This window comes from Nocardioides montaniterrae, from assembly GCF_054782655.1.
The window spans coordinates 55,726-168,477 of sequence record NZ_BAAGSB010000001.1; the positions used below are offsets into that span (position 1 = coordinate 55,726).

A 112,752-nucleotide genomic window follows, 5' to 3' on the forward strand; every position below is an offset into this window, starting at 1 on the left:
ACAACCGTCCGAAAGGCCGCTCCCGCCACGGCGGGGGCGGCCTTTCCGCTATTTTCCGGGAGTGAGCGCGAGCCTGATCCGAGCATGGGTGCACGAGCGCCGTGCCGTGAGCATGCGCCGGTGGATGCTCGAGTTCGACGATGCCGAGACCGAGACGTCGTTCATCAGGTACGACGACGAGAACGGGCTGCGCGGCGTACCGTTCGCGCGCAGCATCGGTGTCGCCTTCACCGTCGTCTACGGCGGCATCGACGTGCTGGTCATCAACCATGGCCTCCTCTGGGCCGCCCTCACCCGTCTGTGCGTGGTGATCGCCTTCTGCGTCGCCGGCATCCTCCTCGCGCGCTGGAAGCCCGCACGCGACCACCTGCAGATCGGCTCGAGCCTGCTGCTCAGCGTGGTGCTGGTCGCGCTCGGCCCCGTGATCGGCCGGATCTCCGACCTGCCGTGGGAGTACCTCCAGACCTCGGCCACCGTCACCTTCCTCGGTGGGATCGGCCTGCTGCGGATGCGGATGCACGCCTCGATCGCCGTCGCTCTCGCGTACGCCGGTGTTTGCCTGTCCCTGCCGGGCGCGCTGCACAGCGTCGACGACCTCGGCCGGACCATCGCGCCGATGGCCGGGCTGACCTCGATCGGCCTGCTGATCGCCTATGCGCTGGAGCTGCTGCGTCGTACGGACTTCCAGGGCCAGCGCGAGGTCGAGCGGGAGCGCGAGCGATCGGAGGCGATCCTGCACAACGTGCTGCCCGTGTCGATCGCCGACCGGCTGCGGGGCGGCGAGACCGCGATCGCCGACTCGGCCTCGGACGTCAGCGTGCTGTTCTCCGACATCGTCGGCTTCACGCGGGTCTCCGAGTCGTTGCCGCCCGAGGAGCTGGTGCGCCTGCTGGATGCGATGTTCCGCGCGTTCGACGCGCTCTGCGACCAGCGCGGCATCGAGAAGATCAAGACCGTCGGCGATGCCTACATGGCCGTCGCCGGACTCCCCCTTCCCGACCCGGACCACGCCGCGTCGCTGGCCGAGCTGGCCCTGGACATGCAGCGCACGCTCGCGCGGCTCTCGCACGACTGGCCCTCCCCCATCGCGATGCGGATCGGCATCGCGTCGGGACCGGTCGTCGCCGGCGTGATCGGGCAGCGCAAGTTCACCTACGACCTGTGGGGTGACACGGTGAACACCGCGAGCCGGATGGAGTCCAGCGGACGCCCCCACCGGATCCAGGTCTCGCAGGCCACGCACGACCTGCTCGAGGGCCGCTACGCGTTCAGCGAGCCTCAGGTCGTCGACGTGAAGGGCAAGGGCCCGATGACGACGTACTTCCTGCTCGGTCGGCTCGTCGGCAGCTGACCGGTCGTCCGCCGGCGTACGGTCAGGCCGACCTGGAGCCGCGGAGCACGCGCACGCCCCAGACCAGGAAGACCAGTCCCAGGATCATGTTGATGATGATCAGCACGGTGTGGGCGGCGTAGTAGCCGTGCGGCTCGGGCGTCCCCTTGGCGTGCTCGTCGAGCAGGGCCTTGATGAAGCGGCCCCAGATCACGAAGCTCCAGATCGCCACGCCGACCAGGAACCAGCCGTGCTTCCTGCCGATGGTCATCGGTCCTTCTTCCTGTTGATCAGCACGACGGCCGCGAGCATGGCGCCGGCGCCCGCGAGGGCGCCGCGGGCCTGGTCGGTGAGTTGCCGTTTGGTGCCAAACGACAGTTCTTCGGGCCGATCCGCTGCGGTTTGTGCCCAAACCGCAGCCCTTTCGGCATCCGCAGCATCGATCCGCTGGGCCTCAGCGGCGTCGGAGGTGTGGGCCCAGGCGGCGGCGTACAGGGTCACCTGGGAGAAGTAGTTGATCCAGACCAGCAGGATCAGCGCGATGCCGAAGGCCTGGGCGGCGGGCTGGTGGGCGGTCGCGCCGAGGAGCAGCGCCGAGAGCTGCTTGAGGACCTCGAAGCCGACAGCGGCCAGCAGCGCGCCCCTCCACAGCTCGCGCTGCGGGACCCGGGGCCGGGCGAGCAGCACGAACATCAGGAAGAACATGAGGACGCCGGCCGCGACGCCGGCCGCGATCGCGATGATCGCCACCAGCCAGGAGAGGCCCCCACCGAGGCCGGCCCAGTCGAGCAGCTGGCCGGAGAAGTGCGTGATCAGGCCGGAGAGGGCGACGCCGAGCAGGAGGACGGCGCCCAGCACCACGAGCGCCGAGAGGTCGCGCAGCTTGCCGACGATGAAGTTGGGCCGCTCGGCGGGAGGCTCGTCGAACACCGTGATCAGCGCGGTCCGGAGCGCGGAGAGCCAGCCCAGGCCGGCGTACAGGACGCCGAGGAGGCCGAACAGGCCGGCGGCTCCCGCGGCGTGCTGGATGTCGGTGAGCGAGAGCTGGTTCTGGCCGTTGCCGATCAGCCCCGGCAGCACCGTGGTGATCGCCTTGACGAGGGTGTCCTGAGCGTTCGGCCAGGCCTTCGCGATGACACCGACCGCGGTGAAGGCGAGCAGCAGGACGGGGAAGACCGAGAGGAAGCCGAAGTACGTCGTACCGGCGGCCTGCTGGCTCCCACCGACCGAGCCGTAGTGCTTGACGGTCCGGATCAGGTGGTCGAGCACCGGTGGGCGGGACATCCTCAGCCCGCCAGACCGAACTTCTGCGTGGGCACCCAGCCGGCCGCGCCGCGATGGACGTAGAGGTGGAACTCGGCCACGTCGAAGATGCACTCGAAGTCGGACAGGTCGGCGAACGCCCGGTCCAGCAGCTCGTCGCTCACCTGGTGGGCCACGGTCACGTGCGGGTGGTAGGGCCACTCGACGTCGACGGCCAGCGGGCCGCGGCGTACGGCGGCCGCGAGCTCCTCGCACTGCGAGATGCCCTCGACCAGGCTGGCGAACACGACCGGCGACACGGGTCGGAAGGTACCCGTCCCGCGCAGATGTACGCCGAAGGGTGCGACCTGCTCGGCGGCCGCGCTGAGGTGCGCGGTGATGTCGGTGAGGTCGCGCGGGACGACCGTCGGCGGAATCAGCGTGATGTGGGTGGGCACGCCGAGCGCGGTCGGGTCGCCGATCTCGATGCGGTACTCCTGCAGCTGGGTCGCCCACGGCTCGGGGATCGCGATCGCGACACCGATCGTCGCGGTCTCCTCCGCCGAGTCGGGTGCCCCGTTGCGGAACGAGGTCATCGCGCGGTCGGCCCCGTGCTCGCCGGGGCCACGAAACCGATCCGCTGGTAGACGTCGCGCAGCGTCGCCTCGGCGACCGGCGCGGCCTGCTCGGCACCCTTGGCCATGACCTGCATCAGGTAGTCCTGGTCGTCGAGCAGCTCGAGCGTCTTGTCGCGGAACGGCGTGACGTAGCTGGTGACGACCTCGGCGAGGTCGCCCTTGAGCACGCCGTACCCCTTGCCGGCGTACTGCTCCTCGAGCGCGCTGATCGGCTCGCCACCGAGGGCGGACAGCAGGGACAGCAGGTTGCTGATGCCCGGCTTGCTCTCGGGGTCGTAGCGGATCTCGCCGTCGGAGTCGGTGACCGCGCTCTTGATCTTCTTGGCGGTGACCTTGGGGTCGTCGAGCATCTCGATGATGCCGTTGGGCGCCGAGCCCGACTTCGACATCTTCTTGGTCGGCTCCTGCAGGTCGTAGATCTTCGCGGTCGACTTGAGGATGTACGGCTCGGGCAGCCGGAAGGTCTTCTTGAACCGGCTGTTGAAGCGCTGCGCGAGGTCCCGGGTCAGCTCGAGGTGCTGGCGCTGGTCCTCGCCGACCGGTACGTAGTGGGGCCGGTAGAGCAGGATGTCGGCCGCCATCAGGATCGGGTAGGTGAACAGGCCGACGCTGGCCGCGCCCTCGCCGCCCTTGGCCGACTTGTCCTTGAACTGGGTCATCCGGCGCGCCTCGCCGAAGCCCGTGATGCCGTTGAGCACCCACGCCAGCTGGGCGTGCGCGGGGATGTGGCTCTGGACGAAGATCGCCGACTTGGCGGGGTCGACGCCGGCCGCCAGCAGCTGCGCGACCGAGCGCAGCGTGCGCTCGCGCAGCAGCTTGGGGTCCCACTCGACGGTGATCGCGTGCTGGTCGGCGATGAAGAAGAACGGCTGGTAGTCGGCCTGCAGGACCTGCCAGTTGCGCACGGCACCGAGGTAGTTGCCCAGGTGGTAGCTGTCGGCGGTCGGCTGGATGCCGGAGAGCACGCGCGGGCGAGCGGTCCCCTCGGGCGTGGCCGGCTGCCCGGGTGCCGTCTCCGGCACGGGCGGCTGCGCGGTCGTGGCGGACATGCCCCGATTCTGTCAGGCGACCGTGCGTCGGAGGGAGATGGGTCCGCCGTCCTTGGGGAACGGCAGCGAGTGGTTGTCGAGCGGAGCGACGTACGCCGGATCGACGCTCCACTCGTAGCCGCGCAGCAGCCGGTGGAGGATCGACTTGACCTCGAGGCCGCCGAAGTACAGCCCGATGCACTTGTGCACTCCCCCGCCGAACGGCTCCCAGGCCATCCGGTGGGACTTGTCCTCACGACGCTCGGCGCTGAAGCGGTCGGGGTCGAAGGACTCCGGCGCGGTCCACAGCGAGGGCATCAGGTGGGAGAACTGGACCCCGACCATGACCGGGGTGTCGGCGGGGATGCGCACGCCGGCGACGACCGTCTCCTTGACCGTGCGCCGCGCCAGGACGGGCACCGGGGCACGCAGCCGCAGGCTCTCCTTCATGACCAGGTCGAGGGCGACGAGACCCTCGAGGTCCGCCAGCGTCGGGTTCTCACCGAGCGCCAGCGACTCCTCGCGGCACCGCTGCTGCCAGTCGGGGTGCTGGCCGAGGTGCTGCAGCATCGTGCTCGTGGTGATGGTCGAGGTGTCGTGCGCGGCCATCATCAGGAAGATCATGTGGTTGATGACGTCCTGGTCGCTGAACCGCTCACCCTCCTCGGACTCGATGTGGCACAGCACCGAGAAGAAGTCGTCGGTGGCGTGCGCGCGCTTCTCGGGCAGGTAGCCGCGCAGGAAGTCCTCGAGCACCCTCCGCCCGCGGAATGCACGGCCCCAACGGGTGAACGGCACGTCGGCGCGCACCCATCCGGTGGCCGCCTGGACGCAGGCGATGAAGGCACGGTTGACGCGGGCCATCTCGGCGAGGCTGGTGTGGTCGGCGCCGCCCATGAAGATGTCGGCCGCGATGTCCAGGGTCAGCTGCTTGAGGGCCGGATAGGTCCGGAAGGCCGGGTCGGGCCGCCAGTCGGCGAGGCCGCGCTCGACGGCCGGCTGCATCCGCGAGGCGTACGCCGTGAGCCGGTCGCGGGTGAACGCCTCCTGCATGATCCGGCGGTGCACGTGGTGCTCCTCGAAGTCGAGCAGCATGAGCCCGCGGTTGAAGAACGGGCCGACCATCCGGCCCCAGCCGGGGCCGCTGGCGAACGCCTTCTCACCGTTGCGCAAGGCCGCCTCGCACGCGTCCGGGCCGAGCAGGATCACGCCCTGCTCGCCGAGGTAGGGGAACGGCGAGACCGGGCCGTAGGTGTCCCACTGGTGCCGGAACAGCGCCATCGGGTCTCGGGCGTAGTCGAGGATCCGCCCGGCCCACGGCAGCCCGCGGTCGCCCCTGACCGGTCGGGGGAGGTCGCGGACGTCGCTCGACACCTGGGTCATGACCTCAGGATGATTCAGGAAGGACACCCTGTCAACCTTCTCTTTCCCCGTCCCCTCTGACAGGGTGGGACGCATGGCAGTGCAGTCGGGCGTGTATCGCGGCGTCGCCGCGGAGGACCGTGCGGCCGAGCGTCGCGAGCGTCTCCTCGAGGCCACGCTCGAGGTGTGGGCCGACCCGGGTCGGCGTACGACGATGACAGCGGTGTGCGCGGAGGCCGGGCTCACCGAGCGGTACTTCTACGAGAGCTTCAGCGGCCTGGACGAGGCGCTGCGGGCGGTCCTCGACGCGGTCGCCGAGGAGATCGAGACCACCACCCAGGCCGCTTCGGACGCCGCCGGCGACGACCCGGTCGAACGCACCCGCGCCACCATGGCGACCTTCGTGGCCCTGCTCGAGGCCGACCGTCGCAAGGGCCGCGTGACGATCATCGAGGCCGGCGCGATGCCCGGGCTGCGCGACCGCCGGACCCAGCTGCTGCGCCACTTCGCGCACCGCGTCGCCGAGCAGGCCCCGGCCTGGCTCGACCGCACCGACCGCGACGAGACCGAGAACGAGCTCGCCGGTCTGCTGTTCATCGGCGGCATGGCCGAGCTGATCACCGCCTGGCTCGAGGGTGCCGTCCAGGTCACCGCGGACCAGCTCGTCGAGGCCGCCGTTCACGGGTTCCTCAAGCTCTACGGCTGAGCGACGACCTCGGTGGTCGAGCCTGCTTCGGTGGTCGAGCCTGCTTCGGTGGTCGAGCCTGTCGAGACCCTCCGGTGCAGGCTCACCGAGACCAGCAGGATCACCACACCGAGCACGGCGAGCACGACACCGACCAGGGCGGGCGCGCGGTAGCCGTGCCCGGCGGCGATCACGATGCCGCCCAACCAGGCGCCGAGCGCGTTGGCGACGTTGAGTGCGGCATGGTTCATCGCTGCGCCGAGCGTGACGGAGTCGCCGGCGACGTCCATCAGCCGCAGCTGCAGGTTGATCACCAGCACCGATCCCCCGGCGGTCACCAGGAACGCGACGGGCAGCAGCCACCAGCCGGCCGGGGCGACGAAGTAGTAGGCGAGCAGGAAGACCGCCGAGGCGATCCCTCCGCCGAGAAGGCTCTTGAAGACCGACACCGCCGCGAGCTCGCCCGCGATCCACGTGCCGGCCACCATGCCCAGCCCGAGCGCGAGCACGAAGACCGGCACTGCGCCGAGGCCGAGCCCACCCACGACGGTGACCGTCTTGGCGACGTACGAGTAGACCGCGAAGAGGCCGCCGAAGCCGACCGCGCCCGCCGCGAGCGTCAGCCACACCTGGGCGCTGCCGAAGAAGGCACGCGCCTCCCGGCGGCCGCTCGCCCCGCTGTCGCCGGGGACGCTGGGGACGACCGCGAGGATCCCGGCGACCGTGATGGCGCCGAGGGCGGCCGCGGCGAGGTACGTCGCCCGCCAGCCCGCATGCTGCCCGAGCCAGGTCGCCGCGGGGACGCCCGCCACGTTGGCGACGCTCAGGCCGAGCATCACGCTGGCCACGGCCCGCCCGCGCCGCTCACGGCTGACCAGGCCGGCGGCGACCAGGCTGGCGACGCCGAAGTACGCGCCATGCGGCAGGCCGTCCAGGAACCGGGCGACGAGCAGCACCGCGTAGCTGGGCGCCGCGGCGCTGAGCAGGTTGAAGCCGGCATACGCCGCCATCAGGGCGACCAGCGTCGCCCGGCGCGGCAGCGCGGCACCGAAGAACGCGAACAGGGGTACGCCGACGACGACACCGAGCGCATAGGCGCTGATGGCGTGGCCGGCGTCCGGCACGGACACGTGCACGCCGTCGGCGATCTCCGGGAGCACGCCCATCGTCACGAACTCGGTGGTGCCGATCGTGAAGCCGCCGACCGCCAGTGCCAGGATCGCGATGGCCGGGTGGCGGGAATGAGGACTCACGGACTCCGCAACCATCGATGGCCGTCAGATGTTCCGGATCAGCCCCACCAGAACGACGCTGCGATGACGATGTAGACGCCGATCAGCGAGGCGCCCTCGAGCCAGTTGGACTCGCCGTCGACGGTGATGACGACGGCGATCAGCACCGACACGAAGACCGCGACCACCAGGGCGAGGGGGAACACCAGGGTGAGCACGGTGAAGCCGAGCAGGCTGGACAGGATCACCAGCACCGGCGCCAGGACGAGCGCGATCTGCAACGGGCTGTTGATGATGATCTGGAAGGCGTACTCGCTCTGGTTGCGCGCGGCGAGCTGGAGGCCGACGACGTTCTCGATGGCGTTGCCGGCGATGGCGACGACGACCAGGCCGGCGAAGGTGTCGCTGATGTGGAACGACTGCATCGCGGGGGTGAGCGCGGCGACGAACCAGTCCGAGACGAAGGCTGCGAGCAGACCGGCCGCCGCGAGCATGCCGACGGCGAGCCAGATCGGCCAGCGCGGCGCGTCGTGCTCCGTGGTGTCGTGGCCGCTCATGCCCGTCGTGTCGTCCTTGCGCAGCGAGGCGGGCAGCGAGCAGGCGAAGAGCGCGAGCAGCACCACCGAGGCGATGATCGACAGCGTCTGCTCGTGGGCGCCCGCGCCACCGCCGGTGGCGTTGTCGGAGATGCGCGCGGTGATCGTCGGGAAGATCAGCGCGATGGTCGCGACGATCATCATCACCGAGATGCTCCGTGCGCGGCCGGAGTCGATGCGCTGCGATCCGTGCTTGATGCCGCCGACGAGGAACGCCAGGCCCATGACCAGCAGCAGGTTGGACAGGATCGAGCCGATGAGTGCCGCACGGACGACGTCGACCATGCCCGACTTCAGGGCGAACAGGCAGATGAACAGCTCGGGCAGGTTGCCCAGGGCGCTCTGGAGCACGCCGGTGGCCCCGGGCCCGAACCGGTCGCCGAGCTGCTCGACCGAGCGGCCGACGAGGCTCGCCAGCAGCGCGACCGCCACGGCCGAGAGCACGAAGGAGAGCCAGCCGACCCAGTGGGCGTAGTGCGCGACGCCCGCGAGGACGGTCGCCATACCGCCTCCCCCGAGGATCACGAGGTCGCTGGGGACGAAGGTCTTGGTCTCGCTGGCCGGAGCCGTGGTCGCCGAGTTCACGGCAAGGAACCTAGCTCAGCTCGGGCGCACGGTGACAGTGATGGTGGTGGCACCGGGGTCCTGGGCGACGACGAGGACCGGCGCATCGGCCGGTGACACGACGTGGCCGCCGGAGGCCGAGGCCCGGTAGCCGCTCGGGTAGACGAAGGCGGGTGTGGAGATCCGGGTGCGGGCGCCGGCGGCGTACGTCTGCGCGGTGCCGTAGCGCGTGGTCGTCCAGCTCGCCGTGAACACGGAGGTGTCGCGGTCGAAGTGGTAGCCGGTCGGGGTGCCCGCGGTCAGCTCGGGGTAAGGCGTGACGAGGGCGCGCAGCTTGCCCTCGTCGACGTTGGCCCCGGTCGGCGGCTTCGTGGCGTCGAGGACGAGCGCCTGCTCGTCGCCCGGTCCGGTCGTGGTCGGATCGTCGCAGCCGCAGAACGCCCAGTACTGCCAGCCGGTCATGTTCTTCTCGGCCAGGTCGGCGACGCCGGTGAGGGTCGGCCCGTCCTTGGTGGCGCCGAACTCCGTCAGCAGCGGGACCGCCCCCGTCGCCCGGGTGTTGGCCGCTGCGTTACGCCAGACGATGCCGTCGGTGACGGTGCAGACGAGCGTGCCGAGCGGTCCGGTCGAGGAGCCGACCTCGGCGGTCACGCAGTAGTCGTGGAAGGAGAACCCGAGGTTGGTGCCCGTCGGCCGCACCGTCGTGTTGACGCCGTCGGCGAAGAGGGTGCTCGGCTCGTAGTAGACCGGCGTCACCGGGTCGACGCGACGGATCGCATCGATCACCTTCTGCTCCGCGCGCTGCAGCTGGCGGTCGAGCAGCGGGCAGCCGAGCGGGATGCAGGTCGCGTAGAGCGTGCCCGGCCACGGCTCGTTGAACAGGTCGAGCCCCATCACGCCGGGAGTGCCGCGGAGGTACGCCGCGACGTGGGCCCACGCGCCGGCGTACCTCTCCTGTAGGCCGACGCCACCGGGGCCCGGGGCGTCGGCGTAGAAGCTGTCGAAGGCCCGGTTGGTCGCGAGGTTGGCGAAGTAGTTGCCGGGGAAGCCGGCCGCGGGGACGTTCGGCACCCCGCCGTCGAGCACGGCCCAGTCAGGTGCGCCCTCTCCCTGGAACTTCTCGTTCCACATGTCCTGGTGGAAGTCGACGAGCGTCGAGATGCCGTAGGAGTCGAGCATCGCGACCTCGCGCCGGATCTCGGAGAGGTAGGCGTCGTCGTACGCGCCCGGCTTCGGCTCGACGGCCTTCCAGATGAGACCGAGGCGCACGCTGGTGAAGCCGAGGCTGCGCAACCAGGCGGCGTCCTGCGCGTCGAAGCCGGCCGCCGCGGCCGTGTACGGCGGCCGCTTGTAGACCATGTTCACGCCGTGGGTGATCACCACCCGGCCATCCGGCGCCGTCGCGAAGTGCCCGTGGGTGGACGGTCGCGGCGCCGGCGAGGTCACGGCCTGGGACGGACCGCTCGGCATCAGGGCACCGGCCGCCAGCGCCACGGCGGCGGCCACAAACGAGAACCTGTTCCAGCTGCCCATGATGGAGCAACGAAACCGCTCTTGAGGGGCTACGTCAACGGTCCGCCATCCGGGGTGCCGTCGACGTCCTTGCATGCCTGCAAGCGAGGGCTCGACGACGCACTTGCATGCATGCAAGCAAGGAGCCCGACCACCCACTTGCATGCATGCAAGCAAGGAGCCCGACCACCCACTTGCATGCATGCAAGCAAGGAGCTGGCGACCACCTCATCCGGCGAGGTGACCCCACTCGGCAGCGAGGTCGCCCCACGGACCGATCGCGGCGACCCGGCCGTCGACGAGCACCACGACGCGGTCGGCCTGCGCGAGGGCCGCGCGTTTGGAGGTCGCGCCGATGACCGTGGCGTTGCGCTCTCGGAGCGCGGTCCACAGCTCGATCTCGGTCGCGGCGTCGAGCGCACTCGACACGTCGTCGGCGAGCAGCAGCTCGGCTTCGGTGGCCAGCGCGCGGGCGAGGGCCAGGCGCTGGACCTGCCCACCGGAGAGACGTACGCCGCGGTGCCCGATGACCGCGTCGGGCCCACCGGCCTCAGCGACGTCCTCGGTCAGGCGCGCCGTCGACAGCGGCAGCGAGAGGTCTCGTGCGTGGCCGAGGCGGACGTTGTCGGCGAACGTCCCGGACAGCACCCGAGGAACCTGCGCGATGTGCGCGACCTGGCCGGGTCGGAGGAAGACCTCGGGATCGCTCACCTCCGATCCGTTCCAGCGCAGCGACCCGTCGTGGTCGATCAGCCCCGCCAGCGAGGACAGCAGCGAGGACTTGCCCGAGCCGATCTGGCCGACCAGCAGGACCAGCTCGCCCTTCTCGACCACCAGGTCCACCCCGGTCGCCCCGATCGTGCCGTCGTCGTGGATCGCCGTGTAGCCCGAGAGCGTGAGCCGGTCGAGCCGAACGCGGTCGGCGACCGGCGCGGCGGGTGCGTCGCCCGACACCAGGTCGATGCCGGCCGGCAGCGCCATCAGGTCGACACCACCGGCGTACCGCGAGGTCGCGCGCTGCCACGCCCGCGTGCCGGGCGCCTCGGTCACGACCGCGCCCGCGACCCGGCCGAACCAGTCGAAGCCGTTGACCGCGGTGGCCACCAGCAGGGCGGTCGCGATCCCCCACACGTCCGCGAGGTAGCACGCCCAGGCCGCGACGACGCCGACCTGGACCATCACGATCGGCACCCCGTCGAGGAACGCCTGCACCCGGTGCTCGAAGACGGCGGCCTCGACGCGGCCGTCATCGACCTGCCGCAGGTGCGCGTGCACCTGTGGCGTCCGGCCGGCCAGCTTGACCGTCCGCGCCGACTCGACCGCCGAGACGACGGCCCGCCCGAAGCGGGCCCGAGCCGCCGACGACCGCGCCGCCGAGCGCCCGGCGATCGGGCGCCCGACCGACGAGGCCAGAGCGCTCGCCGTCATCACGGCCAGCAGCACGGCACCAGCGAGCCAGGTCCCGCCGACGAGCATGGTGACCGCGGCGATCACCAGGCCGTTGACGAAGTCGACCCAACGGTCGGCGTACCTCGCGAACCGATCGGCGTCCATCGACCGCGCGACCACCTCACCCGGCGGGGTCCGCGGCAGCCGCCGCGTGCCGATCTGTCCGAGCAGCACCGACATCCGCACCCGGAGCATGACCTCGATCCACCAGCGCGGGTAGCGACGGATCGCGTCGGCCAGGACGTACGGCGCCGCGAACAGCCCGAGCACCAGGAGGCCGGCGTACAGCCCGACCGGCCGGCCGTCCTGCAGGCGCTGCACGATCTCGCCCCACACGAAGCCGGTCAGCGCTCCCAGCGGGCCGAAGACCGTGCCGCCGAGGAACAGCGGGATGGACACCGCTCCCCACCACGGCCGCACCAGCAGCGCCGACCAGGTCCCGCGGGCCAGCGACGGCCCGTCGCCGACGGCGGCCCGCGCGGGCGCCTCGCTCGTACGACGGCGCCCGCCCACCGACGCCTCCACGTCGGACTCGGCGCCGGCGCCGGCGCCGGCGCCGGCCACATCGTCGAACGTCGTCGTGTCGCTGGCCTCCAGCAGCCTGCGGAACGGCCCGTCCACGATCGCGAGCTCGTCGCGCGGGCCGTGCTGGACGACGCGCCCGTGGTCGAGGACGGCGACGGCCTCGGCGCGCTCGATGGTGCTGAGGCGGTGGGCGATGAGGATGCCGGTCCGGCCGCTGATCAGCCGATCGGCCGCCGCCACGACCCGCGCCTCGGTGACCGGGTCCATCCGGGCGGTGGCCTCGTCGAGGACGACCACCTGCACGTGACGCACGAGCAGGCGCGCGAAGGAGACCAGCTGCTCCTCGCCGGCCGAGAGGGTCGTGCCGCCGGGGCCGAGCAGGGTGTCGAGGCCCTCGGGCAGGCCGGCCACCCAGTCGACGAGGCCCAGCTCGTCGACCGCCGCCTCGATCTCCTCGCGCGGCACCGGCGCGAAGAGCGCGATGTTGTCCGCCAGCGTGCCGGCCAGGATCTCGGTGCGCTGGGTGACCACGCCGACCCGACGGCGCAGCTCGTGGAGGTCCAGCGTGGTGATGTCGGCGCCGCCGAGGAAGATCGTCCCGGGCGGGGGCTCCACCGCGCGCGAGAGCAGCGAGGCCAGCGTGGACTTGCCCGAGCCGGTGCGACCGACGAGGGCGAGGGTGTGCCCGGCCTCTACGTACAGGTCGATGTCGCGCAGGGCGAACGTCGACTCGTCGTAGGCGAAGTCGAGGTGGCGGATGCGCAGGTCGAGCGCGCCGGCGGGGACGTCCTCTCCCCCGATCGGCTCGGCCTCGACCGCCAGCAGCTGGCGCAGCCGCATCACCGCACCCACGCCGGCCTGGATGTCGGGGAGCTGGTGGGCGAGGTTGTGGATCTGGCCGACGAAGATCGAGGTGACCATGAAGAGCGTGACCAGCCGTGGCACACCGAGGTGGCCGCTGCTCGCCAGCGCCACCCCCGCGATCGCGGTGGCGGCGAGCAGGCCGTGCAGCAGCAGCCCGATCCGGACCGTGAGCCCGGCCTCGAGCCGGATCACCCGGGCGAACTTCTCGTGCACGTCGGACGACAGCTGCGCGAGGCGGCGTACGGCGAAGGCCTGACCCAGGCTCGTGCGCAGGTCGTCGCGCCCGGCGACGCCCTCCTCGAGGGCGGCCGCGTGGTCGGTCCAGGCGGCCTCCTCGACCACCTTGCGGCGCGCGATCTCGGCGAGCGGGCCGCGCATCACCACGAACGCGAGGACGCCGACGACGGGGAACATCACGAACGAGGGCCACCAGGTCAGGCCGGCCACGAGGTACATCGGCAGGACCGCGAAGGTCGTGCGCATCGCCATCCAGATCTGCGTGCGCAGCAGCGTGCCGACCTCGTGGGTGTCGTCGTCGACCCGGTCGAGGACCTCGCCGACGGCCTGCTCGGTCAGGTGGGCGAGCGGCTGGTGCAACGCAGCGCTCAGCAGGTCGCCACGCAGGCGACCCTCGGCCCGGTCGACCACACCTGCCCACACCACGCGACCGGTCGTGTCGATGATCGCGGCGCCGACGACGCAGACCGCGAGCCAGACCAGCAGCGTGCCGGTCGGGTGGTCGGCCACCCGACCGGCGACGACGGTGCCGAGGGCCTGGCCGAGGGCGGAGAGGGCGACGGCGGAGACGGCGAAGCCGGCGGCCGGCGTACGGAGCCGGCGCCAGTCCACACGGCGGCTGGGGTCAGGGTCGACGGGGGCCGGGATCGCCGGCGCGTCGGCCCGGGAGAGGGTCGAGGTCATCGTCCACCCAAGATAGGTTCCGGCACCGACACCCCGCCTTCGAATTTCCTCCCGGAAATGCGGACGACCCCCGGGGATCCCGGGGGTCGTCGTGGTCGCGACAGGCTCGACCAGCGAGGGTCAGAGCGAGGCCAGCGCCTCGTTCAGGGTGGCGGAGGGACGCATGACCGCGGAGGTCTTCTCGGCGTCCGGGTAGTAGTAGCCACCGATGTCGGCGGGCTTGCCCTGGACTGCGAGGAGCTCCTCGACGATCGTGGCCTCGTTCTCCCGCAGCGCGGCGGCCAGCGGCTTGAACACCTCGGCCAGCGCGGCGTCCTCGGTCTGCTTGGCCAGCTCCTCGGCCCAGTAGAGCGCGACGTAGAAGTGCGAGCCACGGTTGTCGATCGTGCCCAGCTTGCGACCCGGCGAGCGGTCCTCGTTGAGGAACGTCGCGGTGGCGGCGTCAAGGGTGTCGGCGAGGACCTTGGCACCCGCGACACCGGCCTGCTCGGCGTACTTCTCGAACGACGGGACCAGCGCGAAGAACTCACCGAGGGAGTCCCAGCGCAGGTAGTTCTCGTTGACGAGCTGCTCGACGTGCTTGGGCGCCGAGCCGCCGGCGCCGGTCTCGAACAGGCCACCGCCCGCGATCAGCGGGACGACGGAGAGCATCTTCGCCGACGTGCCGAGCTCGAGGATCGGGAACAGGTCGGTGTTGTAGTCACGCAGCACGTTGCCGGTCACCGAGATGGTGTCCTCGCCCTTGCGCATGCGCTCCAGCGAGTAGGAGCAGGCCAGTGCCGGGGCGAGGACCTTGATCTCCAGGCCCGACGTGTCGTGCTCGGGGAGGTAGGTGTTGATCTTCTTGATCAGCTCGGCGTCGTGCGCACGCGACTCGTCGAGCCAGAAGATGGCCGGCATGCCGGAGGCACGCGCACGGGTCACGGCGAGCTTGATCCAGTCCTGGACCGGGATGTCCTTGGTCTGGCAGGCACGCCAGATGTCCCCGGCCTCGACGTCGTGCTCGAGGAGCGCCTCACCGGCGGCGTTGAGGACGCGGACGGTGCCGGCCTCGGCGATCTCGAAGGTCTTGTTGTGCGAGCCGTACTCCTCGGCCGCCTGCGCCATCAGACCGACGTTGGGGACGGTGCCGATGGTGGCCGGGTCGAGCGGGCCGTGGGCCTTCACGTCGTCGAGGACGGCCTGGTAGACCCCGGCGTACGACGAGTCCGGGATGACCGCGAGCGTGTCGTCCTCTCCGCCGTCGGCGCCCCAGAGGCGGCCGCCGTTGCGGACCAGGGCCGGCATCGAGGCGTCGACGATGACGTCGGACGGCACGTGCAGGTTGGTGATGCCCTTGTCGGAGTTGGTGTAGGACAGACGCGGGCCGTTGGCCAGGCCGGCCTCGAAGGCAGCCTTGATCTCGGCGCCGTTGGGCAGCGCACCCAGGCCGGACAGGATCGAGCCGAGACCGTCGTTGGCCGAGAGGCCCGCGGCGGCGAGGTCGGCGCCGTACTTCTCGAAGACGTCCTTGAAGTAGGCGCGCACCACGTGGCCGAAGATGATCGGGTCGGAGACCTTCATCATCGTGGCCTTGAGGTGGACCGAGAAGAGCACGTCCTCGGCCTCGGCCTTCGCCAGGGCGTTGGCGAGGAAGGCGTCGAGGTTCGCGGCCGAGAGGTACGTCGCGTCGACGATCTCGCCGGCCAGGACCGGGAGGCTCTCGAGCAGGGTGATGTTCTTGCCCGAGGCCGTCTCGAGGACGATCGAGAGGGTGTCGTCCTGGGCGAGCGTCACGGACTTCTCGTTGGAGGCGAAGTCGTGGGCGCCCATCGTGGCCACGTTGGTCTTGGAGCCCTCGGCGAACGGCTTGTTCACGTGCGGGTGGCTCTTGGCGTAGTTCTTGACCGACAGCGGCGCGCGGCGGTCGGAGTTGCCCTCACGCAGGACCGGGTTGACCGCGGAGCCCTTGACCTTGTCGAACTTCGCCCGGATCGCCTTGGCCTCGTCGGTGTCGGCGTTCTCGGGGTAGTCGGGCACGTCGTACCCCTTGGCCTGCAGCTCGGCGATGGCCGCCTTGAGCTGCGGCACCGAGGCGGAGATGTTGGGGAGCTTGACGATGTTGGCCTCGGGCGTCTTGGCCAGCTCGCCGAGCTCGGTGAGCGCGTCGTCGGCGAGGCCGAACTGCGCGAGGATGCGGGCCGCGACGGAGATGTCACGGGTCTCGATCTGCACGCCGGCCTTGGCGGCGTACGCCTCGACGATCGGCAGGAAGGAGTACGTCGCCAGCAGCGGCGCCTCGTCGGTGTGGGTGTAGATGATGCTCGACATTGCGGTGCGTCGCTCCTCGATCGTTCAGCCTTGTGGGCATGCGATAACTCTTGACGTCAAGATATCTCATCGCCGGTCAGGGCCGAGCCTAGTGCCGGGTGTCCGGACGGTCCTAGGCTCAGTCCCGACCTGCAGGTTTCCGGGAACCACGACGAGGAGAGAAGCAACCTCATGACCCAAGCAGCAGCTGAAGCGGCCGTCCCCGCCGCTCCCACCCTGGTCCAGAAGCTCACCGCGGAGGCGGTCGGCACCTTCATCCTCGTGCTCATCGGCTGCGGTGCCGTCATGGGCTCCAGCCTCCTCCTGCTCCGCAGCGACGGCGGCGGCCCCGACGCCGCCTTCGTCGGCACGGTCGGCCTCGCCTTCGGCCTCGCCGTGCTGGTCTGCTCCTACGCCTTCGGCCGCATCTCCGGCGGCCACTTCAACCCGGCCGTCTCGCTCGGTGCCGCCATCAGCGGTCGCCTCTCGTGGGCCGAAGCGGGTCTGTACGCCGCCGCGCAGGTGCTCGGCGGCATCATCGCCGCGGTCGTCCTCTGGGTGACCTACCACGGCTTCTCCGGCTTCAAGTCGACCCAGTTCGGCCTCGGCGCGAACCACTTCGGCGGCGACTTCGGCATCCGTTGGTGGGGCGCCTTGATCATCGAGGCCGTGCTGACGGCGATCTTCCTGCTCGTCATCCTCGGTTCGACCGACAAGCGCAACCCGCACCTGGCGTTCGCCCCGGCCGCGATCGGCCTCGCCCTCGCCGGCATCCACTTCGTCGCGGTCCCGCTGACCGGCACGTCGGTCAACCCGGCGCGCTCGATCGGCGTCGCCCTCTTCTCCGGCAGCGACGCCATGAAGGACCTGTGGGTCTTCATCGTCGCGCCGCTCCTCGGTGGCGCCCTCGGCGGCCTGCTCTACCCGCTGCTCTTCGGCCGTGACGGCTCCGAGCTCAGCGGGGGCTTCGGCCTCGCCCACCGCGCGGCCCGTGCCAGCGACACGACCTTCACCCAGCAGTGGGGCCAGCCGGTCCCCGGCGCGCAGGCCGCCCCGGTCGCTCAGGCGGCGCCGCAGGCCCAGGCCACGCCCTACCAGGCGACCTCCTACAGCGCCCCGGCTGCGGCGGCCACCCCGGTCGCTGCCGAGCCGGCACCGGCTGCGGCGCCGATCATCCAGGACGGCTGGCAGTGGGACCCGGTGACGCAGCAGTGGATCCCGGCCCAGCAGCAACCGCCGGCGCCGGCCGCCGGCGAGCCGGGTCAGTGGGAGCCCGCTCCCCATGACAACGGTGGCGAGCACACCATCGTCCGCCCGCCGAACGGCTGACATTCGTTGGTTGAGTAGCCCGAGCCGCTAGGCGAGGGCGTATCGAAACCAATCGAGATCAAGAACGGGGCGGGTCCACACGGACCAGCCCCGTTCTGCCGTCCGCGACCAGGCCCAGGCCCGGTGCGAACGTCTCAGCACGAGCGGTCTCGCCCTCCACGACGAGCACCACGACGGCGTCGCGACTGCTGCCCAGCGGTGAGGACCACACGCGCTGGGTGTCGACCACGCTGCCCCGGACCTGGATCGTCCCAGCGGCCGCCATCGTGAAACCGTCCCCTCGACGCGGGTGCGCCGGCATGGCCAGCCCGGCGCCGACGCCGGTCCCGACCTGCCACTCCCCCGCGCGCCCGAACCACCAGACGTTCCCGGCCCGGTCCTGCGCGTAGTAGTCGGTGTGTGCCGCACTCCGCAGCGCCGTCGTGGCGACCCCCTCGATGACCGGGCCCTGCTGGGCGACGACCCTCGACACGCTCCCCACGCCCTCGGCGCGGTAGCTCCAGCGGGTGCCGACCGCGAGCGGGAACCACGGGTTGTCGACGACCTCGACGAAGTCGCCGGGCTGGGGCGAGGGCGTCGGGATGGCGAGCTGGTCGATCCCCGTCGGGACGTACGCCGACGCGTCCCCCGCGCAACCCGACACGAGTGCCCCCAGGGCGATGAGTGTGCCGGCCAGGGCCGCGCGACCCTGCCGACGCATGAGGACATTGTTACAGCGGGACACACGTCGTTTACGCCCGCGAGACCTTGCGGTGGTCAGGTCGGGCGCTGCTAGTTTCGCAGTGCCGGCCTCGAGGCGAGGCCGATCGTCTTCCCACAAGGAGTTCTCGTGAGCACCAGCCCGCTCAAGGTCGCCGTCACCGGCGCGGCCGGCCAGATCGGCTACAGCCTTCTCTTCCGTATCGCGAGCGGTGCCCTGGGCGGCGACCGCCCGATCCAGCTGCAGCTGCTGGAGATCGAGCCTGCGCTCAAGGCGCTCGAGGGTGTCGTCATGGAGCTCGACGACTGCGCGTTCCCGAACCTCGCCGGCGTCGAGATCGGCTCGGACCCGGAGAAGATCTTCGACGGTGTCAACCTCGCCCTGCTGGTCGGCGCGCGGCCGCGCGGTCCGGGCATGGAGCGCGGCGACCTGCTCTCCGCCAACGGCGCGATCTTCACCGCCCAGGGCAAGGCCCTCAACGCGGTCGCCGCCGACGACGTACGCATCGGTGTCACCGGCAACCCGGCCAACACCAACGCGCTGATCGCGATGACGAACGCCCCCGACATCCCCAACGAGCGGTTCTCGGCGCTCACGCGCCTGGACCACAACCGCGCCAAGTCGCAGCTCGCCGCCAAGACCGGCGCGAGCGTCAACGACATCAAGAAGATCACGATCTGGGGCAACCACTCGGCCACCCAGTACCCCGACCTCTTTCACGCCGAGGTCGCCGGCAAGAACGCCGCCGAGGTCGTGAACGACCAGGCCTGGGTCGAGGACTACTTCATCCCGACCGTCGCCAAGCGCGGCGCCGCGATCATCGACGCCCGGGGCGCCTCCTCGGCCGCCTCCGCCGCGTCGGCCACCTGCGACGCCGCCCGCGACTGGCTGAACGGCTCGACCGAGGGCGACTGGGTCTCCATGGCGGTCGTCTCCGACGGCTCGTACGGCGTCCAGGAGGGCCTGATCTCGTCCTTCCCGGTCACCACCTCCGGCGGCGACTGGACCATCGTCCAGGGCCTGGAGATCGACGACTTCTCCCGCGGCAAGATCGACGCCTCCGTCGCCGAGCTGGCCGACGAGAAGGCCGCGGTCACCGAGCTCGGGCTCATCTGAGCCCACCTCCCGCGTCAGGCTCCGCCGTATCCGGGTCACGTATCCGGGTCACGAGGAAGTCCGACGGGGAGCCAGGGCCGGTCAGACGGGCTGGTCGGGGATCGCGACCGAGAGGATGATCAGGACCGCGGCGACCACGAACATGATGGTGGCGTCGAGCCATCGGGAGCGTACGGCGAGCATCCCGGCGTCGCGGTCCTTCAGGGACGCCCGCATGAGACCGTCGGTGGCCAGGGCGATCGCGAGGACCCGGATGCCGATGCGCCAGTCGACGCCGAGACCGACCAGCAGGATGCCGACCAGGGCGAGGCCGAGCACGCCGAGGTAGAACGCTCCGCCGATGGTCGACGGATAGCGCCGTGGCTCCGGCGTCTGCTCGGGCTGCTGGTCATCGGTCATCTCAGGCGTCGGCCGCGGCCTTCTCCGCCATCGCGACGACGTTGGCGAGCAGCATCGCGCGGGTCATCGGCCCGACGCCGCCGGGGTTGGGCGAGACCCAACCGGCCACGTCCCACACGGACGGGTCGAGGTCGCCGGCGATCTTGCCGTCGACGCGCGAGACGCCCACGTCGAGCAGGGCCGCGCCCGGCTTGACCATGTCGGCGGTGATGATGCCGGGGACGCCTGCGGCGGCGATGACGATGTCGGCGTTGCGCACGTGCGCGGCCAGGTCCCTGGTACCGGTGTGGCACAGCGTGACCGTGGCGTTCTCGGAGCGACGCGTGAGCAGCAGGCCCATCGGGCGACCGACGGTCACTCCCCGACCGACCACGCACACCTCCGCGCCGTTGATCTCCACGTCGTGGCGGCGGAGCAGCTCGACGATGCCGTACGGCGTGCACGGCAGCGGCGCCTCGTTGCCGAGCACCAGCCAGCCGAGGTTGGTCGGGTGCAGGCCGTCCGCGTCCTTGGCGGGGTCGATCAGGCCCAGGACGCGGTTCTCGTCGCGGCCCTTGGGCAGCGGCAGCTGGACGATGTAGCCCGTGCAGGCGGGGTCGGCGTTGAGCCGCGCGACCGCGGCCTCGATGTCCTCCTGCGTGGCGTCGGCCGGCAGGTCCTCACGGATCGAGGCGATGCCGACCTCGGCGCAGTCCTTGTGCTTGCCGCCGACGTACCACTTGGAGCCCGGGTCGTCGCCGACCAGGACGGTGCCGAGGCCGGGGGCGATGCGGCGCTCGGCGAGCGCCGCGATCCGGACCTTCAGCTCCACCTTGATGGCGGCGGCGGTGGCGTTGCCGTCGAGCTTCTGCGCAGTCACGTGGTTCAGCCTCCCAGAGATCAGTGGAAGAAGTGGCGGGTGCCGGTGAAGTACATCGTCACGCCGGCGGCCTTGCAGGCCTCGACGGTCAGCTCGTCGCGGACCGAGCCGCCGGGCTGGACGATCGCCTTGACCTTGGCGTCGATGAGGATCTGCGGGCCGTCCTCGAACGGGAAGAACGCATCGGAGGCGGCGACCGAGCCGGCGGCACGCTCCTCGCCCTCGACGAGGGAGTTGGCGCGCTCGACGGCGAGCTTGCAGGAGTCGACGCGGTTGACCTGGCCCATGCCGATGCCGACCGAGCCGCCGTCCTTGGCGAGCAGGATGGCGTTGGACTTGGCCGCGCGGCAGGCCTTCCACGCGAACGCGAGGTCCGCGAGGGTCTGCTCGTCGGCTGCCTCACCGGTCGCGAGCGTCCACGACGCCGGGTCGTCGCCCTCGGCGTCGACGTGGTCGACCTGCTGCATCAGCAGGCCACCCGAGATCGGGCGGGTCTCGACCGGGGAGCCGCCGTCGACCGGCGCGACGAGGATCCGGATGTTCTTCTTGCCCTGGAGGATCTCGACGGCGCCCTCCTCATAGGCAGGCGCGACGATGACCTCGGTGAAGACGTCGGCGACCTGCTTGGCCATCTCGACGGTGACCGGGCGGTTGGCGGCGATCACGCCGCCGAACGCGGAGACCGGGTCGCAGGCGTGCGCCTTGGCGTGCGCCTCCTCGATGGAGGTGCCGACTGCGAGGCCGCAGGGGTTGGCGTGCTTGATGATCGCGACCGCGGGCTCGTCGAAGTCGTTGGCGGCACGGCGCGCGGCGTCGGTGTCGACGTAGTTGTTGTACGACATCTCCTTGCCGTGCAGCTGCTCGGCCTGCGCGAGGCCGGCCGGGCCGAAGCCGTTGAGGTAGAGCGCGGCCTTCTGGTGGGGGTTCTCGCCGTACCGGAGGACGGCGGACTTGTCGTAGGTGCCACCGATCCACGAAGGAAAGCCGGTGCCCTCGCTGCTGTCGGTGAGGACCGAGCCCATCCAGGAGGCGACGGCGACGTCGTACGACGCGGTGTGCACGAACGCCTTGGCGGCCAGCGCCTTGCGCTCCTCGTAGGTGAACCCGTCGCCCTGCGCTGCGGAGAGCGCGCGGGCGTAGTCGGCGCCGTCGGTGACGATCGCGACGGAGGGGTGGTTCTTGGCGGCGGCGCGGACCATGGACGGGCCGCCGATGTCGATCTTCTCGATGCAGTCGTCGACGGACGCGCCGGAGGCGACGGTCGCGGCGAACGGGTAGAGGTTGACCACGACGAGGTCGAACGGCTCGACCTCGAGCTCGGCGAGCTGCGCGACGTGGTCGTCGAGGCGGCGGTCGGCCAGGATGCCGGCGTGCACGCGCGGGTGCAGCGTCTTCACGCGGCCGTCGAGGCACTCGGGGAAGCCGGTGAGGTCCTCGACCTTGGTGACCGGGAGGCCGAGCTGCTCGATGAGGGCGGCGGAGCCGCCGGTGGAGACCAGCTCGACGCCGGCCTCGGCCAGGCCCTTGACGAGGTCCTCGAGGCCCGTCTTGTCGAAGACGGAGACGAGCGCGCGCTTGATCGCGATCTTGTCGGGAGTGGCGGACATTGAGGGGCTCCTCATCGGTCGGTGATCTCGATGAGGGCACCCAGGCGGTCGATGCCGATCTCTGCTCCCCGGTGGTCGCCCACCTGCGCCAGTCGCAGGACTGACCTTACCGGCGCCTCAGTCGCCGAGGCGAACCCGCCGACCGTCGATCCTGAACCCCTCGCGCGCCATCCGTCCCACGTTCTCCACCAGCATCGCGCGCTCCGCGACCTTGATCCGCTCGTGGAGCGTCTCGACGGTGTCGTCGTCCTCGACGGGTACGACGGTCTGGGCGACGATCTGACCGGTGTCGACGCCCGCGTCGACGACGAAGAGGGTGGCCCCGGTGACCTTCACGCCGTACTCCAGCGCGTCCTTCGGCCCGGTCATGCCGGGGAAGCTCGGCGACAGCGCCGGGTGCGTGTTCACGGTCTTCCCACCGAAGACCGCGAGGAACTTCTCCCCCACCAGCTTCATGAAGCCCGCGAGCACGACGAGGTCGGGCTCGAAGGCCGCGACCTTGTCGGTCAGCGCGCGGTCCCAGTAGGGGCGCGAGGTGTGGTCGGAGAGCTTCGCCACGAACGTCGGTACGCCGGCGCGCTCCGCGCGGGCCAGCCCCTCGATGTCGTCACGATCCGCACCCACGGCCACCACGTCCACGCCGTACGCCGGATCGGCGGCCGCGTCGAGCAGGGCCTGGAGGTTCGTGCCACTGCCGGACACCAGGACGACCACGCGTGCGCTCACAGGCGCTGATCCTAGTGATGCGGCAGGTCAGCGACCGAACGGAAGCCGCTCGCGCAGGGCGTGGGCCTGCTCACGGCCGCCCTGCTGCCACCAGGTCATCACCAGCGCGCCGAGAAGGGCGGCGATGCCGAAGGCCGCCATCGAGCTGAGCAGCACGCCGGCGGTGTCGGGGCCCACGTGGCGCATCCGGCCCGGGCCGACGGCGCCGCCGGAGACCCGGGTGGCGACACCGAGCACGAGCCCGCCGAGGATGCCGCCCGCGCAGCCGCGGATCGCGGCCTCCTGTAGGCCCGCCGCCGGGCAGAGGTGGTGGATCCGCGCGCCCGCTGCGAACGCCACCAGGACCGGCGTGACCAGCAGCCACGGCACCCAGCCGGGCACCGGGCCGCCGTCGGGCAGCGCCGCGAGCAGCGGGAACATCGGCAGGGGGCCGAGGATGACCAGGGTCGGGGACACGGCGGTGCCGCCGCCGACGGCGAAGCCGGGGCCGAGCAGGTAGCTGCTGGAGAACAGCGCCGCGTTGGGCACCACCGCGAGCGAGACGACCAGCAGCAGGACCAGGTCCCCGGTGCCCACGTGCAGCTGCGAGGTCAGGTTGGCGGCGGTGGAGAAGTCGACGACGAACGCGATCGCGAGGACGGCCGTCGCGAACCACAGCCACCAGGTGAGCAGGGTGCGCACCAACCGCGCCACGATGCGTACGCCGAGCGGCAGGCCACCCACCCACACGGCCGCGCGGCCGGAGCCACGCGCGATGGCGGGCACGCCGACGACCAGGCAGAGCGCCAGCGAGGCGGCCACGACCCGGGGCGTGCTCGGTGAGGTGCCGATGGTCGAGGTGAGGGAGCTGACCAGCACGGCGACGACGGCGTACGCCATCGTGAACAGGCCGCCGACCAGGGGGACGGTCAGGTCGCGGGCGCCGTCGGACAGGCCGCGTACGTCGGGACCGTGACCCGACACCGCCTCGCCGACGCGGTGCCCGGTCCGCCAGATCGCCCACGCGACGAGCAGGGTGAAGCCGAGCGGGATCGCGGTGATCCGCGCGCCCTCGACGCTGATGCCCGAGCCGTGCGCGAGCAGCCAGCCGAACGCACCGACGCGCAGCGCACCGCTGGGCGCGCCCTCGCCGCCGGCATCGTTCAGGAACCAGCCGATGAGCGCGATGACCATCGCCACGACGAGCGGGCCGAGGGCCGCGCCGGCGCCACCGATGACGGCGGTGGCGACGAGCGGGCGGCGCGAGCCGGCGTCCTCGCCGCCCTCGTCGGAGCCTCCTCCGGAGGGGTCCCGACGACCCAGGGCACGTGCGATTGGAGCGGGCAGCGAGGTCATGGCCACTCCATGATGAACCACCCACCCGAGGCGATCGATGCAGCCACGCCGACCCACCGGGACCCACCCGTATGCCGTACCGTGGGCGCCCCATGACCGACGCAGCCACGCCCCCCACCGCAGCGCGTCGATCGCCCCGCTCAGGGGGTGCGATCGAGCGCTCGTCCGCGTTCGACGAGTTCTACAAGGACTCCCGCGACCGGCTGCTCGTCCAGACCGTCGCGCTGACCGGCGACCTGACCGCTGCACGCAGCGCGGTCCGCGACGCGTACGTCGTCGCGTGGCACCACTGGCGCAAGATCACGCGCCAGGGCGACCCCGAGAACGTGGTGCGCGGCTACGCCTACCGCTTCGGCCTGCGCCGGCGCTCGGCCCGTCCGTTCGCCCGACGCAAGGACGGCGACGACTCCGCCCGCGAGACCCTCGAGGCGCTCGCCGGCATCTCGCTGACGCAGCGCAAGGCCGTGATCCTCACCCAGCTCGCCGGCGTGGACATGCCGCAGGCGGCCCGCGAGATCGGCGTACCCCTCGACAGCGCGGAGCGCGAGCTCGCCGCCGGAGCCGCCCTGTTCGCCCACGACCGCGGCATCAACACCGGTCACATCCACGACACCCTCGTCGGCCTGGAGAGCATGACGCGCAGCATCAGCTGGCCGCGTCCCTCCATCATCCGGCGCGCGGGCAGCGCACGGCGCCGCGCGCACACCCTGATCGGCGCAGCCGCCGCCGTCGCCGTCTTCGGCGCCGCGGGCGCGATCGTCACCGACACCACCGGCCTGCGCCCGCTCCTGGACCGCGAGGCCCGGGTGAAGGCGGCCGCCCACACCGAGGGCGGCCCGCGCGAGGTCAACCTCCCCGAGACCGCGCTGCTGACGGCTGACCCGCTGGTCAAGCGCCTGCACGACAAGGGCTGGATCCTCGACGGAACGACCGACAACTCGGCCGGCAACGGCCTGGCGCAGCCCTGCCAGAACACGAGGTACGCCGACCCGCGGGGCGCGGCCGCCTATGTACGCCGCTTCCACGTCGGGACGGGCGCCCACGCGCGCGCCTACGTCCAGTCCGTCGAGGCCTCGAACAACCTCGCTGCGGCCCAACGCGCCTACAAGAACGCCCTGGCCTGGTTCACCGCGTGCGAGCCGCCGGCCGGCCGGACCTCGGCCACCCTGCCCCAGGTCCACCTCGTCTCCACGGCCACGACGGCCAAGGTCGGCGACGACTCCGCACTCGTCGTGCTGCAGGTCGCGAAGCCCGCGGCGACGTACGTCGTGGGCCTGGCCCGCACCGGCCAGTTCACGACCGCCACGTCGCTCCGTCTCGATCAGCCGGTGCGCCCGAGCACACGGACCAGCAGCGCCGGGCTGCTCGCCGACGCGGTCAACCGCCTCTGCGCCCTTCCCGAGGGCGGCGCCTGCGCCCCGATGAGCCCGAAGGTCACCGACGCACCCGCGTTCCCGGTGGGCACCTCGGCCTCGCTGCTCTCCGAGATCGACCTGCCGACGATCGGCAAGACCGGCGCCAAGGGTGTGGGCCGGCTGGTCGGCACCACCCCGCGCGAGGTCGTCGGCGACCGCTCCGACGCCAACGTCCTCGGCTGCGACGTCATCCACCTGGTGCAGGACTACGACGGCACCGCGATCAGCAGCAACCTGATCCGCAGCTTCGTCTTCGTCAACAGCAAGCTGCCCAAGGAGACCGGCCTGACCGAGGTCGTCGGCTCGCTCCCCCGCCGCCGGGCGGTCGGCTTCGCCGACAAGATGGCCCACCAGGTCGAGCGGTGCCCGGCCCTCGACGCCAGCCTCGGCACCAAGGTCGACAGCCTGGCCAAGGAGCACACCCGGACGATCGACCTGCGCGCCTGGCGGATGTCGACCGAGCTCCCCGGCAACCGCAGCGTCACCTACAACGTGGCCGTGGTCCGCAACGGCGGCGCGCTGGCCCAGATGATCTACGTCTCGGCCCCCAAGGCGCGCATGGCCGACCGCGACTTCGTCGCGCTCTCGAAGCGTGCCCTCGAGCGACTGGCCGAGCTTCCGGCGTACCGGGCGCCGAAGAAGGGCTAGCCTCCGAAAGAACGTGCAACCCGGCGCCGGCCCCACGCGTATCCGATGAGAAAGCTCGGAACCAGGAAAGGGGGCTCAGGTGGACGAAGCAGAGTTCGACGAGTTCTACGCCGCGTCGTTCCGCCGCGTCAGCGCGCAGGTCTACGCGATGATCGGCGACTTCGACGAGGCGACCGATTGCGTCCAGGAGGCGTTCGTCCGGGCCTGGGCCCACCGGCGGAAGCTGGAGAAGGCCGCCTACCCCGAGGCGTGGGTGCGGACGACGGCCTACCGGCTCGCCGTGAGTCGCTGGCGCCGCCGGCGTACGGCGCAACGCCCGCAGGACCGTGCGCTGGGCAGCACCGGTGTCACGCGGGAGGTCGACGAGTCGCACGTCGCGCTCGTCGCCGCGCTGCGCCAGCTCCCCGCCGAGCAGCGCCAGGCGCTGGTGCTGCACCACATCGCCGACCTTCCCGTGCAGCAGGTCGCTGCCGAGGTCGGCTGCCCCGAAGGAACCATCAAGGCCCGGCTCAGCCGCGGCCGCACCGCACTTGCCGCCCTGCTCGCAGACGATGCCGGCGGCCTCCCGGGAGGAGTGAGCCATGTCTGACCCGATGGAGAAGCTGAACCGATTCGGCGCCGATCTCGGCACCGAGACGCAAGGAGCCCCGATGCCCCTGTCCGCCAGCGAGGTACGCCGCCTCGGCGACCAGCGGCGTCGCCGTGGCACCGCCCTCCGCTCCGGTGTCGCCGCGCTGGCGATCGCCGCCATCGCCCTGCCGATCGCCCTGACCGCCGGCCACGGCGGCAGCACCCCCGGCGCCACCACCGACCCCCACCAGGTCATGGGCGGCGTGGGCGAGATCAACGTGCTGACCGACGCCCAGACGACCTACTCCAGCGACTACCACTGGCAGCAGACCGCGAGCCTCGCCGGCGACGGCGACGCGATGCCCACCCCGTGCGCGCAGCAGACGCTGAGCGGCCTGGGTGCCACCTCGGCGTACCACCGTGACTGGCAGCTGGCCGACAGCAACGGCCCGCTCTCGGGGCCGGCGACGGTCGACCGGCTCGCGGAGACGGTCGGTCAGTACGACAGCATCCAGGCCGCCCGCGGCGTCGTGGAGAAGCTGGCCCAGCAGATCGCCACCTGCGACCTGCCCGACTCCCAGCACTACACCGCCAACCGGCCGCAGAACATCGACACCGGCAACCCCGACGACATGGCGATGTTGATCGAGACCAACTACCTCGCCAAGCCCTATCGCGACGAGGACGGCCGGTTCATCCAGGTCGGCCTGGTCCAGAGCGGTGACCGGGTGGCCGTCCTCGACCTCCAGGTCGCCGGACAGGACTTCAACGTCTCGCCGGCTCCGGTCGCGGCGATGCTGCCGGACGCGGCCCACCGGCTGGTGGCGACCACCTCGGACCCGTCGCCGTCCGCCGGCGCCTCGTCGGTCGAGGAGTCCCAGCTCGTCCGGGCCTCGGACGTCACCTACCAGGCCGGGATGTCGTGGAAGCAGACCTACTCCGGCATCGGCGACGTGCAGGCGCAGTTCAGCATCTGCGCTCAGCGCCCGCTGAACGCCATCGGTGCCGGCACGGTGGTGCAGCGGAACTTCACCGCGACCTCCGACGAGACCGGCGAGATGGCCGACGCCTACCTCATGGAGACGATCGGCGACTTCGGTTCACCGCAGGCCGCAGGCACGGCGATCACGACCCTGCGCGACTGGTACACCCGCTGCACGCCGCAGGGATCCGACCACTACGCGCTGCTCGACCCGTGGGAGCGGCTCGACGCCCCCGCCGGCGTGACCGCCCAGCACGTGATCGCGCAGTACGGACCCGCCGAGGCCGCGCCTGGCACCCAGTTCGACGTCGGCCACCGCAAGGACCTGAGCTGGTACGCCGACGTGTCGCTGGTGCAGGACGGCAGCCGGGTCGCGGTCCTGGTCCAGAACGCGCTGATGGTCGACTACGACACCACGTACATCACCTCGACCGACGACGACGTGGACGTGGCGATCCAGCGGATGCGCGGCCAGGCACCGAACCCGACGTCCGCCACCGAGCGCCCGTCGGCCGGGTCGCTCGGCGGCGTACCGACGAGCATCCCGGCGACGTTCCCGCTCGACGCCGGCTGGGAGGACAAGCAGCCCGAGGGACCCGACAGCCTCGGCCCGGCGAAGGCCGGGTCCGCCCCGGTAGTGCTCGGCACCGGGTGCGCCAGCCAGCCGTTCGCCTGGCCGGCCCACGTCGACCAGATGGGTGCCTACTTCCACAACCCGGAGGACAACACCGACCGGATGCTGGTGACGTTCCGGGACGCCGACGCTGCGGTGGCGGCGACCAAGGCGATCGTCGATGCGTACCGGGCGTGCCCCTCCGCGCCGAGCCAGCCGGCCGGCTACGTCACGCACTACTCCGTGGCGCGCAGCTCCACCAGCGGCGACTCGTGGGAGATCTCCCAGTGGGACACCGACAACGGCAACCCCGCGCTCGGCACCCAGGCGATCCACGTGATCCGTGTGGGCCTGGCGGTCCTGGTCCTCAGCGTCGGTGGTGAGGGTGACCACGACTCCATGCCGGACTACTTCACGGCGCTCAACCACGACGCGGCGCAGCCGATCGCGGCGATGTGCACCTTCACCGAGGCGGGTTGCTGAGCACCGGTTCGAGACAGCCGAAGAAAGTTCGGGCGCCCTGCAACCGCAGGGCGCCCGTCGGCATCTACCGAGACATGAAGAAGATCCTCGGCGCCCTCGCCCTCAGCCTGTTCACCCTGGTCGCGTTCCTCGTCCCCTCGCTCGGCAGCTCGCCCGCGAACGCGGCCACCGGCACCCAGACCGCGGTCACCGTCCGCGTCACGAACTGCGGTGGCTGCCAGGTCACCGCGGCTTCCTTCAAGAACCTGCACGGCCCGGTCTGGACCAGCAAGGCCCGCACCGTCCGCAACGGCCGCGTCACCTTCTACCCGCCGACCGCCCGGACCGCCGGCCTCGAGTTCTTCGTCAGCGACCCGAAGGCCGTCAACCTCGGCGCCGTGCCCGTCGCGGTCCTGCGGTACGCCGGCAAGACCGCCGGCCAGGCGGTGACCCCGCGCCAGGCGCGCACCGGCAAGAACGGCTTCTCCTGCTGGGCCGGCACCAGCCGCGCGCGGGCCAGCCTCGAGCTCACCGTCGACCGGTACGCCGCCACCGGCGTGGACGGCACCACCGGCTACAGCATCCGCGCGTACGCCGACCCGACCCTGCGCACCGTCGGCAACTCCTACCCGCTGGTCAAGGGGATGCTCGGCGCCCAGGACGTCCCGCCCTGCTTCCACTGATCACCGCGACAGACACGAAGGCCCGCCCCATCGGGGCGGGCCTTCGGCGTACTGCTGGCTGATCGGGAGGTCAGAGGTTCTTCATGACCTCACGCATGAGCTCGGCGGTCTCGGACGGCGTCTTGCCGACCTTCACGCCGACGGCCTCGAGGGCCTCCTTCTTCGCCTGCGCGGTGCCCGAGGAGCCGGAGACGATGGCGCCGGCGTGGCCCATGGTCTTGCCCTCGGGGGCGGTGAAGCCCGCGACGTAGCCGACGACCGGCTTGGTGATGTGGTCCTTGATGTAGGCCGCAGCACGCTCCTCGGCGTCGCCACCGATCTCGCCGATCATCACGATCGCCTTGGTCTCCGGGTCGTCCTCGAAGGCCTGGAGGGCGTCGATGTGGGTGGTGCCGATGATCGGGTCACCACCGATGCCGATGGCGGTGGTGAAGCCGTAGTCACGCAGCTCGTACATCATCTGGTAGGTCAGCGTGCCCGACTTGGAGACGAGACCGATCGGGCCCTTGCCCGCGATGGTGTGCGGCGTGATGCCGGCCAGCGACTCCTCCGGCGAGATGATGCCGGGGCAGTTCGGGCCGATCATCCGGGTGCTCTTGCCCTGGAGGTAGGACCACACCTCGGCGGTGTCCTGGACCGGGACGCCCTCGGTGATGACGACCATCAGCGGGATCTCGGCGTCGATGGCCTCGATGCAGGCGTCCTTGGTGAACGCCGGCGGAACGAAGAGGACGGACACGTTCGCGCCGGTCTCCTTCATGGCCTCGGCGACGGAGCCGTAGACGGGCAGCTCCTGGCCACCGATCTCAGCGGTCGTGCCGGCCTTGCGGGCGTTGACGCCACCGACGATCTGGGCGCCGGCGTCGAGCATGAGGGCGGTGTGCTTGGAGCCCATGCCACCGGTCATGCCCTGGACGATGATCTTGCTGTCCTTGTTGAGGTAGATGCTCATTGTTCTCTGCTCTCTATCTCAGGCGTTCGCCAGCTCGGCGGCCTTGTCGGCCGCTCCGTCCATGGTGTCGACCTGAGTCACCAGCGGGTGGTTCAGCTCGTTGAGGATCGCGCGACCCTGCTCGACGTTGTTGCCGTCGAGGCGTACGACGATCGGCTTGGTCGCCGTGTCGCCGAGGATCTCGAGCGCGCCCTTGATGCCGTTGGCGACCTCGTCACACGCGGTGATGCCACCGAAGACGTTGACGAAGACGCTCTTGACCTGGGGGTCGTTGAGGATCACGTCGAGCGAGTTGGCCATCACCTGGGCGTTGGCGCCACCGCCGATGTCCAGGAAGTTGGCCGGCTTCACGCCGCCGTGGTTCTCGCCGGCGTATGCGACGACGTCGAGGGTCGACATGACCAGGCCCGCGCCGTTGCCGCAGATGCCCACGGAGCCGTCGAGCTTGACGTAGTTGAGACCGAAGTCCTTGGCCTTCGACTCGAGGGCGTCGGCCTCCTCGCGGATCTCGAACTCCTCGTGGTCGGGGTGACGCACCTCGGAGGCGTTGTCGTCGAGCGACACCTTGCCGTCGAGGGCCTCCAGCTTGTCGCCCTCCAGGCGAGCCAGCGGGTTGACCTCGACCAGCGTCGCGTCCTCCTCGACGAAGACCTTGTACAGGTTCTCGATCATGGTGACGGCCTGCTCGAAGACCGGCGCCGGGAAGGCGGCCTCGGTCGCGATCTCGCGCGCCTTGGCGGCGTCGACGCCCTTGCCCGGGTCGATCGCGATCTTCTTGACGGCGTCGGGGTTGGTCTTCGCGACCTCCTCGATCTCGACACCACCCTCGACGGAGGCGATGCAGAGGTACTGACGGTTGGCGCGGTCCAGCAGGAACGAGAAGTAGTACTCCTCCTGCGGCGGCGTCGCCGGCGTCACCAGGACGCGGTTGACCGTGAGGCCCTTGATCTCCATGCCGAGGATGGCGTCAGCGGCGGCGTACGCGTCCTCGGGGGTCTTGGCGAGCTTGACGCCACCGGCCTTGCCACGGCCTCCGGCCTTGACCTGCGCCTTGACGACGCAGAAGCCCATCTCCTCGGCGGCGGCCTTGGCGGCGTCGGCCGTCTCGACAACGACTCCGAGGGTGGTGGTCACGCCGTGCTTGGCGAAGAGCTGCTTCGCCTGGTACTCCATCAGGTCCACTGATCAGTCCTCATCTAGTTCGGGGCGCGGCTCATCGGCTGCGGTTCCTCGGGCACCCTAGTCGCGCTGCGCGGCCACGGCGAGGGCTACCCCCGGGTAGGTGACGTGCTTCACGCGGATTCTGCTGTTTACCCAGTCGTCCACAGGGCATGCGCCTACGATTTCGGTCCAGGTCCTGAACGTAATAAGGTTCCGAGAGATTTTCGGCAGGCACGTTCCCCCAACGCACACCCTTGCAGGAGTCATCAGTCCATGGGCAACCACCGAGCGGATCACGGTCCGGATCACCGACCTCGCTCGACCGACTCCGCTCCCTACGTGGGTCGCCGCGTCGCCCGCCCCGTGGACGTCACGGTCGAGGAGTCCGCTCCCGTCTTCCGCGAGGACGTCCGCGTCGAGGACCAGCTGGACCTTCGTCGTACGACGCCCTCGCCGACCGTCGAGATTCCCGTGCTGAGCGCCCACGAGCTGCGTGCCGAGGTCGCCGCCGCGACCACCGGCTCCGGAGTCCTCAAGCCGGCCGTCCCCGGCAAGCGTCGCGCCGTCGCGCACGCCGGCTCGCGCGGCCCGCTGTTCAAGGGCCTGCCGTCGATGCCGATCCTGGTCGGCGCCGCGACGCTCGCGATCGCCGTCGGCGGTGCCGTCACCACCAGCCACACCCACCTGACCAGCAACGAGACCGCGCTCCCAGCGCCCAACGCGATGAGCGGCTCCTTCGGCGCCGGCAGCCAGGGCACCCGGAGCGAGACCGTCAGCCGCGACTCCGACCGCCAGACGCTGCAGGGCGCCACCGGCACCGACCTCGTCGACGAGGCCGACCGCGTCTCCGCGCAGCGCAACAGCGCCCTCAGCCAGCTGACCAAGGCCGCCGAGAAGCAGGCCCAGGTCATCGCGCTGAACCGCTGGATCACCCCGATCACCCCGGGCGTCTACCACCTGACCGCCCGCTTCGGTCAGTGCTCGAGCCTGTGGGGCAACTGCCACACCGGTCTCGACTTCGCCTGCCCGACCGGCACCCCGATTCACGCGGTCGCCGACGGCGTGATCGCCTCGACCGGGTACGACGGCTCCTACGGCAACAAGACCGTGCAGACCCTCCCGGACGGCACCGAGCTCTGGTACGCCCACCAGACCGCGTTCAACGTCTCCCCCGGCGAGCACGTCCGCCAGGGCCAGGTCATCGGGTACGTCGGCTCGACCGGCAACACCACCGGCCCCCACGTCCACCTCGAGGTCCGCCCCGGTGGCGGCGACCCGGTGGACCCCTTCGCCGCGCTCGTCCAGCACGGCATCACGCCCTGATCCGGCACGAGCGCGTCGCCGCTTTGAGGCGCCTAGCCTCACTTACCCGCCTCGGCTCCTCCGGTCGCTGCGCTCCCTACGTCGCCTCGTCGGGTGCGCTCGGCAACCGGCGCCTGCGGCGCCGCGCTGCCGCGCCGCGGTCGAGGTCCGCTCGGTGCAAGGCTCGTTGGCGGCCCCGGCCGACGCTCGAGCAATCACCGTGACGAGTCCGCCATCGTCGCCGTAATCGGACGTACCAGTACGGAGCGCGTTGCCGCTCTGAGCACCCGTTCAGCCACGCCGCGCCACACCAGTCACAACGGGTACGTCCGGTTACGACGACCTCAAAGAAGGTCACGCATCTGCCGGGCGACCGGGTGGTCGCCGAGGCCGGCGATGACGCCCTCCCGGTCAGCGAGCGACCGGTTCTGGGAGAGCTTGGCCTTCGCCTCGACCTTCTCGACCTGCAGCTCGAGGCCGACGATCGCCTTGAGCATGCCGTCGATGAAGGGCGAGGGCGCGTCGGTGACGGCCCAGGGCTCAGCGCGCGCCGCCTCGTGCCGGTCGGTCAGCGCCGTGACCGCATCGCGCAACCAGTCGGCGTCCTCAATCACCGTGAGCCGGCCGGTCAGGTGCACCGAGGAGTAGTTCCAGGTCGGGACGACGCGACCGTGCTCGGCCTTGGCGGCGTACCAGCTCGGGGTGACGTAGGCCTGCGGACCGCCGACGACCAGCAGCGCCGGGCTGTCGGGCGCGATCGTGCGCCACTGCGGGTTGGCGCGCGCCATGTGCGCGATCACCCGGTCGCCCTCCCAGAGCACCGGCAGCAGGGTCGCCAGCGGGTAGCCGTCAGTGCCGACCGTGATCAGCTCGCCGGCGGCGTACGCCGACACCATCTCCCGAGCCGCGACCTCGTCGACCGCGTTCGACCCCGGGACGTACATCAGAGCTTCTCGACCGGGGCGTAGCGCAGCAGGAGCCGCTTGACGCCGTCGCTGCCGAAGTCGATGGAGGCGACCGACTTCTCCGCGACGCCCTCGACAGAGACGACCGTGCCGAGGCCGAAGGAGTCATGGGTGACCCGGTCCCCGGGCTCGAGGTTCGGGATCGCGCGGGCCGGCTTGGACTTCGCGGCGGCGTCGGCACGGGCGGCGGCGCTGGAGAAGTTGCGGCGACCGGCCGCGGTGGGGGCACCGAGTCGCTGGCCGTCGTACCCACCCCTGTCCTGGGAGGCGTACGTCGGCCGCGCCCACTGTGCCTGCTCGGCCTCGGTGCGCTTCCAGTCGACGAGGTCGACAGGGAGCTCGCTGAGGAAGCGGGAGGCCGGGTTGTGCGCGGGCGCACCCCAGGCCGAGCGGACCACGGCGCGGGAGACGTGCAGGCGCTGGCGGGCACGGGTGATGCCGACGTACGCGAGACGGCGCTCCTCCTCGAGCTCGCTGCGGTCACCGAGAGCGCGCGAGTGCGGGAAGACGCCGTCCTCCATGCCGGTGAGGAAGACCGCCGGGAACTCCAGGCCCTTGGCGGTGTGCAGCGTCATCAGCGTGACCATGCCGGTGTCCGGCGGGGCGTCGGGGTCGTCGTCGGGAGCATCGGGGATCTGGTCGCTGTCGGCGACCAGCGCGACCCGCTCGAGGAAGTCCGCCAGGCCCGGCTCGACCAGGCCGGCGTCGACGTCGGCCGGGTCGGCGGACGGCGCGGCGATCGGGTCCTCGGCGAACTCCCGCGCGACCGCGACGAGCTCGGCCAGGTTCTCGATCCGCGACTCGTCCTGCGGGTCGTCGGACTCCTCGAGGCTCTTGAGGTAGCCCGAGCGGTCGAGTGCCGACTCGAGGATCACGTCGGGCCGCTCGGCGGCCTCGACCATCTGCATCAGCTCGTTCATCACCGCGACGAACTGCTCGATGCTCTTCTGGCTGCGGGTGGCCAGACCGGGTGCCTGGTCGGCGCGCTGCAGGGCCTCCCAGAACGTCAGCCGGTCGCGGTCGGCGAGCAGCGTGATCGCCAGGACCGCGCGATCGCCGATACCGCGCTTGGGGGTGTTGAGGATCCGCCGCATCGACACCTGGTCGTCGGGGTTCACCAGCGCGCGGAGGTAGGCGAGCGCGTCGCGGATCTCGCGGCGCTCGTAGAACCGGACGCCGCCGACGACCTTGTAGGGCATGCCGGTGCGCATGAAGATCTCCTCGAAGACCCGGCTCTGCGCATTGGTCCGGTAGAAGACCGCGACGTCGCCGGCGCGCATCCCCTGGTCGGTGAGCTTGTCGATCTCGGAGGAGACGAAGCGCGCCTCGTCGTGCTCGGTGTCGGCGACGTAGCCGATGATCTTCTCGCCGTCGCCGGCGTCGGACCACAGCCGCTTGGCTCGGCGACCCTCGTTGCGGTCGATCACCGCGTTGGCGGCGGTCAGGATCGTCTGGGTCGAGCGGTAGTTCTGCTCGAGCAGGATCGTGCGCGCATCGGGGAAGTCGTTCTCGAAGTCCATGATGTTGCGGATGTCGGCGCCACGGAACGCGTAGATCGACTGGTCGGCGTCACCGACGACCATCAGCTCGGCGGGAGGTACGACGTCGACCCCGGCGGTCGTCGAGCCTGCCGAGACGTCGTCGAAGTCCTGCCCGCAGAGCTGATGGATCAGCGAGTACTGCGCGTGGTTGGTGTCCTGGTACTCGTCGACGAGCAGGTGCCGGAACCGGCGGCGGTAGGTCTCGCGGATGCCCGGCTTGGTCTGGAACAGCCGGACGGTCTCCATGATCAGGTCGTCGAAGTCGAGGGCGTTGGCCTCGCGCAGTCGCCGCTGGTAGAGCTCGTACGCCGCGGCGTACGTCTCCTCGAAGCTGTTCTTGGCATCGGCCTTGACCTCGGCCGGGTCGCGCAGCTCGTTCTTGTAGGAGCTGATCTGGTGCAGCACCGGGCCGGGCTGGAAGCGGCGCGGGTCGAGGTTGAGGTCGCCGCAGACCATGGCGATGAGGCGCTTCTGGTCCTGGGCGTCGTAGATCGAGAAGTTCGACTTCACCCGCTCGTAGCCGAGGTGCTCGGCCTCCTTGCGCAAGATCCGCACGCAGGCCGAGTGGAACGTCGAGACCCACATGATCTTGGCGCGGCCACCGACCAGATCGGCGACGCGCTCCTTCATCTCCGCGGCGGCCTTGTTGGTGAAGGTGATCGCCAGGATGCTGCCGGGGTGGGCGTTGCGCTCCTGGATCAGCCAGGCGATGCGCCGGGTCAGCACGCGGGTCTTGCCCGACCCGGCACCGGCCACCACGAGCAGCGGCGGACCGGCGTGGATCACGGCCTCGCGCTGCGGGTCGTTGAGACCCTCGAGCAGCTCCTCGGGGCTCGGACCGCGACGGGTCGTCCGCGCCTCCGCCGCAGCCGGTGCGGCGATCAGGAGGTGCTCGAAGCCGGGCAGCGAAGGCGTGTCAGTCATGCTGCGACCAGCCTACGGCCGAGGTCCGACGGCGGGCCTGCTGGTGGGGTGGGGCGGGGCGGCCTGGACGCGGCGTAGTAACACGTCGTTCGGGCGTCCTTCACGCCGTCGGAGGTTGTTCCACGTCGTCACGACAGCGTGGAGGTGCAGAAAGCGGGGCCGTAGACGGGCGAACAACGTGTTACTTAACGAGCTGCGGGCGCGTCCGACCGACCTCAGAGCAGCTTGCGGTCCGAGGCCCACCGGGCCAGCTCGTGGCGCGAGGAGAGCTGCAGCTTGCGCAGCACCGAGGACATGTGGGTCTCGACCGTCTTGACCGAGATGAACAGCTCGCCGGCGACCTCGCGGTAGGAGTAGCCGCGGGCGATGAGCCGCATGACCTCGCGCTCGCGTTCGGTCAGGCGGTCGAGGTCCTCGTCGATGGCGGCGACGTCGGGCGCGACGCCGGTGCCGGCGAAGGCGTCCAGCACGAAACCGGCCAGTCGGGGCGAGAAGACGGCGTCGCCGTCGGCGACGCGGCCGATCGCGTCGACGAGCTCAGGTCCGGTGATGGTCTTGGTGACGTACCCGCGGGCGCCGCCGCGGATCGTGCCGATGACGTCCTCGGCCGCATCGGAGACGGACAGCGCGAGGAACTTCGGGCCGTCGTGGCCGACCTGCTTCATCACCTCGACACCACCCCCGCCCGGGAGGTGTACGTCGAGCAGCACGACGTCGGGAGCGGTCGCGGCGATCGCGGCGACCGCCTCGTCGACGTCGGCCGCCTCGGCCACGACCTCGACGCGGCCGGCACCGACACCGCCCAGCTCGGCCGCGACCCCGCGCCGGAACATCGCGTGGTCGTCGACGACGACGACCCGGATCAGCTCGCTCACTTCTCCTCCTTCGCACTACCCGATCGAGACGGCAGCCGCAGCCTGACCTCGGTGCCCTCACCCTCGGCGGACCGCACGACCGCCGATCCCCCGTGGCGCTCCATCCGGTCGACGATGCTGCCACGCACACCCTGCCGGTCATCGGCGATCGCGTCGACCGCGAACCCGCGGCCACGGTCGCGCACGAACACCTCGGCGAGGTCCTCGCCCGCCTCCGCGAACACGTCGACGCGGGCCACGTCCGCGTGCTTGGCGGCATTGGTGAGTGCCTCGCGCGCCGCCTGCACCAGCGGGCGCACCCGCTCGCTCATCGCGACGTCGCCGACGGCGACCACATCGACCTTGACGGCGTACGCGTCCTCGATCTCGGCGGCGACCGCACGCAGCGCCCCTGCCAGCGTGGTGTCGCCGATGGTCTCGGCCGAGAACAGCCACGACCGCAGGTCACGCTCCTGCGAGCGGGCGAGGCGGGCCGCGTCGGCGGGGTTCTTCTGGATCAGCGCCAGGGTCTGCAGCACAGAGTCGTGCAGGTGGGCCGCGACATCGGCACGTTCCTGGGTGCGCACGCGCTCCGCTCGCTCGTCGGCGAGCTCGGTGGCGATGCGGCGTACCCACGGGACGGCGACGAACCCCAGCCCCGCCAACGCCAGGAACACCGCGATCGTGACGTCGCGGATCACCGTCAGCGAGCCGCCCCGCAGCACCAGCAGCAGCACGACCGAGCCGAGGATGAGCAGCACGCCGACCGCGAGACGGGCGTACGACGCCCAGCCGCCGTCGCCCACCACGATCCGGACCAGGTCGATGCGACCCGACGCGTCCAGCCAGCGCTCTCGCTGGGCCTCGTCGGCCTGACGCCAGAGCAGCGCGACGCCGACGATGCCGAGCGCCAGCGGCCACCACAGCCAGCCGGTGCCGAACAGCGCCTGCGCCAGGAACAGCCCGGCGATCGCGAGCGCGCCGAGCACCACGACCGGTCCGACGTCCCCGAGACGCCGCATCCGGCCCGGGCGGCGACCGCCGCGGGTGGCGCTGGCCAGGCCGGGCGACTCCTCGGCCGGCCTGCGTCCGGGGAGCATCAGCCACAGGGCGGCGTACAGCGCGAGGCCTAGGCCACCGAACCCGGTCGCGACGACGAAGAACAGCCGCACCCAGAGCACCGGGACGGCCAGGTGCGCGGCAAGGCCGGAGGCGACGCCACCGGCGACCTGACCCTCGAGATCGCGGTACGCGCGGCGTACGCCGGGAACGGTGGCACTCATGATGGGGTCAACTCTCACACAGCGACGCGCCCCTGAGCAGGGGGAACGACCCTGACCCGACCCCGAGTCCCTCCGCGGGCGCGGCGGCCAGGATCAGGGCGGTCCCCGATGGCGCGCAACCCCTCCCGGCCCCGAGGCTTGACCCATGACCACTCCACCGAACGGCACCTCCACCGAGGAGCCACAGGCGTCCGGCCCCGCCGAGCCCGGCCAGGGCCCGCGGGTGACCGGTGACCAGATGCGCGACCTCTCCCGGATGCGCCGCAACATCGGCGACCGGCACCTCGCCGGCGTCGCCGGCGGCATCGCCCGCCACTTCGACATCGACCCGCTGGTCGTGCGGGTCGCACTGGTCGTGATGGTGTTCTTCGGCGGCAGCGGCGTCCTGCTGTACGGCGCCGGCTGGCTGCTGATCCCCGAGGAGGGCACCCGCCGCGCGATCATCCCGCTCGACTCCCGCACCCGGAACGTGGCGCTGTGGATCGCCAGCGGCCTGGCCGCGCTCAGCGCGCTCGGCGACTCGGTCGGCCAGTGGCACTTCCCCTGGCCGGTGGTGGTGATCGGGCTCATCGTCCTGTTCGTGCTCTCCAAGACCCAGCACGGCCGCCGGTTCGGGCAGGACTGGACCCCCGAGCAGAAGCGCGAGTACGCCGAGCAGGTCAAGGCCGACGTGCACGCCCGGGTCGACCAGCGGATCCAGGCGAAGATGGAGCGGATCAACGCCAAGATCGAGAACCGGTACGCCGAGACCGACCGCTACCTCCGGCCGCCGCGCGACCCGCGGCGCCGTGGACCGGTCCTCTTCGGCTTCACCCTGGCGCTGTGCGCGCTGGTGGTCGGCACCCTGATCACCGCACACCTGGCGGGGGCGCACATCGTGCCGTCGGCGTACCCGGCCTCCGTGGCGGCGGTCTGCGGCGTGATGCTCCTGGTCAGCGCGTGGTACGGCCGCGGCGGCGGACTGCTGGTCGTCGGCATCGCCGCCCTCGTCGCGACGCTGTTCGCCTCCACGACCGGTGGCTGGACCATCGGCCGTGAGAGCGTCCACCCGGCGGACGCGGCGTCGGTCAGCGACCGGTACCGGATCGGGATCGGCGAGTACGACCTCGACCTGAGCGACGTGCAGGACCTGTCGGCCCTCGACGGTCGCACCATCGACCTCGTGGGACGCGTCGGGCACCTGATCGTCACCCTGCCCGCGACCGGCCTGGACGTCACGGCGTACGGCCAGATCAAGGGCGCCGGCGAGACCATCGGCTTCGGCAACAGCCACCGCGACAGCTCCACCTACACCCTCGACGGCGGCACGAACGTTCCGAGGCTGACCATCGACGCCCAGCTGACCTTCGGTCAGATCGAGTTCCGGACCGAGGAGAAGCGATGAGCGAGAACGAGCCCACCCCGATGGTCGAGGAACCGTCCCGAGCCCCGGAGCCCCGCTCCGGCGCGCACCCGGTCCACATCCCCCACCTGGTGATGGGGCTGGCGATCCTCGGCCTCGTCACCGTCTGGGCGCTCCTGGTCCCCCTCGACGCCGTCGACCTGCACGACGCCCGGTGGCTCCTCCCGCTGCCCTGGCTCATCGCCGGCGCAGCGGGCCTGCTGGCGACGATCTTCAGTCGGCGACCGGAAGGCCGGTGACCCGGATGCCGGCGTGGGCCTTGTACTTCCGGTTGATCGAGATCAGCACGGCGGTGAAGGGCTCCAGCTGACGGGCCAGGCGCAGCTTGCCGCCGTCGATGCCGACCCGGCCGGTCACGGCGGCGGCGAGCTCCATCGCCACCTCCTTGGCCTCCACGACGTCGCCGACGACGATGACGTCCTCGTCGAGGTACTCGTCGTCGGACCAGAGACCGACCGCCGAGACGTTGTGGAAGGCCCCGACGACGGTGGCCTCGGGAGCGAGCTCCTGGGCCGACTCGGCGGCCGAGCCCTCACCGTTGTTGATCACCTTGCCGTGGGCGCCGCGCTTGTCGAAGGCCAGCGGGTTGACGCAGGAGATGACGGTCTTGCCCGCGAGGTCGAGGGAGGCGACGAGCTCGTCGTGACCGTCGTACGGGATGGCCAGCAGGACCACGTCGCACTGCGCGATCGCGCCGGCGTTGTCCGAGCCGGTGACGGTGCCGGCGCCGGCGACGCCGGCCAGCTTCTCGGTGACCTCGGCGGCGACGGCCTCGCCCTTCTCCGCGGCACGCGAGCCGAGGACGACGTCGTGGCCGCCGCGTGCGAAGCGGTAGCCCAGTCCCTTGCCCTGCGGTCCGGTGCCACCGATGACTGCTACGCGCTGAGCCATTCGACTCTCCTCTGATCGTGATGTGCGAGATCGTTGCAATGCTGACAGTAATACTGTCACGATTGCGGCATGAAGCTGTCCACCACCCTTGTGTACGCCGGCAACCCCCGCGAGTCAGCCGACCAGGTCGTCGCGCTCGAGAAGGCCGGCCTCGACCGGATCTGGGTCGCGGAGCCCTACGGCTTCGACACCCCCACCCTGATGGGCTACCTCGCCGCCAAGACCGAGACCGTCGAGATCGCCGCGGGCATCCTCAACGTCTTCTCCCGTACGCCGGGGGCGCTGCTCCAGACCGCGGCGGGACTCGACAACGTGTCCGGTGGGCGTGCCGTCATCGGGCTGGGTGCCTCCGGCCCGCAGGTCATCGAGGGCTTCCACGGTCTTCCCTACGACCGGCCGCTGCAGCGCACCCGCGAGGTCATCGAGCTGCTCCGCATGGGCCTGCGCGGCGAGCGCCTCGAGCTGGCCGGCAAGACGGTCACGGTCCCGCTCCCCGAGGGGCAGGGCCTCGGCCTGGGCAAGCCGCTCAAGCTGCTCAACAAGCCGGAGCGTGCCGACGTACCGATCTGGGTCGCGGCGCTCGGCGACAAGAACGTCACCATGACCGCCGAGATCGCCGACGGCTGGCTGCCGTTCCTCTACTACCCCGAGAAGGCCGGCGAGGTCTGGGGCGAGGCGCTCGCAGCGGGCAAGGCCAAGCGCTCGGCCGACCTCAAGCCGCTCGACATCGCGGCCGGCGGCATCTGCGCGGTCGGCGAGGGCCCGGAGACCAAGGCGATGCTCGACCTGATGCGTCCGACGTACGCCCTCTACGTCGGCGGCATGGGTGCGCGCGACAAGAACTTCTACAACCAGCTCGCCTGCCAGTACGGCTTCGAGAAGGAGGCGGCCGAGATCCAGGAGCTCTACCTCTCGGGCAAGAAGAAGGAGGCCGAGGCGGCCGTCCCGCTGGAGTGGCTCGAGGCCGGCAGCCTGGTCGGGCCGGAGTCCTACGTGAAGGAGCGCATCGCCGCCTTCAAGGAGTCCGGCGTCACCGACCTCCAGATCATCCCCGCCGCCGCTGACCCCGCCGGCCTGGTCGCCCAGGTCAAGGAGTGGATCAGCTGATCCGGCCGGTGCGCCGGAGGTTTGGCGGCCGGGATCCCGGAACACGATGGCTGTGTGTCCGGGACCCAGCCGCCGCCCCCGCCGTACCAGCGTCCGATGCCGCCCAGCCCGCCTCCGGGCCCGCCGCCCGGCATCCCGACGTACGTCGTCCCGCCGACTGCACCGCCGCCCCCGGGGCCGCCGCCCCCGGGGCCGCCGCCAATGGGGCCGCCGCCCATGGGCCCGCCACCGGGGCTCGGCTTCGGCCAGGCCCCGCCCCCGCCCCCACCGCCGCGGCGGCGGTGGCCACTCGTCGTTGCCGCGCTGACCGCGTTGCTGCTGGTCGTGGGGCTCGGCATCGGCGGCTGGGCCTTCGGCACCGGCCGCCTGGGCTTCGGCCCGCTCAGCAAGGACGACAAGGCCGCCGCGAAGGCGATCGCCGACGGGGCCGACGACCCGAGCTGGGCCGACGACGCGCAGCGCTCGTGCGCCGCGACCAAGCTCCTCCACGCGCACCGCTCGGGTGACCTGCTCGACCGCGGCGTCGTCGAGCACGACGGCGACGGCTGGCGGTTCACCGACGAGTGGGACACCGACACCGCCCGGGCGTACGCCGACGGCGTGCTCGAGTGCTCCGACGACTGGAAGAAGCAGATCGCGAGCAGCTGGCACCTCGACGACACCGGCTGCCTGGACGACGTCGGTCGCTCGAGCGTCGCCGACAGCCTGCTGACGACCGTCGTCCTGGTCGACGACAAGGAGGCCTCCGCCGTCCACGACGCCGCGGCCGCCAAGCTCGACAAGTGCTACGGCGGCAAGCTCGACGCGATCACCGTCAGCGCGCACCCCGGCGATCGTGCGGTCGAGTTCCACCTGACCCTGCCCGAGGCGGCCAACGCCGAGACCTCGGTGAGCGTCGACGGCCCCGACGGGACCGAGCAGGTCGCCGGTACGTCGTACCACGCCAAGACCGAGGAGGGCGGCGACCGCGTGTGCATCGACGTCACCCTCGAGGCCCACTACGGCTGGGGGTCGAAGGTGACCTCCGGCCCGACGCACGCCTGCGGCAAGGCCAAGCCCAAGCGGTTGTGGTGGACCCGGCTGCCGCACTGCAGCTACGAGGCCGGCTGCATCAGCTGGGGCCTGCACGCCTCCGGCTTCGCGACCGGCGTCGAGACCCTGCGGATCACCTCGGCCGCCGGCGACTGCCCCTTCGCGAGCGGCGACTGCACCAAGTCGGCCATCATCGGCAGCGACGGGCGCGGCTTCGACAAGGGGATGGTGCTCGAGGTGACCGGCGGCGCGGGCCGTCGTACCGACGACATCATCGCCAAGATGGGCGGTCTCACCGCGCGCCTGCACGAGTGACCTCGGAGCAGGTCTGTCCGAGGCAGCTGCCCGGGGCGAATCAGGGATCATCCTGATGCCGGATGTCGGCGGTCGGTGGAAGAGTCCTGCCCATGCACCGTCAGATCGCCGGCAAGCTCACTGGTCCCATCACCAAGTGGATCGTCCTGCTCATCACGCTCGCGGCAACCGTCGGCCTCGGGCTGCTCGGCACGAAGCTGGGCGACGTCAAGAACAACGAGGCGACGTCATGGCTGCCCGGCTCCGCCGAGGCCAGCAAGGTCGCCACCGAGCTGTCGAAGGACGTCGACCCGAATGACATCCCGACGCTGGTCGTCTACTCGAAGCCGTCGGGGCTCACGAAGGCCGACCTCGCGGCCATGGACGCCCAGGCGGCGCAGATCGCCAAGATCGACGGCGTCACCCGGGCCGGCGTCCTCACGCCGGACGCGGCCGACGCGCTCCGGGCGCATGGCAAGCCCGCACCGAAGCTGCTGTCCGCGGACCGACAGGTCGCCTACTCCTACTTCACCCTCAACTTCGGCAAGGCCGGTTGGTCCGAGGTGCCCCACCTGACCGACAAGGTCAAGGACATCGCCAAGATCGACGGCGTCAAGGTCCAGATCGGCGGCATGGGTGGTCAGGCGGCCGACTTCGCGTCGTCTTTCAGCAACTCGCACAGCCAGATGATCTTCTTCACCTTCCTGGCCGTGATCGTGATCCTGCTGCTGACCTATCGCAGCCCGGTGCTGTGGATCCTGCCCATCGTCAGCGCCGCCATCGCGTTCCTCTGTGCCCAGGGCACGGTCTACCTCGCGGCGAAGTACCTCGACGTCACCGTCAACGACCAGAGCCAGTACATCCTCGGCATCCTGGTGATCGGGGCCGGCACCGACTACGCCCTCCTCCTCGTCGCCCGCTACCGCGAGGAGCTGCGCAACTTCGAGGACCGGCACGAGGCGATGGCGCACGCGCTGCACCGCGCCGCGCCCGCTGTCATCGCCAGTGCTGCCACGGTGGCGCTGGGCCTGCTCTGCCTGACCGTCGCGGACCTGAACTCGACCGCCGGCCTCGGTCCGGTGCTCGCGATCAGCGTGGGCGTCACGCTCCTGGTGATGGTCACCTTCTTCCCCGCGCTCCTGGTGGCCTGCGGTCGCTGGGTGTTCTGGCCCAAGCGCCCCCGGTACCGCTCCGTCGAGCCCACCGAGAGCGGCCTGTGGGCGCGCGTGGGTGCCCGCATCAGCAAGCGGCCGCGCGCCGTCTGGCTGGTGACGGCGGTGATCCTCAGCGCCGCGTGCGTCGGCCTGACGACGCTGGACACCAGCGGCCTCACCACCAAGGACTCCTTCACCACCAAGCTCGACTCCGTCGACGCCCAGCAGCTGCTGCTCGAGCACGGCCTGGGCGACAGCTCGAACAAGGTCCAGGTCGTCGCCGACGACTCCGCCGTCGCGTCCGTGCTGGACGCCCTCAAGGGCGTCGACGGGCTCAGCGACGCGACCGCCCCGAAGCAGCTGGGCAACGGCCGCTCCTGGTTCGAGATGAACATGAAGTACGACGCCTCGTCCGAGCGGGCCTTCGACGTCATCAAGGCCGCCCGCGCGGCGGCTGATGTCGGCGGCGGTGATGCCCTCGTCGGCGGCACGGCCGGCTTCTACCTCGACAGCGGGATCGCCTCCCACCACGACAACCGGCTGATCATGCCGATGGTCCTGCTCGTCGTGCTGCTGGTCCTGATGGTCCTGCTGCGGGCACTGGTCGCCCCGCTGCTCCTGATCCTGACGGTCGTGCTGTCCTTCGGCGCCGCGCTCGGCATCTCGGCGCTGCTGTTCAAGTACGTCTTCGACTTCCACGGGGCCGACCCAGGCTTCCCGCTGTTCGCGTTCGTGTTCCTGGTGGCTCTCGGGGTCGACTACAACATCTTCCTGATGACCCGGGTGCGGGAGGAGACCATCAACCACGGGACCCGCAAGGGGTCGCTGGTGGCGCTCTCCTCCACCGGCGGCGTGATCACGTCTGCGGGACTCGTGCTCGCCGCGACGTTCCTCATGCTGGGAACGCTGCCGATGGTCTTCCTCGCCGAGCTCGGCACGGCGGTCGCACTCGGTGTCGCGCTCGACACGATGATCGTCCGCTCGGTGCTGGTGACCGCGCTCAACCTCGATCTCGGCGACAAGATCTGGTGGCCGAGCAAGCTGGGCCAGGGTGCCGTCTCGGCGCCCGAACCGCTCGAGCCGGTCGAGCAGCCCGTCTGAGCGATGGCATTCCGGGGTCCGCAGTGACATGGAACATGTTCTAGGTCACTGCGGGCTCCGATATCGTCGAACCGATGTCCCCCACGCCTCAGCAGATCCGCCGCGCGCTGGCGCGCGCCGAGCGTGGCGCCGCGCTCGATCCCGACGAGGCCGCCGCGCTGCTCGCGGCGACCGGCGAGGAGCTCGACCGGTTGACCACGGCCGCCGCGAAGGTCCGCGACGCGGGCCTGCGTGCGGCCGGGCGCCCCGGCGTCGTGACCTACTCCCCCAAGGTCTTCATCCCGATCACCAAGCTGTGCCGGGACCGCTGCCACTACTGCACGTTCGTGGAGACGCCGACGCAGGCAGCACGGGAGGGGCGGGCGCCGTACCTCTCCCCCGACGAGATCCTCGACATCGCCCGCCGCGGTGCGGAGATGGGCTGCCTCGAGGCGTTGTTCACGCTCGGCGACCGCCCGGAGGACCGCTGGCCCGAGGCGCAGGCGTGGCTCGACGAGCAGGGCTACGACTCGACGCTGGCCTACATCCGGGCGATGGCGATCCGGGTGCTCGAGGAGACCGGCCTGCTGCCCCACCTCAACCCCGGCGTCATGTCGTGGGAGGAGCTCAACCGCCTCAAGCCGGTCAGCCCCTCGATGGGGATGATGCTCGAGACGACCTCGCGCCGGCTGTTCGAGACCAAGGGAGAGGCGCACTTCGGCTCCCCCGACAAGGACCCCGCGGTCCGGCTGCGTGTCCTCGAGGACGCCGGCCGCCACGGCATCCCGTTCACGACCGGCCTGCTGGTCGGCATCGGCGAGACCCTCCAGGAGCGGGCCGAGACGATCTTCGCGCTGCGCGCGAACCTGCGGGCGTACGCCGCCGTGCAGGAGGTCATCGTCCAGAACTTCCGGGCCAAGCCCGACACCGCGATGCGCCACCAGGACGACCTCGGCCTGGACGAGTACCGCGCCGCGCTGGCCGTCACCCGGCTCGTGCTCGGTCCGAAGGCCCGCATCCAGGCGCCGCCGAACCTGGTCGACCTCGCCGAGTGCAGGGCCCTGTTGGAGGCCGGCGTCGACGACTGGGGCGGCGTCTCGCCGCTGACTCCCGACCACGTGAACCCCGAGCGGCCGTGGCCGTCGCTGGAGCGGTTGCGTGCGATCACCGCCGAGTGCGGCTTCGAGCTGAAGGCGCGACTGACGGTCCACCCCGAGTACGTCCTCGGCGCTCTCGAGCGCGGCGAGGCCTGGATCGACCCGCGGGTCGCCAGCCACGTGGCCGCTCTCGCGGGGCCCGACGGGCTGGCCATCCCCGGCGTACGCCCCCAGGGGCTGCCGTGGCAGGAGCCCGACGGCGGCTTCGACTCGACCGGTCGGACCGACCTGCACGCGGCCGTCGACACCGAGGGCCGCACCGACGACCGTCGCTCCGACTTCGGCAGCGTGTACGGCGACTGGGCCTCGGTCGGCGAGGCCGCGAAGCAGACCGGTGCCCCCGCCGTGCTCCATGCCGAGGGCGGCGACGCCCTGCGTGCTGCCGAGGCCGACCCCGGCAGCCTGTCCGACGAGCACGCCCTCACCCTGATGACCGCCGAGGGCGACCTGCTCCGCCAGGTGACGCGCCTGGCCGACGACCTGCGGCGCGAGGTGGTCGGCGACGACGTGACGTACGTCGTCAACCGGAACATCAACTTCACCAACGTCTGCTACGTCGGCTGCCGGTTCTGCGCGTTCGCGCAGCGGCGTACCGACGCCGACGCCTACTCCCTGTCGTACGACGAGGTCGCCGACCGCGCGCAGGAGGCGTGGCACCTCGGCGCCACCGAGGTCTGCATGCAGGGCGGCATCGATCCCCAGCTCCCCGCGAGCGCCTACTTCGACATCGCGCACGCCGTGAAGCAACGCGTGCCCGAGATGCATATCCACGCCTTCAGCCCGATGGAGGTCGTCAACGGCACCGCCCGCACGGGGCTGTCCATCGAGGACTTCCTGATCAAGGCCCGCGAGTCCGGCCTGGGCAGCCTCCCCGGGACGGCCGCCGAGATCCTCGACGACGAGGTCCGCTGGGTGCTCACCAAGGGCAAGCTGCCGACCCGCACCTGGATCGAGATCGTCTCCACGGCGCACCGGATCGGCCTGCCGACCACCTCGACGATGATGTACGGCCACGTGGACAACCCGCGTCACTGGGTCGGCCACCTGAACGTCCTCAAGGGCATCCAGGACCAGGCGCTCGAGCACGGCAACGCCCGGTTCACCGAGTTCGTGCCGCTGCCGTTCGTGCACACCTCCGCGCCGATCTACCTCGCCGGCGTCGCCCGACCGGGCCCGACGCTGCGCGACAACCTCGCGGTCCACGCCATGGCGCGGATCATGCTGCACGGTCGCATCGACAACATCCAGACGTCCTGGGTCAAGCTCGGTGTCGACGGCACCCGCGCGATGCTCAACGCCGGCGCCAACGACCTCGGCGGGACGCTTATGGAGGAGACCATCTCGCGGATGGCCGGCTCCGAGCACGGCTCGGCCAAGACGGTCGCCGAGCTCGAGGAGATCGGCGCCGGGATCAGCCGACCGGTGCGGGAGCGGACGACCCTCTACGGCGCTCCCACCAGGCCCTGAACCTGCGCCAGCCCCGCCGGATCGCGCGCAGCACCAGGAACAGGACCACCAGCCCGACCACCAGCAGGACCAGGGCGACGACCGCCGCAGCGACCGGATGGTTGACCGCGAACGTCATGACCGCCAGGACCAGGCCGTCCTCGCCGAGCGAGAGCCCGATGTTGGTGAACGGCTCGGGCGAGGTGTTCGCCGCGAGGCGCGTGCTGGCCTTGGTGACGTGCGCACCGAAGGCGCTCGTCCCGCCGATCACTCCGCCGAGGACCTGGTTGAAGGAGTCGCCGAGGCTCTGGGCGTCACCGGCGATGAGCACGCCGAGCGTGGCACCGACCGCGGGACGGATCACGGTGGAGACGATGTCCCACACGCTGTCGACGTACGGGATCTTGTCGGCGACGAACTCGAAGGCGTACATCGCGGCAGCGACCGCGAGCACCGGCCAGGAGCCGAGCACGTCGGGGATCCGGTCGATGTGCCCGGTCCGATCGGCGATGCCGAGCACGAGGACGACCAGGTAGCTGTTCAGGCCGCTGGCCCACCCCGAGGTGAGGCTGAGCGCGAGTGACTCCATGGCGGGAGGTTATCCCCGCCACGGAGTCACTCCTGGAAGGCGCTGATCAGGACGTGCGCGCCCGCCGCCGCGAGATGGCGTCGACGCCGGCCGCCAGCAGCAGGACCACACCCGTGATGACCTGCTGCCACTGCGTGTTCGGGTTCTGCTGCAGCAGGATCCCGTTGGGGATGATCGTGATGACCAGTGCGCCGATGACGGCGTCACGCGGGCGACCCCGTCCGCCGAAGAGCGACGTACCGCCGATGACCGCGGCGGCGACCGAGAACAGCAGCACGTTGCTGCCACCGAGGTCCTGCGAGGCCGAGGACTGGCTCGACGCGAGCAGGATGCCGCCCAGCGCGCCGAACGCCGAGCACAGCGCGAACGCGGTGACCCGCATGTGGGTCACGTCGACACCCGCACGGCGCGCGGCCTCGGCGTTCCCGCCGGTCGCGTAGAGGTGCCGGCCCCAGGTGGTCTTGGTCAGGGCGATGGTGCACAGGATCATCAGCACGATCACGATCGCCGCCGGCACCGGGATGCCCTCGATGATCCGGCCGCGCGGGTTGCGGTTGCTGCTGGCCAGCCAGGTGATCACGATGCCGATCAGGCCGAGCGTCCCGCACCGCACGAGGACCAGGGCGACCGAGTCGCGGGTCAGGCCGGCGGCCCGCGCCCGCAGCGTCGACCACAGCGAGTAGAGGAGGTACGCCGCCACGATGACGATCGTGAAGACCCAGCTCCACAGCACCGAGAGGTTGCCGTAGGTCAGGTTGTGCCACAGCTGGTAGTTGGAGGTGTTCACCGGCTGGTTCTTGAGGGCGAACTGGATGACGCCCTGCCAGGCCAGGAACAGCGCGAGGGTGACGATGAAGCTCGGGATGCCGACCTTCGCGACCAGGAAGCCGTTGAAGATGCCGATGGCGGCACCGATGCAGATCGCGGCGATGAGCGCGAGACCGAGGTGCTGGGTCAGGTTGGTGACCACGAGGACGAAGCCGATGGCCGCCACGACCGAGGCCGACCAGGCCCTGAGCCACACGCCGATCGCGACGCACACGGCCAGGCCGATCACGAGGAACCAGTAGAGGGCACCGGGCAGGGAGTGGTGCAGGTTGCCGTTGAAGGCGCCGACCGCGGCGAACGTCGCGCAGGCGCCGCCGGCGGTACCGGCGGAGAGGTCGATCTCGCCGAGCAGCAGCACGAACACCAGGCCCAGCGCGATGACCGCGATGTAGGCGCCCTGGGTCGGGATGTTGCCGATGTTGCTGCGGGACAGGAAGCGGTCGCTGACCTGGGCGAAGATGACGCCCAGCACGATGATGCCGACCAGCGAGGGCAGCGCGCCCGGCTCGCCGGAGCGCAGCTTGGTGACCCAGCCGCGGAAGGCCTCGCCGATCGAGCGCTCCTCGACGTCGAGGGAGAACTCGCTGGCTCGCTCGGAGCCGGCGGGGGCGGTGGTGGAGGTGTTCGCAGACATCCCGGTCTCCTCAGATGCTCTCGTTGACGGTCGCCGGGGCGAGCCCCAGGCCGTCGCTGCGGCCGGCGGTGATCAGCTCGACGATCTGCGTCGTGGTCGTGTCGGTCGTCTTCACCTCGGCGGCCACACGGCCGAGGTAGAGGGCCACGACCCGGTCGGCGACCTCCATGACGTCGTTCATGTTGTGCGAGATGAGCACGACGCCCAGGCCCTGGTCGGCGAGCCGGCGTACGAGGTCGAGCACCTGGCGCGTCTGCGCGACACCGAGCGCGGCGGTGGGCTCGTCGAGGAAGACGACCCTGCTGTTCCAGAGCACCGCCTTGGCGATCGCGACGGTCTGCCGCTGGCCGCCGGAGAGGTTCGCGACGAGCTGGCGCACCGAGGAGACGGTGCGCACGGACAGGCTGGCGAGCGTCTCGCGCGCCTTCTTCTCCATCTCGCCGTCGGAGAGGAACGCCCGGCCGGTCGTGAGCTCGCGGCCCAGGAACATGTTCTGGGTGATGTCGAGGTTGTCGGCCAGCGCGAGGTCCTGGTAGACGAACTCGATGCCGAGGTTGGTGGCCGCGCGCGGGTCGTGGATCGTGACCGGCTGGCCCTCGAAGCGGATCTCGCCGCTGTCGATCTGGTTGATGCCGGCGAAGCACTTCACCAGGGTGGACTTGCCGGCGCCGTTGTCGCCGACGAGTGCGGTGACCTCACCGGGATGGACGGCGAAGTCGACGTCGTGCAGGACATGGACGGCGCCGAAGCTCATGTTGAGCCCACGCGCCTCGAGGAGGGGTTCGGTCACGGGTCTTTCCACTTCGTGTCAGGTTGCGCGGTGGTGGGGCACGGCGTACGCCGGCGGCCGGTCTCGGTCCGACCGCCGGCGTCGATCACCGGGCTCGGGTCACTTGACGCCGAGCTTGTCGCAGGCGGCCTGTGCGCCCTTGCAGATCTCCGAGGCCTTGAGCGCCCCGGCCTTGACCACGTCCTCGAGGTTGGCCTGGGTGATGACCTGGGCCGGCAGCAGGAGGGCCTGGACCTTGTGGCTGGCGGACTGCGGGTCGGAGAACGCAGCCAGCGTCAGTCCGGCCTGGCTCGGGTCCTTGCCCTGGATCAGCGCGATCGCCAGCTGGGCGGCCGCCGCGGCCTCGAGCTTGACGTTCTTGAAGATCGTCATGCTCTGCTTGCCGTTGACGATGTTCTGCAGGCCCTCGACGCCCGAGTCCTGACCGGTCACGACGACCTGGCCGTCCAGACCCTGGTTCTTCAGGACACCGATGACGGCGTTGGCGATGTCGTCGTTGGCCGCGAGCACACCATCGACCTCGTTGCCGGCAGCGGTCATCGCCTGCTGGAAGGCCGGGGCCGCGTTGCTGACGGTCCAACCCTTGACGACCTGCTCGTCGACGATCTTCGCGCCGCTGCCGTCGAGCACCTCGTGAGCACCCTTGGCGAACAGCACCGCGTTGTTGTCCACGTCGGTGCCGCCGTCCATCATGATGATGTTCGGCTTGTCGACGCCCTGCGCCTTGAGGCAGTCCAGCATCGTCTGCGCCTGCAGCTTGCCGACGTCCTCGTTGTCGAAGGAGACGTAGTACGGCGCGGTGCCGCCGAGGTTGATCCGGTCGTAGTCGATGACCTTCACGCCGGCCTGGTCGGCCGCCTTCTCGACTCCGGCACCGGATGCCGCGTCGATCGAGTCGATGATCAGGACCTTCACCCCGTCACCGATCATGTTCTGCGCGATCGACAGGAAGCGGTTCTTGTCGCCCTGGGCGTTCTGGACCTCCGCGGTGATGCCCGCGTCGGTCAGCGCCTTGGTCAGCAGCGGCTTGTCGTAGAGCTCGTAGCGGGTCGACGAGGTCGTGTCGGGCAGGATCACGCCGACCTTGCCCGAGGCCTTGCCGGTCGACGAGCCGGCGGGCGGAGCGGCGGCGCCACTCGTGGGCGGGTTGCTCAGCGAGCACGCCGCACTGATGTCGGCGGCACCCGAGCCACCGCCGTTGTCGCTGTTGCTGCCACAGGCAGCGAGACCGGTCGAGCCGGCCAGGAGCGCGGCCACCACGAAGGCGCTGCGACGGAATTGGTTGGACATGATCCTCCTCGACGAGAACGGCTGAGATTCCCCCGTTGTTCGAGTTCGAGTGTCGTGGGTCACAGCGTAATGGTCAAGCCCTGAACACAAACCGAGACATTTTTCGACCAACACGCCGTTTCTAGTCAGTCCTTGACCAATAGTCGGGCTGCGTGCAGGGTTCTCGTATGAGCGACGCCACCGAACTCCCCACCGGGTCCGGTGCCGCGTTGCGCCACGCCAACGAGCAGCGGGTCCTCGACGTGCTCCGCCACGCGACGCCCGACGGGGGCAGCTCGGCCACCTACACCCAGGCCGAGCTGGCCCGCGCGACGGGCCTGGCCCGCGCCACGATCTCCAACATCGTGCGGGAGCTGACCGCCGGCGGGCTGCTCGAGTCCGAGGCGGGCTCCGGACGACGAGGTTCGGCGGTTCGCCTCGCCGCCAGCGCCGGCGTCGTCCTCGGCGTCGACTTCGGCCACAGCCACGTCTCGGTCGCGGTCGGCGACCTGACCGGCCGTCTCCTCGACGAGGAGCGCCACGTCCTGACCACCCCCCTCGAGCCCCAGGCCGCGCTCGAGCGCGCCCACCGCATCGCCGCTCGGCTGATCCCACGCGGCGCCACGCTGCGCACCGTCGGGCTCGGGCTCCCCGCCCCCGTGGTCGGCAGCAACGTCGACAGCCCCGCGATCTTCCCGGGCTGGCGCGACGTGGACGCCGTGTCACTGGCCGGGGACACGTTCGAGGCACCGGTCGCGGTCGACAACGACGCCAACCTGGGAGCGCTGGCCGAGCACCGCCTCGGGGTGGCACGCGGGTGCAGCAACATCGTGTTCGTGAAGGTCTCCTCCGGCGTCGGCGCGGGCCTGGTGCTGGACGGCCGCGTGTTCCGCGGCTCGCAGGGCACGGCAGGCGAGATCGGACACCTCACCCTCGACGAGCAGGGCCCGTTCTGCCGCTGCGGGAGCCGCGGCTGCCTGGAGGCGTACGCCTCGACGTCCAGCCTGGTCGACATGCTGGCCGGCCAGCTGCCGGGTGCCGACTTCGACGCGATCGTCGCCGCCGCCGGTCGGGGCCACGTGTCCGCGCGCCGCGCGCTCGAGGACGCGGGCCTCCACCTCGGCTGGGCACTGGCGACCATCGTCAACCTGATCAACCCCGAGGTCGTCGTCCTCGCCGGCGACATGGCTCGGGCCGGCGACGCCGTGCTCGAGCCGACCCGCGTCGGGTTGCGCCGCCACGCCCTCGACTCCGCCGCCGGCACCCCCGTGCTGACCAGCACCCTCGGCGAGCGCGCCAGCCTGGTCGGCGCCCTCCTCCACGCCGCCGAGAGCACCGAGCTGCGCATCACGGCCTGACGGCGGCGTACGTCCTCGCCCCTTCCACGGGGTTGCCAGCGGTCGTAGGTTGGGCGGAACGACGAAGGAGGTGCGAGATGACCGCAGGTGACCGTGAGGCGTACGGCGACTACAGCATCGACGACGAGGACCAGCTCGAGCCTGGTGACACCCTCGAGGGCGATGACGTCAAGGACGAGCTCGACCGCGGCTACTCACCGCCGGAGCGCTACTCCTCCGCACAGCGCTGGGGCAACACGCCCTGGGAGGCCGAGCACGCCCAACCGCTCGCGGACCGGCTGGCCATGGAGGAACCCGAGACCGACCCGTACGCCGAGGACGACACCGACGAGTGCGAGTCCCCCGGCGAGCACGAGGTCGGCTCGCGCCGTGCCGGCCGCCTGGTCGCCCACGACAACGGCGACCACGTCGAGCAGGACGTCTGGGGCGACGACGTCGGCATCGACGGCGCCGCCGCCTCCGCCGAGGAGGCCGCGATGCACATCATCGACGGCGACGAGGACGGTGACGACGAGGTCGAGAGCGACTGATCGTTCGAACGACCTCATGCCGCGCCCGGGCGTTCGGCTACTCGACCGTCCTGTTGCGGCGCACGCCGCCGTAGATGCCGCGCCGCACGATCCACGGCTGCAGCACCGATGGCACCGTCCAGGCGGGGAAGCGGAACGGGGTCCCGGTCGGCGCGAAGACCCTCAGCCCGTCGGGCTCCACCCCCAGCACGGACCCCCACCGGTGACGGGCGGGGACGAAGCCGCGCAACGGCCGGCCGTCGAGGTGCGCGCGGACGTTGCGCGCCAGGAGCCGGTCGGCCCGGGCGCGGGCGGAGGAGCGCAACGGGTCGGTGGCCGCCACGTCCCCGATCGCGAAGACCTCGTCGTGGCCGGGCACCTGCAGGGTCTCGCAGACGCGGACGAAGCCGTCGTCGTCGAGGACCTCGCCGGGCAGCCAGTCGCTGTTGGGACGGACCCGGCCGACGGCCCACAGCACGGCGTCGGCCTCCGTCGCGGGCTGCCCCGTCACCCACTGCACCGGGCCTGTTCCGATGTCCTCCGCGGCACCGGGCGGGAGGACCGCGCGATGGCCGGGAAGGAGCTCGACCCCGGCACTCTCGAGTCGGCGCCGCACGTGCGACCAGACGCGAGGGTGGTGCTGCCCGAGCGCGCGGTCGGCGGGGAACGCCAGCCGCACCGGTACGCCGGGCCAGCGCAGCGCGAGCTGCAGCGCACTCCCGACCGCGGCGGCTCCCCCACCCACCACGAGGACGGACCGCGCACCGGCCAGCCGGAGGTGGGCCGCGCGGAGGTCCGCCGACACCTGCGCGGCGGGTCGCAGCTCCGGCGTACGCCAGAATCCGTTGCGTACGCCGGTGGCGACCACCAGCACGTCGTACGCCTCGGACCACGTGGCACCGGCGAGGTCGCGGACCTCGACCCGCCGCGAGGCGAGGTCGAGACCGATCAGCTCGGCGTGCACGGTCCGCACCGCGTCGAGCCCGCGGAACTGCTCGAAGGCGATCCGGTAGTCGCGCGCCCAGTCGTCGGGCCGCGCGAGCCGGGTGCCGAGCTCCTGGCCGCTGACCAGACCGGGCTGGCTGGAGATGCCGACGACCTCGAGATCACGGTGACGCGCGAGGTGCAGCGCCGTCAGCAGCCCGCTGTCACCGAGCCCGGCGACCACCACCCGTGCCATCGCGTGGGCCTCAGGACGTCCGGCGCGGCGGGCGCGGGACGAGCCGCGGCACGCGGTCGATGACGTCCTGGTACGCCGGCCGCCGCTGCAGGCTGCGCTCCTCCATCATCGGGATGCTGGCGCCCTGGAACATCGCGGTCATGGCGCCGGCCCCGGCGATCAGCCACCACCAGTCGCCCGGCGCACCGGCGATCCCGAAGAGCGCGAGCGCGAACCAGAAGCTGATCTCGCCGAAGTAGTTCGGGTGCCGCGACCACGCCCAGAGCCCGTGATCCATCGCCTGCCCGGGCTGGCGGACGCGGATGAAGCGACGCATCTGCGCGTCGGCGACGTACTGCAGCACCGGCGCCCCGATGCCGATCACGAACGCCACCACGTCCAGCCATCCGAGGCCGTGGCCGGGCCGGGCGACGACGGCGTACGCCGGCATCAGCGCCAAGAACACGATCAGGGTCGGGAAGACGTGGATGCCCATCAGGTCCACGACGGCCTCGAACCGGCCCGACCGGTCGCGCAGCATCGGGTAGCGCCAGTCCTCGTGGTGCAGGCCGGGCCAGTCCTGGACCCAGTTGGCGGTGAGCCGGATCGCCCAGACGAGCACCACGACGATCACCAGCACCGCGCGGGTGTTGTCCATCTCGAGCCCGCGGTGGTCGGCCGCGAGGCACCAGTAGAGGACGAGGTACGGCGGCAGCACGCTCCAGTACGGGTCGTAGCAGCTGGAGTTGTGCAGGAGCCTGCTGGCAACGAACACGACCAGCGTCGCGAGCAGGTCGGCGATCAGGCCGTCCAGCCACAGCCAACGCGTGTCCGGCCCCCAGGCCAGCCACGCCGTCGCGGCGCCGAGCGCGACGACGTACACGATCCCGACCCGGGCCAGCGAAGCACCTTTGCTCACGCCGGCGACGCTACCGGAACAGGTTCTAGTTCTTCCCGAGAACGGCCTGGGCAGCGGGCGAGGCGTAGAACGCGGCGAGGCGTGGGCGAACGAGGTCCTCGAGCAGGCCGGCGCGGGCCAGGCCGGCGACCACCGGCGGCACGAACCGCTCGACCTCCTCGACCAGGTCGCCGGGCGTGAGCCCGAACTCGGCCAGGAGATCGGCGAGGGGGAAGTCGGCGTACGTCTCGAAGAAGTAGTCGACGCCGGATTCCACCAGCGCGGTGATGTACGGCGAGGTGCGCAGGTCGAGCCACACGTCGTACAGCGCGCTGCAGAGGTCGACCAGCTGCTCGTCGGAGATGGCCTGAGCCAGCGTCGCGACCGGCTGGGTCGACATCGCGTCCCACACGTCGAGGACGGCATGACGCAGCTCGTCGTCGGAGACGCCTGGCATGGCCCGGTCACCGAGGTAGCCGAGCAGCACCCCGGCGCCCTGCTCTGCAAGCTCACGGCTGCGTCGGTCGAGACCCTCGACCACGCCGCCGGCCGCCTTCTCCCCCAGCCCGATGCCGGTGCTCAGGCCGGGCAGCTTGCGCGCGATCTTCAGGCCCTGGCGCACGCCGCCCGTCGCGACGCCGTGCACGAGCCCGCCGACGCCGGCCTGCAGGCCGGGGCTTGCGACGATGCCGCGCAGCAGCTGGTCGCGCAGGGTGCGCAGCTCGGACAGGACGGTGACGAGCTCTTCGACCTGGCGACGGTCGACCAGCTCGCCTAGCGGCGTCTGGTTGGCGGGGTTGGCCCGCACCCGTCGCGCGATCTCGCCGGCGACGTCCGGGATGGCACCGGGCAGGTGGTGGTGCGCGACGTACTTGCCCGCGACGCCCTTGACCATGTCTCGGTCGACCACGTCGCCGAGGCGTACGCCGCCCAGCAGGCCCAGCAGCCGGTGGACCTCACCCGCGACGAGCTCGGCCGGCCGCTCACGCAGCGCGGCGACCTCGTACGCGACGTGTGCCTCGAGGAGCCGGTCGGCCAGTTCAGTCATGACATCAGTCTCTCTATGAGCGTCGCGAGACGCGTGCGATGGCAAGGCGCGGCCGCGAAGGCGACCTCAAAAGCGAAGCGGTCGTCGAGCGGCAAAAGCGAAGCGGTCGTCGAGCGGCCGCAACGCAGCCAGCGTGCGCGTATCGCGGCGCTCACTCCCATTCGATGGTGCCAGGGGGCTTTGAGGTGACGTCCAGGGTGACGCGGTTGATCTCCTTGACCTCGTTGGTGATCCGGGTCGAGATCTTCTCCAGCACGTCGAAGGGCAGGCGGGCCCAGTCGGCGGTCATCGCGTCCTCGGAGGTGACGGGACGCAGCACGACGGAGTGGCCGTAGGTACGGCCGTCACCCTGTACGCCGACGCTGCGGACGTCGGCGAGCAGCACGACAGGCATCTGCCAGATGTCGCGATCGAGGCCGGCCTTCGTCATCTCCTCGCGGGCGATGGCGTCGGCCTCGCGGAGGATGTCGAGGCGCTCGCGGGTGACCTCGCCGATGATCCGGATGCCCAGACCGGGGCCCGGGAACGGCTGACGGTGGACGATGACGTCCGGCAGGCCCAGCTGGGCGCCGACCGCGCGGACCTCGTCCTTGAAGAGCTCACGCAGCGGCTCGACCAGCTCGAACTCGAGGTCCTCGGGCAGGCCGCCGACGTTGTGGTGGGACTTGATCGTCGCCGCGCCGGCGCCGTGGCCGGACTCGACGACGTCGGGGTAGAGCGTGCCCTGGACCAGGAACCCGACCTTGGACCCGGCCGGCGCGTCCTTGATGACCTCGAGCTCGGCGCCCTCGAAGGAGCGGATGAACTCGCGGCCGATGATCTTGCGCTTGGCCTCAGGCTCGGAGACACCGGCGAGGGCGTCGAGGAACTGCTTCTCGGCGTCGACGACGACCAGCTTGGCGCCCGTCGCGGCCACGAAGTCACGCTCGATCTGCTCGGTCTCGTCCTTGCGCATCAGCCCGTGGTCGACGTACACACAGGTGAGGCGGTCACCGATCGCCTTCTGCACGATCGCGGCGGCGACGGCGGAGTCGACGCCGCCGGACAGGCCACAGATCGCGCGACCGGTCTCGCCGATCTGCGCCTTGACCCGGGCGACCTGCTCGTCGGCGATGTTGCCGATGGTCCAGGTCTGCTGGCAGCCCGCGATGTTCCAGAGGAAGTGCTCGAGCACCTGCTGGCCGTGCTCGGAGTGCAGCACCTCGGGGTGCCACTGGACGCCGGCGAAGCCGCGCTCGACGTGCTCGAAGGCCGCGACCGGGGTGACCTCGGTGGAGGCCAGCACCGTGAAGCCGTCGGGTGCCGCGACGACCTGGTCGCCGTGCGACATCCAGACGTTGTGGGCGGCCGGCATGTCGGCGAGCAGCGTGCCCGGCTCGACCACGCTGACCGGCGTACGGCCGTACTCGCGCAGGCCGGTCGCGGCGACCTCGCCACCCAGCGCCTGGGCCATGGTCTGGAATCCGTAGCACATCCCGAAGACCGGGACCTCGCCCGTGAAGAGGTCGCCGTTGAGCGACGGCGCACCCTCCTCGTAGACGCTGCTCGGGCCGCCCGAGAGGACGATCGCCTTGGGGTTCTTCGCCAGCATCTCCGCCACCGGCATCGAGTGCGGGACGATCTCGGAGTAGACCTTGGCCTCGCGCACGCGTCGCGCGATCAGCTGGGCGTACTGCGCCCCGAAGTCGACGACGAGGACCAGGTCGTGCTCAGCGGCGCTCATGCGCGAATCCTATCGGCGGCGTGCCGCGCGGCCGATTCGACCGTCGTACCTGATCTTCTGGCCCCGAAATCGCCGAAATCAGGGCCAAATGATCAGGTACGACGCACTCAGGGTCGCCGCCACGACAGCCACCGCGCACGCTCGGCGTCCGCCAACCCCCGTCGCGCCGAAACGGTCGAGGTGTCGACCCACCACTCGGGCTGCTCGATCGTCCACAGGCGCGGCGCATCGCCCCGGACCGCCGACCGCGCGTACGCCGACCGCAGGCGTCGGTGGAACGGGCCCGAGGCATGGCGATCGTGCTTCATCATCGTCACCATCTCGATCCCCACGGACCTCGCGAGCTCCTCCTTCGCCAGGTCACGGGCCCGCGGCTCGTCCGCATCATGCACGCCACCGTTGTACTCACCGGCGACGCCGGCCACCGGGTCGAACAGGTCGGGCGTGAAGAGGTGCGTGCCCCGCGGGTCGAAGATCGGCACGTTGCACAGTGGCCGCGGATGCCGGCCCTCCAGCTCCCACACGATCCGCATGTCCGGTTCCATCGGCGACCAAGCATTCTCGTCGGCCATGCCCACCGCTGCCCGCAGGAGCCGGATCCCTGGTCGGGCCGGGAGGCGGACGATGTACGCGGTGAGGGCCGCCAGATCGATCAGGTCGTCGTACGCCGCCATGTCGATGATCCGAACCGCCTCCGGCAACGAGCGAGCCCGCCTGGCCTCGTAGCTGACCGACCGCTCCGGGACGGTGATCGGCAGACCGTCGATCACGACGATGTCGTCCGCGAACAGCCAGTCCTCGGAGAGGACCGCCCCCTGGCGCGGAGCGAGCTTGCGGACGTCTCCGATCGCCAGTGGAACCGGCAGCAGGCACCCCCGCGCATCGACGCCCGGGAACCAGCGTGCACCAAGCCAGTGCAGGGCCGCCCAACCGGTGACAGCGGCGCACGGCGCGGCGTACGCGGATTCGACGATCCGCTGCGCGGCCGCCGTCGAATCCACCTCGGCAGGCACGAACAGGTTCGCTCCGCAGCGACGCCATGCCCGGCCGCGGGCCTGCTTGCGCGTTGGCGAACCAGGCACGGGCGCCTCCGCCCGGACAGGCAGCACCAGCCCGCTCCGCGTCACCCGAGGTCTATCCACCGGGCGAGCATGCGCCGCTGGGCGGATTCGTGCTCTGACAATCCACAGGCCCTCGTCGTACCTGATCCTTTGGCCCCGAAATCGCCGAAATCAGGGCCAAAAGATCAGGTACGACGCGCTCGGGGCCCCGAACGGCCCACCCCCGAAAATGCGCCAAGGCCCGACCGGGGAGGGAGGGTGGTCGGGCCTTGGTTGTCCATGCGACTGATGGACAGTTGCCTGGACCTGACCCGGGGTTCGGGAGGGAGCGTGAATCCCCGGGCTCGATGCTTCAACGAGATCTGTTTCGGCAGGTTACGCCGGTCACATCGAATGTCCAGACAGAAGCAATTGGATCAGGAGACCCCCACGATCGGCAAGCGAAGTGCGGCTGGTGCGGTGGGTGGGACCACCGGGGCGTTCGGGGCGACCGGATCGATCTTCTCGTACGCCGAACCGACGGCCGGGCGCGTGTCCGGCTCGCCCTTGTTGGGCCAGTACGCCATCGCCCGCTCGGCCTGCGCGGTGATCGTCAGTGACGGGTTCACGCCCAGGTTGGCCGAGATCGTCGAGCCGTCGACGACGTGCAGGCCGTCGTAGCCGTAGAGCCGCTGGAACGGGTCGACCACACCGGTGTCGGCGCTGTCCCCGATGGCGCAGCCGCCGATGAAGTGGGCCGTCATCGGAACGTTGAACGGCTCACCGACGGTGCCGCCGGCGTACCCGGGGCCTGTGTCGGTCGACATGTGCTTGGCCATCAGCCGCGCGCCCTCGTTGGCGACCGGGATCCAGGTCGGGTTCGGCTCGCCGTGGCCCTGCTTGGAGGACAGCCGGTAGCCGAACGGGGTCTTCTTGGGGAAGACCGTGATGGAGTTGTCCTTGGCCTGCATGACGAGCAGCACGATCATCCGCTCGGACCAGTGCTTGACGTCGTAGAGCTTGAACAGGTTGCCGGCCTTGAGCTGGGCGCCCATCTCCTTGATCCACCGGCGCTTGCGCTGCGGGCCACCGTCGGTCAGCACCGTCTGCAGGAACGACATCGCGTTCGAGCCGTGGCCGTAGCGGACCGGCTCGAAGTGGGTGTGCTCGTCGGGGTGGATCGAGGAGGTGATCGCCACGCCCTCGGAGTAGTCGGTCTCCAGGTCGGGGGCGATCGCGCCGAGGATCGCCTCGGAGTTGGTGCGCGTCAGCATGCCGAGGCGGTCGGAGATCTTCGGCAGGTCGCCGTCGGCCTTGAGCTGGTGCAGCAGCTTCTGGGTGCCGATCGCGGCCGCGCTGAAGATGACTTGCTCGGCGGTGAACGTCTTGACGGCGGTACGCCGGGACAGCTTGGCCTTGGTCCAACGGGTCTGGATCTCGTAGCCGCCGCCCTCGAGCGGGGTCACCTTCGTGACCGTGGTCAGCGGGTGCACCTCGGCGCCGTTCTGCTCGGCGAGGTAGAGGTAGTTCTTGACCAGGGTGTTCTTGGCGTTGTGGCGGCAGCCGACCATGCACTCGCCGCACTGGGTGCAGGTGTTGCGGGTCGGGCCCACGCCGCCGAAGTACGGGTCGTCGACCGACGAGCCAGGGGTCTCCCCGCCCTGCCCGAAGAAGACGCCGACCGGCGCCGCGTGGAAGGTGTCCTCGACGCCCAGGTCGGAGGCGACCTTCTTCATGACCCGGTCGGCCGGGGTCTCGTTCGGGTTGACGACCACACCGAGCATCCGCTTGGCCTGGTCGTAGTAGGGGGCCAGCTCCGACTTCCAATCGGTGATGTGCGCCCAGGAGGGGTCCTTGTAGAACGGGTCGAGCGGCTCGTAGAGCGTGTTCGCGTAGACCAGCGAACCGCCGCCGACACCGGCGCCCGCCAGGATGATGGCGTCCTTGACCATGTCGATGCGCTGGATGCCGTAGCAACCGGCCGCCGGCTGGAACAGGAACTTCTTCAGGTCCCAGGAGGTGTCCGCGAAGTCCTCGTCGCGGAAGCGCGCGCCGGCCTCGAGGACACCGACCTTGTAGCCCTTCTCGGTCAGGCGCAGTGCCGACACCGAGCCGCCGAAGCCGGACCCGATGACGAGGACGTCGTAGTCGAAGGCGCTGTGATTTCCCATGCTCATGCCCGTCCCAGCTTCTTGAGTGCCTTGAGGCTCAGGTTCATCACCTTCGCGTGGGTCTCGGCGGACATGCCGAAGTTCTGGCCGAGCTTGAGGACCCGCTGCGTGGCGACGGTCTGGGACTCGGTGTAGCGGTGGATGCCCTCGGCGCCCTGCCGACGGCCCATCCCGGACTCGCGCATGCCGCCCATCGGGGCGTCGATGCTGCCGAACGAGGCGGCGAAGCCCTCGTTGATGTTGACCGTGCCGCACTTGATCTGCCGGGCGAGGGCACGCCCGCGCTTGCCGTCCTGGGTGTAGATCGAGGCGTTCAGGCCGTACTCGCCGTCGTTGGCACGCGCGATCGCGTCGGCCTCGTCGTGGAAGCGGTAGACGGAGATGACCGGACCGAAGGTCTCGTGGCCGAAGCAGGTCATCTCGGGCGTGACGCCCTCGAGGATGGTCGGCTCGAAGAAGTACGGCGCGAGGTCGGGCCGGGCGTTGCCGCCGGCCAGCACCCGCGCGCCCTTGGCGACGGCGTCGTCGACGTGGGCGACCGCGGTGGTCAGCTGGTCCTCGGAGATGAGCGGACCCATGTCGATCTCCCAGTCGAGGCCGGCACCGAGGCTCATCGCCTTGGTGCGTGCCACGAACCGCTCGACGAAGCGGTCGTAGACCTGGTCGGCGACGAACATCCGCTCGGTGGAGACGCAGAGCTGACCGGCGTTGGAGAACGCGGCGCGTACGGCGCCCTCGGCGGCCTTCTCGATGTCCGCGTCGCGCAGCACCAGGATCGGGTTCTTGCCGCCGAGCTCCAGCGAGCAGCCGATGAGGCGCTCGGCGCACTGCTTGGCGATGAGCTTGCCGGTCGCGGTGGAGCCGGTGAAGCAGATGTAGTCGGAGCGCTCGATGATCGGCGTGCCGAGCTGGCGGCCCGGGCCGGCCACGACGACCCACAGGTCGCGCGGGATGCCGGCCTGCTCGATCAGCTCCGCACCCAGCAGCGCGGTGAGCATGGTCTGGGCGTCGGGCTTGGTGACGACCGCGTTGCCGGCCATCAGCGCCGGGAGGCCGTCGGAGATGGCCATCGTGAGCGGGTAGTTCCACGGCGAGATGATGCCGACGACGCCCTTGGCGACCCGGTTGTGGTCGACGCGGGTCAGCCCCGGGATCACGCCGGTCGCGCGCCGGGTGGCGAGGTGCTTGTGGGAGATCCTGCCGTAGTAGCGAGCCGTCAGCGCGACGTGCAGGATCTCGTCGTACGCGTGCTTGCGGGCCTTGCCGGACTCCAGCGTGATCAGGTCGAGGATCTCTGAGCTGCGCTCGAGGACGATGTCGTGCAGGCGCAGCATGGCGGCCTCGCGCTCGGCGATCGAGGTCTGCGCCCAGGCGGCCTGCGCGATGCGCGCGCGGCGGAACGCCTCGTCGACGTCCTCCTCGCTCGACTGCGGGATGTTCGCCAGCGGCGCGCCGTCCAGCGGCGAGGTCAGCGGCAGCGTGCGACCGGTCGTGGAGAGGATCCGGTCGGTGAGCCGCTTGACGTGCGACGGCTCGAGGACGTACGCCGCGCGCGGGTCGTGCTCCGGGTCGTGCGGACCGTCGACGAGTGGCTCGGGCGTGGGGTTCGACGCGCTCATGCCGCGAGGGTACTCCCCGTTACCGGTCAGTAGAACGGGTACCGGCCGCGAACTGCGACACAGTGTCTCGACAGATCGCGATCGAGTGTCAACCGCGCGTCAGCCGGCTGAGCGCCTCAGGCCCCGACGACCTCGACCCGCTGGAACTCCTTGAGCTCGGTGTAGCCGGTGGTCGCCATCGAGCGCTTGAGGGCACCGATCAGGTTCATCGTGCCGTCGGCGACGTGCGAGGGACCGAACAGGATCTCCTGGAGGGTTCCGACCTGGTCGAACCGGACACGCTCACCGCGCGGCAGGTCGGCGTGGTGCGCCTCGGCGCCCCAGTGGAAGCCGTGGCCGGGCGCGTCGGTGGCACGCGCGAACGGCGAGCCGACCATGACAGCGTCGGCGCCGCAGGCGATCGCCTTGGCCAGATCGCCGGAGGTGCCGATCGAGCCGTCCGCGATGACGTGGACGTAGCGACCGCCGGACTCGTCGAGGTAGTCGCGACGCGCAGCGGCGACGTCGGCGACGGCGGAGGCCATCGGGACCGAGATGCCCAGGACGGTGCGGGTGGTGTGCGCCGCTCCCCCACCGAACCCGACCAGCACGCCGGCGGCGCCGGTGCGCATGAGGTGCAGGGCCGCCTGGTGGGTGGCGCAGCCGCCCACGATCACGGGCACGTCGAGCTCGTAGATGAACTCCTTGAGGTTGAGCGGCTCGGCCTGGCCCGAGACGTGCTCGGCGGAGACGGTGGTGCCGCGGATGACGAACATGTCGACACCGGCGTCCACGACGGTCTTGGCGAACTCCTTGGTCCGCTGGGGGCTGAGCGAGCCGGCGACGGTCACGCCCGCGTCACGGATCTGCTTGACCCGCTCGGTGATGAGCTCGGCCTTGACCGGCTCGGCGTAGATCTCCTGCAGGCGCCGGGTGGCGTCGATGCCGGAGAGCTGGGCCACCTCCGCGAGCAGCGGCTTGGGGTCGGCGTACCGCGTCCAGAGGCCCTCGAGGTCCAGGACGCCCAGCCCGCCGTGCTGGCCGAAGGCGATCGCGGTCTCCGGCGACATCACGGAGTCCATCGGCGCGGCCAGGATCGGCAGCTCGAAGCGGTAGGCGTCGATCTGCCAGGCGGTCGAGACCTCCTCGGGGTCACGCGTGCGCCGGGAGGGCACGATCGCGATGTCGTCGAAGGAGTAGGCACGGCGGGCCCGCTTGGCACGGCCGATCTCGATCTCGCTCACCGGAGCAGGTTATCGGTCGCGGAGTTGATCGAGGAGTCGGCGATCGCGCTTGGTCGGCCGACCGGTGCCCCGCTCGCGCTGGAAGACCGGCGCGACCCGCTCCGCCTTGGGCGGCAGCGCCGGTGTCTTGTCGAGATAGGCCAGCACGGCGACGGGCGCGCCCACCCGCTTCACCAGCAGCTGGCGCACCTCGACGATGTGCTCACGATCGGTGAACACCCGGACCTCGTCGCCGATCTTGACCGGCTGCGCCGGCTTGGCTCGTACGCCGTTGATCCGGATGTGCCCGGCCTTGGCGCCGGCGGTCGCCTGGGAGCGGCTCTTGTAGAGCCGTACCGCCCAGCACCACGCGTCGACCCGTACCGACATCTCGCCCCTCCTCAGGCAGGGACGATACGCCGGAGGTCAGCCCGCGCGACGGTGCTTGCGCGCTTCCTGGTCGGAGGTCTGCTCGACGGGGTCCTCGGCGTCCGGGTCCAGGCGGTCGGCCTCCCGCATGCGCTCGGCGTAGTCGCCGCGCTCCTTCTCGAGCTTCTCGCGCTGCGAGCGCGCCATGGCCTCTCGGCGGTCGGCCTCGGCACGCGCCTCCTGCGACTCGGCCTCGAGCCGGCGGGCCTCGGCCTCGCGGCGCTCGAGGCGCGGCTCGTCACGGCGTGCGTCGGTGCGGATCGCCTCGGCGTGCTTGCGGTCCAGGTCGCGCTTCTTGCTCCTGGCCACCGCGGCGAGGGCGGCGAGCACCAGCAGGGCGGCGATCACGTAGACCGCGATCCAGCCCGGGTCGTTCCAATGGTCGAACCAGTTGTTCATCGTCGGCTCCTTTCACCGACGACGGCGGTACCCCCGCTCGCGCCGCAGCATGCGGCGACCGAGCAGAGCGGTCGACTCAGGCGCCGTGGTAGTTCGGCGCCTCGACGGTCATCTCGACACCGTGCGGGTGGCTCTCCTTGAGCGAGGCGGAGGTGATCCGGACGAACCGGCCCTTCTCCTTGAGCTCGGGGATGTTGCGCGCGCCGATGTAGAACATCGACTGGTTGAGGCCGCCGAGCAGCTGGTGGGCGACGGAGGCGACCGGACCGGTGAACGCGACGCGACCCTCGATGCCCTCGGGCACGATCTTGTCGTCGGTGGCCTCGGCCTGGAAGTAGCGATCCTTGGAGTAGGACTTCTTGCCCCGGCTCGACATGGCACCCAGCGAGCCCATGCCGCGGTAGGACTTGTACTGCTTGCCCTGGTGGAAGACGACCTCGCCCGGCGACTCCTCGCAGCCGGCGAGCATCGAGCCGACCATCACGGCGTCGGCGCCGGCGACGAGCGCCTTGGCGATCTCGCCGGAGTGCTTCATGCCGCCGTCGGCGATGACCGGTACGCCGGCCGGGCCGGCGGCCAGGGAGGCCTCGTAGACAGCGGTGATCTGGGGTACGCCGACACCGGTGACCACGCGGGTCGTGCAGATCGAGCCCGGGCCGACGCCCACCTTGATGGCGTCCGCACCGGCGTCGATGAACGCCTGCGCGCCCTCACGGGTCGCGACGTTGCCGCCGATGACCTGCACGTGCTTGGTGGCCGGGTCGGTCTTGAGCCGCTCGACCATGTCGAGCAGCATCCGCACGTTGCCGTGCGCGGTGTCGGCGACGAGCACGTCGACACCTGCCTCGATCAGCATCGTCGCGCGGTCCCAGGCGTCGCCGAAGTAGCCGATGGCGGCGCCGACCATGAGCCGGCCGTCGCCGTCCTTGGAGGCGTTGGGGAACTGCTCGGACTTCACGAAGTCCTTGACCGTGATCAGCCCGGCCAGGCGGCCGTCGGGGTCGACCAACGGCAGGCGCTCGCGCTTGTGCTGGCGCAGCAGCAGGGTGGCGGCGTCGCGGTCGATGCCGGCGGGGCCGGTGATCAGCGGCATCGGCGTCATCACCTCGTCGACCTTGGTGGTCGCCCACTCCGCGACGGGCGTGAACCGGAGGTCGCGGTTGGTGATGATGCCGATCAGCCGGTTGTCCAGGTCGACGACCGGGAGACCGGAGACGCGGTACTCGCCGCAGATCTTGTCCAGGTCCTCGAGCGTCGCGTCGGGACCGATGGTGACGGGGTTGGAGATGATCCCGGTCTGGGTCCGCTTGACCAGGTCGACCTGGTAGGCCTGCTCGTCGGCCGACAGGTTGCGGTGCAGGATGCCGATGCCGCCCTGGCGGGCCATCGCGATCGCCATCCGCGACTCGGTCACCGTGTCCATCGCGGCGCTCACGAGCGGCGCCTTGATCGAGATCTCGCGGGTCAGCCGCGTGGTGGTGTCGATCTCGTCCGGCGCGAGGTCCGAATGACCCGGCAGCAGCAGGACGTCGTCGTAGGTGAGACCGAGCGGGGCGAACTTCGCGGGAACCTCATCCATGCAGGAATTCTACGGCTCAGGCCTGCGGCGGAGCGAACCGGCTCGGTGTGACGTCGGCGGCCGGGGCGAGCCGCTTGCGCCGGCGCCGCGCCCACACGACGAGGAGCACGGTGCCGACGAAGCTGAACACGAGGCCGAGGCCACCGAGGATCACCGACGCCAGGTAGTTCCTGAAGAAGCCGCCGACGATCCGGGCGTCGGACGGATCGGACGCCCGGTAGGCGACCTTCACGGTGTCACCGACCTGCGGCCCGCCCGAGGTGGACGTCGAGTCCTCGAAGGTCAGCGTGCGGCCATCGACGACGTACCTGACGACGGGCCTGTTGCTCGTGCTGCAGCCGTTGTTGTCGCAGGACCGGCTGGAGTCGAGCGAGATCACGACGCCGTTCGTGCGCGCGGCGTCGGCGAGGAAGGAGCGCGTGTGCAGCCCGAGGACCAGTGCCACCACGAGCATCACCGACCCCAGCGCGGCGAACACCGACGAGACGGAGAACCAAGCGCGCGGAGTCCGATCGGGATCGAGGCTCATGCTGAGTGCGGGCACGGGCCGACGTTATCCGTACGCCGCCCCAGGCCGACTCCCTGCCACGAGAGACGTCAGTAGACGGGTTGCGGTCCCCGGGTCGCCCAGATCGCCACCAGCAGCGCGAGGAGTGGCACGAGCAGCACCAGCACGCCGAGCCAGCGCACCCGCCCGCGCGTGGCGACATACCCGGCCGGGAGCGTCAGGACGCCCAGCACCGCGCACACGTAGGCACCTGCGAGGGGTCGACCGAGGGTGTCGTGCCCGACGCCGTTCGGCAGCGCATAGGTGACGTGGCCGTCGCTCCAGCAGACGAGCGCGAGCGCGAACGCGATCAGGGCGCTGACGAGGACGACGAGGGCCTCGACGACCGCCGGCAGCCGCCGCGTAGTGGGTTCCACGGGCACCTCCTACCCCGCCGGCCGCCGGCGGAACCCCGGGGTCAGCCGATGCCGGCGGCGACCCTGAGCTCGGCGAGCGAGATGCGCAGGGTCAGGACGCCGTCGGCGACCCGGATGCGCCCACGCATGCCGGCCGAGAGCACCATCGGCAACGCCGCCTTGGAGTCCGCCGGCGCGATGAGCAGGAGCTCCTCGGCATCGGCGGACCGTGCGGCTCGGGCGATCTCCTTGAGCAGCCGCGCCCCGATCCCGCGGCGCTGCCAGGCGGGATCGACCCAGATGTCGACCGGCCAGGGACCCTCCGCCACCTCGTACGACGCCCGGCCCGCCACCAGCCCGCCGGCGAGCGCGGAGACGGTGGCACCTTCGGCGACGTACTCGAGCGCGGAGCCGAACGTGCGCCGCGACCGGGAGGTGATGCGCGAGTCGAGCACCCTCCCGAGGAGGTCGGCGAGCGCGGCCGCGCGGGCCCGCTCCACCGGCGTGAACGGCACGGTGCGGCGTACCTGCACCGTCGCGACCTCGCCCACCGCCATCTCCAGGACGTCGGCGTCGCCCTCGATCCCCACGGCGGCGTCGAAGAGCTCGGCGGCGATCTCGGGGAACCGGGCCGGCTCCTCGAGGATCTCCTGCGCCGCGCGCACGTAACGGGTCGGCTGGTCGTCAGCTGCCGCCGGCGAGCAGGGCGCCGCCGAGACCAGCCGGCCGTCGGCGTCCGTCACCAGTGCATCGATCGTCGCGAGCCCCGCCCCCGTCGGAAGGTCCACGACCAGCTCGTCGGTGACGGAGCCGCCCTCGGGGAAGATGTGGACGGTCAGGATGTTCGCCTCGGCCCGCCCGCAGGCGGCCGCCAGGGCCGCCAGGGCCCCGGGCCGGTCGGACAGCTTCGCGCGCACTCGCCACAACATGTCCCGATCCTGCGCCCGCCGTGTGTCGGTCGCATTGCGCGTAGGTACCGCTCCCGTTAGAAAACGCGCCGGCCCGCCACGCGGTGCGTGGCGGGCCGGTGTCGTCGTACGTCGGGATCAGTGACCGTGGCCGTGACCGTGACCGGCCGCCTCGGGCTCCTCGTCGACGGGCTTCTCGACGATCAACGTCTCGGTCGTCAGCAGCATCGCCGCGATCGAGGTGGCGTTGACCAGGGCGGAGCGGGTGACCTTGACCGGGTCGAGGACGCCCTGGGCGACCAGGTCGCCGTACTCGCCGGTGGCCGCGTTGTAGCCGACGCCCGGACCGGCCTCGCGCACCTTGGAGGTGATGACGTAGCCGTTCTCGCCACCGTTCTCGGCGATCCAACGCAGCGGCTCATCGGCCGACTTGCGCACGATGCGCACGCCGGCGGCCTCGTCGCCCTCGAGACCGAGGTCGTCGGCGAGGACCGAGACGGCGTGGATCAGGGCCGAGCCACCGCCGGGGACGATGCCCTCGTCGATCGCGGCACGCGTCGCGGACACGGCGTCCTCGATGCGGTGCTTCTTCTCCTTGAGCTCGACCTCGGTGGCGGCGCCGACCTTGATCACGCAGACGCCTCCGGCCAGCTTGGCCAGGCGCTCCTGCAGCTTCTCGGTGTCCCAGTCGGAGTCGGACTTCTCGATCTCCTGCTTGATCTGGTTGACCCGCGCGTCCACGGCGGCGGCGTCACCGGCACCGTCGACGATGGTCGTCGAGTCCTTGGTGACCACGATGCGACGCGCCTGGCCGAGGGACTCCAGACCGACCTGGTCGAGCTTGAGGCCGACCTCGGGGCTGATGACCTGGCCGCCGGTGAGGATCGCGATGTCCTGCAGGATCGCCTTGCGGCGGTCGCCGAAGCCGGGCTGCTTGGCCGCGACCGCGTTGAAGGTGCCGCGGATCTTGTTGACCACCAGCGTGGAGAGCGCCTCGCCCTCGACGTCCTCGGCGAGGATGAAGAGCGGCTTGCCGGTCTGCATGACCTTCTCGAGGATCGGCAGCAGGTCCGCGATCGCGGAGATCTTGCCCTGGTTGATGAGGATGTAGGCGTCGTCGATGACCGCCTCCATGCGCTCGGGGTCGGTCACGAAGTACGCCGAGAGGTAGCCCTTCTCGAACTGCATGCCCTCGGTGAACTCCAGCTCGGTGCCCATGGTGTTGGACTCCTCGACGGTGATGACACCGTCCTTGCCGACCTTGTCGAAGGCGTCGGCGAGCAGCTCGCCGATGTGCTTGTCACGCGACGAGATCGTGGCGACGTTGGCCATGTCCTCGCGGGTCTCGACGTCGCGGGCCGCGGCGACGAGCGCCTCGGAGACCGCAGCCGTGGCCTTGTCCATGCCGCGCTTGATCCCCATCGGGTTGGCGCCGGCAGCGACCGCGCGCAGACCCTCGTGGACCATCGCCTGCGCCAGCACGGTGGCGGTCGTCGTACCGTCTCCGGCGACGTCGTTGGTCTTGGTCGCGACCTCCTTGCACAGCTGCGCGCCGAGGTTCTCGAACGGGTCGTCCAGCTCGATGTCACGAGCGACGGTCACGCCGTCGTTGGTGATCGTGGGGGCGCCCCACTTCTTGTCGAGGACGACGTAGCGGCCCTTGGGGCCGAGCGTCACCTTGACCGCGTTCGCGAGCGCGTCGACACCGCGCTCGAGCGAACGGCGGGCGTTCTCGTCGAACTCCAGGATCTTGGGCATGTGTGCTCCTTAAAAGACAAAGGGCCTGACGTGCCTGGCGCCCGGCTGGCAAGCCGGGGGCGCGAAGGCGACCTCACAAGCGAAGCGGTCGTCGAGCGCCCCCGGCGCAGCCAGGCGGGATGCCAGGTGCGTCAGGCGATGACGGCGAGGACGTCGCGCGCGGTGAGGATCAGGTAGTCCGTACCGGCGTACTTGACCTCGGTGCCGCCGTACTTGCTGTAGATGACCTTGTCGCCGACCGCGATGTCGAGCGGGACGCGGTTGCCGTTGTCGTCGACACGACCGGGACCGACGGCCAGGACCTCGCCCTCCTGCGGCTTCTCCTTGGCGGTGTCCGGGATGACGAGACCGGAGGCGGTGGTCTGCTCGGCCTCGACCTGCTTGATGACGATGCGGTCCTCGAGAGGCTTGATGTTGATCGACACGGGTCGACCTCCCCTTCACATGTAGCTGCGGTGGTTCACGTCTGCGTTGGCACACTCCGGCGGAGAGTGCCAGCCCGACGTTAGCACTCGCCCAAACTGAGTGCTAGTGCGCGTCGGCCCGTGGCGGCCGCTGTCGCGCTCCGCGAACCTGACAGGATGCGGGCGTGGACCTCGACGACTTCCGCTGGCTGCTCACCGAGGCGGGCCAGGAGCTGCTCTCGGCGGCCACCGACGCGGTCCGCGAGGGCATGCCGGAGCTCCAGGTGCAGTCCCTGCTCCGGCGTACGACGACCGCGGAGCGCGCTGCGGGCGTGCTCACGCAGGTCGAGCTGCGCGCCCACGCCGTGGCCAAGTTCGGCGAGCTGGCCCAGCACCTCTACTTCACCCGCGACGCCCTCGAGCAGGCCACCCGACTGCGCGTCTCGACCCACCGTGCGGGCCGGATGGCGGCCTTCGGAGCCGAGACCATGATCGACCTCGGCTGCGGCATGGGCGGCGACCTGGTCGCCGCGGCCCGCGCGGGCCTGGTCTGTGCCGGCGTCGACCTCGACCCGCTGCGGGTCGAGATCGCGGCCGCGAACCTGGCCGCCCTCGGCCTCCCGGGAGCGACCAAGGTCGCCGATGCGACCGAGGTCGCCCACGACGGGTTCGACATCGCGTTCGCCGACCCGGCCCGGCGTACGGGCGCGGGCCGCAGCTTCAAGGTCGAGGACTGGACTCCCCCGTGGACCTGGGTCGAGGGTCTGCTCACCCGCGACGCCTGCGTCAAGGTCGCCCCCGGAGTCCCGCACGACCTCGTCCCCCGCGGCGTCGAGGCCGAATGGGTCAGCGACGTCGGTGAGGTCAAGGAGGCCGCGCTCTGGTCCGGGCGTACGGCGACCGTCGCCCGTCGCGCCACCGTCATCGCGGCCACGGGCGGGCTGGCGAGCATCACCGACGAGGACGACCCGGGAGCGGCGGCGGTCGGCGTGCGCCGGGTCGGGCGGTTCCTCTACGAGCCGGACGGCGCCGTGATCCGGGCGGGCCTGGTCACGGCCGTGGCGGCGGGCATCAACGGCGGCCTGGTCGACCCCAAGATCGCCTACGTGACCTCCGACGAGGCCTTCCAGACGCCGTTCGCGCGCGGCTACCGCGTGGTCGAGGAGCTGCCCTACCGCGAGAAGCAGCTGAAGGCGGCGCTGCGCGAGCGCGGGATCGGTCGGCTCACCATCAAGAAGCGCGGCGTCGACATCTCCCCCGAGCAGCTCCGCAAGCGCCTCGCCCCGACCGGCGACGCCGAGGGCACGATCGTCCTCACCCGGGTCGCCGGCGAGGGCACCTGCCTGCTCGTCGCACCCCTCGCCTGAGGCCGGGCCCGCAGTCATGACACTTGTCATGACGAACAGGCGATGAAATCCCCACCGGCACAGTCCACTGAGGCCGTAGGTTCGTTGTCATGTTCAAGGTCCTAGGTCGTTTCGTGACCCGCTTCCGTTGGTTCGTGGTCGCCTCGTGGCTCATCCTGGCGGTGGCGGCCGCCGTCTTCGCCCCGGGCCTGAAGGCCACGACCGACCAGTCGTCCTTCCTGCCCAGCAAGTACGAGTCCATCAAGGCCTCGGAGATCCAGGCCAAGCAGTTCCCCCAGGCCACCGAGCCGGGCGCGATCCTGGTCTTCGAGCGTGCCGACGGCGGCGCGCTCAGCAAGCCCGACGTCGCCAAGGCGACGGCGGTCGCCAAGTCGCTCAACGGCGATCTCGGCAAGACCTTCCAGGCGCTGCCCGCCGACGTCGTCGCGGTGCAGCCGGCCAAGGACGCGAAGGCCGCGATCGGCATCGTCCCGCTGGCGAAGGACGCCAACGCGTTCGACACCCAGGCGACCGACGACGTCAAGGCCCTGCGCAAGGACGCCCAGAAGCTCATCGACGGCACCGACCTCAAGCTGTACGTCGGCGGCGCCGCCGCCCAGCAGCTCGACAGCATGGACTCCAGCGCCAACACCATGAAGATCGTCGCCGGCGCGACGGTCCTGCTGATCATCGTGCTGCTCTCGATCATCTTCCGCAGCGTGCTGATCACGCTGATGCCGGTCGTCGTGATCGGTGTCGTGTCGACGGTCGCCAACGGAGCGATCGGTCTGGCCGCGAAGTGGTTCGACCTGCAGGCCGACGCCTCGCTGCAGGAGATCCTGATCGTGGTGATGTTCGGTGTCGGCACCGACTACATCCTGTTCTTCCTCTTCCGCTACCGCGAGCGGCTGCGTGAGGGCGAGGACATCGGACCCTCCATCAGCTACGCGCTCGAGCGCGCCGGCGAGGCGATCGCGTCCGCCGGCGGGGCCGTGATCGTCGCCTTCAGCACCCTGGTCCTGTCGTCGCTGGGCATCTTCAAGGCGATGGGCCCGGCCCTCGCGATCGCGGTGGCCGTCATGCTGGTGGCCGCACTGACCCTGGTGCCGGCCGTGGTCTCGCTGCTCGGCAAGCCGCTGTTCTGGCCGTCGAAGAGCTGGAAGCAGGAGTCCACGGGGAGCCGCTTCGCCTCGCTCGGCTCGGCACTCGGCAAGCGCCCCTGGGCCTTCGCCGCCGGGTCCGGCCTGATCCTGGTGATCCTCAGCGCCTTCTCGTTCGGCTTCTCGCCCTCGTTCGACTTCACGTCGAGCATGCCGTCCAACCTCGAGTCGTCGAAGGCGACCGCGGCGATCGCCGACCACTTCGCCGCCGGCGCGAGCGACCCCGCCACGGTCATGGTCCAGGCGAAGCACGGCACCCTGAGCCAGCAGCGGGCCGACGACTTCGCCAAGAGCTTCGTCGGTGTCGACGGCGTCGCCCAGGTCGCCCCGGCCGGCGGCACAGCGCAGGCTCCGCAGTACGCCGTGCTCTCCCCCGACCGGACGACCGCGAAGGTGAGCGTCGTCCTCGACAGCAACCCCGGCTCGGACGCCGCCGCTGCTGCGGTGCGCGGTCCCGTCCGTGCCACGGCCCACTCGGCCGCGGCGAAGATCGGCGCGTCGGCGTACGTCGGCGGGCAGACCTCGGTCTTCGTCGACATCGACACGGCGATGAAGCACGACTACAAGGTCGTCTTCCCGGTGGCGGCGATCATCATCCTGCTGATCCTGATGGGCCTGCTGCGCAGCCTCGTCGCGCCCTGGTACCTCATGCTCTCGGTCGGCCTCGGCTTCGCGGCGACCCTGGGCGCGACGGTGATCGTGATCCAGCACATCAAGGGTGACAGCGGCCTGATCTTCATGCTGCCGATCTACATCTACCTGTTCGTGGTCGCCCTCGGCACCGACTACAACATCTTGATGATCGCCCGGTTGCGCGAGGAGGCCCGCGAGGGCCGCTCCCCACGCGACGCGGCGGCCCAGGCGGTGCGTCACTCCGGTCCGACCATCGCCGCGGCCGGCGTGATCCTGGCGGGCACCTTCGCCTCGCTCATGCTCGGCGGCAACTCGCTGATCGTGTCGATGGGCTTCGCGTTGTCGTTCGGCATCTTCACCGCGGCGTTCATCATGTCGATGTTCTTCACGCCCGCGCTCACCGCGATCGTCGGGCACGCCGCCTGGTGGCCGGGCCACGGTGACGAGAAGCAGGCCGAGAAGCAGGCCTAGCGGATCCGGCGGTAGATCCCGTCGTCCCTCTGTGCGGCCCCGACGATCCGATCGTCGGGGCCGTACGTCGGCGTGAGGCCCTGCGCCGACGACGACGGGAAGCCGGTCACGACGGGCTGGAAGTCGCTCGCCCCGGCGGTGTCGCTGAACCTGAAGTTCGCGTGCCGGATCACGAACAGCCCGCCGCGCCGCAGCGTGCGGCAGAGGCCGAAGACCGTGCGGTCGAAGTCCTCGAAGCGCAGCAGCTCGCGACACGACTCCGGCCCCGCGTTGAGGTGGCCGTGCCGGAAGACGGCGAGCGCGAGGACGACGTCGTACGCCGCCGTCGGCTGGGTGTCCGCGTCGGCCGCCCTCAGGACGCGGACCCGCTCGCCCAGGCCCGCCTCACGGACGCGCTGTCGCGCGCGGCGTACGGCGACGGGGTTGATGTCGATGCCGGTGATCTCGGCTCCCGGGAAGCGTTTCGCCAGCGTGATCAGCTCGTCGCCCGACGAGCAGCCGAACGACAGGATGTGCGGCGCGTTGCGGCGGTCGGCCGGCAGCTCGGTCGCGATCCGGGCGAACTCCTCCGGGTAGCGCTCGGGCTCGGTCGTCGTGTACGGCTGGAACAGGTTGCGCGGCCGCAGGATCTGCGCGACCGCAGCCTCGCGGTGCTCGCCACCGGCCGCGACCTGGCGCAGCAGCGACCACGCGTGCCGCAGCGGTCCGACGCCCTCGCTCACAGACGCAGTCTGTCAGTCACTTCCACTCCACGCTCGCCAGCACGGAGTCGATGATCCGCTTCGCGTTCGGGGAGTTCGTCTCGAACACGAGCGCGCCTCGAACGTCCCCGACCACCGGGTCCCACTCGAAGAGGTAGTACGTGCCATCGTGGCGCGCCTCGGTGGTGAATCCGGGGTGCCCACCGACCACCCGGTCCGGGAGCACCTTCGCCGTCTTCGGGTAGTCCGCCTTGAGCAGGGCGAACATGCGCTTCCGGTAAAGCGCCTCGGACGCAGCGCCGGCAGGCACCTCGTCATAGGTGATCGACCAGCTGTAGTGACCCTTCGACTCGAACCCGTGCTCGCGGGTCGGGCCCGCGCTGTAGGAGTACCAGGTGACGTCGGCCGGAAGGCGGTAGCTGAGGATCTTGCCCTGGACCAGCTTCCCCGTGCTCGGCGCGACCGCACTCGCTGACGACGAGGAGGAGGCCGACGAGGCCGACGTCGTGGTGGGTGCGCTCGACGTCCCCGACGGATCGTGCGGCTGACCGCCGCAGGCGGTCGCCGTGAGCGCGATCAAGCCGGCGGCAGCAACGAGGGGGCGCGTAAAATGCATGGAGGTTCCTTCCCGAGAAACACATGTGTTTGTGGCACAGCATGGCGGGGCAGGAGCCACCTTGTCAGCAACCGTGGGCAACCACGGCCTCCACTCGGGAAAAGGCTGGAGCACATGGCCGTCACCGGAATGAGCATCCTGGACAACCTGTCCGCGGGCCTCGGCAGGCTCGTCACGGTCGCCGAGCTCGCCGCGATCGACAGCGAGATCGACACGATCATCAGCACCATCAAGCACGAGCTGCAGCACTACACCCCGGAGCACTTCAAGCACCAGGGTCATGTCGCGACCTCAGCTTGGGGCGGCGGCGAGCGGTCGGCCAACGTCGCGATGCACCACACGCGCGCACACGAGGTCATGGCCGACACGCTCCTCGGCGTACGCAAGGACCTCGAGGAGTACCAGGCCGCGTGCAAGGAGGCCCGCCGCTACCTGACGGAGGCCGACCTGACGGCCGCGAGCGACCTCGACGCGATCCGGAAGGCGGTCGACTCGCTCTCCCACGCCTCCCAGGCCAACAACTCGAACACCGCCTTCGGCAACGCGCAGGTCGCGCACGCGAATCCGGCAGGAGACCACTGATGACCGGCCACAACCTCGAGCGTCTCAAGCACCTCAAGCACGGCCTGAACAGCGACGACGTCCGCCGATCACAGATCGCCTGGTCCGATGGCGCATCGTCGCTCAAGGCCGTCATCGACGCGCTCGGCGGACTCAGCCCGAAGGCCATCACCGCCTTCGGCGACAGCGAGACCGGTCGGAGCGCGAAAGGCACGCTCGACACGATGCAGAAGAACCTGGCGGTCCGCCACCGGCAGATGAAGACCGTCGCGGCCAAGCTTGACACCGCAGCCAACGACATGTGGTCCGCCGAGCAGACGCCCATCCCCAACGCGCCCGGACCGGCTCCGACGAAGCCGAGCCCGATCGGCAGCAGCACGAACGCCACGGTCGCCGAGCACGACATGAACCAGTACAACGAGGCGAAGCAGCATCACGCTGCGGCGGTCACGGCCTACGGCACCGCCGACTCGGACGCCGAGACCAAGGTCAACGCGGTCAACCAGAGCTATGACGCCGCGGCCGCGGCGCTGGCCGAGATCCACGGCGACCCGGCTGTGGGCAGCCCGTCGAGCAGCAGCTCCGGCTCGACGCCGACCTACGGTGGGACCGGCCACACCGGCACGCGGCACCCGAGCGGCTACACCTCGGGAGTCATCACGGGCACCCACCACCATCACTCGACGAGCTGGTCCTCGGCACCCGGCTCGACCACCTCGTGGGACCCCTCCGGTGGCCCGTCGACGGGCGAGCCCCCGACCGGTACGCCGACCTCGACGTACCCGCCGGACTACCCGTCCACCGACCCCACTGACACGCCTGCCCCGAACCCCGGCGCCGACCCGACCAGCACCGGCGGGCCCGGCGGGCCCGGCATGTCCCCGCTGATGGCGGGCGGCGGCGCGATCGGCGCGGGCGTCCTGGGCGGCTTCGGCATCCGCAGCGCCCTGAACAGCCTGCGGCCGACGATCGAGATCCCTGGCTCGAGCGCGAACGAGATCGGCGCCAGCGCCCGCAGCACCGGGAGCGGCGTCCTCGGCGGCAAGAGCACCGGCGCCGGCTCCGGATCGGGCCGCGGCTCGGGTACCGGCAGCGCCGGCTCCGGATCGGGCCGCGGCGACAAGAAGGGCAAGCGCGGCAAGGGCGAGGAGTACGACGTGGACGAGGACTGGACCGAGGACGACGGCCAGTTCCCCGGGGTGCTTTCCTGAAAAAAGGCGATTCTCTGCCGAATCGCGTGATGTTCCGCGGTCACCGACGTCTGGGTAGGTGACATCTCGGAAACCAAGGAGCATCACCATGAGCACCCAGCTGACCGCCCAGCATCGCGCGACCGAGCCGCTGACGAGCGTCGAACGACCCGACGTCGTCGGCCTCCACCGGGGTGGTCGCACCAGCGACCTCCCGATCGCCGCTGCGCTCGGCATCATCCTGCTCGTCGTGGCCGCGATCCTCGCGGTGAACCACTGACATGACCTTCTCGATCGCGTCGCTCTCGGCCGTCATCTCCACGCTGGTGATCGACCCGCTGCGTCGCTGGCGGCGCTGACACGTCGGCCCTCGGATGTCCCTCGGACCCGGCCGCCGGGCCGGGGGGCGCCCGGCCGAATCGGTCCGTCCAAGCCCCACGACCGAGGGTCAGCGGGCCAGCACCTCGGTGACGGGGAGGCTGGAGTCGGCCGGGAGGTCCAGCGCGCTGGGCTGACGCCCGCGCGCCACCATCGTCGCCCCGAGGGCGGCGACCATCGCACCGTTGTCGGTGCACAGGCCGGGACGCGGCACCCGCACGCGTACGCCGACCTTCGCGGCCCGCTCCTCGGCGAGCGCCCGCAGCCGCGAGTTTGCGGCCACGCCACCGCCGATCATCAGGTCCTCGATGCCCTCGCTGGCAGCCGCCGCGAGCGCCTTGCGGACCAGCACGTCGCAGACCGCCTCCTGGAAGGACGCGGCGACGTCGTTGACCGGCACCGGCTCGCCGGAGCGCTCACGGGCCTCGACCCAGCGCGCGACCGCGGTCTTGAGGCCGGAGAAGCTGAAGTCGAAGCGGTGCCGCTCGAGGTCCTTGCGCGTCGACAGCCCGCGCGGGAAGTCGATGGTGATCTGACCGTCACGGGCAGCCCGGTCGATGTGCGGGCCGCCCGGGAACGGCAGGCCGAGCAGGCGCGCGACCTTGTCGAACGCCTCGCCGGCGGCGTCGTCGATGGTGGCCCCCAACGGGTCGACGCCCCCGCCGTCGGCTCCCCCGCCGGTGATGTCGGTGACCCGCAGCAGGCTGGAGTGCCCACCGGAGACCAGCAGCGCGAGGCTCGGCTCCGGGAGCGGCCCGTGCTCGAGCTGGTCCACCGCGACATGGGCCGCGAGGTGGTTGACGCCGTACAGCGGCTTGTCGAGGCCCAGCGCGAGCGCCTTGGCGCTGGCGACGCCGACCAGGAGTGCGCCGGCCAGGCCGGGCCCGTGGGTGACGGCAATGGCGTCGACGTCGCGCAGGGCGATGCCGGCGGTGTCGCAGGCCCGCTGGATGGTCGGCACCATGGCCTCGAGGTGCGCACGCGAGGCGACCTCGGGGACTACGCCGCCGAAGCGCGCGTGCTCCTCGACGCTGCTGGCCACCGCGTCGGCGAGCAGGGTGTGTCCGCGCACGATGCCGACGCCGGTCTCGTCGCAGGAGGTCTCGATGCCGAGGACCAGGGGCTCGTCACTCACGGGTCCATCCTCACCGATCGCTGCATGACCACTGCCGTCGACCCGTCGCGGTAGTAGCGCGGCCGACGGGCGATCTCGGTGAACCCGGCCTCCAGGTAGAGCGCCTGGGCGGCGACGTTGTCCTCGCGGACCTCGAGGGTCATCCGCTCCGCACCGCGCTCCCGCGCCTCCGTGACACAGCCGTCGAGCAGGCGCCGGCCGAGGCCGCGCCGGCGCTCCCCCGCCGCGATCGCGATGCGCTGGAGCTCGGCGTCCTCGCCGGCGACACTGACCACGGCGTGGCCGAGCAGCCGTCCGTCCTCCTCGAGCAGCCAGTAGCTCACGGTCGGCAGCTCACCGGCCACCCCCTGCGCGAGCAGGTTCTCGGTCCACGCGTCCTCGGGGAACGAGGCTGCCTCCGCCGCCGCGACGGCCGCCAGGTCACCGACGACCGCGAGGCGGACCTTCACCGGCCCTGCTCGGCGTCGGGTCGACGCAGGTACATCGGCTCGGGCTCGACGACCTCCGCGCTGCCGTCGGCGACGATGCGCGCCAGCCACGCGCCGGACGCGCGCTGCGGACCGACCGCGTGCGGGAAGTGGTCGGGGTAGATCAGCGCGCCCTCGCCGACCACGGGGCCGTCGGTGGCCACGACCGCCGGCTTCTCGACGACCGGTCCGGAGGTACGCCGACCCGCAGCGTCGTACGTCGCGAAGTAGACCTCCTTGCGCCGCGCGTCGGTCGCGACCGCGAAGTCACCGGTGACGGCGCCGTCGGCGACCGCCTGCGCGGCGAGCACGTCGAGCGTGCAGACGCCGTGGACCGGGAGGCCGAGGACATGGGCAAGGGTCCGCGCCGTGACCAGCCCGACCCGCAAGCCGGTGAACGGTCCGGGGCCGACGCCGACCGCGATGCCGGTCAGGGCGCTCCGGTCGATGCCGACGAGTGCCTGCTCGATCAGCGGGGCGAGCGTCTCGCCGTGCTTCATGGGCTGGTCGGAGACCAGGTCGGCCAGGACCTCAGCGCCATCGACGAGTCCGACGGCGACCGTCGGGGAGGCGGTGTCGAGGGCGAGCAGCACAGGCGGAAGGCTACAGCGGGCGGTCGAGCCAGCCCGCGCCCCACGGCTCGATCGTGACCACGCGCGGATCGTCGCCCGGGTCGACGTCGAGGCTGGCGACGGCACGGTCGATGCGGATCTCCAGCGGCGAGTCGGTGAGCACCTCGGCCATCCCGCGACCCCACTCGACGACCGTGACCGCGGTGTCGAGGTCGGCGTCGAGGTCGAGGTCGTCGAGCTCGGCGGAGTCGCCGAGGCGGTAGGCGTCGACGTGGACGAGCGCCGGTCCGTCGCTGAGGCTCGGGTGCACCCGAGCGATGACGAAGGTCGGCGAGGTGATGCCGCCGCGCACGCCCAGTCCCTCACCCAGGCCCTGGGTGAACGTCGTCTTGCCGGCGCCGAGCTCACCGCTCAGGACGACCACGTCGCCGGCCCTGAGGACCTTGGCGATGCGGCCGGCCAGGTCGCGCATCTCGTCGGCGGTCGCCACCTCGACCGTGGTCGGGGTGGCTCGCGCGAGGCGGACGTACGGCGAGGTGCGGCCCGTCTCACCGAACCCCATGCTGCGCCAGAACCCGATGGTGCGCGGGAGCTCCTCGCGGGCCAGCACGGCGACCTGGTGGACGCCACGCGCCGCGGCCGCCTCGAGGGCGGCCGAGACCAGCGCTCGCGCCACGCCCTTGCCCTGCGCGGCGGGCGTCACGCCGAAGCGGCGCAGGCAGATGACGTCGTCGACCCGGTCCAGGATCACGGTGCCGCACGGGACGCCGTCGGCGTACGCCAGCAGGCCACCGGCCCCCAGCAGCGCGCCGATCGTCTCCTCGGTCTCGGCGAGGGCATCGGTCGGCGGATCCAGCGCGGGTCGGTCCGCGAAGGCCGCGCGGACGACCGCGAGGACCTGCGCAGCGGCCTCGGGGCCGACCGCTTCGACGGTGACGGTCACCGGCGCCCGGCCCCCTCCGTCGCAGCCGTGATGAGCTGGTCGAGCTGGGCGTTGACCATCTCGTGGCGCTCGAGGATCACCATGTGCCCGGCGCCCTCGCACTCGAGGAGCTCCGAGCCCTCGATGCGGGCGTTGAGCTTGCGGGAGTGGCCGATCGAGGTGAGCTTGTCCTTGGTGCCGCAGATGATCGTCACCGGGATCTTGCTCAGCGTCTCGACACAGTCGAACTTGTCCAGGCGCACGAAATTCGGGAAGAACTCCGCGACCGTCTCGAACGGCGTGGCGGACAGCATCTCGTCGACGAACTCGACGTACCCGAACGGCACCTCGTCGCCGAACGCGAACCCGTCGGTGACGACCGTGGCGACGCTGCTGCCCATCCGCCGCAGCGCGTCGACGATCTTGTGGCCGCGACTGAGCGTGCGGATCGCGCCCGAGGTGAGCGGCACGCCGAGCTTGGCGGGCAGGAACGGCACCAGGATCCGGCTGTCCAGGCCGCCGGCGGTCGTCGAGACCAGCCCGACGCCGATCACCTTGGTGCCGATCATCTCGGGGAACTGCTCGGTCAGCGCGACGATCGTCATGCCGCCCATCGAGTGGCCGACCACGACGACCGGGCCGTCGGGCGCGACGGCCTCGATGATCGTCTTGAGGTCGCGACCGAGCTGGTCGATCGTCGAGTTCTCGCGCGGGCTGTCGCCCGAGCGACCGTGCGAGCGCTGGTCGTAGAAGACGGTCCGGACCAAGCCGCGGTACGCCGCCCGCTGGAAGTGCCAGCAGTCCAGGTTGAGGCAGTAGCCGTGGGCGAAGATCAGCGTCAGCTCGTCGAGCCCGTTCTCGCGGTCGCGGCGGAAGAAGCGACGACCCTCGGGCGCACGCTCGACGTCGTCGATCTCGACGTGGAGCGGGGTGCCGTCGTCGGCGAGCACGGTGATCGGGTCGGAGCGCAGCGCACCGAAGGCGACCCGCTCACCGGCCCGGTGGCTGATCTGCCGCTGCTGACGGGCGACGCCGAGCGCGGTGCCCGCCGCTGCGATGCCGAGAGCACCCGCGATCGAGCCGAGGATCCGGTTGCGGTTGCTCATGCATCCACCTCGCTGTCGACGTACGTCCTGGCCATGCGGCCTCCGATCCTGGTGACGATCTCGTAGTTGATGGTGCCGCACGCCTCTGCCCAGTCCTGGGCGGTCGGGCCGCCGGCCCGAGGCGGACCGAAGAGGAGGACGTCGGTGCCGGGCTCGGGGCGGTCCCCACCGAGGTCGACGACGAACTGGTCCATGCACACGCGGCCGCGGATCGGCCGCCGCTTGCCGTCCACCGCCACCTCCGCGCTCGCCGCCGGGTCGGCGGACGAGGCATGACGGGGTACGCCGTCGGCGTACCCGAGCGGGACCAGCCCGACGGTCGTCACGCGGTCGGCGGTCCAGAGGTGGCCGTAGGAGACGGAGTCGCCGATGGCGAGGTCCTTGACCATCGCCAGCGGGGCCCGCACGGTCATCGCGGGGACCAGGCCGAGGTCGGGGGTCACGCCCGGGGCCGGGTCGAGGCCGTACGCCGCGAGGCCGCACCGCACCAGGTCGAAACGTGCGCTGGGCCGCAGGATCGCGGCGGCGGAGTTGGCGAGGTGGCGCAGCTCGGGCGTCAGGCCCGCCGCCGCGGCCAGGTCGAGCGCCCGACGGAAGGCGCGCTCCTGGCGGTTGTTGGCCGGGTGGTCCGGCTCGTCGGAGCAGGCCAGGTGCGACCAGATGCCGGTGATCCGCCACCTCCCGGCCCGCTCACCCTGCGCGGCGTACGCGAACAGGTCCGTCCAGGTGCCGGCCGGCGCGCCGCCGCGGGACAGGCCGGTGTCGACCTTGAGCTGGACGCGAGGCGTCGTGCCCTGGGGCGCGGCGGCAGCGATGTCGTCGAGCTCGGCGATGGAGTAGGCGGTGAGCTCGATGTCGCGCTCGAGCGCGGCGGCCAGGTCGGTGTCGGGCACGGTGAGCCAGCAGAGGATCGGGCCCTCGATGCCGGCGTCGCGCAGCGCGACCGCCTCCTCGACGGTCGCGACGCCCAGCCAGTCGGCACCACCCTGCTTGGCTGCCCGGGCCGACTCGATCGCGCCGTGGCCATATCCGTCGGCCTTCACCACGACCATCAACCGGGTCTGGGTGTGCTCACGCAGGACGCGGGCGTTGTGCCGGATCGCGGCCAGGTCGACCTCGATCCGGCCGGGGCCCAGGCTCGTCGGCGCGGTCATGCCCCTCATCCTCCCAGGATGTCTCTGACCAGGACCGGCAGGGCGGCAGCGATGTCGCTCGCGACCAGGGTCCTGTCGTGTGCGGCGAGGGTCGCGGCGGCGCCGTGGAGCCACGACCCGACGCTGGCGGCGTCGTAGGGACTGAGGCCGGTCGCGAGCAGCGCGCCGATGAGGCCGCCGAGCACGTCGCCCGCCCCCGCGGTCGCCAGCCACGGGGTGCCGGAGGTCGTCACGCGGACCCTTCCGTCGGGGTCGGCGACGAGGGTGCCCCGGCCCTTGAGCAGCACCGTGGCGCGGTAGCGGGCTGCGGCGTCGCGAGCGTGGGTGAGCGGGTCCGCCTCGACCTGTGCGCGGGCGGTGCCGAGGAGGTCGGCGAGCTCGCCGGCGTGCGGGGTGAGGACGGCCGGGGTCGGTGTCGGGGCGGCGAGGTGGCGGAGGGCGTCGGCATCGACCACGAGAGGTACGCCGTCGGCGAGTGCCTCCTCGAGCTGCCGCTGCGCCGTGTCGGCGCCGCCGGAGCCCACCACCCAGGCCTGGACCCTGCCGTTGCCGACGACCTCGGGGTGGCGGGTCCTGACGACGTCGGCCGCGTCGCCGACGTACCTCACCATCCCGGCGAGGCCGGTGTTGGCACCGGCGACGCTCAGCAGGGCGGCGCCGGGGTAGGTGGCGCTCCCGGTGCGTACGCCGACCACGCCGCGGGTGTACTTGTGGGCGTCGGCCGCGGGGCGGCGGATGAGGGCCGCCACGTCCTCCTGCTGCAGCGCCTCCACCGGGCTGTCGGGGAGGTCCAGGCCGATGTCGACGAGGTGGACCACGCCCGACGCCTGCGCTGCCGGGTCGACCAGGTGAGCGACCTTGTGGGTGCCGAAGGTGACGGTGAGGTCGGCGCGGACGAAGCGCTCGGGGAGCGTGCCGCCGTCGACGTCGACGCCGCTCGGGGTGTCGACCGCGACGACGGGGAGGCCGTGCAGGGCGTCCAGCGCGCTCCAGGCGTCCTCGCGCAGTCCCGGTCGGCCGCCGATGCCCACGATGCCGTCGAGGACCACGTCGTAGCGCCCGGTGGTCTCGAGACGGTCGCTGCGCGACCTCCTCGACCAACGGAAGCTCCGGCCGCCAGCAGCCCGCAGCTCGGCCAGCCCACCCTCGTGGACCCGGTCGGAGAGCAGCCACGCCTCCACGCCGGCTCCCCGGCGGGCGAGCCGTGCTCCGGCGTACAGCGCGTCGCCGCCGTTGTCACCGCTGCCGACGAGGATCAGGATCCGCCGGCCCGAGACGCCGCCGAGGAAGTCGGCGACGGCCGCGGCCAGGCCCGCGGCGGCACGCTGCATCAGCGTGCCCTCCGGCAGCCCGGCCATCAGCGCGGCCTCGGCCGCCCGCACCTGCTCGACGGTGTGCGCGCGGATCATGCTCCAACGCTAGTGGGTGCCGACCTCACTCACAGGTGAGTGAGGTCAGCCCTCGAGGACCACCATGGCCGTCGCGAGCCCGGCGTCGTGCGAGAGCGAAAGGTGGGCGGAGTGCACGCCGAGGCCCTCCGCGACGGCCAGGACACTGCCTCGCAGCTCGAGGACCGGCCGCCCCGAGCCGAGCCGGACGACCTCGCAGTCGTGCCAGTCCATGCCGCCCGGAGCGCCGAGCGCCTTGGCGAGGGCCTCCTTCGCGGCGAAGCGCGCTGCCAAGGACTCGACCGACAGGCCGACCTCAGCACCGACGAAGAGCTTGTCGCCGAGGGACGGCGTACGGGCCAGCGCCGCTCGGAACCGCTCGATGTCGCACACGTCGACACCGATGCCGACGATCATTCGACCGTGACCGACTTGGCCAGGTTGCGCGGCTGGTCGACGTCGTGGCCCATCGCGGTGGCCAGCTCGCAGGCGAACAGCTGCAGCGGGACCGTAGCGACGAGCGGCTGGAGGAGCACGGGCACCTTCGGCAGCCGGAGGAGCACGTCGGCGTACGGCTCGATCGAGGCGTCGCCCTCCTCCGCGAGGCAGATCGTGCGCGCGCCGCGAGCACGTACCTCCTGGATGCCGCTGAGCATCTTCTCGTGCAGGTGGTCGCGGCCGCGGGGCGGGACGACGCACAGGATCGGCAGGCCGTCCTCGACGAGCGCGATCGGGCCGTGCTTGAGCTCGCCCGCGGCGAAGCCCTCGGCGTGGAGGTAGGCCAGCTCCTTGAGCTTCAGCGCTCCTTCGAGAGCGACCGGGTAGCCGGCGTGGCGCCCCAGGAACAGCACCGACCGCGCGCCGACGTGCTCACGAGCAAGCTCGTAGACGGCGTCAGCGCCAGCCAGCACCTCCTCGATCTGCCCGGGGATCGCGTCGAGCTGGGCCATGATCTCGGCGATCTCGTCGCCGAAGCGGGTGCCCTTGGTCTGGGCGACGTACAACGCCAGCAGGTAGCAGGCGACCAGCTGCGTGAGGAATCCCTTGGTCGACGCGACACCGATCTCGGGGCCGGCATGGGTGTAGATGACGGCGTCGGACTCGCGCGGGATCGAGGAGCCGTTGGTGTTGCAGATCGCCAGCACCTTGGCGCGCTGGGAGCGGGCATGCCGGATCGCCTGGAGCGTGTCGGCGGTCTCCCCGGACTGGGAGATCGCGACGACCAGCGTGGTCGGGTCCAGGATCGGGTCGCGGTAGCGGAACTCGGAGGCCAGCTCGACCTCGACCGGCACCCGGCACCAGTGCTCGATGGCGTACTTGGCCACCATGCCGGCGTAGAACGAGGTGCCACACGCGATGATGATGATCTTGTCGAGGTCGCGGATCTCCTCGTCGGCCAGACGCATCTCGTCGAGCTGCAGCAGGCCGTCGCTCCCCCGCCGGCCGATCAGCGAGTCCGCCACCGCGCGCGGCTGCTCGAAGATCTCCTTGCGCATGAACCAGTCGTGGCCGTCCTTCTCGGCGGCCGAGAGGTCCCAGTCGACGTGGAACTGGGTCGCGATCGCCGGGCGGCCGAAGAAGTCGGTGACCTCCACCCCGTCCCGGGTGAGCACGACGATCTGGTCCTGGCCGAGCTCGAGGGCCTCACGCGTGTGGTCGATGAAGGCCGCGACGTCGGAGCCGAGGAAGTTCTCGCCCTCGCCGAGCCCGACGACGAGCGGCGAGTTGCGCCGCGCCGCGACGACCCGGTCGGGGTCGAGCGCATCGACCGCGACCAGCGTGAACGCGCCGTCGAGCTGCTGGCACACGCGCTGCATCGCCGTCGGCAGGTCGACGCCGGACTCCACCTGCAGCTCGATCAGGTGCGCGGCGATCTCGGTGTCGGTGTCGGAGAGGAAGACGTGGTCGTCGGCCTCGATCCGGCCCCGCAGCTCGTGGAAGTTCTCGATGATGCCGTTGTGGACGACGGCGACCCGACCCGCGCCGCCCATATGCGGGTGCGCGTTGGCGTCGGTCGGGCGACCGTGGGTCGCCCAACGGGTGTGCCCGATCCCGAGCGTGGACGGCGGCAGCGGAGCCTCGTCGAGAGCCTTCTCCAGGTTCCCCAGCTTGCCGGCGCGCTTCGCCGCGGCGAGCTCGTCGGCCGCGACGACGGCGATGCCGGCGGAGTCGTAACCGCGGTACTCCAGCCGCCGGAGACCGCCGATCACGACGTCCCGGGCCTGCTGGCTCCCGACGTAACCGACGATCCCGCACATGGATCCCAACTGTACGGCCCGGCGCCCTGAACGACGCCGCGACCGGCCGCCCTGAAACAATCGACACATGTCGACCGGCGAGGCCACCGACCCGAGTGGTGGCGAGACGTCCCGCGAGGCGTCGCCGTACCTCGAGCTCGACCGCGCCACCTGGGCCGCTCTGGCCTCCGAGACCGAGAGCCCGATCACCGCCGAGGAGATCGCCAAGCTCCGCGGACTCGGCGACTCGCTGGACCTGCGCGAGATCGTCGAGGTCTATCTCCCGCTGTCCCGGATGCTCAGCATGTACGTCGAGGCGGCGGCCAACCTGCACCACCAGCAGGAGTCCTTCCTGCACGGCAAGACCCCCGCGCGCACGCCGTTCGTGATCGGGTTGGCCGGATCGGTCGCCGTCGGCAAGTCGACCAGCGCCCGCGTGCTGCAGATGATGCTCGCCCGCTGGCCGCAGCACCCGAAGGTCGCGCTGGTCACCACCGACGGCTTCCTCTACCCCAACGAGGAGCTCGCGCGCCGCGGCCTGATGGACCGCAAGGGCTTCCCGGAGTCCTACGACCGCCGCGCGCTGATGAAGTTCGTCGTCGACATCAAGTCGGGCAAGGAGGAGGTCGAGGCGCCGGTCTACAGCCACCTCGTCTACGACGTCCTCACCGACACCAAGATCACCGTCGAGAAGCCCGACATCGTGATCATCGAGGGCCTCAACGTGCTCCAGCCGGCCCGCGTCCGCGAGGACGGCCGCACCGGCCTGGCGATCTCGGACTTCTTCGACTTCTCGATCTTCGTCGACGCGGCCGTCCCCGACATCCGTGAGTGGTACGTCGACCGCTTCCTGCGACTGCGCGAGACCGCCTTCCGCGACCCCGGCGCCTACTTCGCCAAGTACGCAGCGCTGTCCCACGACACCGCCGTCGACGAGGCCCGCCGGATCTGGGACACCATCAACGGCCCCAACCTGGAACAGAACGTGCTCCCCACCCGCTCCCGCGCACGCCTGGTGCTGCGCAAGGAGGGCGACCACGGCGTCCGCTACGTCCGGATCCGCAAGATCTGAGCGTCCCGCGACCGAGCTTGCGAGGTCGCGGACCAGGCGCCAGGTCGAGTAGCGGCGCGGCTGAGGAACGAAGCCGCGACCCGCCTATCGAGACCACGTCAGGTACGTCGGAGCAACCGCACCGCGTCAGCCGCACCGACGAGAACAGCGAGGCTGAACGCGGCGACCAGCAGGTGACCGCCCGCGCCACCGTCGGGCACGGCGTTGAACGCCAACCCGGCGAGGCCGACGACACCGCCCGTGACCACGACGAGACCGAGCACCGGTCGTCCCGTGGCAGCCGCGGCGACAGCGGCAACCAGGGCGAGGACGTAGCCGATCTGGGAGCCGATCAGCTCACCGTTGACAGGACCACGGTCCCCCGCGAACAGCCAGCTCTTGTAGGCCTGGTCGCCACCGTCGATCGGGAAAAGCGGCAGCTACGACGAGGAGCATCGTCGCCGCGGCGTACAGCACCGTCAGCCCGAGGTTGCGCGCATGCATGCGGGGAGCCTATCCGCCGCCGGCGCCATCAATCCCGGCCGGCGTCACAGAGCCAGGCGCTCCAGCACGACCGCGGCGAGGTCGTCCGCGACGGCCTGCGCCTGATCGGCGGTCGGCGCCTCGACCATCACCCGGACCAGCGGCTCGGTGCCGGAGGGACGCAACAGGATCCGTCCGGTGCCGGCCAGCTGGGCCTCGGCCTCGGCGACGGCTGCGGCCAGGGCCTCGTCCGTCGCGCAGCGGGCCTTGTCGACGCCCTTGACGTTGACGAGCACCTGCGGGAGGCGGGTCATCACCGCGGCGAGCTCGGCGAGCGCGGTACCGGTGGCGACCATCCGGAACAGCACCTGGAGCGCGGTCAGGATGCCGTCCCCGGTGGTGGCGTAGTCGCTCATGATCACGTGGCCGGACTGCTCGCCGCCGAGGGAGAAGTGGCCGTTCTTCATGGCCTCGAGGACGTAGCGATCGCCCACCCCGGTCTGCTCGACGCGTACGCCGGCCGCGGTCATCGCCTGCAGGAACCCGAGGTTCGACATGACGGTCGCGACGACGGTGTCGTCGCTCAGCCGGCCCTGGTCGCGCAGCGAGAGAGCGAGGATCGCCATGATCTGGTCGCCGTCGACCACGGCACCCGTGGCGTCGACCGCCAGGCAGCGGTCGGCGTCGCCGTCGAGGGCGAAGCCGGCGTCCGCGCCGTGCTCGATGACGGCCTTCTGGAGGACGTCGAGATGCGTGGAGCCGCAGCCCTCGTTGATGTTGAGCCCGTCGGGCGCCGCGCAGATCGCGACGACCTCGATGCCCGCCTGCTCCAGCGCGAGGGGTCCCGCGACGGACGCGGCGCCGTGCGCGCAGTCGAGCACGACCTTGAGGCGGCGCTCGCCGGTCGCCGGACCGAGGTCGCCGACGCTGCCGACCAGGTGGGCGGCGTACTCCTCGACGGCGGTGGGGTGCGCGGTGACGCGGCCGACGGCGGCGCCGGTGGGGCGCTCCCACGGCTCACGCAGCCGCGACTCGATCGCGTCCTCGATGGCGTCGTCGAGCTTCACGCCGCCGCGAGCCAGGAACTTGATGCCGTTGTCCGGCATGGCGTTGTGGGAGGCGGAGATGACCACGCCCAGGTCGGCGCCGAGCGAGGCCGTCAGGTGGGCCACGCCAGGGGTCGGGATCTCGCCGAGGAGGAGCACGTCGACCCCGGCCGACGCGAGACCGGCGACGATCGCGGCCTCGAGGAACTGTCCGGAGATACGGGTGTCCCTGCCGACCACGGCCAGCGGCCGGTGGCCCTCGAACGTCCCGCGCTCGGCCAGCACGTGGGCGGCCGCCACCGCCAGATCGAGTGCCAGCTCTGCGGTGACCTCGCCGTTGGCCAGACCACGGACCCCGTCGGTCCCGAAGATGCGCGCCACAATCATCCAATCTAGAGCGCGTGTCTCACTGAGAGTGACCGATGGGTCACTCTCAGTGAGACACGACCGGAAAAAGGCCAGTGGCCACCTCTGCATGCAGAGGCGGCCACTGAAGCGCGATCAGCGCTTGCTGTACTGCGGAGCCTTACGGGCCTTCTTGAGACCGGCCTTCTTGCGCTCGATGGCACGAGCGTCGCGGGTCAGCAGGCCCGCCTTCTTGAGGGTCGGGCGGTTGGCGTCGAGATCGATCGCGTTGAGCGAGCGAGCCACGCCGAGGCGCAGGGCGCCGGCCTGGCCGGTGATGCCGCCGCCGTGGATGCGGGCGATCACGTCGAAGCGGCCCTCGAGGCCGAGAGCCGCGAACGGCTCGTTCACGACCTGCTGGTGCAGCTTGTTCGGGAAGTAGTCCTCGATCTCGCGACCGTTGATGGTCCACTTGCCGGTGCCGGGGACGATGCGGACGCGGGCGACGGCCTCCTTGCGACGGCCGGTGGCCGCGCCGGGGGCGATGGTCGCGGGACGCGACGGGGTCTCGGACCCGGCGGACTCGCTGGTGTAGGCGAGGCCCTGCTCGTCGGTCTCGAAGGTCTCCTCGACCTCAGTGCTGTTCTCAGTCATCTGTCTGATCCTCGAAGTCTTATTACTGGGAGATCTGCGTGATCTCGAAGGGGACGGCCTGCTGGGCCTGGTGCGGGTGGGCCGGGCCGGTGTAGACCTTCAGCTTCTTGATGATCTGGCGACCGAGGCGGTTCTTGGGGAGCATGCCCCAGACGGCCTTCTCGACGGCCTTGCGCGCATCCTTGTCGATGACCTCGCCGATCGGCGTGGCGGTCAGACCACCCGGGAAGCCCGAGTGGCGGTAGACCATCTTGTCGGTGCGCTTGTTGCCGGAGAGGGCGACCTTCTCGGCGTTGATGACGATGACGTAGTCACCGGTGTCAGCGTTGGGGGCGTAGATCGCCTTGTGCTTGCCGCGCAGCAGGTTCGCGGCGGTGACGGCGAGACGGCCGAGGACGACATCCTCGGCGTCGATCACGAGCCACTGACGCTGGATGTCAGCCGGCTTCGGAGCATACGTACGCATGGAGAGACCCATTTCGTTCGTGTCGGACCCGGACCAGGGCTCTGGTCCGAGGCATCTTCTGACGAACACTGCTCCCGACCTGACGGTGAGGAGACTGCCCTCGCGTGCGAAGGCGGCAGGAGACGCAGCGTCGAGATTACGGCCGAGTCAGGCTGCTCACAAAATCAGCACCGTCGCCCGACCCCCGGCCGGAGACGTCCCGGTTGCGTGTTGCGCACCGCCTCACGCAGTGCCAAGGATCGGGACACCGCCTTATCGGGACCCCGGATCGAGGGCTACGGTGGCAGGCGTGACTGACTCTCTGACCGTACGCGACAACCGCACCGGCGAGGAGTACGAGATCCCGATCGTCGACGGCACCATCAAGGCCGCCGACCTCGGGCAGATCAAGCTCAACGACGACGAGCCCGGCATCGCGACGTACGACCCCGGTTTCGTCAACACCGCCTCCTGCCGCAGCGCCGTCACCTTCATCGACGGCGACAAAGGCATCCTCGAGTACCGCGGCTACCCGATCGAGCAGCTGGCCGAGAAGTCGACCTTCCTCGAGGTCGCCTACCTGCTGATCTATGGCGAGCTGCCGACCAAGGAGCAGTACGAGGCCTGGGTCCACGAGATCACGTACCACACCTACGTCCACGAGAACGTCAAGGGATTCATGCAGGGATTCCGCTACGACGCGCACCCGATGGGCATGCTGATGGCCTCCGTCGGCGCGCTGTCGACGTTCTACCCCGAGGCCGCGAACATCGCCGACCCGGACAACCGCCACCTGCAGATCGTGCGAATGATCGCCAAGATGCCGACGCTCGGCGCCTGGTCGTTCCGCCACGCGCAGGGCAAGCCGTACATCTACCCGGACAACGAGCTGTCCTACACCGAGAACTTCCTCTCGATGCTGTTCAAGATGAGCGAGGCCCGCTACCAGGCCGACCCGCGCATCGCGAAGGCGCTCGACACGCTCTTCATCCTGCACGCCGACCACGAGCAGAACTGCTCGACCAACGCGGTCCGCTCGGTCGGCTCCTCGCAGGTCGACCCCTACTCCTCAGTCGCCGCCGGCGTCGGCGCGCTCTTCGGCCCGCTGCACGGCGGCGCCAACGAGGCGGTGCTCAAGATGCTGCGCCGCATCGGCACCGTCGACAAGATCCCCGCGTTCATCGAGGGCGTGAAGAACGGCGACGAGCGGCTGATGGGCTTCGGCCACCGCGTCTACAAGAACTACGACCCGCGCGCCAAGATCATCAAGAAGGCCTGCGACGACGTCTTCGAGGTCACCGGGGTCAACCCGCTGCTCGAGGTCGCCCAGGAGCTGGAGAAGATCGCGCTCGAGGACGAGTACTTCGTCAAGCGTCGCCTCTACCCCAACGTCGACTTCTACTCGGGCCTGATCTACGAGGCGCTGCAGTTCCCGCCGGAGATGTTCACGGTCCTCTTCGCGATCGGCCGTACGCCGGGCTGGCTGGCCCAGTGGCTCGAGCTGAGCACCGACAAGGAGCAGAAGATCGCCCGCCCGAAGCAGATCTACACCGGTGACCGCGGCCTCACCTTCGTCCCGCGCGAGGAGCGCTGGGCCTAGCCGAGCTTCCCGTCCTTGAAATGCTGGGAGCCGCGGACCTTCGGGTCCGCGGCTCCGGCCATTTCAAGGACGTCGAGCGACCAGGGCTAGGAGCTCGGGTCGGCGAGGGCCGCGTGCTCGACCTCCAGCAGCGACTCGGCATGCCGCTCGGCCTCGAACGCGGCGTGACCGCCACGGACGCCGAACAGCCGCTTGGACCAGATCAGGTAGACGACGGCTGCGATGTTGACCACGAACGCCAGCATCTTGAGCACGGTGAAGCCCTCGACCAGCTCGTAGACCTCGAGCGGGATGAAGAGCGAGGTGCCGACGACGGCGACGTACTCACCCCATCGCTTCATCAGCCACAGGCCGGTGGCCTCGGTCAGCTGGAGGACGCCGTACGCGAGGACGCCGAGGGTCACCCAGATCAGGGTCGAGTGATCGAGGCTGAGGGCCTTCTCGATGAGCTTGACCGGCCCGGTGCTCTGCAGGTCGACGCCGAGCCTGGTCGCGAGCGGACGCAGCAGCGGGAGGTACTCGTCGAAGGTCCGCTGCAGCGAGCGGTGCGAGCCGTCGAACCGGTGGATGCCGTAGGCCAGCACCAGGAGCAGCAGGCCGCGGACACCCCGCTCGACCGCCAGGAACCTCAGGATCGCGGCGTCCTTGAGCGCCTTCCCGCGCAGCACGATCGGTGCCTCGTCCGCGGGACCGCTGGCGTGCGGCTCCCCCACCACGAAGTCCTCGCAGCGCAGGCAGCGCCAGGCCTCACCGGCCGCGGTCGGCGCGTGCAAACGCGCAGCAAGGGCCTGCTCGGTCGGGCGGTAGGTCACGTGACCATGCAGGCCGCAGGAGCGAAGGCTCCAGCTGAAGTCCTTGAAGGGCGTCATGCGCATGCGCGGAGCATAAGTCTCAGCGAACCGAACGGATGATCTCAGGGATCCCACAGGTGCGAACGTCAACTTGGACGACATGACGACGACTCCTCCGCCCTACGGTCCACCGCCCTACCCGCCGCCGACGGCTCCCAGCAGCCGTGGCCGCTTCGCCGCCGCCGTCCTGGCGGGCGCCCTCGTGGTGGGCGCCGGGGCAGGGGTGGGCGGAGCCGCTGCGTGGTCCCTGGTCTCCGACTCGGGCTCCGGGAGCGACGCGAGCAGCTTCAACGTCGACGCCACGCCCGCGGTCAGCACGAAGAGCGGCGGCGTCGAGTCCGTCGCCAGCAACGTGCGGCCGTCCGTGGTCGAGCTCGACGTCGAGGCGGGAGGCGCCGGAGGCAGCGGGTCCGGCGTCGTCCTCAACGACGCGGGCCTGATCCTGACCAACAACCACGTGGTGACCCTGGACAGCCAGGTCACGGCCAAGCAGGCCCAGGTGACGGCGTCGTTCAGCAACGGCACCAAGGTCGAGGCGACCGTCGTCGGCACCGACCCGGTGACCGACACCGCGCTCGTGCAGGTGCACGGCGTCAAGGACCTGCACCCGATCACCATCGGGCACTCGGGGAACCTCGCGGTGGGCCAGCAGGTCGTCGCGATCGGGTCGCCGTACGGCCTGGACTCGACGGTCACCTCCGGCATCGTCAGCGCACTGGACCGACCCGTCGACGTCGGGCGCGACCAGAGCGGCAACATCACGGCGTACCCGGCGATCCAGACCGACGCCGCCATCAACCCGGGCAACAGCGGCGGCGCACTGGTCGACATGTCGGGCCACCTCGTCGGCATCAACGCCTCGATCCGGACCGGTGACGACGCCACCGGCCAGGGCGGGTCGATCGGCCTCGGCTTCGCCATCCCGATCGACGAGATCCTGCCGATCGTCGAGCAGCTCAAGGCCGGCGAGACGCCGACCCACGCCCGGCTGGGCATCTCGATCACCGACGTGGCCCAGCACGACGGCCAGTCGCTCGCCCAGGTCACCGACGGCGCCGAGATCCGGCAGATCGTGTCCGGCTCCGCGGCCGGCGCTGCGGGCCTCAAGACCGGTGACGTCATCACCCGCGTCGACGAGCACCCGATCACCGGCGCCGACTCGCTGATCGCCACCATCCGCGCCTACCGCCCCGGGCAGCAGGTGCAGGTGACCTATGAGCGGGACGGCTCCTCGCACACCACCCGTCTCCGGCTCGGCTCGGACGCCGACAGCGCCTGAGCGGAGAGGGCGTCGGATGCGTCAGCCGTGGTGCTCGAGCGCGAGCAGCCTGCTGCTCGTCGCCGCCGAGACCCCGATGCAGCCCGTGCCGGCCCGCAACGAGACGAACCGATCCGCGATCGACAGCGCGCCGTGCACGCCGTCACCGGTGACCGTCAGGCGGCCGCCCTGCGAGCTCACGGTCCAGCCGTCGGCCCGGAGCCGGTCGGCGACGGCCTGGGCCAGCCCGTCGGTGCCACCCGGCACGTCCCACGAGCCCTGGCCGCGGAACTCCACCTCGTGGCCGACGTACGACGTGCACTCCTGCCAGCCGCCGCCCCACGACAGCCCCTCCGACCCGGTGCCGCCGGTGTGGTCGCGGATCGCCGCGACCACCTGGTCGAGCAGCCGCGCGGCGCGGGCGCCACGGTCCTGGGCCGAGGAGCTGCTCTCGGTCGGGCCGGACAGCGACCCGCAGCCGACCACCAGCAGGCTGAGCACCAGCAGGGCGAGGGGGCGTACGGCGCTCATCGGAGCAGCCCGACCAGGTGACCGACCAGGTGGTCGGCGTTCTCCGCGAGCCCATCGGCCGCGGGCGTGATCGCGTCCAGCCCGTGGTCAAGGAGCCCGGCGACCGGGCTGATCGGCGACAGGGTCTGCGCGGCGCCGTCGAGCACGTGCAGGCCACCGTCGGCGACGTGCACGGCGCCGTCGAGCCCGTAGAGACCGCCCTTGGCGATGTCCAGCTTGACGCCGTCCGGCGTGTGGTCCCACACGAACCGGACGCCCTCCCCCGTGGGCGTGTGGGCTAGCACCGACAGCCCCCCACGCACCGGCCCCGGGAGGGCGTCGGCCGCCCCGTGCTTGACCAGGTCGCCCAGGCTCTCGTAGTTGTCCGCGGTCCGGCCCGGCACGAGATCGGGATGCCCGCCGGTCGCCAGGGTCGCCACCGCCTGCAGCCCCCGGGTCGGCGTCCCGTCGTCATGCATCCCGAGGTAGTGGTCGGACTGGTGGTTGCCGAACCCCAGCACCCCGCTGGCGCTCTCGGGACTCGGGTCCTCCGGGATCCGATCGGCGCCGTACGACGCCGCTGCTCCGTCGGCGCCCAGGTTGCCCGGGCCGCCCAGCGGCCCCGAGCCGAGGAGCGAGACCGGGTCATGGTCGTCCGCGCCGACGTACACGTGGATGCCGCTGTTGCCGACGAGGTCGTGCACGTTGTGGCCCGGGAGGCCGGGGTTGGCCAGCAGGGCGGCGTTGTCGACGATCGACGGCTGCTCGTGCACGGCGTACGCCGCCACCTCCGACCCGTAGCTGTGGCCGATGACGGTCACCTCGGGGTTGGCCACGCTGTTGGTGACGTCGAGCGAGTTGAGGAAGCCGGCGAGATGGTGGCCGCCGACCTGCGCGGCCGCCGGATCGGTGACGCCGACGAGGTCGTCAAGCATCGGACCGAACTTGTCGGGGTCGAAGAGCGCACCGGGGGTGAAGCCGTCCAGGCTCGGAGCGTCGTAGTCGAGGTAGAGGATCGTCGAGACCGAGCCCGCCCCCTGGTCACTCATCTGGTCGTAGAGGTCTCCGATGCGGCCGATGTCGGAGAGCTCGCCGCCGTGGGAGGTCAGGCCAGGGGTGTACGTCGCGACGTTGGCCGCATGATCGGGGTTGCCGAGGCTGACCACGGAGCTGCCGTCCCCGCCGTAGGCGTAGGGGTCGTACTTGATGATGTTGAACAGGCCCCGCCCGGTGACCGGGTCGACCTGGTGGCTGTGGTCCTTGATGACCGACTGCACCTTCTCGAGGTTGTGCAGTGCCTGCTTCTCGGCCGGCGTGAGCTGACCGTCCTCCTCGCGCTGGTGGAGGTAACCCAGCATCGCCCCGATGTTGGCGCGGTTGGCGCGGTCGCGGCCGGTGATCGGGATGCCGTCGGTGGACCCGATGACGCCGGGGTAGGCGACCATCAGGGCCTGACGCTGGGCGACGGTGAGCGAGCGCCACCACGCCGTCAGGGCGGCCAGCCGGCCCGTCAGCCCGCGCAGCGTCTTCAGCAGGGACGCGGCATCCGGCAACGGCTGGGCGGCCACCTCGCTGCGCACCTCGGGCGCCGTGTCGATCCCCCGAAGAGCGGCGATGTAGGTCCGCTCGGCATCGGCGAGGTTGTCGATCCAGGCCGAGATGTCGCCGCTCAGCAGCGTCGCGCGATTGGTCAGGTGACGGGCTCGTTCCTGCGCCTGCTCGTCGTCGAGCTCGCGCCGGGCGATCTGGCCCCGGAGCGTCTCGATGTCCTGGTTGAGCTCGGCGCGCCCGGCCTCCAGCGTCTCGCGGCGCTGCCGCAGGCGGACCAGCCGGTCCTCGAACTTCGTGGTGGCGACGGTGGCCAGCTGGAGCGCCTCCTCCACCAGGTCGGCGCGCCGGGCGAATCGGGTGCCGGCGTGCTGTGCAGCCTGGGCGGCGTCGCCCTTCCAGCCGATCGGGGCGGCGCGTCCGTCGGCCCACTCGCTGACGTTCTGCAGCTCGGCGGCGACGGTGCGCAGGTCGGTACCGAGCTGGCCCGCCTCGATCGGCTGGCACTCCATGACCGGCAGCTCGCCGATCTTCGCCGGCAGCGTCACGGTGCTCATCAGATCGTCCTGATCCGGGCGCCGCGATCGGCCCACGGCAGCAGGGAACGGATCTTCTCCGCCTGCTGCTCGTCGGAGATCGTGAAGCCGACCATCGTGCACTGGAAGGCGTCGGCGTTGGACCAGGCGTCCTGCGCGAGCCGGCTCACCTCGGCGTACCAGTACTTCTTGAAGGCGAGCACCTCGGCCGCGACGGCGGCCGACAACCCGTGACCGGTGACCTTGCCGAAGCGGAGCTGGGCGGCCTCGAGGGTGTCGTTGATCGAGTCCCAGCCGGCCTTGGCCTGCTCGAGGACCTTGTAGTCGACATCGATGGTCACAGCCATGCCCGCACCTCCCGCCGCAGGTCGGCCGCGACGACGTCGTCGACCGCGAGACCGGGGCTGAGCAGCGTCAGCACGGTGGCGCCGTCACCGGCCACCGCGATCAGCTCGGCGCCGCGGCCGCGGCACCGGACGATCGATCGGTCGTCGCGGCGCTCCGGCTCGATCGTCCAACCGCGAAGCCCCAGGGCCACACCGACGCGCGCCATCAGCTCGACGCCGGCCGGTCGCCCGATCCCGACGTGGGAGATCTCGACGAAGAAGCGGCGTACGGCGTCGGCGCCCCGCCAGCCCGCGGCCGGCTCGACCACCGGCCCTGCCTCCGCGATCAGCGGCACGATCTCCTGCCAGGCCTCCAGCACCGGCGCCACCGCCGCCCGGACCTCCTCACGGCTGAGCGGGTCGACCGGCTCCGTGGGGCGTGGGGGCGGGAGCAGGACGTACGTCGCGTCCGGGTGCTCGCGCATCACCGTCGACCAGAACGGGTCGTCGGCGACGACCGAAGGATCGACCTGCCTGAAGGTGGTTCCCCGAGATGTCATGAGGATCACCTCCCCGGGCGACCGCGCGCGCAAACCACCGCCCTGGGTCGTCCACAGGCACGCGTCCGCGCTCTAGGTTGGGCACGTGATCGGCTCCCCCTGCCCGTGCGGATCCGGAGCGGCGTACGACGCCTGCTGCGGGCCGTTGCACCGCGGCGTGCGGGACGCGACGACCGCTGAGGAGCTGATGCGCTCGCGCTACTCGGCGTACGCGCTGGACGAGATGGACTACGTCTTCCGCACCTGGCACCCGCGCACCCGGCCCGACATGGCGGATCTCGACGGACTCGACCAGCGACGCTGGACCGGGTTGACGATCCACGGCTCCGGCGAGGACTGGGTCGAGTTCACGGCGTCGTACGACGGATCCGTGTGTGGCGAGATGCACGAACGGAGCCGGTTCGAGCACCGCCGTGGGCGGTGGGTCTACCTCGACGGAATACTGGACTCGTGACGGTCTTCCTGGGGGTTGGCTGCGGCGTGCTCCTGCTGTGCTCGGTGCTCCTGCTCGCGCGCGCAGCGGTGCTGCACCACCGGCTCGAGCGGGCCGAGGAGCGGATCGAGTCCCTGGAGCGTGATCTCGACGCCGCGCTGCGTCCCGGGCCGGCGACGACCTCGGCCGAGCGCGCCGTACGCCGGGTCATCCGGACCGCCTCGATGGTCCGCGAGCGCGGTATCACCGGCGTCATCTCCTCGACCATCGGTGACATCACCGCCTGGGCGGGCACCGAGCGCGCCGACATCTTGAACATGGCCGCCTCCGACGGCACGGTCACGCTGTTCTTCTCCGACGTCGAGGACTCGACCGCCCTCAACGACCGGCTCGGCGACAAGGCGTGGGTCAAGGTCCTGGCCACCCACGACCGGATCCTGCGCACCCGGATCGAGCAGCACCGCGGCCAGGTCGTGAAGACCGCGGGCGACGGGTTCATGGTCGCGTTCCGCGACACCGAGGCGGCCTGCCGCGCCGCGCTCGCGGTCCAGCAGGACCTGGCCCGCGCGGCCGAGGGGCCGCTGCGACGACACCCGGTGCTCGTGCGGATCGGCATCCACACCGGGCAGGTGGTGGCCAAGGAGGGCGACTACTTCGGCACGAACGTCGCCATGGCGGCGCGTGTCGCCGGCCTGGCGCAGGGCGGCGACATCTACGTCAGCCAGGCCGTCGTCGACGTGCTCGCCGAGACCGACCTTCCGGTCGAGCCGGTGGGGACGTTCGAGCTCAAGGGGCTCTCCGGCGAGCACGCGATCTCCCGGCTCGAGGTCGCCTGACCCTCGGATACCGAACGGCTCAGACGGCGAGCACCACGGCGGAGCCGTGGCCGAAGAGTCCCTGGTTGGCGGTGATGCCGACCCGCGCGCCCTCGACCTGCCGCCCCATCGCCCGACCACGCAGCTGCCAGGCCAGCTCGCAGACCTGGGCGATCGCCTGGGCCGGGACCGCCTCACCGAAGCAGGCCAGCCCGCCACTGGGGTTGACCGGGATCCGTCCGCCGATGCTCGTGTCGCCGGCCCGGAGCAGCACCTCCGCCTCACCGCGCTTGCACAGGCCGAGGTCCTCGATCCAGTCCAGCTCGAGAGCGGTGGAGAGGTCGTAGACCTCCGCGACGTCGACGTCCTCGGGACCGATCCCGGCCTCGTCGTACGCCGCCAGCGCCAGCGACTCCTTGAAGGTGTGCTCGTTCGCGCCCACCGCGGCCGTCGAGTCGGTCGCGAGCAGCGGCATGTCGATGACGGTGTTCGGGAAGGTGGGCGTGACCGTCGAGACGGCCTCGACCCGGACCGGGTCGGCGATGCCGTGGCGACGCGCGTAGTCGAGGGAGGTCAGCACCAGGGCGGCCGCGCCGTCGGAGGTCGCACAGATGTCGAGCAGGTGCAGCGGGTCCGAGACGACGGGCGAGGCGATCACCTCGGCCACCGAGCTCTCCTTGCGGAAGCGGGCGTTGGGGTTGGCCAGGCCGTGCCGGGCGTTCTTGACCTTGACCTGGGCGAAGTCCTCCTGGGTCGCGCCGTACACGTCCATCCGGCGGCGCGCGTAGAGCGCGAAGTACGCCGGGTTGGTCATGCCGAGCAGCCGGAACCGCAGCCAGTCGGGGTCGTTCCACCGCTCGCCCGCGTTCGGCGCGAGGAAGCCCTTCGGGGTGGTGTCCGCGCCGACGACCAGCGCGACCTCGGACATCCCCGCCAGGATCCGCGCACGGGCGGTGTCGATGGCCTGGGCGCCGGTCGCGCAGGCCGCGTACGACGTCGCGATGCGGGCACCGTTCCAGCCGAGCGCCTGGGTGAAGGTCGAGCCGGCGACGTAGCCGGCGTACCCGTTGCGGACGGTCTCCCCGCCCACGACCAGGTCGACGTCGGACCAGGCGATACCGGAGTCGGCGAGGGCCTCACGGGCCGCGTGGACGCCGTACTCCACGAAGTTCCTTCCCCACTTGCCCCAGGGATGCATGCCGACACCGGCGATCGCGACGGCGTTGTTGCGGTTGCTCATGCGGTGGGCCTCCAGCGCCAGATGGTGGACTCGGCGTCCAGCGGCTCGACGACCAGCTCGACCTCGGCACCGACCTTGAGGTCGGCGACGCCGAAGCCGGTCGCGACCTGGCCCAGGACGACGAGACCCTCGGGCAGCTCGACAGCGGCCAGGGCGAACGGAACGAACGGGTCGCTCTGGGCGACGTACGGCGCCGGCGGCTGGTACTGCGCATCGGTGTAGGACCAGATCCGACCGCGCCGCGAGAGCTCGACCGGCTCGCTGGACGTGCCGGCACAGCGCGGGTTGCGGCAGTACGCCGACGCGTCCGACGGCGGCGGCGGGAAGACCAGATCGCCGCAGTCGGTGCAGCGCGCGGCCAGCAGGCGCGGGTCGTCGCTGGTGGTGAACCAGCCATCGACAACAGGTGTCGCCGTCATCATCAGCCCCTGGAGGATCGAGTGAGAAACTAGAACGTGTTCTCATCCTAGCGGTCGCGGACGACGGCGCGGTCGGCTCCCGGCGAGAGGTGCGCTCTCGCCTCACTCACAGGTGAGTGAGGCTGGCTCGCCCGCTGCGGCAGCGGCCAGACCCAGCCCCTGCGCAGGTCTCCCCGTCGGGCTCGCGACGATCGAGGTGGCTCCCACCTCACTCACCTGTGAGTGAGGCGAGCGGGCACGTCCCGCCGCCGCGCACTACTCGTCCTCATCGAGGTCGACATCGAACCGACCGAGCTCGACCCCCAACGTCGAGGAGACGTGATCGCGCAGGATGGCGCGCGCTCCTCACCGAGCGCCCACGCGACGCTCTCGGCGGCGGCCGGGCGCACCGCGCGCCGCTCCCCCTCGGCGAGGGCACGGATCATCGACCACGCGCGAACGCCCTCGCACTCGGCCGGCTCCTCCGGCATCCGCATCGGGACGGCGCTCCCCCAGGCCGGCAGGATCGCCCAGCGCACCCAGCGGCCCGCGAACGTGTCCACGACGGCCTCGACGAAGCGGGCGCGGCCGCCGTACTGGTGGTGCATCGCCGATGGCGTGACCTTCTTCCACCGCGCGACCGCGCTCATCGTGATCTGCTCGATGCCGCCCTTCCGCAGCAACTCGACCACGCCGTCGGTCGCGACGTCGTCGTGGTGGAGGGAGGTGAGCCGCAGGAACGGGCTATCGGTCGACATGGGTCCACCGTGAACCCGACCACCGACATCGGGCCGTCCTCACGGCACTTTCTCCACAAGGCGCCAGGAGCGCGCCAGCTGCGTGAGGTCAGCAGCGCGGCTGGAAGGCCGGGTTGGCCGGGCCCCGGCGGCCGAGGGCGTTGAGCGCCAGGTCGATGGTCGTGCGGACCGTCGGGATGAAGAGGTGCTCGGTGATGAGCAGCGGGCACTTGGCCTGCAGCGTGATGTTCGTGGTGCGGGGGCCGGCGGCGAGGAACGCCGAGGTGTAGGGCACCACGACCTCGTCGTACTTGGTCTCCAGCTGGGTGTAGCTGACGCCTCCGGGCGTCTCGTCGCCGGCGTTGAGCCGGGCCAGGAAGGTCGAGCCCCAGGCCTGCTGGTTGCACGAGACACAAAGGGCGCCGGGCAGCAGCTGGTAGAGGGGGTTGAACGCCGCCGTGGGCACCAGCTTGGTGCCGTGGTTGGAGGGCGCGATGCCGATCAGGTCGTCGACGTACGCCGCTCCGCCGAGGAACTTGATGTAGTAGCGCGGCATCATGCCGCCCTGGCTGTGGCCGATCATCGAGACCTTGGCGGCGCCGGTGGCGGCACGCACCTTGGCGACGTATGCCTTCAGCTGGCGCGCAGAGGTCGGGATGTCGCCCGTGGCGCGATTGCCGTAGTCGAGCGCGAAGACGCAGTAGTGGTGCGCGAGAAGCGCCTTCTCCATCGGCTCGAGCAGGTGCCTGCGGTCACCGAAGGTCCCGTGCACCATGATCACCGGGACCGGGTGCGCGGCGGTGGGCTTGCACGTCCAGACATTGACCCCGGCGACATCACCCTCGGGCGCCGTCGGCAGCGGCGGCAGGATCGTGGTGTCCGCGTGGGCGGGCGCGAGCGCAGCGAAGGTCCCCAGGGCCAGCAGCAGCGCGCTGACGAGGGCGAGCAGGCACGTCGAGATCCTTCGCATGAAATGATTCAACGACACGATGTGCCGGGAGTCACATTCCGGCGACCGTGCGAGCGTGCATCCCTCCGACCAGGGCCACGATCGCGACGACGCAACCAGCGACGACCAGGCCCAGCCCGAGGGTCACCTCGAGCAGCAGCGCGCCGATCAGCGCGCCGACCAGGATCAGCGCGACGGCCGCGAACCGGCGTACGGCGCGCGGGAGGTGGCTCCCCGTGAACGGGTCGGCCGCGAGGCCGGTCAGCGTCGAGGTGATGACGACCGTGGTGACATCGGGGACCGCCACGTGGCGGGCGGTGGTGGCCTGCAGCCCCATCGCGAGCGCCGCGCAGGTCGTCACGCCGACCATCAGCCCGTGGGCCGGGTCGTCCACCACCAGCAGCAGCACGCCGAGCGCCACCATCACCGCTGCGACGGTGCTGAACGCGGCGGTGACGGGACGGGTCCAACCGGTGCCGGCGTACCTCATCACGCGGCCGCCGATCGCGGCCCCGCCGACGTATCCCAGCAGCGCGAGCGCGGGACCGAGGACCGGCAGCCCCGTGCCGCCGGCCAGCGCCATGCCGAGCACCACGACGTTGCCGGTCATGTTGCCGGTGAAGACCTTGTCCAGGCCGAGGTAGCCGACGGCGTCGTTGATGCCGGTGGTGACCGTGAGGGCCAGCATCAGGCCCAGGTGCAGCTGCTGGTGCTCGAGCCTGCCGAGACGCCGCCTCACGGGCACACCACCCGAGGAACCGGCGGATGCAGCCAGCGGAACGTCGCGTCCGTGTGGTCGACCGCGTGGAAGCCGGCGTGCCGGAAGACGCGCGTGACCGGGAGGACGTAGCCCGCACGGCCCGGCAGGGGGCGGCAGCCCGGGCTGTAGTCGGCGCGGACGCCAGCCGGGACGCGGTCGAGCGGCTCGCCCTTGCGCAGCGAGATCGTCCAGGTCCGGGTCGAGAACATCCGCACGCGGATCGAGCCAGGTGTCGTGGTGACGTCGACCAGGACGGCGTACCTGCTGTCGTTGCGCAGCCTCAGGGCCCCGCCGCTGCTGCCAATCGGCACGGTCGGCGCCATGTTGCGCAGCCCGGCGAAGAATCCCGCCTGGGCCACTGTGGTCACGACGGGAGCACCCGCCCCGTGCAGCGTCAGGTCGGCACCGGGTAGCACCAGCCGGCCGTCGATGCCCGTCGCCTTGAAGTCGGAGGCGCGAGCGCCGTGGGCGTACGTCGTCGCGGCGGCCACCTCGCGGCCCACGCCGAGCGCGCGGACCTCGGCGGTGGTGCGGCTCGGCTGTGCCCGGCGGGCCGCGACCGATGCCGTCCGCCGCTTCCCCACCTCGGAGACCGTACGCCGGAACGCCGCCACCACGGCGTCGTCGGTGAACGCCAGGCCGGCGCGAGCGGGAACGACCTGCGGGCGGCCGTGGACCAGCCGGATCGCGGCGTCGCGCGGCTCGATGCTGCGTCGCTGCGCCTTCACGAGCGCGAGGAGCGGGCCCCGACGGACCGCGAGCACCAGGCGCCCGTCAGCAGGCCGCATGGCGAGCGCCTTGGCGAACTCGGCAGGACGCAGGGTGACGGCCTTCGGGCCGAAGCGGAGGACGACCGGAGCGGCCATCGCGGGCCGGGCGACGCCGAGGCCGTCCAGAGCGCCCGCGGCGTCGATCTCGGGCTCGGCCGCGTCGAGCGGGACCTGGGCGCGGGTCGCACCGGTCAGGAAGGCCGAGGACACCGCCGAGGCCGCCGCGTCGAGGTCGATCGCATCGCCGGCACGACCGGGCACCGTGTGCGGGCCGTCCTTGGTGAAGACCACGCGCGCGTTGACCGGCGGGCCACCCAGACCACCGCGCATCGTCCGGACGACGGCGGCGAGCTTGTCGCGATCCAGACGCACGACGGCCGCGCGGTCGTCGCCGCCGGCGAAGTAGTCCCACAGGCGGGCCGGGGACCAGCTGCGGCGGGCGCCGAGCTGGTCGACCGACGCCTCCGCGTCGACCGCGAGACCGATGGCCGAGGGCCGGACCGACACGGTGCGCTCGGCCCCGGTCGCGTCCGCTGCCGACAGCACGATCGGCTGCTGCGCCCGGGCTCGGAACGCGATCGCGACCGCGTCGACGGCGTCGTCATGGCCCTTGCCGCCGACATCCACCCCGGAGACGACGGCACCGCGCGGCACCCGATCGCCCGCGACGGCGTACAGGGCGGCGTAGGCGAGCGCGAGGACGACCGCCAGCAGCGCCACGACGCCCAGCACCACCGTCAGGCCGGCGTGCTCACGCCGGGCGCGGCCGCGGCGGTCGACCTCGACCGGCTCGGCCGAGTCGTCCCAGAAGCTCACAGGTGCATCATCGCGAAGCCGGGCCGCTCGCCCGGGGAGGCGCGACGATCAGTCGGGGTCGACGCCCGCGAACAGGTCGTTCTCCCAGCCGTTCTCGCCGACCTCGCCACGCGCACCCTTCACCAGCCGGAAGTGCTCGACGGCGAGCGACTCGGCGCCCAGGTTGTCGTTGAGCGCGAAGAACGGGCCGTCGGGCGTGATCTGGGTCGGGTGGGAGCGCAGCGCCGCGAGCTTCTGCTGGACGTATGCCGTCCCGTCGACCTCGCAGTCGATGTCCTCATCACGCGAGAACATCCACGGCAGCTCACCCTCGGGATCCATCCCCTCGAAGGTCGTGGTGTCGCCCGCCGCGCGCAGCCGGCGCAGGCCCTCACGCAGCCGGCTCTCCGAGATCGCACCCCAGTAGTGCTTGGCGATGTCCCAGGCCTCCCCCAGGTCGCGGCGGTACGACGGAGCGGCGGCCAGCGCGGCGGCGTACGTCGCGACGCGGTGGGCCTGGATGTGGTCGGGGTGGCCGTACATGCCGAACTCGTCGTACGTGACCAGCACCTGGGGGCGGACCTCGCGGATCACCTGGACGAGGTGGGCGGCCGCCTCGGTGAGGTCGGCGTTCCAGAAGGCGTTGTCGTGGATGGTGTCCGCCGCGACGGCGTGTCCGTCCTCGTGCCACTTCATGCCGGAGTCGCGGTAGGTGCCGAAGCCGCCGAGGAAGCGGTGGTCGGTCACGCCGAGCGCCTTCATCGCGTTCTCGAGCTCGCCGCGGCGGTGCTCGCCGAGCATGTCGTCCTGGTCGGCGGCCAGGTGCGCCAGCTCGGGGACCAGCACCTCACCCATCTCGCCGGCGGTGCAGGTCACGAGCGTGACACCGCGCCCCTCGGCGACGTACCTCGCCATCGTGGCGCCCTGACCGATCGACTCGTCGTCGGGGTGCGCGTGGACGAGGAGCAACCGGAGGCCGGGGCGCTGGCTCATGGGGCGAAGACTAGTCTCGCGCCCATGAAGCACCGCGTCCGGTCGGCCGTCGTCTCCGGTATCGCCGTCGTCCTCGGCGGTACCGCACTGACCGCCGGGCTGGGCGGCTGCGCGCTGTTCCGCAGCGACCCCGACATCGTCGCCGCCGCCAAGTTCGTCCCGGCCGGCGCGACGGCGCTGGAGTTCACCGACCGCCGCGCGATGGCCAAGCGCCTCGGCGTCGACGACATCAGCGGCCGCGACGCCACCGCCGAGGACGTCAAGAAGTACGTCGCCGCCTATGCCGACCAGGACTGGGGCGGGACCAAGCTCGCGCAGTACCTCCCCGCCATGCGCACGGGCCCGTTCAACGAGCTCGACATCCGCTGGGAGGTCGCCGCGGCGTGGAGCGGCCGGTCCGCCTGGATCTGGCGCGCCGACGACAAGCTCGACCTGGGGGCGCTCGGCCGCAGCCTGACCAGCAACGGCTACCGCAAGGACGTCGTGCACGGGCTGGCGCGCTACTCGATCGACTTCAACGCCAAGGCCGACCCGGGCACCCAGCTGGTCGGCGGTCTCTACCCGGCGTACATGACCGACGTGCTGATCGACTCCGACGACCACCTCGTCGTGGGCTCGCAGAGCGGCGCCGCCCTCGAGGACGTCGCGGCTGTGACCGACGACGAGGACAAGTCGCTCGCCGAGCACCGCGGCGACTTCGCGCCGATCATCGACCGGGCCGACAAGGCCGAGTACGCCGCCATGGCCGCCGGCGGCGACATCTGCCAGCCGCTCTCGGCGTACGGCTCCACGCCGCGGAAGCCGACGCCGGCGTACGCCGCACTCGGCCACCCGGTCGTCCGTGCGCTCGTCGCGACCGGCGACCCGAAGGCGACGACCAACTACCTCGAGTTCTCCTCCACCGCCGATGCCGAGGCCGATGCGACGGCGCGCAAGGCGCTGCTCGCGACCGGCCGCGAGCTGCGCTCCGGCCAGCCGTTCCGCGAGCTCGGCACGTTCACGGTCAAGCAGGACGGCAAGCAGGTCACGATCGATGCCGACTGGGTCGACGGCGGCAGCTCTGCGGTCAGCACCCAGCTGTACGGCGGCGGCCCCGCTGCCTGCCTACCCGCTTCGTGACGCCCTGAGGGCCTGACTCAGGGGCGCTTGATCCGCTTCGGCGCGGACGGCAGCGGCAGCTCCACCCGGGTGGGCTCGGGCAGGTCGACATCGAGCCATCCGTCGTACCTCTCGACGAGCAGCTCGAGGGTGATCTCCGGGGCGTCGGTCACGACGGCCCACGGGTGGGCGTCCTCGTCGTCCTCGCCGGCCAGCCGCTCGCGGCTGAGCTCGGCGGAGTAGCCGTCGGCGACGAGCGCGGCCACCACGGCCCGCGCCTCGTCCTCGTCGAAGAAGATGCCCCGCACGATCCTGAGGATAGTGAGGGTCAGGGGACGACCGGGAGGCTCACCGTCTGCCCGGCGCCCGAGTGGATCGTCACCGGCGTCGCGGTGACGCCGCCGCGGTAGTTGATCGAGCCACCGGCCACCTGGAGCTCGATCTGGTGACCGGCCGCGAAGCGATGCACGATCGCCGGCACCTTCACGACGAACGGCTTGGTCACGTCGGGGATCCGCACCGGCGCCTCGAGGCCGTGGATCAACCGCGCCCTGCCACCCGGGGCGACGTCGAGGATCCGCACGAAGAGGACCAGCTGGCCGCTCTCACCGGCGCCCTGCGTCAGCGCCGCGCTGGGGGCGTCCACCTTGAGGGTGACGGTCGGGGAGCCGACCACGTCGACGTCCGCCGCCAGCGGCGCGGTGTCCCAGTGGCCGAACGTCCCGGCCAGGTCGGCCGGGTAGTCCGAGGTCGAGCCGAGGTAGGTCCCCAGCACGTCGAGGTCGTTGAACCGCGTCGGCGCGCCCGCCGCGGGCGTCACGAAGCCCTGGCTGCCGACGACGTTCGGCGCCGTGCCCGTGACGAGTCCCTTCTGTCCGGACAGGCGCCACACCTTGGCACTCCCGACGGGGAAGGTCCCCGAGGAGGCGTACGCCGGAGCCGCGTTGCCGGTGTAGGAGACCCAGTCCCGGAACCAGGAGAAGGTCGGTCCGGTGGAGACCGCGCTGCCCTTGAGGTAGTGGTCGAACCAGGCCTTGATCCGGCCGGTCTCGTACTGCGTGGTCGCGTCGGGCGCTCCGAGGTCGACCTCGCCCGGCGCTGGCGTCGAGCCCGAGTGGCCCCACGACTGCCAGACCATCTTGACCGGCGTGCCCTGCGCCTTGAGGGCCCGATAGGTCGCGGCGGCCTCGTTGAGGTTGAACAGGGTGTCGTTCTCACCCTGCATCAGCAGGGTCGGGACCTTGATCCTGGAGATGTACGACGCCACCGACGCGTGCCGGAGGTGCGCGACCGTCGGGGCGTCCATGTAGCCGGTCGAGCCGGCCCACACGAGTGCGGGGCAGACCCAGTCGGCGAAGTTCGGGCAGGCCAGCACGTCCGGCGGGACCTGGTTGTTCTGGAGGTCGTTGACGAAGCCGAGGCCGCTGAACCCGACGGCCCAGACCAGCTTGGCGGCACCGGAGCGCTGGGTGGAGACGCCGGTGGAGGTGAGCTGGTCGGTGTTGTTCGGCGAGAGGCTGTAGGACAGGTCGTTCCAGGTGATGATCGGGACGATCGCGTCCACCCGCGGGTCGTCGGCCGCCGTCGCGAACTGGAAGCCGCCGCCGTACGAGCCGCCGATCAGGCCGACGCGCGGGTCGTCGGTGCTCGCGTGGCCCAGGTGGTCGACGGTGTCGCGGGCGACCACGTCGAGGGCCGGCGCGGGCTGGGTGTGCGCGGCGTCGAGGTAGGCGACGCCGGCCCTGCCACCGAGGTAGCCGACCAGCTGGCTGCCGGCCTTGCCGTCCCAGTCGGGGTCGTCGAGGGTGATCTTGCAGGAGGAGCCGCCGAAGCCGAGGCCGCTGTAGGACAGCACCTCGTAGCCGTTGCTGGCGCCGAACCGGCCCATCCCGGCCTGGTCGTCCTTGGAGCCGCCGAAGCCGTTGGTGGTCAGGATCGCCGGGACCCTGTTGGTCGCGCTCGCCGTGGCCGGCTGGTAGAGGTCACCGACGATGTCGCAGGTCGTGTCGTCGTTCGGGCCGACGACGACCTTGAAGTGCAGCGTCTGCACCGTGTACGCCGGATCCGCATGCGCTCCCGGCGTCAGGCCGGTCGAGACCAGTGCGCCGGCGAGGGCAAGGGTCGTGAGGGCGGCGTACGTCCCGCGCAGGTGCATGCCGGATCAACGACGCGCGTGTGACGGCCGTTACGTGCCGCTCGGCAAATGCTGGGCGGCGCGGACTGGTCGGTGAGGACTAGGCGGTGATGGTGGCGTGCACGCCGACCGCGGCGCTCACCCACGCCTCGTCGCAGAACGCGGCCAGGGCCGTGACCGCCTGCTGCGCCTCGGGCAGCAGCGCGGCGGCGTGGAAGACGTGGATGTCGAGCGGCCACGTGTGCAGCTCGACCGGCGCTCCCCCGGCCACGAGGTCCTGCGCGAAGCGCTCGATGTCGGGGTAGAGCGCCTCGTGCGTAGCGGCCTGGATCAGGATCGGGGGCAGCAGCGGAGCGCGCACGTCGCTGGGGTGGGCGTAGCTCGGCTTGATCTCGCGCTCGGCGGCGAACTGGCGGAACGCCGGGATCGCGCCAGGGCCGAACAGCGCGCAGCCGGCGTACGTCTCGACGGCGCCGTGGCGCATGTCGGTCAGCGGCGAGAGCGCAGCCGCGGCGGCGGGCATCGGCAGACCGGCACGGCCGGCGCGGGCGAGCGTGGTGAACGTCAGGAAGCCGCCGGCCGAGTCGCCCATGACGACCAGGTCCTCGGGCGCGACCTCCTCGAGGATCGCCTCGTACGCCGCCGCGCAGTCGTCGACCGAGACCGAGACCGGGTGGGTCGGCAGCTGGCGGTAGTCGACCGCGAGGATCCGGGCGCCGGTCTGGGCGGCGATGCGCGAGAGCAGCGCGCGGTGGAGGTGCCAGCCGCCCACGACGAACGCGCCGCCGTGGAAGTAGAGGATCGTCCGCTCGTCGGTGCGGCTCTTGGGCAGCACCTCCTGCGTCGGCACCCCGCCGAGGGAGGTACGCCGGAACTGCGTGCCACGCACCTTGTGCTGGGCGATGCCGGCGTAGTCGGCGACGGCGTACGGCCAGGGCAGTCCGGGGGCGGCGGTCCACGCCGCGATCACCGGGCGCACCGTCGCACGCAGACCGAGCCCGATCACTCGAGCGCGGACGCTCGCCTCTCCCCCCAGGACCATGGCGGCATCCTGGCACGAAAGTCTTTCGTTGGGGAGGGATCCGGGCTCAGTTCGTCCGATCGGTCCGACCTTCTGGACCGAGGGGCCTAGTGTTCCGACCATGGCGCAGCTGATCGACCCCACCTCCGCGGCGTTCCTGGCGAGCGAGACCAAGAACCAGCCCATGCACGTCGGTGGGCTCCAGCTGTTCGAGCCGCCGCCGGACGCGGAGCCGACGTTCCTGCGTGACCTCTACGAGCGGGCGATCCGCACGACCGAGATCGCGCCCCTGTTCAAGAAGCACCCGAGCCCGCTGCTCCCCCGCGTCGGCCCGATGCTGTGGAAGGTCGACGACCGGATCGACATGGAGTACCACCTGCGCCACAGCGCCCTGCCGCAGCCGGGCCGGATCCGCGAGCTGCTCGAGCTGTCCTCGCGGCTGCACGGCACGATCATGACGCGCGAGCGGCCGATGTGGGAGATGACCGTCATCGAGGGCCTGGCCGATGGCCGCATCGCGCTCTACAGCAAGATCCACCACAGCCTGGTCGACGGTGTCTCGGCGATGAAGATCCTGCAGAGCTTCATGTCCCCCGACCCCGACGAGCGCGACATGCTCTTCCCGTTCGATGCCGCGGTCGGCCGCCGGCGTCGTACGCCGAAGCCCAGCGACCTCGTCGAGCCGGCCGCCATCGTCGGCGCGCTCCGGTCGGCGCTGGCGATCTCCGCCGACGCCGCCGGCATGCCCGGAGCGGTGATCAAGTCGCTCAACCGTGGCGCCCGCGGCCAGACCTCGCCGATCTCGCTGAGCGCACCGCGCACGATCTTCAACGTGCCCGTGTCGGCGTCGCGGCGCGTCGCCGCCGACTCGTGGCCCCTCGAGCGGCTGCGAGCGGTGGGCCGGGCGACCGGGACGACCCTCAACGACGTGGTCCTCGCGATGTGCGGCGGCGCGCTGCGGGCCTACCTCGACGACCTGGGCGAGCTGCCCGAGGACTCGCTCGTCTCGATGGTCCCGGTCAGCCTCAAGTCGCGCTCGGCCACCTCCGAGGGCGGCGGTGGCGGCAACGCCGTCGGCGCGATCATGACCAAGCTCGGCACCGAGATCGCCGACCCCGCCACGCGACTCACCACGATCAACGAGTCGATGCAGGCAGGCAAGGAGGCGCTCGAGTCGATGACTCCCGCCCAGATCCTGGCCGTCACCGCGCTCGGCATGGCGCCCGCGATGGCGCTGCCGATGCTCAAGCTGGCCGGCCTGGTCAAGCCTCCGTTCAACCTGGTCATCTCCAACGTCCCCGGGCCCCGGGAGACGCAGTACTTCAACGGCGCCAAGATGACCGACCAGTACCCGCTGTCCATCCCGATGAACGGCAACGCCATGAACATCACCTGCACGTCGTACGCCGACCAGATGGGCTTCGGCATCACCGGCTGCCGCCGTGCCGTGCCCCACCTCCAGCGGCTGCTGGTCCACCTGGAGGACTCCCTCACCGGGCTCGAGGTCGCTGCCGGCGTCGCCTGACCCGCTGGGCCGAGGCGGCCGCGGAGTCCTGAGCGGGCGCCTCGCTCAAGATCGGGTGGGCTGGGTGTCGCCACGTGACACCCAGCCCACCCGATCACGTTCTCCACAGGTGAGGGAGCGCACCTTGCAGGCAGCCCGAAGCCGACGAAGAGTGACGCCATGGACCTCCCACCGGCGTACGCGCTGCTCCGGCGCGTGCAGTCGGGCGTCGTCAGCCGGCGCCAGCTGCTCGCGAGCGGCCTGACGCCGAACGACATCCGCCGTCTGATCCGGCGTCGCGAGCTGGCCCAGGTCCACCCGGGCGTGTACGTCGACCACACCGGCGTCCCCACCTGGTTCCAACGAGCGTGGGCCGCGGTCCTGTGGGCCGAACCGGCGATCCTGTTCGGCG

Annotated in this window: 104 protein-coding genes and 1 riboswitch (2 of these 105 cut by a window edge); of the genes, 31 read left to right on the forward strand and 73 right to left on the reverse strand. The window is 71.1% G+C overall.

The window, feature by feature from the left end:
* Position 1: a 1-nt sliver of a succinate dehydrogenase/fumarate reductase iron-sulfur subunit gene (locus ACYVJ3_RS00290; protein WP_460850471.1), read on the forward strand. It extends 743 nt beyond the left edge of the window; a 1-nt sliver of its 744-nt coding sequence is all that appears in the window; its start codon lies beyond the left edge, outside the window; its stop codon straddles the left edge of the window (only 1 of its three bases is visible, at position 1).
* A gap of 60 nt (positions 2–61) precedes the next feature.
* Positions 62–1,351, forward strand: a complete 1,290-nt coding sequence (locus ACYVJ3_RS00295; RefSeq protein WP_460850472.1) for an adenylate/guanylate cyclase domain-containing protein — start codon at positions 62–64, stop codon at positions 1,349–1,351.
* Positions 1,352–1,373: 22 nt separating this feature from the next.
* Here ACYVJ3_RS00295 and ACYVJ3_RS00300 read toward each other — a convergent pair whose 3' ends face one another.
* The 5 genes from ACYVJ3_RS00300 to ACYVJ3_RS00320 are packed head-to-tail and all read right to left on the reverse strand — an operon-like array spanning position 1,374 to position 5,621.
* Positions 1,374–1,601, reverse strand: a complete 228-nt coding sequence (locus tag ACYVJ3_RS00300; protein ID WP_460850473.1) for an SCO4848 family membrane protein — start codon at positions 1,599–1,601, stop codon at positions 1,374–1,376.
* Positions 1,598–2,614 carry a YihY/virulence factor BrkB family protein gene (locus ACYVJ3_RS00305; RefSeq protein WP_460850474.1) on the reverse strand — a complete coding sequence of 339 codons (1,017 nt, stop codon included), beginning with the start codon at positions 2,612–2,614 and terminating at the stop codon, positions 1,598–1,600. The genes ACYVJ3_RS00300 and ACYVJ3_RS00305 overlap by 4 nt, the downstream gene beginning before the upstream one ends.
* Before the next feature lie 2 nt (positions 2,615–2,616).
* Entirely contained in the window at positions 2,617–3,168 is a 552-nt protein-coding gene (locus tag ACYVJ3_RS00310) for a 2'-5' RNA ligase family protein (protein WP_460850475.1), read from the reverse strand.
* A complete protein-coding gene (gene trpS / locus ACYVJ3_RS00315) occupies positions 3,165–4,259 on the reverse strand; it encodes a tryptophan--tRNA ligase (protein ID WP_460850476.1) in 1,095 nt (364 codons plus the stop codon). The genes ACYVJ3_RS00310 and trpS overlap by 4 nt, the downstream gene beginning before the upstream one ends.
* 12 nt (positions 4,260–4,271) lie before the next feature.
* Positions 4,272–5,621 (reverse strand): cytochrome P450, encoded by a 1,350-nt coding sequence (locus tag ACYVJ3_RS00320; RefSeq protein ID WP_460850477.1) that lies wholly within the window; start codon positions 5,619–5,621, stop codon positions 4,272–4,274.
* A 73-nt stretch (positions 5,622–5,694) separates the two neighbouring features.
* Between ACYVJ3_RS00320 and ACYVJ3_RS00325 the strand changes: the two genes are divergently transcribed.
* Entirely contained in the window at positions 5,695–6,306 is a 612-nt protein-coding gene (locus ACYVJ3_RS00325; protein WP_460850478.1) for a TetR/AcrR family transcriptional regulator, read from the forward strand.
* On the opposite strand, the gene ACYVJ3_RS00330 is transcribed toward ACYVJ3_RS00325, so the two are convergent.
* The 5 genes from ACYVJ3_RS00330 to ACYVJ3_RS00350 form a co-directional block, all read right to left on the reverse strand.
* Complete coding sequence (locus tag ACYVJ3_RS00330; protein WP_460850479.1) at positions 6,297–7,538, reverse strand: MFS transporter; 1,242 nt, start codon at positions 7,536–7,538, stop codon at positions 6,297–6,299. The genes ACYVJ3_RS00325 and ACYVJ3_RS00330 overlap by 10 nt on opposite strands.
* 38 nt (positions 7,539–7,576) lie before the next feature.
* A complete protein-coding gene (cax, locus tag ACYVJ3_RS00335; RefSeq protein ID WP_460850480.1) occupies positions 7,577–8,698 on the reverse strand; it encodes a calcium/proton exchanger in 1,122 nt (373 codons plus the stop codon).
* 15 nt (positions 8,699–8,713) lie between these two features.
* Positions 8,714–10,183, reverse strand: a complete 1,470-nt coding sequence (locus tag ACYVJ3_RS00340; RefSeq protein WP_460850481.1) for a cellulase family glycosylhydrolase — start codon at positions 10,181–10,183, stop codon at positions 8,714–8,716.
* Between the two features lie 234 nt (positions 10,184–10,417).
* Positions 10,418–13,948, reverse strand: a complete 3,531-nt coding sequence (locus ACYVJ3_RS00345; RefSeq protein WP_460850482.1) for an ATP-binding cassette domain-containing protein — start codon at positions 13,946–13,948, stop codon at positions 10,418–10,420.
* A 120-nt stretch (positions 13,949–14,068) separates the two neighbouring features.
* Positions 14,069–16,258, reverse strand: a complete 2,190-nt coding sequence (locus tag ACYVJ3_RS00350; RefSeq protein ID WP_460850483.1) for an NADP-dependent isocitrate dehydrogenase — start codon at positions 16,256–16,258, stop codon at positions 14,069–14,071.
* A gap of 171 nt (positions 16,259–16,429) precedes the next feature.
* Between ACYVJ3_RS00350 and ACYVJ3_RS00355 the strand changes: the two genes are divergently transcribed.
* The gene (locus tag ACYVJ3_RS00355; RefSeq protein ID WP_460850484.1) at positions 16,430–17,566 is read left to right on the forward strand and encodes an MIP/aquaporin family protein; all 1,137 of its coding nucleotides are present in this window, start codon (positions 16,430–16,432) and stop codon (positions 17,564–17,566) included.
* Between the two features lie 58 nt (positions 17,567–17,624).
* On the opposite strand, the gene ACYVJ3_RS00360 is transcribed toward ACYVJ3_RS00355, so the two are convergent.
* Positions 17,625–18,266, reverse strand: coding sequence for a hypothetical protein (locus tag ACYVJ3_RS00360; protein WP_460850485.1), 642 nt, complete (start codon positions 18,264–18,266; stop codon positions 17,625–17,627).
* 129 nt (positions 18,267–18,395) lie between these two features.
* Between ACYVJ3_RS00360 and ACYVJ3_RS00365 the strand changes: the two genes are divergently transcribed.
* Positions 18,396–19,382: a malate dehydrogenase gene (locus ACYVJ3_RS00365; protein ID WP_460850486.1), complete on the forward strand. Its 987-nt coding sequence runs from the start codon at positions 18,396–18,398 to the stop codon at positions 19,380–19,382.
* A gap of 81 nt (positions 19,383–19,463) precedes the next feature.
* On the opposite strand, the gene ACYVJ3_RS00370 is transcribed toward ACYVJ3_RS00365, so the two are convergent.
* The 5 genes from ACYVJ3_RS00370 to ACYVJ3_RS00390 all read right to left on the reverse strand — a co-directional run bounded on the left by ACYVJ3_RS00370 (position 19,464) and on the right by ACYVJ3_RS00390 (position 24,308).
* The gene (locus tag ACYVJ3_RS00370; protein ID WP_460850487.1) at positions 19,464–19,781 is read right to left on the reverse strand and encodes a DUF3017 domain-containing protein; all 318 of its coding nucleotides are present in this window, start codon (positions 19,779–19,781) and stop codon (positions 19,464–19,466) included.
* A 1-nt stretch (position 19,782) separates the two neighbouring features.
* Positions 19,783–20,640 carry a bifunctional methylenetetrahydrofolate dehydrogenase/methenyltetrahydrofolate cyclohydrolase gene (locus ACYVJ3_RS00375; RefSeq protein ID WP_460850488.1) on the reverse strand — a complete coding sequence of 286 codons (858 nt, stop codon included), beginning with the start codon at positions 20,638–20,640 and terminating at the stop codon, positions 19,783–19,785.
* 20 nt (positions 20,641–20,660) lie between these two features.
* Entirely contained in the window at positions 20,661–22,247 is a 1,587-nt protein-coding gene (gene purH / locus ACYVJ3_RS00380; RefSeq protein WP_460850489.1) for a bifunctional phosphoribosylaminoimidazolecarboxamide formyltransferase/IMP cyclohydrolase, read from the reverse strand.
* A gap of 31 nt (positions 22,248–22,278) precedes the next feature.
* Positions 22,279–22,353, reverse strand: a riboswitch (ZMP/ZTP riboswitch).
* Positions 22,354–22,364: 11 nt separating this feature from the next.
* Complete coding sequence (purN, locus tag ACYVJ3_RS00385; protein ID WP_460850490.1) at positions 22,365–22,973, reverse strand: phosphoribosylglycinamide formyltransferase; 609 nt, start codon at positions 22,971–22,973, stop codon at positions 22,365–22,367.
* 27 nt (positions 22,974–23,000) lie between these two features.
* A complete protein-coding gene (locus tag ACYVJ3_RS00390) occupies positions 23,001–24,308 on the reverse strand; it encodes a cell division protein PerM (RefSeq protein ID WP_460850491.1) in 1,308 nt (435 codons plus the stop codon).
* Positions 24,309–24,400: 92 nt separating this feature from the next.
* Between ACYVJ3_RS00390 and ACYVJ3_RS00395 the strand changes: the two genes are divergently transcribed.
* The 4 genes from ACYVJ3_RS00395 (at position 24,401) to ACYVJ3_RS00410 (ending at position 29,681) form a co-directional block, all read left to right on the forward strand.
* Positions 24,401–26,371, forward strand: a complete 1,971-nt coding sequence (locus ACYVJ3_RS00395; RefSeq protein ID WP_460850492.1) for a SigE family RNA polymerase sigma factor — start codon at positions 24,401–24,403, stop codon at positions 26,369–26,371.
* A gap of 79 nt (positions 26,372–26,450) precedes the next feature.
* Positions 26,451–26,960 (forward strand): RNA polymerase sigma factor, encoded by a 510-nt coding sequence (locus ACYVJ3_RS00400; RefSeq protein ID WP_460850494.1) that lies wholly within the window; start codon positions 26,451–26,453, stop codon positions 26,958–26,960.
* On the forward strand, positions 26,953–29,019 hold the full coding sequence (locus ACYVJ3_RS00405) for a hypothetical protein (protein WP_460850495.1): 2,067 nt from the start codon (positions 26,953–26,955) through the stop codon (positions 29,017–29,019). The genes ACYVJ3_RS00400 and ACYVJ3_RS00405 overlap by 8 nt, the downstream gene beginning before the upstream one ends.
* Before the next feature lie 74 nt (positions 29,020–29,093).
* Positions 29,094–29,681: a hypothetical protein gene (locus ACYVJ3_RS00410; protein ID WP_460850496.1), complete on the forward strand. Its 588-nt coding sequence runs from the start codon at positions 29,094–29,096 to the stop codon at positions 29,679–29,681.
* Positions 29,682–29,751: 70 nt separating this feature from the next.
* Here the strand turns inward: ACYVJ3_RS00410 and sucD are convergent, their stop codons facing one another.
* Together sucD and sucC are read right to left on the reverse strand one after the other, a co-directional pair.
* Positions 29,752–30,633, reverse strand: coding sequence for a succinate--CoA ligase subunit alpha (gene sucD, locus ACYVJ3_RS00415; protein ID WP_460850497.1), 882 nt, complete (start codon positions 30,631–30,633; stop codon positions 29,752–29,754).
* 18 nt (positions 30,634–30,651) lie between these two features.
* Positions 30,652–31,815 (reverse strand): ADP-forming succinate--CoA ligase subunit beta, encoded by a 1,164-nt coding sequence (sucC, locus tag ACYVJ3_RS00420; protein WP_460850498.1) that lies wholly within the window; start codon positions 31,813–31,815, stop codon positions 30,652–30,654.
* Positions 31,816–32,133: 318 nt separating this feature from the next.
* Between sucC and ACYVJ3_RS00425 the strand changes: the two genes are divergently transcribed.
* Positions 32,134–33,117, forward strand: coding sequence for a M23 family metallopeptidase (locus ACYVJ3_RS00425; RefSeq protein WP_460850499.1), 984 nt, complete (start codon positions 32,134–32,136; stop codon positions 33,115–33,117).
* Positions 33,118–33,440: 323 nt separating this feature from the next.
* On the opposite strand, the gene ACYVJ3_RS00430 is transcribed toward ACYVJ3_RS00425, so the two are convergent.
* The 4 genes from ACYVJ3_RS00430 to ACYVJ3_RS00445 all read right to left on the reverse strand — a co-directional run bounded on the left by ACYVJ3_RS00430 (position 33,441) and on the right by ACYVJ3_RS00445 (position 38,663).
* On the reverse strand, positions 33,441–34,040 hold the full coding sequence (locus ACYVJ3_RS00430; protein ID WP_460850500.1) for an FMN-binding negative transcriptional regulator: 600 nt from the start codon (positions 34,038–34,040) through the stop codon (positions 33,441–33,443).
* On the reverse strand, positions 34,040–36,526 hold the full coding sequence (gene pcrA, locus ACYVJ3_RS00435; protein WP_460850501.1) for a DNA helicase PcrA: 2,487 nt from the start codon (positions 36,524–36,526) through the stop codon (positions 34,040–34,042). The genes ACYVJ3_RS00430 and pcrA overlap by 1 nt, the downstream gene beginning before the upstream one ends.
* 215 nt (positions 36,527–36,741) lie before the next feature.
* Positions 36,742–37,401 (reverse strand): LuxR C-terminal-related transcriptional regulator, encoded by a 660-nt coding sequence (locus tag ACYVJ3_RS00440; RefSeq protein ID WP_460850502.1) that lies wholly within the window; start codon positions 37,399–37,401, stop codon positions 36,742–36,744.
* A complete protein-coding gene (locus tag ACYVJ3_RS00445; RefSeq protein WP_460850503.1) occupies positions 37,398–38,663 on the reverse strand; it encodes an ATP-binding protein in 1,266 nt (421 codons plus the stop codon). The genes ACYVJ3_RS00440 and ACYVJ3_RS00445 overlap by 4 nt, the downstream gene beginning before the upstream one ends.
* Before the next feature lie 145 nt (positions 38,664–38,808).
* On the opposite strand from ACYVJ3_RS00445, the gene ACYVJ3_RS00450 reads away from it, so the two are divergent.
* Positions 38,809–40,047, forward strand: coding sequence for a PspC domain-containing protein (locus tag ACYVJ3_RS00450; RefSeq protein ID WP_460850504.1), 1,239 nt, complete (start codon positions 38,809–38,811; stop codon positions 40,045–40,047).
* Complete coding sequence (locus ACYVJ3_RS00455; RefSeq protein ID WP_460850505.1) at positions 40,044–40,304, forward strand: hypothetical protein; 261 nt, start codon at positions 40,044–40,046, stop codon at positions 40,302–40,304. The genes ACYVJ3_RS00450 and ACYVJ3_RS00455 overlap by 4 nt, the downstream gene beginning before the upstream one ends.
* Here ACYVJ3_RS00455 and npdG read toward each other — a convergent pair.
* Positions 40,279–40,956 (reverse strand): NADPH-dependent F420 reductase, encoded by a 678-nt coding sequence (npdG, locus tag ACYVJ3_RS00460; RefSeq protein WP_460850506.1) that lies wholly within the window; start codon positions 40,954–40,956, stop codon positions 40,279–40,281. The genes ACYVJ3_RS00455 and npdG overlap by 26 nt on opposite strands.
* A 69-nt stretch (positions 40,957–41,025) precedes the next feature.
* On the opposite strand from npdG, the gene ACYVJ3_RS00465 reads away from it, so the two are divergent.
* The 4 genes from ACYVJ3_RS00465 to ACYVJ3_RS00480 all read left to right on the forward strand — a co-directional run bounded on the left by ACYVJ3_RS00465 (position 41,026) and on the right by ACYVJ3_RS00480 (position 48,247).
* On the forward strand, positions 41,026–42,063 hold the full coding sequence (locus ACYVJ3_RS00465) for an LLM class F420-dependent oxidoreductase (protein WP_460850507.1): 1,038 nt from the start codon (positions 41,026–41,028) through the stop codon (positions 42,061–42,063).
* Between the two features lie 216 nt (positions 42,064–42,279).
* Entirely contained in the window at positions 42,280–43,410 is a 1,131-nt protein-coding gene (locus ACYVJ3_RS00470) for a hypothetical protein (RefSeq protein WP_460850508.1), read from the forward strand.
* Between the two features lie 92 nt (positions 43,411–43,502).
* Positions 43,503–45,644 carry an MMPL family transporter gene (locus ACYVJ3_RS00475; protein WP_460850509.1) on the forward strand — a complete coding sequence of 714 codons (2,142 nt, stop codon included), beginning with the start codon at positions 43,503–43,505 and terminating at the stop codon, positions 45,642–45,644.
* A gap of 74 nt (positions 45,645–45,718) precedes the next feature.
* Positions 45,719–48,247 carry a bifunctional FO biosynthesis protein CofGH gene (locus tag ACYVJ3_RS00480; protein WP_460850510.1) on the forward strand — a complete coding sequence of 843 codons (2,529 nt, stop codon included), beginning with the start codon at positions 45,719–45,721 and terminating at the stop codon, positions 48,245–48,247.
* Here the strand turns inward: ACYVJ3_RS00480 and ACYVJ3_RS00485 are convergent.
* From ACYVJ3_RS00485 to ACYVJ3_RS00500, 4 genes are all read right to left on the reverse strand, one after another.
* The gene (locus tag ACYVJ3_RS00485; protein WP_460850511.1) at positions 48,192–48,815 is read right to left on the reverse strand and encodes a DUF4126 domain-containing protein; all 624 of its coding nucleotides are present in this window, start codon (positions 48,813–48,815) and stop codon (positions 48,192–48,194) included. The two genes, ACYVJ3_RS00480 and ACYVJ3_RS00485, sit on opposite strands and share 56 nt — an antisense overlap.
* 46 nt (positions 48,816–48,861) lie before the next feature.
* Positions 48,862–50,277, reverse strand: a complete 1,416-nt coding sequence (locus tag ACYVJ3_RS00490) for a sugar ABC transporter permease (RefSeq protein ID WP_460850512.1) — start codon at positions 50,275–50,277, stop codon at positions 48,862–48,864.
* A gap of 10 nt (positions 50,278–50,287) precedes the next feature.
* Positions 50,288–51,067 (reverse strand): ATP-binding cassette domain-containing protein, encoded by a 780-nt coding sequence (locus tag ACYVJ3_RS00495; protein ID WP_460850513.1) that lies wholly within the window; start codon positions 51,065–51,067, stop codon positions 50,288–50,290.
* Positions 51,068–51,166: 99 nt separating this feature from the next.
* Positions 51,167–52,357 (reverse strand): sugar ABC transporter substrate-binding protein, encoded by a 1,191-nt coding sequence (locus ACYVJ3_RS00500; protein ID WP_460850514.1) that lies wholly within the window; start codon positions 52,355–52,357, stop codon positions 51,167–51,169.
* Positions 52,358–52,524: 167 nt separating this feature from the next.
* Here ACYVJ3_RS00500 and ACYVJ3_RS00505 point away from each other — a divergent pair, with 167 nt between their 5' ends.
* On the forward strand, positions 52,525–53,694 hold the full coding sequence (locus ACYVJ3_RS00505) for an ROK family transcriptional regulator (protein WP_460850515.1): 1,170 nt from the start codon (positions 52,525–52,527) through the stop codon (positions 53,692–53,694).
* Between the two features lie 77 nt (positions 53,695–53,771).
* Positions 53,772–54,224, forward strand: a complete 453-nt coding sequence (locus ACYVJ3_RS00510) for a DUF5709 domain-containing protein (protein ID WP_460850516.1) — start codon at positions 53,772–53,774, stop codon at positions 54,222–54,224.
* A gap of 37 nt (positions 54,225–54,261) precedes the next feature.
* Here the strand turns inward: ACYVJ3_RS00510 and ACYVJ3_RS00515 are convergent, their stop codons facing one another.
* The 16 genes from ACYVJ3_RS00515 to groES all read right to left on the reverse strand — a co-directional run bounded on the left by ACYVJ3_RS00515 (position 54,262) and on the right by groES (position 71,464).
* Complete coding sequence (locus tag ACYVJ3_RS00515) at positions 54,262–55,383, reverse strand: FAD-dependent oxidoreductase (RefSeq protein ID WP_460850517.1); 1,122 nt, start codon at positions 55,381–55,383, stop codon at positions 54,262–54,264.
* Positions 55,384–55,393: 10 nt separating this feature from the next.
* Entirely contained in the window at positions 55,394–56,281 is an 888-nt protein-coding gene (locus ACYVJ3_RS00520) for a DUF1295 domain-containing protein (protein WP_460850518.1), read from the reverse strand.
* Between the two features lie 25 nt (positions 56,282–56,306).
* Positions 56,307–57,308, reverse strand: coding sequence for a hypothetical protein (locus ACYVJ3_RS00525; RefSeq protein ID WP_460850519.1), 1,002 nt, complete (start codon positions 57,306–57,308; stop codon positions 56,307–56,309).
* A gap of 151 nt (positions 57,309–57,459) precedes the next feature.
* Positions 57,460–59,031 carry a glutamine-hydrolyzing GMP synthase gene (gene guaA / locus ACYVJ3_RS00530; protein ID WP_460850520.1) on the reverse strand — a complete coding sequence of 524 codons (1,572 nt, stop codon included), beginning with the start codon at positions 59,029–59,031 and terminating at the stop codon, positions 57,460–57,462.
* A gap of 107 nt (positions 59,032–59,138) precedes the next feature.
* A complete protein-coding gene (locus ACYVJ3_RS00535; protein ID WP_460850521.1) occupies positions 59,139–60,113 on the reverse strand; it encodes a hypothetical protein in 975 nt (324 codons plus the stop codon).
* 395 nt (positions 60,114–60,508) lie between these two features.
* Positions 60,509–62,248 carry a GMC oxidoreductase gene (locus ACYVJ3_RS00540; RefSeq protein ID WP_460850522.1) on the reverse strand — a complete coding sequence of 580 codons (1,740 nt, stop codon included), beginning with the start codon at positions 62,246–62,248 and terminating at the stop codon, positions 60,509–60,511.
* Positions 62,245–63,861 carry a succinic semialdehyde dehydrogenase gene (locus tag ACYVJ3_RS00545; RefSeq protein ID WP_460850523.1) on the reverse strand — a complete coding sequence of 539 codons (1,617 nt, stop codon included), beginning with the start codon at positions 63,859–63,861 and terminating at the stop codon, positions 62,245–62,247. The genes ACYVJ3_RS00540 and ACYVJ3_RS00545 overlap by 4 nt, the downstream gene beginning before the upstream one ends.
* A 116-nt stretch (positions 63,862–63,977) precedes the next feature.
* Entirely contained in the window at positions 63,978–65,084 is a 1,107-nt protein-coding gene (locus tag ACYVJ3_RS00550; protein ID WP_460850524.1) for a GuaB3 family IMP dehydrogenase-related protein, read from the reverse strand.
* Between the two features lie 9 nt (positions 65,085–65,093).
* On the reverse strand, positions 65,094–65,453 hold the full coding sequence (locus tag ACYVJ3_RS00555; RefSeq protein WP_460850525.1) for an RNA-binding S4 domain-containing protein: 360 nt from the start codon (positions 65,451–65,453) through the stop codon (positions 65,094–65,096).
* 36 nt (positions 65,454–65,489) lie between these two features.
* The gene (locus ACYVJ3_RS00560; protein WP_460850526.1) at positions 65,490–65,891 is read right to left on the reverse strand and encodes a hypothetical protein; all 402 of its coding nucleotides are present in this window, start codon (positions 65,889–65,891) and stop codon (positions 65,490–65,492) included.
* A gap of 76 nt (positions 65,892–65,967) precedes the next feature.
* A complete protein-coding gene (gene guaB / locus ACYVJ3_RS00565; RefSeq protein ID WP_460850527.1) occupies positions 65,968–67,470 on the reverse strand; it encodes an IMP dehydrogenase in 1,503 nt (500 codons plus the stop codon).
* A gap of 16 nt (positions 67,471–67,486) precedes the next feature.
* The gene (locus ACYVJ3_RS00570) at positions 67,487–68,014 is read right to left on the reverse strand and encodes a DUF3592 domain-containing protein (RefSeq protein WP_460850528.1); all 528 of its coding nucleotides are present in this window, start codon (positions 68,012–68,014) and stop codon (positions 67,487–67,489) included.
* A gap of 53 nt (positions 68,015–68,067) precedes the next feature.
* The gene (locus tag ACYVJ3_RS00575) at positions 68,068–68,394 is read right to left on the reverse strand and encodes a hypothetical protein (protein WP_460850529.1); all 327 of its coding nucleotides are present in this window, start codon (positions 68,392–68,394) and stop codon (positions 68,068–68,070) included.
* Between the two features lie 41 nt (positions 68,395–68,435).
* On the reverse strand, positions 68,436–69,302 hold the full coding sequence (locus ACYVJ3_RS00580) for a GNAT family N-acetyltransferase (RefSeq protein ID WP_460850530.1): 867 nt from the start codon (positions 69,300–69,302) through the stop codon (positions 68,436–68,438).
* 117 nt (positions 69,303–69,419) lie between these two features.
* Positions 69,420–71,039 (reverse strand): chaperonin GroEL, encoded by a 1,620-nt coding sequence (groL, locus tag ACYVJ3_RS00585; RefSeq protein WP_460850531.1) that lies wholly within the window; start codon positions 71,037–71,039, stop codon positions 69,420–69,422.
* A 131-nt stretch (positions 71,040–71,170) separates the two neighbouring features.
* A complete protein-coding gene (gene groES / locus ACYVJ3_RS00590; protein WP_460850532.1) occupies positions 71,171–71,464 on the reverse strand; it encodes a co-chaperone GroES in 294 nt (97 codons plus the stop codon).
* Between the two features lie 164 nt (positions 71,465–71,628).
* Between groES and ACYVJ3_RS00595 the strand changes: the two genes are divergently transcribed.
* Both ACYVJ3_RS00595 and ACYVJ3_RS00600 read left to right on the forward strand, forming a co-directional pair.
* Positions 71,629–72,810: a class I SAM-dependent methyltransferase gene (locus tag ACYVJ3_RS00595; protein ID WP_460850534.1), complete on the forward strand. Its 1,182-nt coding sequence runs from the start codon at positions 71,629–71,631 to the stop codon at positions 72,808–72,810.
* 113 nt (positions 72,811–72,923) lie between these two features.
* On the forward strand, positions 72,924–75,053 hold the full coding sequence (locus ACYVJ3_RS00600) for an MMPL family transporter (RefSeq protein WP_460850535.1): 2,130 nt from the start codon (positions 72,924–72,926) through the stop codon (positions 75,051–75,053).
* On the opposite strand, the gene ACYVJ3_RS00605 is transcribed toward ACYVJ3_RS00600, so the two are convergent.
* On the reverse strand, positions 75,050–75,775 hold the full coding sequence (locus tag ACYVJ3_RS00605) for an SAM-dependent methyltransferase (RefSeq protein ID WP_460850536.1): 726 nt from the start codon (positions 75,773–75,775) through the stop codon (positions 75,050–75,052). The two genes, ACYVJ3_RS00600 and ACYVJ3_RS00605, sit on opposite strands and share 4 nt — an antisense overlap.
* Positions 75,776–75,791: 16 nt before the next feature.
* Positions 75,792–76,370 carry a hypothetical protein gene (locus ACYVJ3_RS00610; protein ID WP_460850537.1) on the reverse strand — a complete coding sequence of 193 codons (579 nt, stop codon included), beginning with the start codon at positions 76,368–76,370 and terminating at the stop codon, positions 75,792–75,794.
* Between the two features lie 114 nt (positions 76,371–76,484).
* Here ACYVJ3_RS00610 and ACYVJ3_RS00615 point away from each other — a divergent pair, with 114 nt between their 5' ends.
* From ACYVJ3_RS00615 to ACYVJ3_RS00625, 3 genes are all read left to right on the forward strand, one after another.
* Positions 76,485–76,952 (forward strand): hypothetical protein, encoded by a 468-nt coding sequence (locus tag ACYVJ3_RS00615; RefSeq protein WP_460850538.1) that lies wholly within the window; start codon positions 76,485–76,487, stop codon positions 76,950–76,952.
* On the forward strand, positions 76,952–78,142 hold the full coding sequence (locus ACYVJ3_RS00620) for a hypothetical protein (RefSeq protein ID WP_460850539.1): 1,191 nt from the start codon (positions 76,952–76,954) through the stop codon (positions 78,140–78,142). Before ACYVJ3_RS00615 ends, ACYVJ3_RS00620 begins: the two co-directional genes overlap by 1 nt.
* Before the next feature lie 88 nt (positions 78,143–78,230).
* On the forward strand, positions 78,231–78,401 hold the full coding sequence (locus ACYVJ3_RS00625; protein ID WP_460850540.1) for a hypothetical protein: 171 nt from the start codon (positions 78,231–78,233) through the stop codon (positions 78,399–78,401).
* 168 nt (positions 78,402–78,569) lie between these two features.
* Here the strand turns inward: ACYVJ3_RS00625 and tsaD are convergent, their stop codons facing one another.
* The 9 genes from tsaD to glmS are packed head-to-tail and all read right to left on the reverse strand — an operon-like array spanning position 78,570 to position 87,501.
* Complete coding sequence (tsaD, locus tag ACYVJ3_RS00630; RefSeq protein WP_460850541.1) at positions 78,570–79,634, reverse strand: tRNA (adenosine(37)-N6)-threonylcarbamoyltransferase complex transferase subunit TsaD; 1,065 nt, start codon at positions 79,632–79,634, stop codon at positions 78,570–78,572.
* On the reverse strand, positions 79,631–80,083 hold the full coding sequence (gene rimI / locus ACYVJ3_RS00635) for a ribosomal protein S18-alanine N-acetyltransferase (protein ID WP_460850542.1): 453 nt from the start codon (positions 80,081–80,083) through the stop codon (positions 79,631–79,633). The genes tsaD and rimI overlap by 4 nt, the downstream gene beginning before the upstream one ends.
* Positions 80,080–80,694 (reverse strand): tRNA (adenosine(37)-N6)-threonylcarbamoyltransferase complex dimerization subunit type 1 TsaB, encoded by a 615-nt coding sequence (gene tsaB / locus ACYVJ3_RS00640; RefSeq protein WP_460850544.1) that lies wholly within the window; start codon positions 80,692–80,694, stop codon positions 80,080–80,082. Before tsaB ends, rimI begins: the two co-directional genes overlap by 4 nt.
* Before the next feature lie 10 nt (positions 80,695–80,704).
* Positions 80,705–81,616: a tRNA (adenosine(37)-N6)-threonylcarbamoyltransferase complex ATPase subunit type 1 TsaE gene (gene tsaE, locus ACYVJ3_RS00645; RefSeq protein WP_460850545.1), complete on the reverse strand. Its 912-nt coding sequence runs from the start codon at positions 81,614–81,616 to the stop codon at positions 80,705–80,707.
* Positions 81,613–82,701: an alpha/beta fold hydrolase gene (locus ACYVJ3_RS00650; protein WP_460850546.1), complete on the reverse strand. Its 1,089-nt coding sequence runs from the start codon at positions 82,699–82,701 to the stop codon at positions 81,613–81,615. The genes tsaE and ACYVJ3_RS00650 overlap by 4 nt, the downstream gene beginning before the upstream one ends.
* The gene (gene alr / locus ACYVJ3_RS00655) at positions 82,698–83,855 is read right to left on the reverse strand and encodes an alanine racemase (protein WP_460850547.1); all 1,158 of its coding nucleotides are present in this window, start codon (positions 83,853–83,855) and stop codon (positions 82,698–82,700) included. Before alr ends, ACYVJ3_RS00650 begins: the two co-directional genes overlap by 4 nt.
* A 5-nt stretch (positions 83,856–83,860) precedes the next feature.
* On the reverse strand, positions 83,861–85,264 hold the full coding sequence (locus ACYVJ3_RS00660) for an NAD(P)H-hydrate dehydratase (RefSeq protein ID WP_460850548.1): 1,404 nt from the start codon (positions 85,262–85,264) through the stop codon (positions 83,861–83,863).
* Positions 85,265–85,309: 45 nt separating this feature from the next.
* Positions 85,310–85,660, reverse strand: a complete 351-nt coding sequence (locus tag ACYVJ3_RS00665; protein WP_460850549.1) for a holo-ACP synthase — start codon at positions 85,658–85,660, stop codon at positions 85,310–85,312.
* Positions 85,657–87,501 (reverse strand): glutamine--fructose-6-phosphate transaminase (isomerizing), encoded by a 1,845-nt coding sequence (glmS, locus tag ACYVJ3_RS00670; RefSeq protein ID WP_460850550.1) that lies wholly within the window; start codon positions 87,499–87,501, stop codon positions 85,657–85,659. The genes ACYVJ3_RS00665 and glmS overlap by 4 nt, the downstream gene beginning before the upstream one ends.
* Before the next feature lie 67 nt (positions 87,502–87,568).
* Between glmS and coaA the strand changes: the two genes are divergently transcribed.
* Positions 87,569–88,552 (forward strand): type I pantothenate kinase, encoded by a 984-nt coding sequence (gene coaA, locus ACYVJ3_RS00675; protein ID WP_460850551.1) that lies wholly within the window; start codon positions 87,569–87,571, stop codon positions 88,550–88,552.
* Between the two features lie 98 nt (positions 88,553–88,650).
* On the opposite strand, the gene ACYVJ3_RS00680 is transcribed toward coaA, so the two are convergent.
* From ACYVJ3_RS00680 to rplM, 4 genes are all read right to left on the reverse strand, one after another.
* The gene (locus ACYVJ3_RS00680) at positions 88,651–88,815 is read right to left on the reverse strand and encodes a hypothetical protein (protein WP_460850552.1); all 165 of its coding nucleotides are present in this window, start codon (positions 88,813–88,815) and stop codon (positions 88,651–88,653) included.
* A 264-nt stretch (positions 88,816–89,079) separates the two neighbouring features.
* Positions 89,080–90,441, reverse strand: coding sequence for a phosphoglucosamine mutase (glmM, locus tag ACYVJ3_RS00685; RefSeq protein ID WP_460850553.1), 1,362 nt, complete (start codon positions 90,439–90,441; stop codon positions 89,080–89,082).
* A 120-nt stretch (positions 90,442–90,561) separates the two neighbouring features.
* Positions 90,562–91,059, reverse strand: a complete 498-nt coding sequence (rpsI, locus tag ACYVJ3_RS00690) for a 30S ribosomal protein S9 (RefSeq protein ID WP_460850554.1) — start codon at positions 91,057–91,059, stop codon at positions 90,562–90,564.
* 22 nt (positions 91,060–91,081) lie between these two features.
* Positions 91,082–91,525: a 50S ribosomal protein L13 gene (gene rplM / locus ACYVJ3_RS00695; RefSeq protein ID WP_460850555.1), complete on the reverse strand. Its 444-nt coding sequence runs from the start codon at positions 91,523–91,525 to the stop codon at positions 91,082–91,084.
* A gap of 289 nt (positions 91,526–91,814) precedes the next feature.
* Between rplM and ACYVJ3_RS00700 the strand changes: the two genes are divergently transcribed.
* Complete coding sequence (locus ACYVJ3_RS00700; protein ID WP_460850556.1) at positions 91,815–93,104, forward strand: citrate synthase; 1,290 nt, start codon at positions 91,815–91,817, stop codon at positions 93,102–93,104.
* Positions 93,105–93,190: 86 nt separating this feature from the next.
* Here the strand turns inward: ACYVJ3_RS00700 and ACYVJ3_RS00705 are convergent, their stop codons facing one another.
* Positions 93,191–93,979 (reverse strand): DUF2127 domain-containing protein, encoded by a 789-nt coding sequence (locus ACYVJ3_RS00705; protein ID WP_460850557.1) that lies wholly within the window; start codon positions 93,977–93,979, stop codon positions 93,191–93,193.
* A gap of 76 nt (positions 93,980–94,055) precedes the next feature.
* On the opposite strand from ACYVJ3_RS00705, the gene ACYVJ3_RS00710 reads away from it, so the two are divergent.
* Positions 94,056–95,234, forward strand: a complete 1,179-nt coding sequence (locus tag ACYVJ3_RS00710) for a S1C family serine protease (RefSeq protein WP_460850558.1) — start codon at positions 94,056–94,058, stop codon at positions 95,232–95,234.
* Positions 95,235–95,255: 21 nt separating this feature from the next.
* On the opposite strand, the gene ACYVJ3_RS00715 is transcribed toward ACYVJ3_RS00710, so the two are convergent.
* The 4 genes from ACYVJ3_RS00715 to ACYVJ3_RS00730 are packed head-to-tail and all read right to left on the reverse strand — an operon-like array spanning position 95,256 to position 98,693.
* Positions 95,256–95,744, reverse strand: a complete 489-nt coding sequence (locus ACYVJ3_RS00715; RefSeq protein ID WP_460850559.1) for a hypothetical protein — start codon at positions 95,742–95,744, stop codon at positions 95,256–95,258.
* A complete protein-coding gene (locus tag ACYVJ3_RS00720) occupies positions 95,741–97,828 on the reverse strand; it encodes an alpha/beta hydrolase (RefSeq protein ID WP_460850560.1) in 2,088 nt (695 codons plus the stop codon). The genes ACYVJ3_RS00715 and ACYVJ3_RS00720 overlap by 4 nt, the downstream gene beginning before the upstream one ends.
* Positions 97,828–98,154, reverse strand: coding sequence for a hypothetical protein (locus tag ACYVJ3_RS00725; RefSeq protein WP_460850561.1), 327 nt, complete (start codon positions 98,152–98,154; stop codon positions 97,828–97,830). The genes ACYVJ3_RS00720 and ACYVJ3_RS00725 overlap by 1 nt, the downstream gene beginning before the upstream one ends.
* Entirely contained in the window at positions 98,145–98,693 is a 549-nt protein-coding gene (locus tag ACYVJ3_RS00730; protein ID WP_460850562.1) for a hypothetical protein, read from the reverse strand. The genes ACYVJ3_RS00725 and ACYVJ3_RS00730 overlap by 10 nt, the downstream gene beginning before the upstream one ends.
* Positions 98,694–98,778: 85 nt before the next feature.
* Here ACYVJ3_RS00730 and ACYVJ3_RS00735 point away from each other — a divergent pair, with 85 nt between their 5' ends.
* Positions 98,779–99,147: a YchJ family protein gene (locus tag ACYVJ3_RS00735; RefSeq protein WP_460850564.1), complete on the forward strand. Its 369-nt coding sequence runs from the start codon at positions 98,779–98,781 to the stop codon at positions 99,145–99,147.
* Entirely contained in the window at positions 99,144–99,962 is an 819-nt protein-coding gene (locus ACYVJ3_RS00740; protein ID WP_460850565.1) for an adenylate/guanylate cyclase domain-containing protein, read from the forward strand. Before ACYVJ3_RS00735 ends, ACYVJ3_RS00740 begins: the two co-directional genes overlap by 4 nt.
* Before the next feature lie 19 nt (positions 99,963–99,981).
* Here ACYVJ3_RS00740 and ACYVJ3_RS00745 read toward each other — a convergent pair whose 3' ends face one another.
* The 7 genes from ACYVJ3_RS00745 to mshB form a co-directional block, all read right to left on the reverse strand.
* On the reverse strand, positions 99,982–101,181 hold the full coding sequence (locus ACYVJ3_RS00745) for a lipid-transfer protein (RefSeq protein ID WP_460850566.1): 1,200 nt from the start codon (positions 101,179–101,181) through the stop codon (positions 99,982–99,984).
* Positions 101,178–101,600 (reverse strand): Zn-ribbon domain-containing OB-fold protein, encoded by a 423-nt coding sequence (locus ACYVJ3_RS00750; protein WP_460850567.1) that lies wholly within the window; start codon positions 101,598–101,600, stop codon positions 101,178–101,180. The genes ACYVJ3_RS00745 and ACYVJ3_RS00750 overlap by 4 nt, the downstream gene beginning before the upstream one ends.
* A gap of 212 nt (positions 101,601–101,812) precedes the next feature.
* Entirely contained in the window at positions 101,813–102,337 is a 525-nt protein-coding gene (locus ACYVJ3_RS00755; RefSeq protein WP_460850568.1) for a hypothetical protein, read from the reverse strand.
* An 88-nt stretch (positions 102,338–102,425) separates the two neighbouring features.
* Complete coding sequence (locus ACYVJ3_RS00760) at positions 102,426–103,286, reverse strand: esterase/lipase family protein (RefSeq protein ID WP_460850569.1); 861 nt, start codon at positions 103,284–103,286, stop codon at positions 102,426–102,428.
* A gap of 31 nt (positions 103,287–103,317) precedes the next feature.
* On the reverse strand, positions 103,318–104,004 hold the full coding sequence (locus ACYVJ3_RS00765; protein WP_460850570.1) for a YoaK family protein: 687 nt from the start codon (positions 104,002–104,004) through the stop codon (positions 103,318–103,320).
* Entirely contained in the window at positions 104,001–105,611 is a 1,611-nt protein-coding gene (locus ACYVJ3_RS00770; protein ID WP_460850571.1) for a peptidoglycan binding domain-containing protein, read from the reverse strand. Before ACYVJ3_RS00770 ends, ACYVJ3_RS00765 begins: the two co-directional genes overlap by 4 nt.
* A gap of 48 nt (positions 105,612–105,659) precedes the next feature.
* Positions 105,660–106,583 carry an N-acetyl-1-D-myo-inositol-2-amino-2-deoxy-alpha-D-glucopyranoside deacetylase gene (mshB, locus tag ACYVJ3_RS00775; protein WP_460850572.1) on the reverse strand — a complete coding sequence of 308 codons (924 nt, stop codon included), beginning with the start codon at positions 106,581–106,583 and terminating at the stop codon, positions 105,660–105,662.
* A 24-nt stretch (positions 106,584–106,607) separates the two neighbouring features.
* Between mshB and ACYVJ3_RS00780 the strand changes: the two genes are divergently transcribed.
* Complete coding sequence (locus ACYVJ3_RS00780) at positions 106,608–107,702, forward strand: hypothetical protein (RefSeq protein WP_460850573.1); 1,095 nt, start codon at positions 106,608–106,610, stop codon at positions 107,700–107,702.
* Positions 107,703–107,719: 17 nt separating this feature from the next.
* Here the strand turns inward: ACYVJ3_RS00780 and ACYVJ3_RS00785 are convergent, their stop codons facing one another.
* The 3 genes from ACYVJ3_RS00785 to ACYVJ3_RS00795 form a co-directional block, all read right to left on the reverse strand.
* The gene (locus tag ACYVJ3_RS00785; protein WP_460850574.1) at positions 107,720–107,989 is read right to left on the reverse strand and encodes a hypothetical protein; all 270 of its coding nucleotides are present in this window, start codon (positions 107,987–107,989) and stop codon (positions 107,720–107,722) included.
* A 20-nt stretch (positions 107,990–108,009) separates the two neighbouring features.
* Positions 108,010–109,836, reverse strand: a complete 1,827-nt coding sequence (locus tag ACYVJ3_RS00790) for an alpha/beta fold hydrolase (protein WP_460850575.1) — start codon at positions 109,834–109,836, stop codon at positions 108,010–108,012.
* Positions 109,837–109,915: 79 nt separating this feature from the next.
* Complete coding sequence (locus tag ACYVJ3_RS00795) at positions 109,916–110,857, reverse strand: alpha/beta hydrolase (RefSeq protein WP_460850576.1); 942 nt, start codon at positions 110,855–110,857, stop codon at positions 109,916–109,918.
* 100 nt (positions 110,858–110,957) lie between these two features.
* Here ACYVJ3_RS00795 and ACYVJ3_RS00800 point away from each other — a divergent pair, with 100 nt between their 5' ends.
* Positions 110,958–112,361: a WS/DGAT/MGAT family O-acyltransferase gene (locus ACYVJ3_RS00800; protein WP_460850577.1), complete on the forward strand. Its 1,404-nt coding sequence runs from the start codon at positions 110,958–110,960 to the stop codon at positions 112,359–112,361.
* Positions 112,362–112,520: 159 nt separating this feature from the next.
* Positions 112,521–112,752 carry the start of a type IV toxin-antitoxin system AbiEi family antitoxin domain-containing protein gene (locus ACYVJ3_RS00805; RefSeq protein ID WP_460850578.1) on the forward strand. The gene runs 728 nt beyond the window's last position, so 232 of the gene's 960 nt are visible here — the first part of the coding sequence; the start codon lies at positions 112,521–112,523; the stop codon falls past the right edge of the window.

What these genes read in the sequence shown, in the direction of transcription:
- ACYVJ3_RS00320 (WP_460850477.1), bottom strand. Translation starts at nt 5,621, where the DNA reads ATGACCCAGGTGTCGAGCGACGTCCGCGACCTCCCCCGACCGGTCAGG.
- ACYVJ3_RS00665 (WP_460850549.1), bottom strand. Translation starts at nt 85,660, where the DNA reads ATGATCGTCGGCATCGGTGTCGACGTGTGCGACATCGAGCGGTTCCGA.
- ACYVJ3_RS00490 (WP_460850512.1), bottom strand. Translation starts at nt 50,277, where the DNA reads ATGTCTGCGAACACCTCCACCACCGCCCCCGCCGGCTCCGAGCGAGCC.
- ACYVJ3_RS00455 (WP_460850505.1), top strand. Translation starts at nt 40,044, where the DNA reads ATGAGCGAGAACGAGCCCACCCCGATGGTCGAGGAACCGTCCCGAGCC.
- ACYVJ3_RS00355 (WP_460850484.1), top strand. Translation starts at nt 16,430, where the DNA reads ATGACCCAAGCAGCAGCTGAAGCGGCCGTCCCCGCCGCTCCCACCCTG.
- ACYVJ3_RS00660 (WP_460850548.1), bottom strand. Translation starts at nt 85,264, where the DNA reads ATGATCCGCGCGCACACCGTCGAGCAGGTGCGGGCGGCCGAGGCCGCG.
- ACYVJ3_RS00445 (WP_460850503.1), bottom strand. Translation starts at nt 38,663, where the DNA reads ATGAGTGCCACCGTTCCCGGCGTACGCCGCGCGTACCGCGATCTCGAG.
- ACYVJ3_RS00710 (WP_460850558.1), top strand. Translation starts at nt 94,056, where the DNA reads ATGACGACGACTCCTCCGCCCTACGGTCCACCGCCCTACCCGCCGCCG.
- ACYVJ3_RS00780 (WP_460850573.1), top strand. Translation starts at nt 106,608, where the DNA reads ATGAAGCACCGCGTCCGGTCGGCCGTCGTCTCCGGTATCGCCGTCGTC.
- ACYVJ3_RS00370 (WP_460850487.1), bottom strand. Translation starts at nt 19,781, where the DNA reads ATGACCGATGACCAGCAGCCCGAGCAGACGCCGGAGCCACGGCGCTAT.
- ACYVJ3_RS00430 (WP_460850500.1), bottom strand. Translation starts at nt 34,040, where the DNA reads ATGTACGTCCCGGGGTCGAACGCGGTCGACGAGGTCGCGGCTCGGGAG.
- ACYVJ3_RS00730 (WP_460850562.1), bottom strand. Translation starts at nt 98,693, where the DNA reads ATGACATCTCGGGGAACCACCTTCAGGCAGGTCGATCCTTCGGTCGTC.
- ACYVJ3_RS00580 (WP_460850530.1), bottom strand. Translation starts at nt 69,302, where the DNA reads ATGTTGTGGCGAGTGCGCGCGAAGCTGTCCGACCGGCCCGGGGCCCTG.
- guaA (WP_460850520.1), bottom strand. Translation starts at nt 59,031, where the DNA reads ATGAGCGCCGCTGAGCACGACCTGGTCCTCGTCGTCGACTTCGGGGCG.
- ACYVJ3_RS00505 (WP_460850515.1), top strand. Translation starts at nt 52,525, where the DNA reads ATGAGCGACGCCACCGAACTCCCCACCGGGTCCGGTGCCGCGTTGCGC.
- ACYVJ3_RS00795 (WP_460850576.1), bottom strand. Translation starts at nt 110,857, where the DNA reads ATGGTCCTGGGGGGAGAGGCGAGCGTCCGCGCTCGAGTGATCGGGCTC.
- ACYVJ3_RS00485 (WP_460850511.1), bottom strand. Translation starts at nt 48,815, where the DNA reads ATGGAGTCACTCGCGCTCAGCCTCACCTCGGGGTGGGCCAGCGGCCTG.
- alr (WP_460850547.1), bottom strand. Translation starts at nt 83,855, where the DNA reads ATGACCGCGCCGACGAGCCTGGGCCCCGGCCGGATCGAGGTCGACCTG.
- coaA (WP_460850551.1), top strand. Translation starts at nt 87,569, where the DNA reads ATGTCGACCGGCGAGGCCACCGACCCGAGTGGTGGCGAGACGTCCCGC.
- ACYVJ3_RS00500 (WP_460850514.1), bottom strand. Translation starts at nt 52,357, where the DNA reads ATGTCCAACCAATTCCGTCGCAGCGCCTTCGTGGTGGCCGCGCTCCTG.
- ACYVJ3_RS00325 (WP_460850478.1), top strand. Translation starts at nt 5,695, where the DNA reads ATGGCAGTGCAGTCGGGCGTGTATCGCGGCGTCGCCGCGGAGGACCGT.
- pcrA (WP_460850501.1), bottom strand. Translation starts at nt 36,526, where the DNA reads ATGACTGACACGCCTTCGCTGCCCGGCTTCGAGCACCTCCTGATCGCC.
- ACYVJ3_RS00395 (WP_460850492.1), top strand. Translation starts at nt 24,401, where the DNA reads ATGACCGACGCAGCCACGCCCCCCACCGCAGCGCGTCGATCGCCCCGC.
- trpS (WP_460850476.1), bottom strand. Translation starts at nt 4,259, where the DNA reads ATGTCCGCCACGACCGCGCAGCCGCCCGTGCCGGAGACGGCACCCGGG.
- guaB (WP_460850527.1), bottom strand. Translation starts at nt 67,470, where the DNA reads ATGGATGAGGTTCCCGCGAAGTTCGCCCCGCTCGGTCTCACCTACGAC.
- ACYVJ3_RS00745 (WP_460850566.1), bottom strand. Translation starts at nt 101,181, where the DNA reads ATGAGCAACCGCAACAACGCCGTCGCGATCGCCGGTGTCGGCATGCAT.
- ACYVJ3_RS00480 (WP_460850510.1), top strand. Translation starts at nt 45,719, where the DNA reads ATGTCCCCCACGCCTCAGCAGATCCGCCGCGCGCTGGCGCGCGCCGAG.
- ACYVJ3_RS00390 (WP_460850491.1), bottom strand. Translation starts at nt 24,308, where the DNA reads ATGACCTCGCTGCCCGCTCCAATCGCACGTGCCCTGGGTCGTCGGGAC.
- ACYVJ3_RS00450 (WP_460850504.1), top strand. Translation starts at nt 38,809, where the DNA reads ATGACCACTCCACCGAACGGCACCTCCACCGAGGAGCCACAGGCGTCC.
- groL (WP_460850531.1), bottom strand. Translation starts at nt 71,039, where the DNA reads ATGCCCAAGATCCTGGAGTTCGACGAGAACGCCCGCCGTTCGCTCGAG.
- ACYVJ3_RS00345 (WP_460850482.1), bottom strand. Translation starts at nt 13,948, where the DNA reads ATGACCTCGACCCTCTCCCGGGCCGACGCGCCGGCGATCCCGGCCCCC.
- ACYVJ3_RS00475 (WP_460850509.1), top strand. Translation starts at nt 43,503, where the DNA reads ATGCACCGTCAGATCGCCGGCAAGCTCACTGGTCCCATCACCAAGTGG.
- ACYVJ3_RS00560 (WP_460850526.1), bottom strand. Translation starts at nt 65,891, where the DNA reads ATGAACAACTGGTTCGACCATTGGAACGACCCGGGCTGGATCGCGGTC.
- purH (WP_460850489.1), bottom strand. Translation starts at nt 22,247, where the DNA reads ATGTCCGCCACTCCCGACAAGATCGCGATCAAGCGCGCGCTCGTCTCC.
- ACYVJ3_RS00525 (WP_460850519.1), bottom strand. Translation starts at nt 57,308, where the DNA reads ATGACTGAACTGGCCGACCGGCTCCTCGAGGCACACGTCGCGTACGAG.
- ACYVJ3_RS00620 (WP_460850539.1), top strand. Translation starts at nt 76,952, where the DNA reads ATGACCGGCCACAACCTCGAGCGTCTCAAGCACCTCAAGCACGGCCTG.
- ACYVJ3_RS00615 (WP_460850538.1), top strand. Translation starts at nt 76,485, where the DNA reads ATGGCCGTCACCGGAATGAGCATCCTGGACAACCTGTCCGCGGGCCTC.
- ACYVJ3_RS00310 (WP_460850475.1), bottom strand. Translation starts at nt 3,168, where the DNA reads ATGACCTCGTTCCGCAACGGGGCACCCGACTCGGCGGAGGAGACCGCG.
- rplM (WP_460850555.1), bottom strand. Translation starts at nt 91,525, where the DNA reads ATGCGTACGTATGCTCCGAAGCCGGCTGACATCCAGCGTCAGTGGCTC.
- ACYVJ3_RS00410 (WP_460850496.1), top strand. Translation starts at nt 29,094, where the DNA reads ATGAAGAAGATCCTCGGCGCCCTCGCCCTCAGCCTGTTCACCCTGGTC.
- ACYVJ3_RS00625 (WP_460850540.1), top strand. Translation starts at nt 78,231, where the DNA reads ATGAGCACCCAGCTGACCGCCCAGCATCGCGCGACCGAGCCGCTGACG.
- ACYVJ3_RS00545 (WP_460850523.1), bottom strand. Translation starts at nt 63,861, where the DNA reads ATGAGCGCGTCGAACCCCACGCCCGAGCCACTCGTCGACGGTCCGCAC.
- ACYVJ3_RS00540 (WP_460850522.1), bottom strand. Translation starts at nt 62,248, where the DNA reads ATGAGCATGGGAAATCACAGCGCCTTCGACTACGACGTCCTCGTCATC.
- npdG (WP_460850506.1), bottom strand. Translation starts at nt 40,956, where the DNA reads ATGGCTCAGCGCGTAGCAGTCATCGGTGGCACCGGACCGCAGGGCAAG.
- ACYVJ3_RS00465 (WP_460850507.1), top strand. Translation starts at nt 41,026, where the DNA reads ATGAAGCTGTCCACCACCCTTGTGTACGCCGGCAACCCCCGCGAGTCA.
- ACYVJ3_RS00610 (WP_460850537.1), bottom strand. Translation starts at nt 76,370, where the DNA reads ATGCATTTTACGCGCCCCCTCGTTGCTGCCGCCGGCTTGATCGCGCTC.
- ACYVJ3_RS00510 (WP_460850516.1), top strand. Translation starts at nt 53,772, where the DNA reads ATGACCGCAGGTGACCGTGAGGCGTACGGCGACTACAGCATCGACGAC.
- ACYVJ3_RS00760 (WP_460850569.1), bottom strand. Translation starts at nt 103,286, where the DNA reads ATGCGAAGGATCTCGACGTGCCTGCTCGCCCTCGTCAGCGCGCTGCTG.
- ACYVJ3_RS00470 (WP_460850508.1), top strand. Translation starts at nt 42,280, where the DNA reads ATGGGCCCGCCACCGGGGCTCGGCTTCGGCCAGGCCCCGCCCCCGCCC.
- ACYVJ3_RS00725 (WP_460850561.1), bottom strand. Translation starts at nt 98,154, where the DNA reads ATGGCTGTGACCATCGATGTCGACTACAAGGTCCTCGAGCAGGCCAAG.
- ACYVJ3_RS00650 (WP_460850546.1), bottom strand. Translation starts at nt 82,701, where the DNA reads ATGAGCAACCGCAACCGGATCCTCGGCTCGATCGCGGGTGCTCTCGGC.
- ACYVJ3_RS00705 (WP_460850557.1), bottom strand. Translation starts at nt 93,979, where the DNA reads ATGCGCATGACGCCCTTCAAGGACTTCAGCTGGAGCCTTCGCTCCTGC.
- ACYVJ3_RS00790 (WP_460850575.1), bottom strand. Translation starts at nt 109,836, where the DNA reads ATGCACCTGCGCGGGACGTACGCCGCCCTCACGACCCTTGCCCTCGCC.
- ACYVJ3_RS00755 (WP_460850568.1), bottom strand. Translation starts at nt 102,337, where the DNA reads ATGTCGACCGATAGCCCGTTCCTGCGGCTCACCTCCCTCCACCACGAC.
- rpsI (WP_460850554.1), bottom strand. Translation starts at nt 91,059, where the DNA reads ATGACTGAGAACAGCACTGAGGTCGAGGAGACCTTCGAGACCGACGAG.
- ACYVJ3_RS00715 (WP_460850559.1), bottom strand. Translation starts at nt 95,744, where the DNA reads ATGAGCGCCGTACGCCCCCTCGCCCTGCTGGTGCTCAGCCTGCTGGTG.
- ACYVJ3_RS00515 (WP_460850517.1), bottom strand. Translation starts at nt 55,383, where the DNA reads ATGGCACGGGTGGTGGTCGCCGGGCTCGGTGACAGCGGGCTGCTGACG.
- ACYVJ3_RS00720 (WP_460850560.1), bottom strand. Translation starts at nt 97,828, where the DNA reads ATGAGCACCGTGACGCTGCCGGCGAAGATCGGCGAGCTGCCGGTCATG.
- ACYVJ3_RS00305 (WP_460850474.1), bottom strand. Translation starts at nt 2,614, where the DNA reads ATGTCCCGCCCACCGGTGCTCGACCACCTGATCCGGACCGTCAAGCAC.
- ACYVJ3_RS00360 (WP_460850485.1), bottom strand. Translation starts at nt 18,266, where the DNA reads ATGCGTCGGCAGGGTCGCGCGGCCCTGGCCGGCACACTCATCGCCCTG.
- ACYVJ3_RS00350 (WP_460850483.1), bottom strand. Translation starts at nt 16,258, where the DNA reads ATGTCGAGCATCATCTACACCCACACCGACGAGGCGCCGCTGCTGGCG.
- ACYVJ3_RS00300 (WP_460850473.1), bottom strand. Translation starts at nt 1,601, where the DNA reads ATGACCATCGGCAGGAAGCACGGCTGGTTCCTGGTCGGCGTGGCGATC.
- ACYVJ3_RS00555 (WP_460850525.1), bottom strand. Translation starts at nt 65,453, where the DNA reads ATGTCGGTACGGGTCGACGCGTGGTGCTGGGCGGTACGGCTCTACAAG.
- mshB (WP_460850572.1), bottom strand. Translation starts at nt 106,583, where the DNA reads ATGAGCCAGCGCCCCGGCCTCCGGTTGCTCCTCGTCCACGCGCACCCC.
- glmS (WP_460850550.1), bottom strand. Translation starts at nt 87,501, where the DNA reads ATGTGCGGGATCGTCGGTTACGTCGGGAGCCAGCAGGCCCGGGACGTC.
- ACYVJ3_RS00800 (WP_460850577.1), top strand. Translation starts at nt 110,958, where the DNA reads ATGGCGCAGCTGATCGACCCCACCTCCGCGGCGTTCCTGGCGAGCGAG.
- sucD (WP_460850497.1), bottom strand. Translation starts at nt 30,633, where the DNA reads ATGAGCATCTACCTCAACAAGGACAGCAAGATCATCGTCCAGGGCATG.
- ACYVJ3_RS00405 (WP_460850495.1), top strand. Translation starts at nt 26,953, where the DNA reads ATGTCTGACCCGATGGAGAAGCTGAACCGATTCGGCGCCGATCTCGGC.
- ACYVJ3_RS00750 (WP_460850567.1), bottom strand. Translation starts at nt 101,600, where the DNA reads ATGACGGCGACACCTGTTGTCGATGGCTGGTTCACCACCAGCGACGAC.